Genomic DNA, 87,741 nt, shown 5'->3' with positions numbered 1-87,741 from the left:
TTTTTCTTCCTTTTTTTAAATTATAAGATCACCATTTGTCTATATGTATTACTCTTTTTAATATAATATCGTAGTCGATCTACAACTTTTCACTTCCATTACATTATTGATTTTAGCCAAATAAAAAAACCAAGTGCCTTCTCGACACCTGGTTTATGACATCCATTTGGGCGGAGTGTTTTTATCCCAATAAATATCACCGATTTCATAATGCTTTTCAAAATTATCTTCGTATAAATGATAATGAAAATTAAACCAATACCCTTCTAATGGACGATTTTCACGTCTTACATGAAATTTCGCTACATCCTTTTTGTTCCGTTCATCATATACATTAAAAATTCTTTCCCCAATTCCACTCGATGGGGATTCAGTAATTGCAAAGTATGGTGCCGCATCCTTCCCGGCGTCTTCTATCATTGTGGTGAGTATTTCTTCCATTACTGGAAAAATATTTACCGTAAATTCATCTTCTATTTGTGAAGCAATTTTGGGGCCAAGTTTTGTAATGGTCTGTTCTTGTGCTTTCATCAGTAAAGAATCTAAATAATCATACTCATCCCCACTATCAAACATAAGATCATCGAAAGCAGATTCATGGTCCTCTATTTCCGCTACTTTTGTAAATTCATCTTTGTCTGTTGGATTCGAAGCAGAGGATATGTCTTTGTTTTCAGACGGTTCGGCATTTGGAGATACTGGAGGTACGTACATCCCCAATGTCATAATCGCTATTAAAATTACAATGGTTTTTCTCATCCATAGTTTCATAGAAACAATCCCTTACATATCTTCTTTATTAAATTTTACCATTTTTCGTGAACTTGTCTAGGGATATTTTTTAAAAAGCAACTTATATGTAAAACTGTTCCTATCTTAATTTATAAATTCTTGATATAATTTATTCACGTTAGGAAAGCACTTTAGCAACTCAATATACCTTGAGATTAAAGGGTTTATTAGTTCGAAGCACACAAAATATTTTTTCAACTATATTATACATAAAAAAACGTCTTGCTACGGATTCACCAATATTGTTTGATTTATTGGAGGTGGAAAAATGAAAAAAGACAAATTAATTAGAAAATATGATAAGCAGGCCAAAAAGTATGAAAGATATAGGGATCAAGCAGTACTTAGTAATTGGAGAAGAAAATTATTAAAAAGTGCCTATGGAAATGTTCTCGAGGTTGGGATTGGTGTCGGTGCCAACTTTCCGTTTTATAACAGAGAAAATGTATCCATAACAGGTGTTGATTTTAGTCAGCAGATGATTAAAAGTGCTAAGCAATTAGCTTCTACCCTACAAATAAAAGCAAATTTTATACAGAACGACATTGATCAATTGCCGTTTGAAGAAAATACATTTGATTGTATCGTTTCTACCCTAACACTTTGCAGCTATCCGGAACCAGTTATTACTTTAAATAAGTTTAATAAATGGTGTAAACCTAATGGTACGATATTACTTATGGAACACGGTCTCAGCACTAAAAGATTACTTTCTACTTCGCAAAATATAATTAATCCTCTATTCAAGAATATATCCGGGTGCCACTTCAATCGTGATATGATCGCTATAATTGAACAATCCGATCTAGAGACTGAGCATGTGGAGCGCTATTGGAAAGATATCATGTGCTTAGTTTGGGCAAAACCATCTAAACAAGAATAAAAGAGTCACTTCTTTATTCTTATATATTCCATACAGGGCATCCACATAACGTTTATCGTCCGGATTACAAAAAGAGAATGTCATCACACCTCCTATTTTTAGATGCCCTCGAATGAAACTTAGCGAGTAACAGGTTAAAATCCGTTCTATCTAAATTCATAGTTTTGATTTAATTTGTTGAACGAGAAGCCCTTTTTATAATATGTTTTTTGCCGGACAAGCATACATTTAAGATAAACTCACTTCTCTTTTTTAATAGAATTTCCTACCTGGAGTAGTAATTTACATAATAGTTTCACCTATTATCGCCAAAGGAGGTTTTTACATGAGAAAAATGAATTTGAGATTGTTAATAATTTTAAGTATGTTACTCTTTTTAGCAGCTTGTAGCTCTGGTTTAGATGAATTGAGTGACGAAATGAAGGATGCAAAGAGCGACAGCCAAATGTATTCGAACACTGAAACAGAGGAAGCCGATACGGAAATTTCAAATGATTTTGCAGCAATCGAATTGAAGGATCAATCCTTAGAAAATGAAACGAAAGGTGCTGATGAAACAAAAATTGATCTTGCTCAAACAGATCGAATGATCATTCACCAGGCACAATTACATATTAATGTGAAAGACATTGATAAAGCCCAAACAAACATTGAAGCCAAAGCTAAAAAATATGATGGATATATCGTTGAATCAAACATATATCGAGAAAACGAGGATGATAATACGGCTTATATAAAAGTAAGAATTCCAGAGAAGGATTTTCAAGCCTTTTTATCTGATACAGAAGAAACTGCTGCTGAGGTTCTTGAACGAAATGTGACGGGTCAAGATGTAACCGAACAATTTATGGATTTAGAATCAAGATTGAAGTCCAAACGGGCAGTTGAAGAAAGACTGCTTGAATTCATGAAAGAAGCAAAAAAGACAGAGGATTTATTACAGATTTCGAACGATTTAGCTACGATCCAAGAAGAAATTGAAGTGATTGTTGGTCAAATGAAATACCTTGAAAATCAAACCTCTTTTTCAACCATTGAAATATCAATGTATGAAAATAGCGTCAAAATTCCAGAACTAGAGAACAAAGATTTAGATACATGGGAAAGAACACAAAAACAACTCGCCATCAGCACCAACTATATACTGGCAACCTTATCAGGAATAGTAGTGTTTCTCGTTGGAAATCTTCCTATTATACTAATATTTTCAGTAGTGGGCTTAGCAGTTTATTATATTGTTAAAAGAAAACTAAGAAAATGGAAAGATAAAAGGAATGGGGGTTAATTGATAATCAGGCATTTATAATTTAACAGCATAGGCGAAAGTTAGAAAATAAATCAATATTGATATAATTACGATGATATGAGCTGCTTTCAGAAATAGTGAGCTAATTTTAAGTGATATGAGCCAATTTCAAAAATAGCGAGCTAATTTTAAGTGATATGAGCCAATTTCAAAAATAGTGAGCTAAATTTAGGTGAGATGAGCTACTTTCAGAAATAGTGAGCTAGTTTTAGGTGAGATGAGCCAATTTCAAAAATAGTGAGCTAGTTTTAGGTGAGATGAGCTAATTTCAAATAAATGATAGCCTATCCCAGGCACACGACTACATTCCCAACTTCTCTGTACAAGACTGTGGGAATGTAGTCCATATTATTAAACTTGAATATTTTTATGTTTAAAGACAAGTATTTTAGTTACGCCCACCAAATCTCTGATGGAGGTTCCTCTATATTTACCCGCTTTAAATTACGAATCGCTTGAGAAAATCCTTCTTCCACTGACATAATTGGATCTTCGTGTTCAATACTTATAACATAATCATACCCGTATGTCCTTAGAGCACTTACGATGTTAGACCATTCTTGAATACTGTGTCCATAACCAACCGTACGAAAATTCCATGCTCTACTTTGAATGTTATGATAGGGCTGCATATCTGTTAACCCATACATATTTACATTATCTTGATCAATATACGTATCTTTTGCATGAAAATGATGAATTGCTTTTTCTCTGCCTAGAATTTTTATTGCAGCCACTGGATCGATTCCTTGCCACCATAAATGGCTTGGATCAAGATTAGCACCAATTGCTTCATTTGTTTCCTCACGTAATTTAAGCATTGTATACGGGGTATGAACTAAAAATCCAGCATGTAATTCAATGCCAATCTTAACTCCATGATCTTTCGCGAATTGGCCCATCTCCTTCCAATATGGAATGAGTTTTTCCTCCCATTGCCATTTCAAAATATCTGCATATACAGTTGGCCAAGGGGTTACCGGCCAATTCGGATATGTAGAGTTTTCATGGGAACCAGGTATTCCAGAGAAAGTATTTACGATTGGAACCTGAAGCAACTGAGCTAGCCTTATTGTTTTGACCAAGGTGTCATGTGCTTTTTTTGCGTTTTCTTTATTTGGCGAAATGGGATTATCATGACAACTAAATGCGCTAATCGTTAATCCACGAGAATGTATTTTATCTAAGTATTCTTTTCGATAATCTTCGTCTCCAATTAATTTTTCCAAATTACAATGCGCATTTCCAGGGTGACCACCTGTACCGATTTCAACCGCTTGTACCCCTACTTTTTGAACATGATCAAGCATGTCATCTAATTTCATATCAGAAAATAATACAGTAAATACGCCTACTTTCATCTCTTTCCCTCCTCCTGTCTTTTATCGGTCTCGTACACTAGATAGAATCTAGACGAACTTTTTAATAATCCTTTAACATAGTTCAATAGGACACTCATGAATCCATCCATTTCTGTCATGCCACAAATGCTAGAGTCATTTTCTTTTTACTCTTATTTCAGCTCACATGAACCACTCTGCCGTTTTCTGCCGCTTCCAACATTGAGAGCACTACTTTTAAAGATAATAATGCTTGTTCACCAGTAACAGGTGGAGTCTCATCCAAACGTATACACTGTATAAATGCATCAATAACGCCTGAATTTGACTGATTATCATTCGTTTGTATTGGCTCCACTTCGTAGTGAATTTTTTCTCCATTATTTTTAATTACTTGTATTTGGTACGTTGGATTATCATATATTTTCATCATTCCACGTTCGAAATAAATAATCGTACTATTATCTTCTTCTCCATAATACGTCCAAGAAAAAGATGCTGTACCTAATCGGCCTCGTTTTGTCTTCAAACTAGATACAATATTATCGCACACTTCAATTGGGTTATCGTATTCATCTTTTTTATCAAGCGCACCTTGAAAAGCACATACCTGTTCGATCTCATCGTCTAATAAAAAATGAAGTAAATCTATTTTATGAATTCCTAAATCTCCAAGTACTCCAAACCCAGAACGATTCTTTTTAAAAAACCAAGTAGAGTTAGTCTTATTCGTTCCCCAATGTTCAGGACCTTTATGACCGAAAGATGTTTTAAAAGTAAGTACATTTCCTAATTCATTACTTTCTATTATTTGTTTAGCTCGCATATGTGCTTTCGTGAATCTTTGATTGTGAGCAACCATTAGCTTTTTACCAGACTTCTTTTGCGCTTCAATCATCTGATTGGCATGCTCAACTGAGAGTGCAATTGGCTTTTCACACAATACATGTTTTCCATGTAACAACGCCTCTGTAGAAAAAATATGATGGTACTCATTTGAAGAACAATCACTGATGGCCTCAATTGTAGTATCCAATAACAGATCCTCAACACTGTGTGCAACACTACCCTCAAACTGCTTCGCCATCGCCTCGGCTCGTTCAATATTCCGATCGTAAAACACCAAATCCGAAACAGATGGATTCGCTTTATATTCTGGTGCGTGCCGATGTTTTACAATTGAACCACACCCAATAATCCCCACTCTTATACTCATCTTATTTCCTCCCAGTCTTTCTGAAATAGAACGAATAAACATGGAACTAACGATATGCATTGTTAATCTAACCTGACGTAGATTCGCGAATGACTAATTCGTGATCTAAGACAACACTTTCTACTTCCTCACCCTTTATTTTATCCATCAGCATCTGTGCAGCAATCGTGCCCATTTTGTACATGGGCTGTTCGACAGTAGTTAATGTTGGATGAGTCATATTAGAAAAATCAATATTATCAAAACCTACTACAGCAATATCATTAGGAACTTGAAGTCCTTGGGCATGAATTTCTTTTAATGCTCCGATAGCAAGTAAATCTGAAACAGAAAAAACTGCAGTTAGTCGGTCTGTTTCACTTAATAAACTCCGCATTGCTTGTTGACCAGATTCAAAACTCAATTGTTGTGTATAACGAATATATGTTTTATTAAATGGTATACCATGCTCTTCCAGCGCTTTTTTATAGCCTGTTTCACGTTGCCTAGCATATAAGTATTTCTTATCCGAATTAATAAAAGCGATATCTTTGTGACCAATTGTTATTAAATGTTTGACAGCTCGGTACGCTGCCTTTTCGCTATCAATCGTTACGTAAGAAATACCACTATCGACTGCATATTCACTACATTGAATAATGCTGTGTCGTTCAGCTAATTGTAACAACGTTTTTAAGTTAATTGCAGGATCCATTGAAATAATACCATCTGCCATTTTTTTCCGAACTAAATCAAAATAAATATTTCTTCGCTCAGGATTAGAATCCGTTTCACATAACAAAACGTTATAGCTTTGACTTAATGCTGTCGTTTCAATTCCTTTAATAATTTCAAAATAAAAGGGATTTGAAATTTTAGGAATTAATACTAGAAGCAAACGACTTTCAGAGTTTCGTAAATTTCTACCTAGCATACTTGGTTCATAGTTTAATTTCTTAATTGCTTCTTCTACTTTTAATTTTGTTTTAGTTGCCACTGTACTATGATTGTTTAGCACTCTAGAGACAGTAGCAACTGAAACACCTGCCAATTCTGCAACTTGTTGTATGTTTGCCATTTTTCCTTCCTTCTTTCGCTTACTCAATTATACGTATAATTATACTATTTCATTAGATTGACTCTATCCCACCTGCTGCTTTCTCTGTAACAGCACTGCGCAAATTACAATTAATCCTTTAAATGCCTCTCTCAAAAATGGAGGGACACCGAATAGATTCAATAAATTATTCATAACAGCAATAATTAACATACCGTAAACGGTTCCAAGAATAAACCCTCTTCCTCCACTCATACTCGTTCCACCTACAACTGCTGCCGCAATTGCGTCCATTTCCATTCCTCTACCAGCATTAGAAAAGTCCATAGATCCGATTCTCGAAACTTGAATAATAGCCGCTATAGAAACAAGAAGTCCCATTAGCGCATATACTTGAAGCTTGATTTTATCTACTTTAACTCCTGATAACATCGCTGCTTTCTCATTTGAACCAACAGCTATAATTTGTCTTCCAAAAACTGTTCGCTTCGATACATAATAAAGGATTGCTGCAATAATTGCCCAATAAATAATCGGCATAAGCATATAGTTTCCCACTTTAAAACTAGCAATTGTTAAAAACTCCGCTGGTACTTGCGTATTATGTCCTTGCATAAAATGTTGAGTTACACTTCTGAAGATCATCATAGCTCCCAATGTAGCAATAAACGGAGGTACTTTTCCTTTTGTAATTGTTAGCCCAATTAAAGCTCCTAATAAGTAGCCCATCACTAACACGATAATAATTGCAACAATAAATGCAGGAATACCTGTTAATCCGATCAATCCTAGCAAACCTTTACTCCCAGTATCGATTAAAACCATCAAAAAAGCACCTGTCGCAACTAATGTAGCACCAACCGATAAATCAATTCCTTCTGACATAATTACAAATGTCATCCCTAAAGCAATGATTCCTACACCTGCATTATTTCTAAGAATATTAAGCCAATTACTCGTCCATGATTGTAACCAACTACCAAAAGAATCATAATCAAATCCTAAAACTAATGTCTGGATGATTACCATAATAATAAGGACAACAAACGTACTAAATAATGGTTCATTTATCCACTTGTTTTTAATCCGTCCAAAGGTGTTTCTCATATGATTTTCCCCCTACTAACTCAGTTTCCCTCCTGTTGCTAATGTCATCATATTATGCGTAGTCATCGCATCTCCAGCCACTTCTCCTTGAATCTCCCCATGATACATGACAACTGCTCGATCACATATACGGATGACTTCAGGAGCTTCATCTGAAAGCACAACGATGGCAAGCCCTTCTTCAGCAAGTTTTAAAATGATATCGTAAATCTCTTCTTTCGCTCCGACATCGACACCCTGAGTAGGATTATCTAGTATAAGCAACTTTGGTTCGGTCGCTAACCATTTAGCAAGAACAACCTTCTGCTGATTTCCACCGGAGAGGCTATTAATATTGTCAATAAGCTGACCCATTTTAAGTCGCAATGATTTCCGTTGATGTTCAAAGGTCTTTTCATGTTTTTCCATATTTATAATACCTAGTTGTGAAAATTTGGACCAAGTAGTAATAGTCGCATTTTCAATGATATTCATATCTTTAAGAATAGCATTCTCTTTTCTATTGTTTGGAAGGTATGCAATTCCTTTCTTAATAGCATCAACCGTATTGTTTAATGTTGTTTCCATTTCGTCAAGATACATTTTTCCTGATAGAATATTTTTTGCCCCGAAAACAGATTGAAAAAGTTCACTACGACCATCACCAAGCAATCCAGTCACTCCAACAATTTCTCCACTTTTAATTAAAAAATTTATATCTCGAAAAGTATGAGTGCTTGTAAATCCTTCTAAACGTAACACTGTATTACCTATCTTCTTTTTTCTACTTAAATTTTCTGTTCTTACATCATGCCCAACCATAAAACGAGCAAGATCATTCGTCGTTACTTCACTTACCTTTCCTTCCGCTACGAGACTACCATCACGCAAGACAACGTATTGATCACAGATTTGCATCACTTCATTCAATTTATGGGATATAAAAATAATTCCAACACCACGTTTTTTCAACGTATTCATCATTTTAAAGACACGTTTTATTTCTTGCTCTGTTAAAGAAGTAGTAGGTTCATCCATAATAATGATGGATGCATTTGTCATCATTGCACGGCAGATTTCAACAATTTGCTTGTAAGACGAATCAAGTTGATGAACCATCGTTTTCGGATCCAAATCGACATTTATTTCTTTGAAAATAGCTTCTGTTTTTTGAATCATCGTTTCTAAATCTAAACTTCCGGTTTTTGTTTTTATTTCTCTACCCAGAAATATATTTTCATAAATAGGTAAATCGTTAATCAAATTTAATTCTTGGTGGATAAATGCGATCCCAGCCTTCTGTGAATGTGTTGGTGTTTCCATATGAACTTTCTCGTTATCAATCAAAATTGAACCTGCATCCATTTGATGTACTCCTCCAAGAATATTCATTAATGTTGATTTCCCAGCTCCGTTTTCACCTAACAAAGCACAAATATGACCACCTTGTATTGTAAAAGTAACATCTTTCAGCACAGCAACATTGCTACCAAATGACTTTTTTATATTTTTCATTTCTATGATCATGCCATCACTTCCAGACTTTTATTGAAAAGAGAAGCTATACCCTTCATATAGCCTCTCTTGTACAGCAGATACCTCTTAACTCCATGACTCTATTAATACGGTGAATCTGTGTCAATAAATTCCTCGTAGTTATCTCTATCTACAATCGTTGTCGGAATGATAATTTGCTCGTCCACGTCTTCCCCTTTTAACACTTTGAGCGCTACATCTACCGCATCTTTCACCATCGCCGGGCTGTATAAAGCTGATTGAATCCAAATATCTTCATTTTGTGGCATCATATTAAAGTATTCTTGCATTCCTCCACCGCCAGTTACGACTTTAATATCATCTCTGCCAGCTTCTTGAATCGCTTGTAATACACCCACCGAAGTTTCATCATCTAAGGAATAGACTGCATCAATTTGACTATTCGCAGTCAGGATGTCAGAAAAGTCTTTCAACCCGGCTTCACGAGTAAATTCTGTCGCATATGTTTGAATAGTTAAATCTGGGGCAATTTCTGCGATTGTATCTTCGAATCCTTTCTTTCTCAGTTCAGAGACCGATCCTGCCGTCGGAACTTCTAGAACTACGACATTTCCTTCTGTACCAATTTTATCTACAATATAATGTGCTCCTTGAATCCCCATATCTTCATTATCACCTGCAACACGGTACACCCCGTCAACATCGATTTCAATATCAAAGTTTACTACCTCAATTCCATTATCGAGCGCTGTTTGAATCGACGTCTCCATTCCTTCCCATTGAGGAAATGCTACAATTGCTTCTGCTCCCCATGTCATCAAATCGTCTAATTGTGAAGTCATTTCCGAAGCATCACTACTTGTTTGTATTTGATACTCAATTTCATCACTTAGTTCTTTTACACGATTTTCCGCATGATAGGCAACTGCAGCAACCCATCCATGTGTTACTGCTGGAGCAAGAATCCCAATCTTATATTTTTCCCCATCTTTTTTCGTATCTTCACTCTCATCATTCTCTATAGCATCATCTGTGTCAGCATCACTGTCAACATTCTCCCCACTACACGCACTTAAAACAATGACAATAAGCAACCCTACCATGAAAAACAAAGATAAAAACTTTCTCACCACTTAACCTCCCTTTAATTTTTACTATTTCCCTCTTTATACTTATAGAAGGATATTATATAAAAATAATATAATTAAATTTATACTATTTTATATATTCAGAATTATGGTGTTGCATTAATCTAGCTTCTGCTTTTCTTTAAAACTGGGGGATGGAAACTTTTTCGTTATTTTCTAATGATTGTTCGATCGCCTGGAGTATAAATTGTGTGTATAGTACATCCGTTAGGGGAATAATTGTATTTTCTTTTTTATGTTCAATACAATCTACAAAATAGGATAATTCATTATGAAAGGCATCTTGTGCTTGAACTTCCAATGTCGACTTTTTCTCGTTTGTATAGAACGTAAATTGATTATTAGAGGCTTGCATATTTTCTATATTTTCAGCACCTGCAAAATGAAAGTCAACTATACGTTGGCTTGATTGGGCACGAAATGACATGGTGAAAGGAAATTTCATTGCCATACGATGTGATGCTTCTACATATGCAATACTTTTATTTTTGAAAGATAACGTCGTCATAATATGATCCCAAGCACCTATGTCATTTTTCGTTCCTACCGCATAAACACAGTCAACTTCACCTAATAAATAGGTAACAAAATCAATATCATGAATGTGTAAATCAAATAAGGCACCACCGCTTTTCTCCGGGTGTTGAAACCAATTGCTCCATTTCGGCTTTTGCCCTAATCGCTTTGCATGTACAACGTCTATATTTGTTAATTTGTCACTTTCACTATACGATTTAATTTTTTTATATTCAGGCCAAAATCTTAGTACATGACCTACGAACAATCTCACTTCATTTTTACGAATAATGTCTAAAATCCGTTTCGCAGACTCGACCGTTAACGTAAGTGGTTTTTCACAAATAATATGTTTGCCGGCATTCGCCGCTTTTATTATAAATTCTTCATGTAAATACGTTGGTAAACAAATATCAACGATATCTATTGCATCATCTTTTAATAAATCATCATAAGTAGTTACAAAAGAACCATTATACATTTGAGTTATATCCTCATCTACTACATTACTTCTCGTATAGATTGCAGTTACTTCGCAGTTAGTAATAGAATCATAGGCGCGTAAATGCGTTTTCCCCATAAACCCTAAACCAACTAGCCCTATTTTTTGCATACTTACCCCCTCCCAACTTTTTCTTAATCTAATATTGTTGAAAGATAGTTGAACGACCGTTTGACAAAATGATTTACTTCTTCCAAATCGTTAGGACCTGATGGTGTAAATTCAATTTCCACACTAATTGGACCTTTATATTTTCCTTCCTCTAGGATGGTGAAAATTTTGTGGAAATCGATATCCCCATCTCCAATAGCTGGAAAGTTCCATTCGTTATATACACCAAGTTTATCCTTCAAATGAATAAATTCTATATAATCAATTGATTGAGCTAAATCGTCGTAGGGTAATGTATTTCCATAAAAAATGACATTACCAGTATCATAATTTATTTTGACACGATCATTTAGTGACTTCGCTAATTTTTTTACTGCCTTACCTGTCGCGTAATTATTTCCATGTGTTTCAATTAACAAAGTTTTATTTAATTTCTCACACTTATCTAAAACGGGGGCTAATTTTTCTGCTAGTAAACTCTCATCTTCAACAATGTCTGTATCGCCATGAGAATCACCAGTAGCCGTAACAATATATGGACAATCGAATGCAACAGCCAAATCAATACTCGCCAATAAATATGCAATTCCTGCTTCTTCCATAACATTACTATGGGCACCAATTCCAACACAGTTCATTCCATAATGATGGAGTAGTGATTTAATTTCACTAATTTGTTCCTTCGTCATATTGGGATGCACATGATTTGTATGGTCTTTTGCTCCAGCTAATTCAATCTGCTTAAACCCCGCTTCGCTTGCCCCTTGCACTGCATTTTCTAAGGTAAATCCATGGTATGTATTCGTATTAATTGCCAGGTTATTTATCATAAAACACCTCCATTATGTAATTGATTACATCATATAGATTATATGATTAAACCAGCGTTTCTATTAAATAGATTAACTAAAATGTAATCGATTACATTTTATATTACAATAGTCAGATTTTTTTGTCAATAAGTTTTCTAGACATTTTACTGCTGGAGAAATTGATGTGAAATAAGAATGTGAGAAAGGGAGTAAATAAGGTGCATTCAGGTGCCAATAACAATTAAAAAATGACACATTCATTTATATCGAGAAAAGTGAGTCTTTCCCACACAGTAACGATTCTGCAGATAAAAGCATAATAGTAGGATAACCAATCTAATAGTAAGCTCTTAGTCCAAAATGCTGAGGGTTTTTGTTTTTAGTGGGTGATACTAGCTTTGGCTCCATGAACAAGACTCTTCATTATATCTGCAAGGTCAATAGATTTTCAAGACATTATTGATGTCACTTATAAACTTTAGATTGCCCCTACTTATCGTACTTTTAATATCACCTAAACGTCGGTTCATTTTAATTCTAAACCTCTCCAAATCAGTGCATTAAAAATGTATTGATATTTATCCTTTTTCAACCGATATATTATATAGATAGTAGGGATTTAATTTTACAAATCAGATTAAAGGAGCAATTATGAAAAGAAAAACATTACATAAATCATTAAAACCTCATTGGGTATGGGCTATTGCATTAGGTTCAGCTATTGGTTGGGGAGCATTTGTACAACCTATTAACTGGATGCAAACGGCGGGACCATTAGGTGTTATTTTAGGTTTTGGTATCGGTGCTTTACTAATGATGTTAATCGCTGTTAGTTACGGATTTCTAATTAAAAGTTTTCCTGTTTCGGGCGGAGAATTTGCTTATGCCTTTATAAGTTTAGGAAGAACACATGCATTTATTAGCGGCTGGTTCTTAACATTAGGATATATTTGTATCGTTGCTCTCAATGCATCAGCACTTTCTCTAATGATCAAATATGTGTTCCCAATGATTGTAGAAAATTTCTATCTTTATACAATTGCAGGTTGGAATGTTTACGGTATTGAAATTTTGATAGCAACATTAGGATTGTTAATATTTGGATACTTGAATGTTAAAGGGACAGGATTATCGGGTCGTATACAATTTATTTTTGCCATTATTATGGTAATAAGTGTTGTTGTATTAACTTTAACGGTTGGAATGCATCCAGGTGCAGGACTTTCAAATGTCCAACCATTATTTCCTGCGAACACAACTTCATTCGCTGCCGTAATTTCTATTGTAGCCATTGCTCCTTGGGCTTATGTAGGATTTGATGCTGTACCTCAAGCTGCTGAAGAATTCGACTTTCCAGCTCGTAAAGCTTTTATGTTAATTATTTTGGCATTAATTTTTGCAGCAGGGATTTATAGTTTTATGATACTAGCAACTTCTATGGCAAGTCCATGGGAAGTTGTTGCAGCTAAAAACCATCTATGGGGGACAGGTTATGTTATCCAAGAACTTTTAGGTCCCATTGGTCTAATTATTTTAGTTGTTGCTCTATCGATGGGAATTTTCACCGGACTAAATGGGTTTATCATGACAGCGAGCCGTTTATTATTTGCTATGTCACGGGCTAAAATTCTTCCGAGTATGTTTGGTGAATTACATCCCAAATATAATACACCTCATTACGCAATTATTTTTACAATCGCTATTTCGGCAGTAGCACCTTGGTTTGGACGAGAAGCTCTCGTTTGGGTAGTTGATATGTCATCCATCGGTGTTTCTATTGCTTATTTATATACTTGTATAACCGCATTTTATTTATTTAAGTGGTCAACGAATGAAATTACTGACCCGTCAAAACAAGAAGTAGCGCCTTGGAAAAAGCTTATATCCTTAGTAGGAATAATAGCAAGTATAACCTTTATTGGACTACTCCTAATTCCTGGTTCTCCAGCATTTCTAGGAATTGAATCTAGGATTGCATTAATTGTTTGGGTTACTTTAGGTGGAGCCTTCTATTTATATAAACGGAAAGAGTATAATAGTATTACAGAATTGGAATTAAATTACTTGATTTTGGGAGATTCAAAGGATAGATAAACTAAAATAATTTATTTACAATTATTATTTTCAATTGGAGTGATATAACGGTGATAGACAAAAAACAACTATTTCAAGTTCAAAATATATTAGAAACACTCATAGAAGCAACAGATCACTTCTCGTCATTAATAAAAGAGAAGAAATTAAATCAAAGCATTTATATTTTTAGTTCTATTGTAGAGGGTTCTCAAGCAGTTATAAATATATTAAACACTCAAGACGAAAGATTTCACAGTCAAACTAAAAAATTGATTAAGTATCTTGGCTATATATCAAAAGAAATAGAACAAGCTCAATTATTAAAAGTATCTGAAATTATACAGTTTTCCTTACGTCCATTATTAGTAAAATTAAATGAAAGTTTTATTGAACATTCTGGAAATCAAAAAACTAACAAACCTATTTCAATTGGTATATTCCACGATCGGTTTAATCCTAAAGAACTTTATACTAAGGAGCGATTACAAGCAACACTAAATGAGGGGGAAAAACAAAACACTAAACTGTATTTCTTCACCTCAACTGACATAAACTTCGAAAAAAAACAAATTAATGCCGATATATTTCAAAATGGTGAATGGGAACGTGTTACTTCCTCTTTTCCAGATGTTATTAATAATATTGGAGGTGGAAAACGCGCACAAGCGGCAAGAAAATTGCAAAGAGTTGTTCCCTTTACTAGCTTTCACGTAGGTAACAAATTTAGCTTACCGAAGCGTATGCTACAACAAAGGAAATTTGCTGAACTACTTGTTCCTTTTACAGTCTGCATTTCTGAAGATAAAGTATATGAATTTATTCAAAAGAATAATGACGTCGTTTTTAAGGCATTAGGAAGTAATCGAGGTGAAAATATTTACTTCGTCACTAAAAAAGGCAGTCGTTTCGTTATGTTAGATCAAACCAAAGAACGTATTTTAAGTGAAGAGGAATTTCAGCATTTTGTTGAATATACTATTTTAGCTGAAGTTGGAAGCTACATTATCCAACGGTATATTCATACTCGAACGATAGCAGATGAACCATATCATTTTAGATCACATGTCCAAAAAGATCAAAACGGTGAATGGCAAATCACACATATTTACCCACGTATCGGAAGTAAAAAAAGTAATCTTAGTAATATTGCTACTGAAGGGCGTGTCGAAGATTTCCCAACATTTTTACGAAATGAATTTGGTGTGAAACAAGGGGCTATTTATGAAAATAAGATTCTTAAACTTTCCATAGATGTTACGAAACATCTAGATAAATTATACGGACTAGGCTTGAATGAATTAGGGCTAGACTTTGCAATTGACGATACCGGTAAAATTTGGATGCACGAAGCGAATAATGGCCCACAAACTGCTTATCATGAAGGAAAGCGAGCGATAAACTTTATTTCCTACGCAAAATATATCGCTAGAAACGGCATTATGCATATAGGTCAAGATAGTATAGATGCTGCAGCAAAAGGACAATTTCAAGCAAGAAATACTAACTTACCTCCTTTTGATTATGGAGCACAGACATGTATAGGAATGCTCATCGGTAAACAGACAAGCGATAATTTATCAATCTCTTTAGCAACATCAGCAATAAAAAATAATGTACCTTTCTATTCTTTCACTCCAAGTGATATTGATTATGATTTTAGTCTTATTCGTGGTTCATTTTATGAAAACGGTGAATGGGTACAAAGAGTTACCGAATACCCTTCTGTTATTATCGATAGGCTTAAAATCCGCAGTACAACAGAAACGAGGATTATTTACGAGGAACTAGAAGATGTGCCTTTTACAAATGAATGGGTAAACGATGCTACATCACGTTCCGCAGTGTATGAATTAATTAAAGAGAATGACCAAGTTGCTAGATCATTAGCTGATTATCAAATAGTGTATCGCCCACTTCACGTCTTTCAATTCATCGAACAATACGGACAGGTGCAATTGAAACAACAAGATATGGCGTATGGTAATCCTGTTTATATAATACGTGAGATAGAAGACGGACGGTATGAAGTTTTTCGAGGATCATCCATAAAAAAATACAGCAAAAATGATTTGCGGAATTATATTAATCATTTAATAGAAGAAAAAAGTTATATTGTTCAACAACATACAGGACTGTCAGAAATTCAGTCTATGGTGATTAAAAATAAAAATAATGAATGGGAAACTATCAGTAATTATGTAAATTTACAAACTATCAAAGCCGCGGATAACACAATTAAACTATCCGAACAAACACTTGAATCTTTTGTGAAGGAAAACGAACTTACGGAAGATATCAAGGAACAAATTGAAGAACGGACTATTAATGTTCTTTTAGATTTGGAACAAAAAATAAATCAAAAGATAAGTGAAGTTGCAATGACATATGTAATAGGTGAAGATAAATCGTTACTTTTAACGGATGTTAATCCAAATGGACCTCGAAAGATATATGATAATGAAGCTTATGCAGAAGCGATGGTCAAATATGCGATTAAGCTAGGGACAGATAACGAAAATTAAAGGTTATTACTGGAAAAATTGGCACCTCCCAACCGAGTAGGGAGGTGCCAATTCTGTTTCTATTGATTCATGAAAATGCCCATAAATCATTTGGGTCAGTCAATCAAAATAGCAATCATTAAATAAGTTTTTAGGGGAATTGCTGCTGATTGTTCATTGTTTTGTTGTCTTGTTTTTCAAATCTTCATGTATACTGTTTCAAATTTCGTTGCGGTACAATACACTTTATGATATTCCAGCAATTAACCCAGTTGTGAATGCTTGATAATTAATTGAAGAAATTCTTTGTTGACCAACCAATGATCTACTGAGTAACTATTATATAATTCAAAATATCATCTATTGATAACCCTTTTTTATATTTAAAAGGTTCTAAGTCAAATGTTGGAGTGAGAACTTTATGCTCACTCCAATTATGCCACTCGAACATTTATATTTTTATATTGATGATGTAATAAGACCATTGTGTAAATCAAATACAAAGCCGTTCATAATTTCTTTTTGCCAATTGATAAAGGTTTGAGTAGCTTTTTCAACCTCTTTTTTATGCCAGAGTTGTTTCTCTGACAAATCCTCATTCTCATTATTAGTTAACGGATTTAATCTTATTTGAAATTTAACTTTCAATAATTTATAATCTGCATTGTCCTGATTTAACTCTTCTGTTAAACAACGAATCGTATTACCAAGCACTTCTTTCTTTTGTAATATTCTCCAAATACGTAGCTTTATCATGATTCATCTTTTGAAAAATCGCTCCTAATAATACACCAACAAAGCCGATAATAGCAATAATTATTGATTATCCAATCTTTATTTTCCTTTCCTTTTTAATCCTTAATCAAAAGTCACTTATTTACAATGAAAATATTTCAAGAGAGATTTTAAAGTAAAGAAAAAATTATTTGAGTAATAAGGTTTAATATACTATAATAAGAATATACGTTCCCTTAAAAGGAGAGAGTTATTATGCCTTACACTGCATGGGAGAACACCTCTTCATCTTTTAAATCCAAAATTATAGGGAAATTACTTGGTGATGATTGTATTACAAAACAACAGGGGAGGAAACCAAGATTCCAATTTATTCACACTGCCAAGGATTATTCATGGAGTAACTACTGTTACCAAAAATTAAAGGCAGATATTCCATTAAATCCTCCATTTTTTAGGAAGACTTATGACAAAAGACTAGTCAAAGGATATAGCCTTGCATATCAGGTTCAATCAAAAACTTGTGATACAATCACATACCTCCGTAAGCAATGGTATCCTTCGAAAAGAAAAGTCATTCCCTTCTCGTTACTATACGAGTACTTTAATGAAGAGTCACTTGCTTGGTGGTATATGGATGACGGACATTTAAAAATCAAGAACAGCACTCCAAAAAAGATTATTATTTCTACGGAAAGCTTTACTATCAGTGAAATCGATAAGCTAATTTTATTTTTAAAGAAAAAATATCATTTAAAATTTACTATTGATAAACAATTACGAATCATCTTATATGACCAAATTCAAATCTTTTATTTCCTTCACCTTATAACTCCTTATCTTCATCAAAGTATGTATAGAAAATCTGTACTTAGTTGTAAAAATAAAGAATACATACCCGAAAGAAGAACTACAATTTATTTACCTAACACAATACACATAATGAAACCAACTATAGAAATAAATTTGGCGTTATCATTACTACCAAAAGTTATAAAAAAATTAAAAAATGAAACGTTCTTTAAAAAATATAACAACTTAATACACGATAACTTAAATGAGCCTAAAAGCTATCAGATCGTTATTAACGATGAAAACATGTGCAACCTAACATTTCTTAAGCAAAATACTGGTCTATCATTTAGTCAATTGACTTGCCTATGCTTCCAGTAAATTTGTTAATATTGAAAAAGACTCTAGCACTAAAAATTACTAGAGTCTTTTTCGCTTTATCCTCTATTAACGAAGTAACTGTAGTACTCCTTGAGGCGTTTGATTTGCTTGAGCTAACATTGCTTGTGCCGCTTGAGTTAAGATGTTGTTCTTAGTGAACTCCATCATCTCTTTCGCCATCGTGCGAACATTTACTTTCATAAATGACTAGACTATATCTTCACCCTCTATAATTCTAGTAGGGGTCGGGCACTTCGGATTCCAAGGATGTTGCGGCTCCTTGTTCACCTATGGATTTCATCATCATAGCTTATTACCTTAGATGGTATATCCTAGTCGTTGAACCTTCGCCAGGCTTTCGCCACAGGCGCTTGGCTGCTGATTGCCCAATCTTGTCTTTTTTCAAACCTTCACGTTTGTCGTTTCCGACTGCGTTGTAGTAAGACAAGCTCTAAGGGTTTTCCAGCAATTCACCCGATCATACTCACTAACCGTTACCAGTTAGGACGACTATACCTCATACTGCGATTTTTACGCAGCTTCGGTATGATCAACGTCACGAATACGTGATTCTGCAGCTGTTAGGTTCTCAGAAGATGCACCTAAGTTGTTGATTGTATGTTCTAAACGGTTTTGTACTGCCCCTAAATTAGAACGTTCTTTAGAAACAGCTTTAGTTGCTGCATCAACTTTATCTAAAAGCCCCTCTAATGCTGTATCAAATGCTGCTTTGTCTTCTGCCTCACCTAATGCTGTAACGTCAAACCCTTCCAAATCCAATCCTTCTACTGACATATCACCAATATTTACCTTAAGTGATTGGTTTGCGTTTGCACCGATTTGGAAAATAAGGTCTGATGTACCTTCTTCAAAATCTCCATTAAGCAAGTTCTTGCCGTTAAATGCAGTACGCTCTGATATACCATCAAGTTCGTCAAGAAGGTTTTGAATTTCCTCTTGAATTGCACTTAAATCATCTTCTTCTTGCGTTCCAACGTTACCTGCTTGTACTGTTAATTCACGCATACGTTGTAAAATCGCATGAGTTTCAGTTAAAGCACCTTCAGCAGTTTGGATTAAAGAAATACCATCTTGAGAGTTTTTGATCGCCATGTCAAGACCACGGATTTGTCCACGCATTTTCTCAGAAATTGCAAGACCTGCTGCGTCGTCTCCTGCACGGTTAATCTTTAGTCCAGAAGAAAGTTTCTCCAATGACTGTGATACTGCATTGTTGTTAGCACCTAATTGGCGATGTGTGTTAAGTGCTGAAATATTGTGATTGATAATCATGTTCAATCTACCTCCATGTATGTTATTTGGGGTCACATCCTTGTGTCCCTATATACAATATCGGAAGGTAATTAAAAAAGTTTAACCTTTTTTATATTTTATTTTTCACCGCTATAAATTGTTAGATAAAATGAACGTTTCAAACTGTATATCCTCATTAATAAACAGTACTTTCTATCTATTGTACCAGCCTCTAAGTTGTTATACTATTATAATAAATCAAATAGTTTACATGCCATTTGGGTGGAGAAAATGAGTTTCCCATGAAAAAGATGTGTTGCATTTTTTGTGACACTTCCGTTTTCATGGGATTTTGTTGTTTTACAGCATTTTTTCATCGGACTATGGCCAACATACAAAGGAGTGAATTCATGTTAAAAAGGGTTAACAGATTTTTTATCTATGCATTAGCAATTTCTGCAGCATTTTTAATCGCACTTTTCGCATCACCAGTTACAAAGTCATATGCAGAAAGTGAACCACCTTTGTTGATCACGGAAGTCGTTGCTAAATCAGCCGAGACAGGCCAGCCGTTTGAATATGTGGAGATTTATAACGATACATCAGAGGTAATTAATTTGGATGGCTATCAGTTGCAATACTTTTCAAGTGATTTTACAAACCCGGTGAACAGGTGGACAATCTCTAATCAAATGATTCAGCCGCGGGATACACTTGTTCTTTGGTTAAAAAAGTTTAATTATCCAGACGTTCCATTATGGGATTTTAACAGTAATTATGACGTTATTCTGACACCGGACCAAGTATATGGCGTGCAATTGACAACACCCGGTCAAGGATTGCATGACAGTTCCCCCAGACAGGTCGGGATTGCAAACGCGAAAGCTGAAACGATTGTTACCGCAAAATTTAATGACGGGGAAGCAGATGGAATTACTAATCGAAGTGTTATCTATCAAAAGAGTGACACAAGCGAAATGACTAGACTAAGAAATAACGAGGTTGCGACTCCGGGTAAAGTTATTTCTGGACAATTACCTGGACCCGAATCACCAGCCGATCTCCAAGCAGAGCCTGCAAATCAAGCAATTAACTTAAATTGGAATGCGTCGGAGGCGGCTGTAAGCTATAAAATCTACTATTCTCAGAATGCAGAGCCGATTATCGTTTCTGAAAACAGTTACACAATTGAAGGGTTAAACAACAACGAACACTACTCTTTCCGGGTCACTGCACTTGATGAAGATGGTAACGAATCAGCTGCCAGCCAGCCGACAAGCACAGTACCGCAGGAAGTAGTTGATACGGAAGCACCAGCTGCCCCAACTGGTCTAAATGCAACTCCAGGCATTGACCATGTAGAGCTTAAATGGGACAGTAATAATGAAGCTGATCTTGCCGGATACAAGGTGTACGTAAACGGTACATTTTTTACAACAACGGATGAAGCAAGTGTTATCGCACTACCACTTGATCTTGATAGGGAGTACACGTTTGAGGTAACCGCTATTGATCAAGTAGGAAATGAGTCTGTCAAATCAGAGATTGTTAGTGGGCCTGTAGAGAACACGCCAGTTCCTAACATCCTTATTACAGAAGTTGTCCCTGATACCGATAATTTCGCTAGCTATGATGCTTTTGAATATCTGGAAATTTACAATAATGGTAGCGAGGCAATTAACTTAAAAGGGTATGCCATCCGTTCGGGCAGCTGGAATGAGACTATTCAAGATGATCTTATTATTGAGCCATGGGATACACAGCTGTTTTGGACGCGTAGGCAGGAAATTGCCCCGATTACATTAGAAGCATTTAATTTCAATTATTTTGGGTCCTATTTCAGTAAGCATTTGAACGAAGAAAAGGTATATATTTTAGATAATATTGGTGGCTTTGTGAATAGCGGAAATCAGACGATCATTATCTCAGATCCCAAAGGGGTGGACGTTGTCAGAGCAAACTACACGGGAGATCATGTATCACTTAAAAAGTCTATCATCTTTGGCTATCCATCAGATGGTACACTAACAATGGAAACACTAGAAGGTCACCAACCACCGACACCAGGATGGGTTCTTACAGATCAAATACCACCAAGGCCAGTTCTAGATGAACAAGCTCCACAGACACCGTCGAATGTACAAGCAGTTCCTGGCAACGGTCAAATTGATTTAACATGGGAACAAAATCCAGAAACAGATGTTTTTCGCTATCACATCTATAAAAATGGTGAATTAGAATTTTCTGTCACTCCTGAACAAACCGAATTTACACTATCAACTTTAACTGGTAACATGGAGTACACTATAGAGATGGCAGCTGAAGACTTATCCGGAAACATTTCTGAAAGGTCAGCAGCAGTAAAAGTAACGCCAGCCCATCAGATCATCACACAGGAAGAAAGATTTTTTTCAGAAAAAGATCCAGCTTATCAAGGTCTATGGGATATTAGTATCGATGGTCCAGTTATTCCTGGTTTAGCTCAGGATCTGATTCCTCAGGGGATTACGTATTATAAAAAGAAAGACTGGATATTTACAGTAAACTATTTGGAAAATGGACGACCAGGCACGCTAACAGTAGTAGACGCAACTACTGAAAAACTAGTCAAATCTGTTTTATTATATAACCAAGACGGCACACCATATACGGGTCATGCAGGCGGATTAACGATTAGTAAGGATCATGTTTGGATTGCATCGGAAAATTATCTATATCCATTCCGAATCGATGATCTCGTAAATGCGCCAGACAACGGTGAAATTCAGTTTGTTCATCATATACCTGTTCCATTGGATGCAGCATACACTGTTTATAATGAAGGAATTCTCTGGGTTGGGGAGTTTTACGAAGCAAAAGACTATCCAACTGATCCATCGCATCATATGGAAACACGAACTGGTGACATGCACCATGCTTGGATGATTGGCTTTGATCTCAGGCCAAATACAGATATGCTGACAACAGAACAATGGAATGGAAGTTCTGACCATCTTGCTGTTCCTGATTATGTACTGTCAACGACGGACAAGGTCCAAGGGGCTATTGTTCAAAAGAAAGGTGTAACGTTGAGCACATCTTATGGTAGAGGAAATGATAGCGTATTATACCGCTATGAGCATCCATTAAAAGATGAACCGCATGATTATGTAACTGTTGGGGAAAAATCAGTTCCACTATGGTTCCTTGATGGATTCCAATCCAAGCCAAGGGAAAGTATTGAGGCGATCCCGATGCCAGAAGGGATAGTAGACGTCCATCCGAAACATCTCTATGTCACGTTTGAATCAGGAGCCAATAAATACCGATATACAACTACATATCCAATGGATCGTATGCTCATGATTGACCTAAAACGTCTCATGAAGGATGATAAAGATATAATCAAAGAAGATAGGAAAAATTAGATAGTAATTGTCTCTCATTGACCGAAGTCGTAGAACCCGAGATTCAGCTTCTCTCAAGGAGATTAGTACGATATCGGATGAAGATGATATTAAAATAACCTAAGATACTGTAGTGGCTATCGGCTTTTACAACTAGTTGATAGCCATTTTTATATCTTTAAAACCACGATCAGTGAAGTCTACCTTGATTACTGATACACAACAACAATCCCAACCACTAACACATCAAAAAATCGCTTAAAAATCAGCGACAACGTCCTGTTTTAGAAACATTACCTCTTTTCCTTAAATTCTTTTTTAATAATGCCAAAAAATGGCCAACGGTGTTTGAGGTTGGATCAAATTGATTCTTTCAATCTTTCACCTTTATTTTCTTTCTTCCTTTTTTGCGCTACAACAATCCCACAAATAATTAACCCTGACCCAACCACAATCCCTACCGACATTTCTTCTCCTAAAAACAACGCACTAAATATCAATCCAAATATCGGAACAAGCAATGTTGCAATTGTCGCTGTTGCCATATCAATCATGCTCAGAATTAAATACCAGACCGTAAAACAGAGTGCCGAAGCAAGTATCCCGGCAAATAAAATAGAAGAAATGCTTGTGATATTTAAATGTACAGGCTCTCCCCATTCCATAACTATTGCCGCAATAAAGATTCCAATTGTACCGAACGTCATTTGATATGCCGAGGCTTGTATTTTATGTAATGCTTGGAGATGAAGACGGTAATAAATATTAGATATTGCCCACACAATAGCCGCCATAACGATTAATAACTCTCCAATAATTGTTTGCAGATTTTGCTTCGTCCAAATATCCCATCCCAAAACAGTTAGTAATCCTACCATTCCAATGAATAAGCCGAGTATTTGTTTAATTGTTAGCCTTTCTCTCAAGAATTTGATCGCTAATAGACTGCTCCACATAGGCATGGAATATAAAAGAACAGACGACTTCCCTGCATCAACAAATCCCAGACCATACATGACTAGTATAAATACTGCAGAAGTTTGTAAGAGCCCCACTATAATCAGAGGTTTCCAATATTTCTTAGGAGGTACACCCACCTTTAAAATCCATACGATAACAAGTAAGGTTAGTGATCCGATTCCGAATCTAAACGCATTAAAAGTGAAAGGTCCCATATAAGCAAGGACTTCTTTCATAACCACCCATCCATAGCCCGATAGAACGGTTATGATAATAATGAGTGAACCTAACATCCATTTATTGTTAGGAAGGATAAATTTTTTGTTCATCTTGCGTGACCCCCCTCTTAAAAACTGCAATATCTTCATCATATCAATTTTTGCGAATAAAAAGAAACCCGTTTTTTTGAGGGACGGGTTTTATTTTCCAAAGGAAAGCTAAAATGCTCAGCATATACTTGAACATTCTCTCATTCAATAAGGCATATTATTTACAAATGTTATTGGTCTTCAATAATTAACATGTCAGATTCATCAAATTCCCAATCTTCTCCATAGGCAACTTCCCAATAATAGCCATCAAGATCAGTGAAATATCCTCCATACCCACCCCAATCCGTTTTCTTAGGCTCTTTTTGGATTGTAGCGCCAGCTAACTCCGCTTTTCTTATAATCTCGTCAACTTCTTCCATTGATTTTGCATTATAGGCTAACGTAATCCCTGAAAATCCATTTGATATCTCAGGTGGATTGTCTTCATTCACATCTTTTGCGAGTTCTTCCAATGGATACAAAGCAATCCTTGTCCCCTTATTTTTAAAAAATATAATAATAGGATTTGATTCTGTTCCCCTAATTGATGTATCAAATCCAAGTTCCTTAAAAAAGTTATGTGATTTTACAATATCCCTCGTTCCAAGTGTAATCAGATTTAACCTATTCATCTTCTTCCTCCTTTGGATAAATATTTATATTATTATTCGATAAAATTATCGTAAAAACCTTTTCACTATTGGATACTCCATTAAAAAAATAATAGCTGTTTTTAAGTCAACAGCTATTAATGATTTCATTCCTATATTTATTTAAGTTTACCTAACAGTTCCTCTAATCCATTACACTCTAAATCTTCCCACTAACCCATTTAATATCTCAGCTAGCTCTGCCAACTGGAACGAGCTTCCGGCGATTTCATCCATCGAACCACTTACTTGTTGTGTGGAAGCTGCTGTTTCTTCCACTCCTGCGGCTGACTCTTCAGAAACTGCGGCAATATCTTCAACAGAACCGTTCATTTCCTGGCTTCCTGTAGAAATATTGGATAAACTTTCAGAAACATTATTAATATTTACAGCCATATTTGTAACGGCAGAACTAATTTCCTGAAATGTTTGGCTAGTCATAACGATTTGCTCGGTTCCTTGTTCGACCTCTTTATAGCCTTCATCTAGTGATTTTACAACATCGCTTGATTCCTCTTGGATGTTTGTCGCAATATTAGTTATATCATTTACAGAGGATGCAGTTTGTTCTGCAAGTTTACGTACTTCGTCTGCTACTACGGCAAATCCTTTTCCTTGTTCACCGGCTCTTGCCGCTTCAATTGCAGCGTTTAATGCTAACAGATTTGTCTGTTCTGCAACATCACGGATGACTTGAACAAGTGTGGAAATTTCTTGTGACTGTTTATCGAGTATTTCCATTTTCTCAGTTGTCTCTTTAACAATATGATTAATTATTTCCATCTGTTTTGTCGAAGAATCCATTAAATTACTGCCTTTTGCAGTCATTTCCAATATCTGCTTGGAATTTTCTTCAATCTGTTTGCCATTATCATTCGCTTTTTCCACTTGTTGATTAAATGTGCCCATAACGCTCGCTAAATCTGTTGCGCTATTTGCTTGTGTCTCCGCTCCTGTGGCTAACTCTTCCATCGTTTTCGCGATTTGCTCTGTACCTTCTCTAACTTCACTTGCTGATTGTGTTAATTCTTCACTCTGACCAGAAACAGATTCAGACACTTGACTGATTTCATTAATTAACTCTCGGTTATTTTCAGTCATTTTGTTCGTTGCTACAATGAGTTGAGCAATTTCATCTCTCGATTTGGTAACTAAAGGTTTTTCGCTCATATTTCCTTTCGCAAGTTCATTCATCCGGTTCATAACAAGCTTGATCGGATTTGAAATAGATTGGGCTGTTTTAAGAGCAACCGCTACCCCAATGATTAATACTAAAAGAGATACAACAATAAAAATTATCGCGTTTACCTCTCCAATATTTATAATGGCATGTCCATCACTCACAATTTTTTCTTCTCTAATTTCTACAATAGAATTTATGTCTCCTTGTATCTCTTGTGCATGTTGCTTTAATTGTGTGAGCATCGTTAATGCCTTTTCCGTATCGCCTTTTTCAAATAAAGTTACCGCTTGCTCGACTCCTTCTATCCATTCCGTTCTTTTTTCGCCAATGGCTTTTATTCTCTCTTTATCCTCTTCCAAATAAACGCGACCTATAATCTCATTTTCTATATCACCCATACGTTCCATCGATTGGTCAAATTCTTGCTTAAAGGAAGAATCGTTATACAAAAAATATCCGCGTATTTGAGAAGTTGCTTCAAACATTTTCGCTGTTAATTGTTCATCTAAAATTAAAAGATCTATTTGTCTCTCAATAATATCCTCAGTCTTTTCGTTCATCTGAAAAGATGAAATTAAATTATAAATACTGAGTCCCGCAACTAAAAGGATAATTAAACTAAATCCTACTAATATTTTTGTTCGAATCGATTTAAAATTAAATGCCTTTTTCATAATGACCGTCTCCTTGTGAATTGTACGATTATGTATTTAATATTATTTCTACAGCTTACATTAAGCTCGGAGATATTTTAGTGAAGTTTTTTGTGAAAAGATTCACATTTACCGATAAATTAAGCTATCCTAATGTTGAAAACACTCACCTCTCTCCTCATGAAACTAATACTAAATACCTATTACATATCGGTCGATCATGACTATATTTTAATAGAAACATATAGTATTTTATGAATTATTTATTATCATTGTAAAGACTTTCTTCGTTAAGCCATGCCAAGTGCTTCTGAATCAAAATCTACTACATAAAAAAGAATGTTTCCTTCCGCAACTAAAAAATCTATTAACAGTAGTGTAGCCAATGTGAATGGATCATTAGTACAGATCATAAGAGCGTTTGGTATATGATTGAGCAAACTTGCACACACTCCCGAATTTTCTACTACCCAATAACTGTGTTTCCTACTAAGGGATTTGCCTTTACTAATGGGACAAGTTCTCTTAAACGATTTGCACTGTCCGCTCGTTTACAGCAGCTTTCCAAACGGGATGATCCTGTCAGTAGTTTTAGCACCTAGATTAACGCAAATAACAAAGTTCAACAAATCATCTTAATAAATGGTATCAAACTCCGGTAACTCATAATTCTTCCTTGAAAGTACGAAAAAAAGCCGGCCATCTCTAGCCCGACTTATCTATTTTACCGAGACAACTTGTCCCTCTGTCATTTTTACTAATTCGTCTGGGGTTAGCTCAAATACAGTTTTTGGATGACCGGCAGCTGCCCAGATTGTTTTAAATTCAAAAAGATCTTCATCGATTAATGTCTCGATTTTTTCTGTGTGACCAAGAGGAGGTACACCGCCGATCACATAACCTGTATGCTCGCGGACAAATTCCGCATCCGCTTTTCCAAGTGTGTCATCAATATACGTTTCTATCTTTTTTTCATCGATTCGATTTCTGCCACTCGCAACGATTAGTAATGGACGCTTCGTGTTCTCCAACCGAAAAATAATTGATTTTGCAATATGTGAGACTTCACAGCCAATTGCGTCTGCCGCTTCCTTTGCCGTTCTAGCGTTGTTTGGCAATTCAACTATTTTATTGTTAAGCCCTTTCGCTCTTAAGATCTCTTCAAATCGCTGCACACTTTCTTTTCCTCCAACCGACATAATGTTTCACTCCATTCTCATTTTCCAACCATTATAACATTTACCACTCAAAACCCGAATAAGTTTTCATAAGCGATGGTCAGAGCGTCTTACGGATACCACCTCTTGCAGATCCTCTTCTTTATTAAGTGAACTCTAATTTAATCGAACAAGTTCAAATTGAATCATAGCTACAAATTTGTTCGAAAAGCGCTATCTAGGAGTTCCGGAGAGAAAAACGATTCTTAAGAACCCCTCCGAACGCCTCCCCATCCAGACGCTTATACTAACGCCATCCATGCGCGGTCTTTGCGCCAGTCGACTTGAATTTTTCTACCATATAATTTAGACATGTTTTCGCTCGTTAATACGTTTTCGCGTTCTCCTTTTGCAAACACAGTCCCGTCTTTTAGTAATAATGTATGGGAAAACACCGGTAGTACTTCTTCAATATGATGCGTGACGAAAATAATGGTCGGAGCGTCTTGTTTCACAGTAAGCTGCTCAACAGCGCGGAGTAATTCTTCGCGTGAAATAAAGTCCAGGCCGCTCGTTGGCTCGTCTAAAATCAGTAGCTTTGGATTAGCGATTAAACCGCGTGCAATCAATATTTTTTGTTTTTCACCATGCGAGCATTTTGCGTATGGCTGTCCATATGTATGTTCAACATTTAATTGTTTCATAATTTCACGTGCACGGGCAAAGTCTGCTTCGGTTGGATCTGCAAATGTCAGTCCGACTGCGGCAAATTTCCCGCTGACAACAAGTTCTTCTGTTTTATGATGGCTATTTATTCGTTCACTAAGAGACGAGCTCACCCACCCGATCGAGTAACGTAATTTGGTAATGTCTGTTTGACCAAATTTATTTCCAAGAACCGAGACTTCCCCTGTCGTTGGCCAGATATAGCCATTTACCATATTAAGAAGCGTTGTTTTACCAGCACCATTCAAGCCTAAAACTGTCCAATGCTCTTGTTTTTTTACTTCCCAGTTAATATCGTGTAAAATTTCATTTCCTTGTCTTCTCCATGACACATTGTGCATATCAATAACTTTTTCCAATCGAATCACCTCTTAGTCTAGTTTAAAGTTTTTGGATCTTTCTGTCCATTTGTGTTTAATCGAAGACCTTTGCATTTAATTAGAAATATTTTGAAAGATATTTTTCTATGATTCACTGAATACCATCGAAGGTGATGAATGCAATTGATCAAATCGCATAAATAACCGAATAGAAAGCAAAAGCAACCGAGGATATAAGTACAAAAATAAATACACTAAATGATCAGCTAGATAACACAAAATAGTTAACTATTTCAACTGGGAAATCTGTTTATTCAGCAGGAAAAAAGAGATAAACGGAATACCCTAACTGATGTCAAAACACCCACAACTGAACAATAAGAGCGGATCAAACAAACGGATGAAAGAGCACCACATGGTTAGAGTATAATAAAGGCAAGATAAATTTTGTAGGATAAAAGCTGTCCAAAATAAGGAGAGCTTTCTTATTCCAACTCTGGATTCGTTTCAATAATATATTCTTTAATTTCTTTATTCCACCATCGATAATCATCATCGCTTACCAATTTACGCACATAATCTGCAATATCATTAAACTCAGGATGATCTGGATTCAGGCCCCCAACTGTTTTTGATTCGTCTGTTAAATTGACTGTAATGTACAGAAAGCTTCCGTCAACAGAATCATCGTCGGATACATCCTCTTTAAACTTCCAAAACCCATTTTTCTTAATGAGTCGCTTTACGTTATCCACTTCATTTTCTTCTAACTGCATTTCAACTATAGGGGCATCCTCACCTATTACAATTTTTTCTGTAGTCTCCGTGTGTAACACTAGTTTACCATTATCATAAAGTGAAATATTTGTAGGATAAAAATTCCGAGCGATATCTGGTCCAGCTATGGATGAAGAGACGACAATAAATGGTTCATCCGTAGCAAAATCCAGATTTTTGCTACAACCACCCATAAAAGCAAAAAGTAACATGAATATGATCATTCCTTTTTTCAAAATCTCCATCCCCCTAACGAAATATAAATTATCCGACTTCAGATTCTCCCCACGTCACTCAAGTTTCCATCCAACGCATCCTTTAAACGCTTCACTCCTTCAATAATCGTTTCACTATGTAAGTGACCATATCCAATAATCAAGCGATTGCAATGTTTTCCTTTTATAATTGAATGATCTTCAACTAGATACATTTTCACATGATGCTCTTCCAACCGCTTCAAAATTTGCTCTGAAAAAGTGATATCCTTCCATTCTACAACGAGATGTAGGCCTGTTGTATATCCTAAAAATGTTATCTCTTCAGAAAAGTACTTATTTAGTTCTTCCATGAGAACATCTCTTCTTCTTTTATATAGCTTTTTCATTTTCAATATATGCCGTTCTAAATAGCCACCCTCGATAAAACGGGCAAGTACTAATTGGTCGATAGATGGAGTATGTAAATCTGAAAACCATTTAAGTTCACGACCATGATCAATTAAATCATAAGGTAAAATGACATACCCAATCCGTAGTGCTGGGGATAAAATTTTACTAAACGATCCGATATATATAACCCGTTCTTCCTCTAATCCTTGGAGGGAGCTAATCGGCAAACCTTCGAATCGAAATTCACTATCGTAATCATCTTCCACAATATAGCTGTTTTTTTGCCGCACATATTCTATTAATTCGATACGTCTTTGAATCGGTAACGTACTCCCAAGCGGAAATTGGTGCGAAGGTGTGATAAATACAAATTCTGGCCGCAGATGTTTTGGTAATAATGCCGTGTTGATTCCTTTTTCATCTACATGAATCGGATATAAAGAAGCACCAGTAGTTTGAAAAATTGTTTGAATATCTGTTGTAATTGGATCCTCAATTACTACATGGTCGTCCGGGGATAAAAGCAACTTCGCTATAAGCGTCAAAGCTTGCGTTGCACCAGAAGTAATGATTATTTGCTCTGGACGGCAACTAACTCCCCTCGTTTTAAATAAATAGCTGGATAAAACCTCTCGTAACTCTAAACGCCCTTCTGGTTGGTCATAGCCAAAGGTAAGAGCTTCTGCATCGTTCCACGTTTCTTGAGATAACTTTGCCCAATCTTTACGTGGAAATAATGTCAAATCGGGAATCCCTGATCGGAAATCGATGACATCTGTATCTTGTTTAGATTGTTTTGTAAGATTTATTTCTTGCTTTTGTCGCCTTTCAAGAAATGTCCCTTCTGCTATGAAAGTTCCAGCCCCCTTGCTTGTAATTAAGAATCCCTCAGCAATTAATTGTTCATACGCATCCAAAATTGTATTTCTTGAAACTCCTAAATGATTGGCAAGTCCGCGGGTGGAAGGCAATTTTTCACCTACCTGCAGGGCTCCACATAAAATTTGATCACGAACATATTGATAAATTTGCTTCATTAAGGAAACATTACTATCTCGATCAATCGGAATCCAAAGCAAAGCAACTTCCTCCTCTTAAAAGTGGTACTGTCAAACTTAGCCATAAGTGGCTCTAATCGTAACCATTTTATCATGTTAAAGTAAAAATAAATAATCGAAAAGGGGATAAACAAGTTGAAAACATCAGAATTACATGCTCAAGAAGCGATGAAAAAGATAGCACGGAATAAAGAAATAAAAGCGTATATCCAAGAAAACAAGCAGATATATTCCATGCTGCGAAAAGGAGCGCACAGGTATATTACTGGAGAAAAAAGATTTGAAGGAATTAAAATTGCGCAAAAGTTATTTACGGAAGGGTACCGAGTTTCACTAGAATATATTGGAGAAAATTCGCTAACGATCAAAGATAGTGTAAAAGCAAAAGAAGAATTTCTTCATATTATCAACGATTTTAGCACACATACCATCAAACAAACTGTGTCACTTGATCTATCGCATATTGGGTTAACAATCAATCCTAAAATTGCCGAAGAAAATATTATTGAAATTGCTGAAAAAGCGAGCATGCATAATATAACAATCATGATCAGTATGGAAGAGTCTGATAAAACCGAAGACATTTTATCGATTTATAAAAATGTGTCCAAAATGTTTTCAAATGTAGGTATTACAATACAAGCCCATTTATATCGATCACGTGAAGACATTAAGGAGCTCCTTACATATCCAGGAAAGATCAGAGTCGTAAAAGGTGCTTACAAAGAACCGACTGATATCGCTATCCCTAGATCGAATGCGTTAAATGAGAATTATCTTTATATTGTTGAACAACTCATCAGGGCCAATCATCCTGTATCCATCGCTACCTACGATGAAGCAATTCTTGATGAATTCGAACGTCGGAATTATTTTCAACTTCCGAATGTGGAAATAGAAATGCTTTATGGCATTCAGCCACATTTACTAAAAAAACTACAAAATAAAGGATATCCGTGTAAAGTCTATCTCACCTACGGAAATGATTGGTTCTTATACGTTTGTCATCGCCTCGCCGAACATCCAAAAAATATATATCAATTTATTTCAGATATCGTGGACAATAAATAAGGAAGGGCTGATTATTAGCCCCTCCTTCCTCACTTCTTCAACTTTGCCAACGCTTCAGCGAGCGCGTTGTTCTTAAAATCATCCTGTTTCTTCATATATTTATTAATATCTTTTTTCGACACTCGGGTGTTTTGTGATTTTTTCCGGCGCTCCTGGAATGTAGCCAGTTTTTCACGATGTCCGCACATACAGGTGAAGGTTTGCCCATCACCTTCTCCGTAAAGCTTTAGTCGCTTCTTACAATTCGGACAACGCGCATTCGTATTTTTATAAACATTTTTCTTATAATTACACGAACGATCTTGACAGCGCAGCATTTTTCCATTTCTGTTTTCAATTTCAAGCATGAGACTGTCACAGCGTGGACATTTCGTTCCAGTTAAATTATCATGTTTAAATGTCGCGTCGGCTTGTTTTATTTCCCGGACAATTTTTTCTGTGTACTGTTTAATCTCTGCGATAAATTGCTGTTTATTTAATTTCCCTTTTTCAATTTGCGTCAATTTCTGTTCCCATTCTGCTGTTAAGGCTGGCGATCGCAACTCTTCCGGTGCAAGATCGAGCAACTGTTTTCCCGTCTGCGTTAAATATAAATATTTTCCCCGCAGCTCCATCGATTGTCCATTGATCAGCTTATCAATAATGTCTGCCCTCGTTGCAACAGTTCCAATACCACCCGCCTGATGAAGAGTTTTTGCCAAATGTTTTTCATCTGCACTCATATATTTTGCCGGATTTTCCATTGCTTTTAAAAGCGCTCCTTCAGTGAAACGTTCCGGAGGTTTTGTTTCGCCTTCCGTGATACCTACAGAAACATTTTGGATATGAGCGCCTTCTTTGTACTGGGCTAGAGATTCACCACGGTCTGCGCTCTCGCCTGATTCATATACTTCTTTCCAGCCAAGTTTTTGCACAGTAGTTCCACGTGCTACAAAACGTTCACCCTCAAGCTCTGCGGTAACCCGTACTTCTTCGTATTCATGTGGATCAGATAAAATAGCTAAAAACCGCTTCACCACAAGGTCATAAATTTTTCGTTCATTGCTTCCTAGTTCAGTAAGGTCTACCGTTTCCTCCGTTGGAATAATCGCATGGTGATCACTTACTTGTGCATCATTTACAACTGATTTCGGTAGTTTGAAGTTTTTCCGAGCAAGTTTTCGTGCCACATTAGCATACTGATCCACTCCACACGCTTCAAGACGATCTTTTAATGTCGGAACGATGTCTGTTGTGATCACCCGTGAGTCTGTTCGCGGATATGTGAGCACTTTATGTCTTTCGTATAAATTTTGCATGGCGTTAAGTGTCTGTTTCCCTGAAAAGTTAAAGATTCGGTTCGCATCACGCTGCAATTCTGTTAAATCATATAATTGAGGTGCAAATTGTTTTTTATGATTTTTCTCCACTGAAATAATAGTCGCTTGTTTTTTGTTCACATCCGAGCGAAGTTTTTCCGCTTTTTCTTTGTTAAAAATCCGTGTGTTCCCCTTCGCATCTTGCCAAGTAAAAGGTGTTCCTTTTTGTGTTTTCATTTCTAAGCCGTAAAAAGTCTGAGGACGAAATTCACGGATTTCTTTTTCGCGGGTGGCAAGGATACCAAGTGTCGGTGTCTGCACACGGCCGCTTGAAAGCTGCGCATTGTGTTTGGTCGTAAGCGCCCTTGTCGCGTTGAGACCAACATACCAATCCGCCTCCGAGCGTGCTACAGCTGAAGCGTATAAGTTTTCATACTTTTTCCCGGGCTGTAAGTTTTTAAATCCATCTCGAATGGCTTTGTCTGTTACAGATGAAATCCATAATCGTTTTATAGGCTTGTTGACGCGTGCTTTATCAATGATCCAACGAGCAACAAGCTCTCCTTCTCGTCCAGCATCTGTAGCGATAACAATATCTTTCACATCATTCCGTTTTAGCTGGTGTTTGACCGTATTAAATTGCTTTCCTGTTTTTTGAATAACAATCGTTTTTAAATGTTTTGGCACCATCGGTAAATCCTCAAGTCGCCATGTTTTATATTTATTATCGTACATATCTGGAGTCGCAAGTGTCACTAAATGTCCGAGCGCCCATGTAACAATATATTTTGTTCCTTCTAAATAGCCGTTCCCACCTTTATTAGCTCCAAGTACCCGTGCGATATCTCGTGCTACTGATGGCTTTTCAGCTAATACAACCGTTTTACTCACGTAAAAAACCCTCTCTATGTTTTCTATAATTAGTTTAACACAAATAAGCGAGGAGGATGTTTTCTTAAATCATTCCTATTCTAAAAACGTACAATAATGAAGAAATGGATGAACTAAATAGGAGTGCATGAAAGATCATCTGTTAAACATTATTCATCCATATTTGAGTTTTCGCATTTTTTTATATATAGTGAGTTTAATAGTAGAAAAGGATGATGCCCATGCTAATAACGAAACATCAAAAACCTCTTACACCTCACGAGTTACAACTCCTCACCTATTTAGATTCCAGAATGTTACTATCCTCCAGCGACAGAGCAAATCTCAGAAATTTAGAAAAAGGATATGAGGGAGAGCGCTTGTTTTTTGAATTACTAAAAGAAAAAATCCATGGAGAATACATTAGCCTCTATGATCTCCTATTAGAAAGTAATCAATCTGAATTCCAAATCGACCATCTGCTAGTACTGGACAATAAAATAATCTTGAATGAAATCAAAAATTTTGAAGGTGACTTTTACGTTAAAGAAAATCAGTGGTATGTCGTCCCATCCAAAAAAGAGATTCGAAATCCTCTACAACAACTACAACGAAGTGAACTTTTACTACGTAACCTGCTCCATCAAATCGGCGCACCCTTCCAAATCGAAGCCTACCTTATCTTCGTGAATCCTGAATTTACACTCTATCAAGCACCTTACACCAAATCAATTGTCTTTCCCACGCAGCTAAACCGCTATATGCAGGAGTTAAATTCAAGAACAACAAGACTAAATTCCGCCCACATGAATGTTGCTAAAGAGCTGGTTTCTCGTCACTTACCTGAGTTCACGAGAAACCGACAACTTGAATATCACTATGAGCAGTTACAAAAAGGTGTCATGTGTGGCTTTTGTCGGAAGCTTTTAGTATCATCTAGTAAATTGAAAATTATTTGTTCTAAATGTGGTGAAAAAGAAACTATTGAGTCAGCAATTAAACGCAGTGTGAAAGAATTCAGCTTTCTTTTTCCTGAGCGACTAATAACTATTACAGAATTGCACGATTGGGTTAACGGGATCACATCTAAAAAAGTGATACGCTCCATTTTAACAAATAACCTCACTTTAATTCGTAAAGGGCGCTCGTCCTATTATATCTATGATTCTTAATTTTCTTAGGAAAAATTAATTAAGAGTGTTTAGGTGGTATAACACTATTCGTTACTCTATTTCGCAAATTCGCTGGGTTAGGGAACGAATAACACGTATTCGTTACCTTATTTCGACAATTCGCTGGGTTAGGGAACGAATAGCACGTATTCGTTACCTTATTTCCGTAATTCGCTGGGTTGGGGAACGATTAGAACATATTCGTTACTCTATTTCGCAAATTCGCTGGGTTGGGGAACGATTAGAACATATTCGTTACTCTATTTCGCAAATTCGCTGGGTTGGGGAACGAATAGCACGTATTCGTTACCCTATTTCGCAAATTCGCTGGGTTGGGGAACGAATAGCACGTATTCGTTACCCTATTTCGCAAATTCTCTAGTTTAGGGAACGATTAAAGGTGTTTATCATTCTCATTCATACGCTTAATAAGAATTTGAGTTCTATTTGAAGATATGATCATTTAAAAGCGTATTTCCCTTCACTCAATATTTATGTATAATTAAATTAACAAGTTGAAGGAGTTAATACGATGGTAAAAGTTAAAATGAATATTCAAACGATGTACCGTGGGGAGTTGCTCCGTGCCGGAAAAATTTATACGGTCAGTGAAGAAACTGCTGAGCGTTGGATCATCAGCCAGCTCGCGGAAAAAGTAGAAGAATAGAATGCTGCGTGAGATGAAGTTATTTACGAACCTTTTGATTCGATAAAAAATATACGATCTTCACAAAAAACAGAGGAAGAAAAATGGGTGCGCTCGAAAGTCCACTACATTTTTTGTAAAGCGTTCACTATTAGAATAGGCAGTTGAGCTTAGATGAAGTTATTTACGAACCTTTTGATTCGATAAAACATATACGATCTTCACAAAAAACAGAGGAAGAAAAATGGGGTCCGCTCGCAATACGACTACATGTTTTGTAAAACGTTCACTCTTAGGAAGTGACATTTCTCAATAGGCAGTTGAGCTTACGGGAATATTGGATGGAATAAAAACGTTTCATATTAGGAGGTGAGTTCTTTCGATAGGGACAGGGAATCATGGGATTCAAGGATGCCAGAAAGAAATTCCGTCACAGGATTTACGTTTAAAGGATTAGGAATCGTTTTATTAATCCTAGGTGTTATCAAACTGTATACGTACTTTTTCTAAATTAGTTAGTCCTTTTCCTCAGAGGAGCGTGCATATATCTTGGGCACCACTCTTCCCGCCCTAAGGAAAAGGACTTTTTCATTTATGATCTTGCATTAATTCAGTTGAAATATTTAATTTCCCAAGTCGGTTTGCGACAGGAACGAGTACAATATATGCGATGACAAAAATAGCGATAGCCATAATTGCAATGATCGTGTAATTAAAGGACAAGATACCTGGGTCCACTAAGCTAATTAAATAGGTAAAAATAAATCCTAAAACAATCCCTACCGCAACTCCAAGCGCAATATATGTTGTTACCTGTGTCATAATGACTTGGATAATATTTTTCGGTTTCAAATAGACCACTCGCATAACAGCAAATTCTTTTCGTTTGGCATGAATATTATTAATAAGTGTATTAATCACGCCGAACATAACGCTAAGCAGAATTACAACTAAGACGATGATAAAAATCACCCACCGTTGAGAGGACATTTGTTTCGATTGCTGAAGTGATTTCTCCAAGCTGTTCACCTGAATTTCCGGATAAATGCTTTTTATTCCTTCAAGCTCGGTAATGGCAAGTTCAGGGTCTGTTACATCAACGAAAGCTTGCTCCACTGTTTTAAAGTCAGGGTCAAAGACACCCGTTTCCCAATCTATAAATATATCTCTAATTTCATTCGGATATGGGAAAGCTTTGACAATATTACCAATGACCACTTCACCACGCTGTAAAAATTTATATTGGTTATTATCATAGTCCATGTTCAGATGTAGAGTATCACCGATTTGTAGTCCGTGTTCCTTAGCAAAACTTTCTTTAACAATCACTTCATTCGGATTGTTAACAGTCGTTTCCAAGAGTCCTTGTTCGTTCATTGCCGAAATGTCTGCAAATGAATAGTCAAAATACACGTTCTCTTGCATCCCTTCAATCATACCGTTATCTTGTGAACTTTGGGTACTTACATGTGTAATTGTACTTAGCCGGGAAACTTCTTCTCTCAATTCATCTGCACGAATAGTAGAACTTTTCGTCAACTTATTCGTAAGAACGATCTCTGTTTCATATTGTTCCTTAATATAATTAATATCTGTTTGCTGGATCGTTTGAATAAATGTAGAACCAAACACGACAATGATCATCATTGCACTAATAATTAATACAATAAACGTGTTTTTCCTTACTTGCGGAATGGTATTTTTCAACGAAATAAATGAAATATTTCCAATTACTCGCCTCATAATCAGCAACATCTTTTCCATTACCTTTGGCAGATAGAGTGGGAATAATATGATACAGCTTAATAGAAAGCCAATACTCCCAACGAGAATAAACGCTGGTAATTCACTAAATATAACGCCAAAAACAATGAGGAATCCAGATAAAATAATCCCAATAAACCCGCTCTTTTTCCTTATCAATGTATGAGAAAATCCGAGTTCCTCATTTTCTTGCATAATGGTCACAGGAAGAAGTCGACTGCTTCGGTATGCTGGAATAAGCATAAATGCTTGTATACAGACAATGCTAATCAGTGCCACGACGATTGCAACAGGGAAATTATATGTTAACGTATCTGTTGCCACATCAAATAATTTCCCTAAAAAGGACTGTAAATAACGGTAAGCGATAAAACTGAATAAAAGTGCACTAATACCGCCGATTACGTTTATGATTGCTGATTGATATAATATAATAGAAAACACTTGTCGTTTTGTGGCCCCTAACGATCTTAAAATGGCCAACTCATGCTTATATTTATATAAAAATAGTTCAAAATTAGAAATAATAAAGAGCGCGGTTATTAATATAACTAATACTGAAAGCCCTATCACAAATTGAAGCTGCAAATCCAAATTACTTTTTAAAAATTCATCCTCTACTGCAATATCTACACGAAGCTCGGGATCAATTTTTTTCAAAGTTTGAGCGAGCTCATACACATCAACATGTTCACTAACCTCAACCATCATATAATCAGACTGTTTTTTGTTGCCAGTTTTTTCAAACTCCTGCTCTGCCATCGCTTGCCGGTTTATTAACAGTATGTCAGTGACCTGTCCCGCTTCTTCAAGATCAGGAAGAATTTCTTTTACTGTATAATCGTTTCCTTCGACCGTAATTTGATCACCAGGCGTTGTGTGAAGCAATGTTGCTAATGCGTTATTTAAGCTTACTTCATCAGCATGGATCGTTTCTCTAAAATGATATCTGCTTTTGGCAAGGGAATCATCCTCCACTCCAACGGTATAAAAACGTTCTTGAAGATCATCAATAAAATAATGAGCGAGAAAAGCTTCCGACGTTTCCTCTACCCCTTCTAGACTATTAATCATTCCACTAAGTTTCTCATCAATAAATAGATTCTGTTCCGGATTATAGCCAACAGCAAGATCCATCTTGCCGTACATTTTTTCTACTTCTTCAACAAGTGAACGTTTGGCATCAGTTACAAATACGACCATCGTAATGATTAATGTTATGGAAATCATCACTCCGATAATGGAGGTAAAAGCTATTAACTTATTTCTCCTAAAAAACCTACTGGCAATTGCTTGTATTGAATCAATCATGCCGGACGCTCCAAAATCCGCTGAAACTTTTGTAAGATGGCATTCATATCTTCTGTTTCCTCTGTACACGTATATTCATCAACTATTTTCCCATCATGAAAAAATAATACTCGATCAGCATAGGTTGCAACAGAAGGATCATGTGTCACGATAATAATACTTTGGTTAAACGCTTCCTTCATTTTTAATAATGTTTGTAAAATATCGGTTGATGTATTAAAATCCAGATTTCCAGTGAGTTCATCTGCTAAGATAATTGGCGGAGATGTGATTAATGCTCTTCCAATTGCGACACGTTGTTGTTGTCCACCGGATAATTCAACTGGACGGTGCGTACGCCATTCTTCCAGACCAATAATTTTGAGCATTTTGGAGACCTTTTCTTTCACAACCCCATCCTTCTCTCCTTTTAAAATCAGTGGCAGTGCGATGTTTTCTTCCACCGATAAGTCTTTTAATAAATTGAAAGACTGAAAAATAAAGCCAATATTTTCTCTTCGGTAAATGGTTGCCTTAGGTTCCTTAAACATTGTTTTATCATATATTCCATTTACTTTGATTACACCTGTTGTCGGTTCATCCATTGCTCCAATGAGATTTAAAAGTGTACTTTTTCCAGACCCACTCGTCCCCATGACCGCTAACAGCTCGCCCTCCTGCAGTTGGAAAGAAACATGGTCTAGCGCAGAAACTAAACCACCCGCAGTTTGATATGTTTTAGATAAGTCTTCGATAGATAAAATCGTTTTACTCAACGCTCCCACCTCCATTACTTTCCACGAGTGTAACATATTAGCAATGATAATAACAAAATAGATTTGACGGAATTTTTACATTTTTTCTTTTTATTTTATTTGAAGATATCCTAATAGAATATCCAACTAAAAAATTCGCACAAAACTCTACTTTTGTACGAAATACTATTTGCCATACATTTTCTATTATTATTATATTTACAAACAAAAAAATCCCTTCTAGGAAAACAATGTTTCTGGAAAGGGATTTCTACGTATTTATATTTTAACGATTCGCGTAAAATTTTTCTGCTTTTTCTAAATATACTTCATCTTCTGGGCGCAGGTCATACTCTTCAACAATGGCATCAACTGGACATACTGCAACACACGCACCACAGTCGATACAAATATCAGGATCTATATAAAATTGATCTGGTCCTTCTTCAATACAATCTACAGGACAAACGCTCACACATTCACCAGATTTTTCAGCAGCACACGGCTCTAAAATTACGAAAGCCACCTATAATAACCTCCCTCGTATCACTTTAAACCTTCTACTACTACATCATACACGACAAAGACTATGTTCGTAAACTATTTTGAAAGATGTTTGAAAACTTTTCATCTTTCATAAACAGCTATGAATCAGTTCACTTTGTTACTTTAAATCGATGGACAGTTCTATTTAAAACATTCGCTTGATCTGTTAATGTCTCTGCATCTGCAGCTAGCAGTTGGACTCCTTCAATTTGTCCTTCCATGTTTGTAACCGTTTCGACGATTTGATCGGTAAAACTTTCAGCTATTCGGTTAACCTCTTCGATGATCATTTCTAATTCTTCCCCATCTTTTATGAGCGTATCTGCGAACTCGCGGTTATCCAGCACCGCCGTTTTCGATTGGAGTGATGCATTATTTAACTTTTCAATCGATGCTCCGGCAATTTTGACAATCTCAACGCCCTCCCGTATGGCCTCAGAATTAGATTCTACTTGCTCTACTGCTTCGCGCATTTCTTCTCGGGTTTTTTCTAATTGCGTGAAGATGTCTCCAGCAAATTCATTCGTATCTTCAGCAAGTTTTCGAACTTCATTTGCGACGACGGAAAATCCACTTCCTGCTTCTCCTGCTCGAGCCGCTTCAATCGAGGCATTGAGAGCCAACAAATTTGTCTGTTCGGCAATTTGCGTAATAGCAGAAACTTTTTGGATGACTTGATTCACATCTTCGGCTACTTCGCTGATCTTCTGAGCTGAATGATTAATGGCATTTTCCAATTGCTGCATTTTTTCGCCCGAATGAACGATTGCATTATTACCATCTTCGGCTACTGCAGATGCTTCTTCGGAAATTTCTAATGTCCCTTTAATCCGATCTTCCATCTCATTGACTCCCCGAATCATCGTATGAACCATCGCACTTGCTGATTGTAAAGAAGCTAACTGCTCTTCAGCACCTGCCTGAAATGATTGCATCGTTTCACCTAATTGTGTAAAAGTCGTGGAAAGATTTGCAGATTCTTCTGCCTGATCAATACTTACTTTATGAATAATTTCGGAAGAGTTGCTTAACTCCTCAATCATTTTTTTCATTCCAATTGCCATTTTATTAATTTCAAATCCTATTTGATGAAATTCAGTTCGAGAGCGATTTGTTACTTCGGCAGTAAGATCTCCTGCAGAAATCCTTCTCGTTACTTGATGCCATGAATTAATTCCATTCATAATATACTTATATAAAATGTATGCAAAAATGCCGGTAATGATCAGCGATACCCCTGCTAAAATTGCACCAATTTCTAAAGGTATGGATAATAAAAAAGTTGACAGAAAAATAGCTAATGCCGGGATTAAAGAAATCGCACTTAAAAATGGTACGATAAACTGTTGATGAATGATTCTGCCTATCCGTAAATTAAATGCTTTCCCATCTATTTCAATTAATGGACAAGAACCATCAACAAGCAACTCACCGGTCAGTCTTTCGTATACCTGTAATAAAGGTTCTTTTGTGTTTGCCGCTTTTAAACCAACTTCATCAGTAAAGGCTGTCCCTTCCAGCAAACGGTTAGTATGGATAAAACTTTTTCCTTCTGTATCTACGATAACAAAGTACTCATCTCGCTTTAATTCCTTGCGTAAAATTTCATGCAGTGTATCATAATTAGACTCAAAATCATTCTCTTTTTGAATGAGTGGCTTGATCTGCTTAGCTACCTTTTCTACTTTCGCTAATGCTTTTCGTGCCGCTGATTTATTAATTAATTTGCTCATGTCCATCCCCCTAAGCTGCATCAAATTTTGATTTTATCATTTATCTTTAGAATGAGTTCAATCAATGAACCATTTTTATCCACTATACCATATCTCCCACCTAATCTTTAGTATTATTAGTATTTTCTTACTAATAATGTAGTGAAATGTCGAATTTAGTAGTTATTTAGACTTATTTAATAAGTTAATGGAGAGCAAAAAGTGAACTAAGATGTATATCAGATACATTTATCTCTCATAATAGGAAATAAATTACTTAGCAAGGAGAAATGGTGAATGATTAAACTTGAAAACTCTGCCATTGAAGGAAAAAGAACTTACTTCGGTCATATGGAGAATAATTCTAGGAAGCTTGGATTTACGTTAGGTAGTGCATGGGAATATCATGCCGGTTATTTTGACTCTGTGCTTTGGCGAGAAAACGGAGAAACCATTTATATTCGATTACCATTTTCCGTTGTGAAAGGTATGTTGGATGACCGTGATGCCTTACTTGAATTTGAACAGCCCTACGTAATTAAACATATTGTTCATATTGGACTAGATCGAAATTCTGATTCTTTGCTCGCCGCAACTGGATTTGCACAATTTCAAGAGCCTATTGATCGAGATGCTCAAATAGAAGATAGAAGCAGATGGGAAATAGCTGGTGAACAAATGATTAACAGCGTGATAAGTTCAGTGCCTTTTTATCATTAGAAGCTAGTGCGAAACCTTGATAAACACCTAAAATGCCACCCATCTGTACAGATTGAATACGACACATTTTGGTCCATTTTCACATAACATAACCCTACATCATCAATTATGTCGTTCAAGGGAATGGGTCAAAAATGATTTATTATATGAATCTAATCTCCATCGTCATTGCAGTAAGTATTGATGGGTTTGGAGTAGGAATAACGTATGGCATGCGTAAAATCAAAATATCTCTTGCAGCATTATTAGTTATTATGTTCTGTTCAGGAATCATCGTCATCACTTCCATGCTCATTGGTCATATTTTACGGATGTTTATTTCACCTGAAATCACTAGTATTTTAGGAAGTTCTATTTTAATTGCACTTGGAGTATTCGTTTTGTGCTCCATTATTCGTTCACATAAACGTGAAAAAAAGAGGGTGAATATTGAAGGTAGAGAAGAAAAAAGTTCCCTTTCAAGAATGAATCATTTTAAATCAGTTATGTCAGACCCACACCAGGCAGATAAAGATCGTTCCGGGACTATTTCCGTTGGAGAAGCACTTGTTTTAGGAACCGCACTGGCGATGGATGCATTTGGAGCAGGATTAGGAGCGGCTATGTTAGGCTACTCTCCTATTTTTACAACCATTTTAATTGCTACCATGAGTGGAGTATTTGTTTATTCGGGAATAAAAATAGGATTTTTATTATCTCAAAACAAAGCAATGGCTAAACTTACCTACTTCCCACCAATTCTATTAATCTGCATTGGTGCATTTAATATTTTTTGAAATAAAGTAGGGTAACCTTTTTCAAGGCTTCCCCTCATAAAAACCGTACGTGCCTTATCAAGGCTTACGACTTATTATAGTGCTACAAATGAAATTAATTTCAGAAGCGAGGTCAGGAGTGTAAAACTCTTGACCTTCTTCTTTTTATATTAGAAATATTTAACATATTACTTTTACTTTAATTCATAGCTTATTAAACCAATGCTATAGATTTTGTGAAAGTAATACCTATAGGATGGAATAAGTCCAATTCCAAAGTAATATTCAGTACACGATTTACACCATATTCTCTACTTTCTTCGAAATAGGTATGTTTATAACCATGCTTGTTTTAAAAGATTTACACCATCTTCGAGTTCATCAAAAGAAAGACCGCTGAATCCTATTTTTATTATCGGATGTTCCGAATGATTTTTTATAAAGTAGATTGAAGTTGGCCGCACGCTAACACCATTAGAAAAAGCTCGCTCGATTAGCCATTCTTCTGAAACCCTAAGATATAACTTAATTAGCACGTACAAACCGGATTGTTCGCCAATAATTGATATCTTTTGGCCAAAATGCTTTTTTAATAATGAAACAAGGAATGTCATTTTTCGTTTATAAACGAGACGCATCCGCTTAATATGCCGACTCCATTCCCCATTCTCCATAAATTTGGCCATAGTCAGTTGGCTAAAAATTGAAGTGGAACTTTCGAAATTCCGGAATTGTTTTTTATATCGGGTTAAAAGGGGGTCAGGTAACACCATATAGCTTATACGCAGTCCCGGAAGAAAAGACTTTGAGAAATTTCCTAAATAAATGACTCTTGTTGCATCAATAGAAGCAAGTGCTGGAAAGGGCTGCTCTGTATATCGAAACTCACTATCATAGTCGTCCTCAATAATGTATCCCTGTATCTTGTTTGCCCATTTAATAAGTGTTTGTCGTTGTTGAATAGTCATACTTACCCCATATGGACTGTGATGAGACGGTGTTACATAAATTAAGCCTGAATTCATTTGATTAAGTTGTGAAAGATCTACACCTGTTTCGTTTACCGGCAAATATTCAAGCGCAAAATAATGGAATTGAAATGCTTCTCTGGCACCATCGAAACCTGGATCTTCTACGATAATACTTGAATAATCTTCCTGAAGTATATGTCCTAGATTGATAAGTATTTGTTGTGTACTGCTTCCGATTATAATGGCATTTTCATCTGTTCTTACTCCACGTGATTGAAGTAAGTATGTGGCAATTTGTTCACGTAAACTTATTTCTCCAAAGGGCTCCCCATATCGATAGCTCTCCGGTAAGGTCAAGATCTGATTCGCTATTCGTCTCCATCGTTTTAGGGGAAAATGAGACTGATCTACAACATCTGTCCGAAAATTGACACGAATAGATGACTTCTTTTCTAGCTTCTTTTTGTTAGGTAAGATTGGTGGCTCCTCGTATAATGAAGGCTCTAATGGATTTACGAAGAAGCCTTTTCGTCCTTCCCCGCGAATATATCCCTCTGCCACAAGTTGATTATATGCCGTTAAGGTTGTATTACGACTTACTTGTAAGGATTCAGCAAGTTGCCGAATCGAGGGTAATTGTTCATCCGCTTTCACATTGCCTTGTTCAATCAATGATTTAAACTGCTCGTAGATTTGTTTATATTTGGGAGAGCCTTCCTTTAAGACAAAAAGATAATTTTTCATACTTAATCTCTCCTGACATACTAATTTATTTCAAACTGTATCTTTTTAAATGTCAATTTATATCATACTATATTTTATAAGGACGATAACATATTTTCAGATATGAAATTAGATGAGGGGTGATGTTCATGTATATTCCAAAACAATTTGAAATTAAAGATGAAAAAGTAATTTATGAAATAATAGAAAAAAACAGCTTCGCTACATTATTTTCTCAACACAAAGGTCATCCATATGCGACCCACCTACCATTGATTCTAGATAACGAAAAAAAATATTTGTACAGCCACTTTGCTAAACCGAATAAACAATGGGAAGATTTAGCGGAACAGGAGGTACTTGCTGTTTTTCAGGGACCGCACTGTTACATCTCCTCTTCCTGGTATGAAACAAATAAAGCCGTCCCAACCTGGAATTATGTAGCTGTTCATGTATATGGAAAGGTTGAAATCATCGACGGGAAGGAAATGATGGATTCCCTTCATCAGATTGTATTGAAATATGAGGAGCCAAATAGTTCCTATCAATTGGATGACTTGGATGGACGTTTTTTAGAGGGGCAAGCAAAAGGCATTGTTGGGTTCAAAATCAACATAGAAAAAATAGAAGGAACAGCAAAATTGAGTCAACATCATTCTGCCGAGCGATTAAAGCTTGTTATTTCACAACTGGAAAAATCTACAAGAGAAAATGAGCAGGAAATTGCAGCTCAAATGAAAACAGTTTTAAAAAAGAAAACCTTAAAAAAGTAAAGTATTTTCTTAGATAACCATTTACAGTTATTTAAAATCTCACATCATAACACTAATTTTTGAAAGCGAGGAATTTGTATGCGTTTTGAAACGAAAGCTGTTCACTCGGGTCGCCGAGTTGATGGATCAACTGGTGCTGTAACTACACCAATCTATCTATCCACGACATTCGAACGAGCTGGGGATGGTTCATATCCAAATGAATTTATCTATGGTCGAGAAGCTAACCCTAATCGACTTGCTCTGGAGGAGTGCCTTACATCGCTTGAGGACGGATATGACTGTGTTACATTCTCATCAGGAATGGCGGCAATCACGTCAGTAATCGAGTCACTTCCTACAGATAAACCCCGTCGGATTATCATGCCAAACGATATGTACTTTGGTATTCGTTCCCTTCTTTCGGAGACTGATATTGGATCAAAATTTGATTTTTTCATTGTCGACATGACAGATCTTCATGAAGTTGAGAATGCAATAAATAGTGCACCAACTGGTCTCGTTTGGATAGAGACACCATCTAATCCACTACTAAAAATTACTGATATTGAAGCTATTACTAAATTAGCAAAAGAGGCTGGTGCCTATACTGCTGTTGATAATACATGGGCAACCCCAGTTCTGCAGCTACCCTTAAAACTTGGAGTTGATTTTTCGATCCATTCGGTGACAAAGTATATAGGGGGTCATAGCGATTTAATGATCGGTGCTGTTATCGCAAGATCGGAAAGTGCTATGTTGACCAATCTGCGCGCATGGCAGCAGGCAAAAGGGGCTGTGCCTTCTCCTTTCGACTGTTGGCTGGCACTTAGAGGCGTGCAATCTCTTGCCCCTCGTATGATGGTCCATTGTTCAAATGCAGCAGCAATTGCAAAATTTTTAGATGATCACCCGAATGTTGAAGCCGTTCATTATGCTGGGCTTTCCGACCATCCGGGACATTCTATTGCAGCACGGCAGATGAGATCGTTTGGTGGGATGCTGTCCTTTCAGGTAAAAGGTGGCGAGATTGAAGCAATAGCTGTTGCAGCAAAATTACGATTATTTATCCGGGCTACGAGTTTAGGAGGAACACATAGCCTGATTGAACACCGTTCTTCCGTGGAAGGAAGCACGACGATGGCTCCAGTTAATCTATTACGTGTCTCCATTGGCATTGAAAATGTGGAAGATTTAAAAGAAGATTTATTACAGGCTCTAGAGTAGAGGTAGCAATTTTTTCCCGTCTCTAAATATTAGTTGAAGGGGTATTCTTAAACGTTTTGCATAAAATCATATTAAGTCCTCACATATTAAGCATAATATGTTGTACGAACAAAAGCTGGTTTAAATAAACCAGCTTCTTCCCAATACTCCAAACCGACAATAACATTAATGAACTTTATTCGTCCGATGTTGTAACAGATACACCACGTTCTGCAAAAACTTTTTTAGCAACTGTTAATGCATTCAGAACACTTGGGAAACCTGTATAGGGAATGAGGTGCATAATACAACCGACAATCTCGTCCGGTGTTAAACCAACATTAAGCCCTGTCTTGATATGCATCTCAATCTGCGGTTTTCCTTGAGCAACAAGGGCTGTAATAGTTGTAAGCACTTTTTGTTTATTATCTAATCCTGGACGTGAGTAAATTTCTCCAAAAGCAAATTCAACGACATATTTACTTAAATCCGGAGCAATATCTTTAAAGCCTTCACCAATGTCCATCTCACCAGTTGGGTTCTCATCGCCTGATAATGTTAGTTCCTTTAATTTCTCTAAACCTTGTTGATAACGATCTTTTGCCATTTTAAAATCCCCCTTGATTTAATTACTCATTAATTTTGTCCCATAAGTAATGCTTAAACTCTTTAAAAATGCTGGTGACTAAAAATGTGGATCAAACAGGATAAAATCCTTTTCCTCCTTAGCAAGGCTAGTATATAACTTCCAACAATATAAGTAAAATGAACATATGTTCAAGGATAAAACAGATAAGCACTTCAACAAAATCCATTTTTTAACACGCATAAAATCACCCCATAATTGCCTGTAGCTGATTAACACCTGTATAACAATTAAAAAACTTGGAAACCTATGATTAGAATTTTTAGATGGGGTGTTTCACATGTTTATTAAGGTGTTATTATGGATGGTTCTAATCCTTCCTTGGTTGTCATTATTTTTTATGAAAAAGTCTGATATAAAGCGGTATATGCCAGTCACCATTCTAACTGCTTTACTCACAACAATTCTCTTTGAAATAGCTTATACGTATGGATGGTGGACTCTCCATATTGACATCATGCCTTGGGGATATATTACAAATACTTCTTTCACTTATGGAGGGTATGCAATCGCTACTCTATGGATTTTTTATTTTACATCACATAATTTCTGGCTTTTTATGTTAACGGAATTAATTGTAAATGCTTTTTGGGCTTTTATAGGTCTTCATTGGATCATCGATAAATTTATGGGTGTTGCAACATTCCAAATTAAAAATTGGCAATGGTTTCTTATAGAAATAGTAGTTGTCCTTATTTTATATGCATACCATCACTGGCAAAGGAAAATATTCGTTCCATCAGGGGACACAAACGAATAACTAGTGGAGTTGGTTGAGACAAAACAAAATAGTAGATATGAAACACGAACAATATTTCAAGTTAGCGAAAGAAATATGCGGAGACTCCTGCCAGAAGAAAAGCCTCGATAAGTCACTGAAAGGCGACAAATATCGAAAGATTACAGACTAAAACCGCCCTTTGTGGGCAACGTCTGCATACCCCTTGCCGGGGCAGGAGGCTTATTAGCGCTGGCGGTAAAGAAGACACTATTAAAGCAAGCGATAGTGCGGCTTAAATAGATGTCGCTCTTATGCCAGTGGTGAAAGCGAAGTATATTTCTGTAGCGACTATTATAAACGTAATCATTCGTGTTTCAATAATTCTTTCTAGCTGATGTCCCAACCTCCTTCCGCAAATTAATCTAGTCCACCCAACTAAATAATTTCCCGAGATACCCACTCTAAACAAAAAATTCTGTTCGTTACAGTGCCTTCACAGATGCGCCATCTACGATTAGCGCTTGTCCCGTAATATACGTGTTGGCGGAAGAAGCCAAAAACACAACCGCTTTTGCAAACTCTTCTGGTTCTCCCAACCTTCCAAGTGGTATTTCAGCAATAGATTCTTCGTTGATTTGGTCAATTGACCTTCCTGACTTTTCTGCTGCTTTTTCATTAAGCTCCATCAATCGATCCGTTGCAATTTTCCCAGGTCCAACTGTATTCACTAAAATATTATCCGCAGCAAATTCGGTCGCTAAGCTTTTTGTTAACCCTAATACACCTGGACGCATCGTATTGGATAAAATTAATTGATCAATTGACTGCTTAATGGATGATGACGTTATATTAACGATTCGTCCTCTTTCTTGTTTCTTCATATAAGGGATCACTTTCCTCGTCGCTCTCACAACGCTAAGTAAGTTTTGTTCAAAGGCACCATACCAATCATCATCGCTCATATCCATAAATTGCCCCGCTGGAGGTCCGCCCGCATTGTTAATGAGTATGTCGACCGTATGTTGTTTTTCAACTACTTTTTGGACGAGTGATTGAATTTGATTTTCATTTCGCATATCACATACTGCATAATTCACTTCTTTATTTCCTGTCATTTCACGAATTTCCTGAACTGCTACTTGTAACTTGTCTTCACTTCGACTGCTTATAAATACGTGAGCACCCTCTCTTGCAAACTCAATTGCAATTGCCTTTCCAAGCCCTTGACTTGCACCTGTAACAATAACTGACTTTCCAGTTAATCCGAGATCCATCGGAACGTCCTCCTTTTATCTTGAAAGTTATTTTTAGTGTATCATATCTCTTTGTAAAATAAACTTGAACAAAAAAATATATAATGTTAATATTGTATATAATGTATATGTACAATATTTCGATATTTATTCGAGGTGAGATATTTTGTGAATATTATTTTAGCTGCAAATAGTAAAGTGCCATTGTTTCAACAAATTAAAGAGCAGATAAAACAGCAAATTTTTACCGGTAAACTTCAAGAAGGGGATGCCCTCCCTTCTATGCGTGCTCTGGCAAAAGATTTACAAGTTAGTGTTATTACAACGAAGAGAGCTTATGAGGAATTGGAACGTGAAGGGTATGTCATCTCTACTGTTGGCAGAGGAACATTTATTGCAGGACAGCAACCACATGTTTTACGTGAATGGCAAATGAGGGAACTTGAAAATGAAATCGAAAAAATAGTTTCCTCCAGTAAACAAATAGGTTTATCAAAAGAAGAATTAATGGAACTACTAGACATGTATTACGAGGAGGTTTGATCAAATGAATGTGGTAGAGTTTAGTAATGTATCAAAAAAACGAGATGAATTCCATCTAAAAGAACTCAATTTTTCCATTCCACAAGGGTTTATAACAGGATTTATTGGTCCTAATGGAAGCGGAAAAACGTCTACAATTCAAATGATGATGGACATTTTACAAGTAGATAATGGAGATATTTTTATCTATGGCGATTCTCATAAGAACCATCATACGAAACAAAAAATTGGTTTCGTTTACGATGAATTATTTATGTATGGAGACTTTACGATTAAAAAAATGAAATCAATTATTGCTCCTTTGTATGAAAATTGGAATGAAGAAGTTTTTCATGAACATCTTCAGGAATTTAATCTTCCGTTAAATAAAAAAATTAAAAAATTCTCTAAAGGAATGAAAATGAAATGTTCCCTCTTGTTCGCACTAGCTCATGAACCAGAATTTATTGTGATGGATGAACCGACTGCTGGACTTGACCCGATTTTTCGCAGGGAATTACTCGATCTGTTGCAAAACTTAATGATAAGGGAAGAACAGACGATTTTCTTTTCCACTCATAACACGACTGACTTAGATCGGATTGCCGACTATATTGTTTTTATTCATGAAGGAAGAATTATTTTTCAGCAGTCTATGGAGCAAATCCGTGAACAATTTCATGTCGTAAAGGGAAAGCTCGAATTTCTAGATGAAGATATCCGTAATTTATTTAAAGGTATTCAAGAAACGAGCATTGGATTTACTGCATTATTTGAAGGAGACCCGATTTTATTTGCTGATTTTTCAGATGAACTCGTTATCGAAAAGGCCACCCTTGAAGATATTATGTATTTCATCGTCAAAGGAGGACAGTAATATGTGCCAATTACTGAAACGTGATTTTCTCATTAGCTGGAAAATTATCGGAATGGCCTATTTACTTTTACTTATTGTTTATCTGCTGCAATTACCAAATATTCCTTCAGGCACTTATCTTTTTTTGTTTATGTACTTTATCGCGATCTCTTTTTATTCAGATCAGTTAACACATATTAATCGTTTACTAATTAGTACTCCTGTTAAAAGAAATCACATTGTATTGGCGAGATTCTTATTTATTTTCCTGAATTATACGGTATTTTATATGGTTGATTTTACGCTTTTTCACCAAGAAAGTATGACACTCTTTTTATTAAAGTATACAGCTCTTTGTATTCTGATCTCTATTTCACTCCCAATTTACTATCTATTCCACTCTATTTGGATACGTGTAGTTGTCCATTTTGCAGTGTTGGCTTTATCGACATTCGTGTTTATTTTATTACTAATAAACCCAAAGAACATGTTTAATTTTTTGATTTTCGTTACCTTGGAATTCATCGATTTTCAACAGGTGCTCGCATTATTCACTTTTTCAGGGATCTTTTTATACGTTTCTTATATTTTATCTTGTTTCATATTTTCGAAGAAAGATATCATTTAAAAGGAGGTTAAACAATGCTCACATTTGTTAAAAAAGATTTTTCACTTCATAGATGGTCTACTTATATTGGCATAGCTGTCTTCCTTTTTCTAGCCTATTTCATCACTCTGCCATCAACGTTTATCTTTGTAGTTTGCTTATTTGCATTGTTTCTTCCCGTGTTTTATGATGATGCGGAACATAAGGTTAATCGGTATTTTATTAGTACTCCTGTAAAAAAAGAAGTTATCCTTACTAGTCGGTATCTTTTCAGTGTCCTTATTATACTTATGATCCTTGTCATGCAACTAGGAATTATGGTGTTATTAGAACCTCTGAAAGGCGGAACACTTTATATTTATAATTGGAAGGATATTTTTGTACTATTTTGTATTGGCTGCACTATAATTGCAATAAGCATTCCAATAATTACACTTTTTAACTCAATTAATCTGTCTTTTGGAATTATACTAGCATTATTCGGGGCAGGAAATACTCTTCTTATAATTGAATTATTTAATGTCCTTCATATGGAAGATGAAATCCTTTTAAATGATTTAGATGGAGGTTTTATTTTACTTGTAGAAAAGTATTTACCATTTCAGCCATACATAATGCTTGGGATAATCACAGCGATTATCTTACTAGCTTCTTGGTTCGTGACCCTTAAGCTTTTTAATCGAAAATGATTTTAGAAAGGATGAAGAAAATGTTTAAAAATAATGCTGGTCAAGTACGTTCAGGATGGATTATTCTTATTGCTTTTTTCTTTATGTTTATGGGCCAAGCAATTTTTATGCTCCCAGGCATGACATTGCTTTCCATATTAGAGATCTCTTCAGGTGAGGTATCGGTGGAAATTGATATGAATTCAATTAACAATCCTTGGATGATTCTTATGACACAAGGGGCAGCAACTTTTGGAGGTATTGCTGCAACATTAGTAATTTGGCGAGCAATTAATAAAAAATATCCATTAGATTTAGGACTTAGAGGGCCGACCAAAGATTTACTTTTCGGACTTTTTTTAGGGGCAATTTCAATGACAGTAATCTTCTTTATTTTATTAGTTACTGGGAATATCAACTTATTAAACAGTCTATCTCAACCCGTAATTACTACGTTCACATTTTCGTATCTTATCCTATTTATTCTTGTTGGATTTTTTGAAGAAATGTTCTTTAGAGGGTATGTAATGAAAACAATGATGGAAAGAGGGAATAATAAATGGCTCATTTATATTGTTTCCGCACTCATCTTCAGTATTGCACATGCTACAAACCCAAATGTAAGTATTTTTGGACTAATTAATATAGTACTTGTCGGGCTTCTGTTTGCCTATATGTTTGATGTAACAAGAAGTCTATTATTGCCGATCGGTTTTCATATTACGTGGAATTTTTTCCAAGGGAATGTGTTTGGGTTTGCAGTAAGCGGCACCGCCCCTTACGGAATGTACAAAATCGAAATGACTAGCACTAATGATCTTTTTACTGGTGGAGCGTTTGGACCTGAAGGCGGTGCACTAGCTACCATCTTAATTCTTCTAAGTTTTGTTGCCACTTATTTCTATGCAAAAAGCAGAAAAGAAAAACCTTTATTTAGCAGTCTATGAATAGTTATAACGTTTTCCTTGCACGGAGAAGACTAACTTAATCGTTACCTTACAACTGATAGGAACAAGGATTGGATAACGATTAGGGATTATTCGTTATCCTATTACAGCTAAGAACACGAACTAGGGAATGAATAGCATCTGTTCGTTACCCAATTGACTGCGGAATACTCTGAATAAGTACTAAGGCATGAAAAGAGGTTTATTCGGCGATTTACATTCGGATAACGGCGGTTGTGTAAGTTTAACGGCGGGACAAATCCATTTATCGGCGATGGTGAAATTTTAACGGCGGGATAGTTGACCGATCCATACTTTAATGAAAAATCATCCTGGATGAGAACCCTAGCGAACCAAATTGAAAAAGCGCTTGACAAATAATAAATTCTGTGGGAAGCTATATTAGTTGAAGTAACCATGAAGTAACTGGCATTCTACAATTGTTTTTAGAGATGCTTATTCACACTGGCGCGACTATAGGGTCGCAAGGACGTAAGAGTAGGTAGGGCTTACGTTGCTTAAGTTAGAAAACACCAGTGGAACATAGACCGCGGTATAAGTGAAATTTCAAGTCAACAAGACGTTAAACTAAATAGAGATTTCCCACCTGATTTATTTCAGGGTTAAAATGACACGTTTGCATGTAGCGTGTAAAAATAAACTGCATGTGTTACTTTGCATAATAAAGGGGTACTCTTATTAATAGGGTATCCCTTTTCCATTATAACGAAAGAAGGTTGTACTATGTTAGAGGTTGGAACTATACATACAATGAACGTTTCTAATAAAACGCAAACTAGTTATCAAGTAAAAAAATCAGGAATTACAGCCACATTGCCATTCGACTTTATTATAGGTGAAGTAGAAGTGGGACAATTGATCGATGTCTTTTTATATCATGACAGACAAGGGAATCTGTTAGCAACAATGCAACTTCCTAAAATGATCATTGGGAGTTATGATTGGGTGAAAGTAAAGGATGTTATTCCGAATTTGGGTGTATTTGTAGATATTGGAATGGCTGAAGAAGTACTTGTTTCCAGTGATGATCTTCCTTTATTTCAAACTGCCTGGCCCCTCCCTGATGATCAACTGTATGTCACTTTATCACTTGATAAAAAGGGGCGTTTACTTGCAGTCCCTGCTTCCCAGAAAGTCTTCAACGACTTATATGGGTTCGCTACAGAAATTGAATTAAACGATGAAGTTACCGGTCGAGCAATTCGAGTAGACCGTGAAGGTATAGTGATCATTACCGATGAAAATTTCCGCGGATTTATCCATCATACAGAACTAGAGAAAGAACCTCGTCTTGGAGAAAAAGTTACCGGAAGGGTTATTGAAGTAAAGGAAGATGGAACGTTAAATATTTCTCTAATGCCATTGAAACATGAGCGAATGGATGATGATGCGGAAAAAGTTTTAGCATATTTAAAATTAAAGGATGGGAATATGCCATTTGGTGATCGAAGTGAACCAGAAGCAATTCGAAAAACATTCCAAATGAGTAAATCTGCATTTAAGCGAGCGCTCGGTCGATTAATGAAAGAACGTATAATCGAACAAAGGGATGGGCAAACATTTTTACTGAAAAATAAAGAGTAGAGGAAAGCAGACTACATATTATCGATATGAGAAAAGTTAAATAAATACTATGCCGAGACTTTCCGTCTTTAGAACAAAAAATGGGCAAAATAAAAAAGCTTGTAACCTGATGAATGGTTGAACAAGCTTTTATTTTCATTACGCAGTCTTTTCTTGTCTGAAAGTATCGAATATCGCTGTTACCATTAAGCTGATTACGGCTGCAAATAAACATGCAATTCCCCAACCACCTAAACCTGCACCCATGATCCAGATACGATCTAAGATTGTTGCAAATAATAAAAGAATAAGACCTGCTGCAAAGAAAATAAATCCAGGGAAATATGTAGCATAACTTTTCTTTGGCGTTACTTTTACAAGAATAATACTTACAAGAAGTAATGCTACTGTTAAAACAGCACCGATTGTTAAAGTTGCCTGTATCATCTCGTCACCTCAATAATTTTTCTCACCATATAGTTTACAATTGAATATAACGAAAGTCAATTAAACAAGTGCTAACGAATAATTAATGCTTCAAAACCAATTACTAATCTAAATCTTCACTTAATGTGCGATTGACTCGAACAATTAAATTATTCGTTTCTTGCCTCAATTTAGTATACAATTCGTCAAATTCTTCCTTACGATCTTCGGAATACTCAAATTTACCAACTTCACCCCAAAGAGCATGCATCATCTGCATATTCTCATATAATTGCGTATCATAAAACGTTTGAGGAGCGGGAATTATAACTGTAGGACTCCCTAATTGGTAGAACTCATTTAATATATAATCAAAACTTGAACTTTCATATAAATCGTTCTCAATCATTACTCCTAAATCATTGATAAGAGGTCCAGTCAGATTGACAATTTGAATAATAGCTCGTTCTAAGTTGGTCGCTTCTTCCCATGAACGGTACGCTGATGTATCTGTTTGGTTTACTTCGGATGGAGGATTCGAAATAAATAGAGTATATGCTCCATCAATCATATCATCTGGTAAAACGTAAGCCTTTGCCTCAATTGTATCAATATAAGCATCGCTATAATTCATTATATGAGAAATATTGTTATCCATTTCTTTTACACTGCGGATTGGATGTTCATCAAAATCAAAATAAATTCTTCCTTCCTCGTCCATGAACTTCTCCACTACTTCACGTTCGGTATGTTCATACTTATAATTCCCATCCTCTCCAAATAGAGAATCTATATCGATCGTCGGAATGGTCAATGTTTCAACAATTTCCGGTAATTCGTAAAATTCTTCGATCGTATCTACCCCGTAATTCGTCCAAAACCCTTCCTCTGATATACCTTCTTCTTCATTATCTTGTGGCTCTTCGGCAACGACTTCTGTAGATTCTTCTTTCTCCAAAGTTTCACTAAGTATATTATCTAACATCGATGAACAACCAGTTAGAAAAACAAAACCGCTAATCAACAGAATAAGTCTTTTCACCATTTTCCCCCATTTACTTGCAATGATTGTCATATTATAGCATAGGGGATTTGCTTATACATCAGACCTAATGACTGTGACTTTATACATATTTATATTTTTTAAAAAAATATCAGAGATTTATATGTTATTATGGTAAAGTTAAATAGAAATTTATACAGAAAGGAGAGGTACATATGACTGACGTTCAGACACAAACAACGAATACCAACGCAATTATTGCTTTAGTTCTTGGAATATTATCTCTTGTTATCCCATGGGTTGGATTCATTTTAGGTATTATTGCTATCGTCTACTATGTAAAAGCTAAAAAAGCAATTAAAGTAACGAATGAAAAAGGGAACGGAATGGCACTTGCAGGCTTAATTTGTGGAATTATCGGTATTCTAGCACAAATCTTAATAATTCTATCTTTTATTTTTTTCATTTTCTTAGCTGCAGCAGGGTATTAATTACTAAAAAAGAATCTGCTCTTAATGCAGATTCTTTTTTTCATTTTATTCATTATCTTCAATAAAGGTATTTGTCAAAGCTCCTAATTTTTCCACCTCTACAGTAACCTTATCTCCCGGCTGCAAATAGACCCGCTCTTTCATCGGTCTTCCAATAATAACGCCTTCTGGAGTTCCAGTCATAATTAAATCACCAGGTTTTAACGTCATAAATTTCGATATGTGACTGATTATATGTTCACAACTAAAAATCATATCGGCAGTCGTAGAGTTTTGTCTTACTTCCCCGTTTACCGTTGTTGTCAGTTTTAAATCATTCGGATTATCTATCTCATCCTTCGTAACTAAATATGGGCCAACTGGCGCAAAACCATCATTTGTTTTTCCTACCATCCATTGAGATGTACTTTTTTGAATATCACGGGCTGATAGATCATTTGTTGTGCAATATCCAAACACATAATCAAGTGCATCTTTTTCATCAATATGCTTTCCTGTCTTACCAATGACAATACCTAATTCAACTTCATGATCAAGGCGTTCTGTTGTACGAGGGACTTCTATTTCACTTTGGTGGCCTGTTAAAGCGTTATCAAATTTATTAAATAAGATCGGCACTTTCGGATACGGTAACTTAGTTTCATCTGCGTGCTTCCGATAATTTAATCCAACACAGAGAATTTTACTTGGTTTTGTTATGGCCGGTCCCCACTCGATCTCTGCTTCTTTTTTGACAAATCCTGCTCCTTTATCATCCAATGAATTAATAAATTGCTGCAATCTTCTTACCGCTTCTTCCCCGCCGTTTATCAATTCCATTATGTCGGTGAAAACTCCATTTTCGGGAAAAACTTCTAAAGCAGCTGCAACATCAATAATACCTGCTTTTGTTTTTACTCCTAATGCTGGTACTCCTTTTTTATAAAATGTTAGTAACTTCACGTTTTTTCCTCCTTGCTTATGTATGTCTACCTTTAGTCTAACAGGATTAACTGAATTTTACACGTTCCGATTCTTGCATGAACCGATTAGGTTTTGACCAAACTAATCATTGATTACAACTAGATTTTTTCACTTCAGTAAACATAATTGACTTCCCCTTTCGATGTTTCTATTTTAAACATCATTGCTATAGACCCACACTACTTTTACCTGTTACGATAAGAAGGAGTAAATAGAAAGGGATGACATCATGCGCGAAAATTCTCGAGCAATTATTATAGCTACTTGGGTTGGCATTATCGTAAACATTTTTTTAACAATCATAAAGGTCATTGGCGGTATATTATCCGGCAGCCGAGCGTTACTTGCAGATGCACTCCATTCGGCATCAGACATAGTCGGCTCTGCAGTCATACTATTTGCTGTAAGGATTTCAAATAAGCCACCAGATGAGGAGCATCCCTATGGGCATGGCAAAGCGGAAAATATTGCCTCGATTATCGTTGCCCTACTACTCATTGTTGTAGGAATTGAGATAAGTGTATCTTCTCTAAAAGTATTTTTCGGAGAGCTTCCGAAAGCACCTGGAACACTTGCATTGATCATCTTACTTATTTCCATTGTCATTAAAGAAATCCTATTTTATTATAAATTTTACCTCGGAAAAAAATATCAAAGTACTGCATTAATAAGTGAAGCATGGCATCATCGTTCCGACTCATTATCTTCATTAGCCGCTTTAGCTGGGGTTGGACTAGCATTACTTGGTGAGAAGTTTAATTTACCTTTCCTTGTATACGGAGATGCTGTTGCTGGAATTATCGTTTCAGTCATTGTTATCAAAGTCGGGTATCAATTAATTAAGGGTTCTGCTACTGTTATTTTAGAAAAGGTTTTGGAAGAAGATGAAATTGAAATCTATAAAAAAACTGTACTCGCAATTGACGGTGTTTTACGCATTGATCAATTATTGGCGCGGACCCATGGGAGTTATGTGATCATCGACATTAAATTGAGTGTAGATCCAAACATAACAGTTGAGGAAGGCCATACCATTGCAGCAAATGCAAAACAAGCCCTACTTGATACACATAAAGAAGTAGAAGATGTGTTAGTGCATATAAATCCATACCAGCCGTAACGTAACATATTTTTTACCCTGCATCTATCGTTTGCAGGGTTTTTTTGCGTATTGAAAATGATTATTAATGAGAGATAAATAGTCCCGCTGAAAAACCTTCACATAAACTATGATCCAAAAATTTTTTTAAAAATTTACATATAAGGATTTACTTTTACTAAAAAATATATTACTATGTATTTAGTAAAAGTTGCACATGGTAAAAACTTTAGTGTAAGGTGAATATATATATAAATATAAACATTTGTGAGAAGGTGAAATAATGCAAGATACAATAAATGTTGAAAACTTAAGCGTATCTTATTACGGTAATGAAGTTTTAAAAGATATTTCATTTTCGTTTAAGACTGGGAATTTAATTGGAATTATCGGTCCAAACGGAGCAGGAAAATCAACGCTGATGAAAGCAGCGCTCGGCCTCATATCAAAAGACAGTGGAAAAGTAGAAATATGTGGTAAGCCTATTGACAATGTACGAAAAAAAATAGCTTATGTACCACAACGGAGCAATATTGATTGGGATTTTCCAATCATTGTAAAAGATACAGTACTGCTCGGTACATTTCCTAATCTTGGCTTGTTTAGACGTCCAAGTAAAAAGGATAAGGAATTAGCGGCTCAATGTTTAGAAGAAGTTGGGATGAAAGATTTTAGCAATAGGCAAATCGCTGAACTTTCCGGTGGACAACAACAACGTGTCTTCCTTGCCCGTGCATTGGCACAAAAAGCGGACTTCTTTTTTTTAGATGAACCCTTTGTTGGAATTGATGTCGCCAGTGAAGAAGTGATTATTAATATTCTTAAAAGTTTACGTGATGCGGGCAAAACAATTTTCGTCGTCCATCATGACTTGTCGAAGGTGGAGCATTATTTTGATGATCTCATCCTAATTAACAAGGAATTATTTGGAGCAGGACCAGTAAAAAAAGTATTCCGAACAGAAAATATGAAACGTTGCTACAATATGAATCTTTCTTTCCCTCAAGGATTGGGGGTAGGTGTGTAATGGAATTTATTCACGATTTAATGACATATGAATTTTTACAAAAAGCATTTATTACTTCCATAATGGTAGGAATTATTTGCGGAGTGATCGGAAGTTTTATTGTACTTCGTGGAATGGCACTAATGGGAGACGCAATCTCTCATGCAGTCTTACCTGGCGTTGCCATTTCATATATGCTAGGTATCAATTATTTTTATGGTGCAGCTATTACAGGTGTATTGACTGCTTTAGGAATTGGAGTAATCAGCCAAAACAGCCGGATAAAAAACGATTCTTCGATTGGTCTAGTCTTCTCGGCAATGTTCGCTCTAGGAATTGTATTAATTACCGCTGCCCAAAGTGCAACTGACCTAACCCAAATATTATTCGGTAACGTATTATCTGTACGCACGTCAGATATGCTAATTACGTTAATCGTTGGAGCAATTGTATTACTGTCAGTATTCTTATTTTATAAAGAATTGCTCGTATCAAGTTTTGATGAAACAATGGCAGCAGCGTATGGGTTAAAAGTACGATTGATTCATTATGGAATTATGGTCTTATTGACGTTAGTAACGGTTGCATCTTTACAAACCGTCGGGGTCATTCTAGTTGTATCAATGTTAATTACCCCTGCATCAACCGCTTATTTATTAACAAATCGTTTATCGATCATGATCTTTTTAGCTGCATCATTTGGTGCTCTTTCATCTATACTGGGTCTTTATTTTAGCTTTTTATACAATTTACCATCAGGACCGATCATTGTATTAGCTACAACTACAATATTTATAATTGTATTTCTCTTTTCACCGAGACAAGGAACTTTTTGGCGTATGCTTCAAAAAAACAAACGTAAAGTCGCCATTGGAAAGTAATCTGTTTGTTCGTGGAAAGTTGGAAAATATATTACTAATCAAAGGAGAGTAAGGGAACAATGAGGAAGTTATTAAAGCTAATTTTAGTCGCAAGTTTTGCACTTGTTATACTTGTGGCTTGTGGAGGGGATAATACCTCAACAAATAATAACGATGAAGAAGAAAATAGTGGAGATAAGTTGCAAGTCGTTTCATCGTTTACCATCATTACCGACATGGTACGAGAAGTTGGTGGTGATAAAGTGGAAGTTCATAACTTAGTGCCTACAGGAACGGATCCGCATGAATATGAACCACTTCCAGAAGATATAAAAAAAGCTACCGATGCAGATATTCTTTTTTATAATGGTATGAACCTTGAAGGAGGAAAAGATGGTTGGTTCTTTAAATTATTAGATTCCGTAGGGCAAGATGAATCTAAAGTTTTTAGCTTAACAGAGCGAATCGAGCCAATGTATCTTATAGACGAATCGACAAAAGAAGAAGAGATAAATCCACATTCATTTATTGACCCTGTTGTCGGGATTCATATGGTAGAAGATATGCGCGATGCATTTATTGAAGTGGACCCTGATAATAAAGATTATTACGAAGAAAGAGCAACTGATTATTTAGATCGTTTGAACGAAATTGAGCAAAATTACGCTCAACAATTTAGTGATTTACCTGAAGAAAATAAAACGCTCGTTACAAGTGAGTGTGCGTTCCAATATATGCTTGACCGATATGATATGGGAGAAGCATGTATTTGGAAAGTGGATACAGAAGAAAATGGTTCCCCAGAGCAAATTAAATCTTTAGTTTCATTTATTAAAGAACATAATGTACCAATTCTGTTTCTTGAATCAAATGTAGATGAGCGTCCAATGGAAACTGTATCAAAAGAATCGGGCGTTGATATATATGAAAAACCTATTTACTCTGACGAAATTGGTAATCCAGGGGATGAAGTTGATACGTATATTAAATATTTAAATTACAATCTCGATGTGATAACGAACGGACTTGGACAGTAAAAATGATTAGTCTTTTCCGGAAGACTTTGACATACCTCTCTTATATCTACCGGAAAATTTCTAATATCTGAAGGGGACAGCTACGAATCGCTGTCTCCTTTTTTATTTAGAGAATGATAAAATAATTAACATGAACCTACCATAGTGTTCCTACCAATCTTCTGTAATAAAAACTATGAAAATCACCTTCACACTATTAACTAATTTGGTTCACTCATTTTCAATCCTAATACATAGACAGGTCCTTTAGTTATCACACCGACAACTATCTGTGCAATTTCTTCAGGTCCTTCTCTATCTTCGGAAGTTATCCACCAAGTTATCACTCCTATAATAGCAGACACTATTAGCTGAATTGTAATGTTCTTATGCCTTTCAAATTGTCTTCCGGAAAACATATCTCCTAATTGTGGTAGGAATTTATCATGCACTAATTCAATGAAATAATCTTTAATAAGATTATCACAATTAGATTGAAACATAATTTGAAAAAAGCGCTCGTTAATTTCAACGCTTTTTAAAATATCCGTGACAATTGCATAAAAAACATCCGTATAAACGACGCCTTCTCTAATATGTCTAACCGGCGTCACATGTTTTAACATAATCTCGTCAAGATAATCCTTCACGCATATTTCGAGCAAATCATATTTATCATAGTAGTGTAAATAGAAAGTCGCTCGATTAATCATTGCTTCATTTGCTAGTTCTTGGATGGTAATCGTTGAAAATTTCTTTTTTTCCATCAAGGTTAGGAGTGCTTGATTCAATGATTTTCTAGTTCGCTGTACCCTCAGATCTTGCTTTTTAGTCAATTTTTTCACACCTTTTTAAACAGATTCGGTTGTTTTGTTAAATAACGAACAAATCGTTAATTTTGATTATTGAATTCAAAATAAAACATGTAATACTTTAATTATACAACGTTATGTAATATAAACAACAACTGTTAATTAATTTGGAGGTGTCAGAATGATAGATGTCACGAATGTAAAACAATCGTTTGGTAAAAAGACTATTTTACAACATGTTACCTTTTCGATCGAAAAAGGGGAAATTGTCGGTTTGCTTGGACCAAGTGGATCTGGAAAAACGACATTGATCAAGGCGCTAATTGGAATGCTAAAGCCGACTGAGGGTGACATCTACGTGCTCGGTGTAAAGCAACCTTCTCTGAAGCCTATGAAACATATTGGATATATGGCTCAGGCCGATGCTCTATATCAAGAATTAACTGCTAAAGCAAATTTGGCTTACTTTGGAAGGCTATATGGTCTCAGAGGAAAAAGACTGAGGGAGAGAATTCAAGAATGCTTGTCATTTGTTGATCTTGATAAGGAAACAAAAAAGTCAGTTCAACATTATTCTGGAGGAATGAAACGAAGACTTAGTCTGGCAATCAGTCTCATTCATCAGCCAAAACTTATTTTTTTAGACGAACCGACTGTTGGTATCGATCCAGCTTTAAAACGCGTTTTTTGGGATGAGTTTCATCGTTTGCGAAATCAAGGTATGGGCTTTCTTATCTCTACTCATATTATGGATGAGGCTGAACATTGCGATCGGATATTACTTGTTTCCAACGGTAGACTCATTGATGCCGGATCACCAGAAAAATTGAAACAAATGTACGGGTCAATTGAGGAAGCATTTTTGAAAGCTGGTGAAGAATAATGCAAATTTTAACGGTTGCCATCCGAGTCATCCAGCAGATTTTCAAGGATAAACGTACACTTGTGTTTCTCCTTTTAGCCCCTGTGTTTGTTCTCGGGCTTTTATATTTCATTATGGGCAGTTCCAGTGATGAACCGAGTATTGGTGTCATCAATCTCGATGACTCATTACAAAAAGCATTAGAAGACGAAGCAAATATCATTCACTATGACTCGCAGGAAAAAGCTCTTAACGCTATGAAAGCACAGAAAATCGATGCTTATTTCTTCATGGAAGATAACAAACCCTATATTGAAATTGAGGGTGTTGACATCACAAAAACATCGCTGGTGCTTCAAGCTATACAACACTCACTCCAAACTTTCCAAAAGGAACGCGGAGAAAAAATGAAGGAACAACTTGAAAACATTCAGGATGAACTAAAACCTTTATTGGAAAAAGTCCAGTATCAAACAGGTCAATTAATAGATATGGATTTTCCCCATTCAGATATGGCAATGGAAAAACCAGAAATCAATTATTTATATCATGATGAGAATGCCAATTTGTTCGATCAAGTTGCCCCCGCCTTAATGGGTTTTTTCATCTTTCTATTTGTATTTCTTATTGCCGGTATTAGCTTCCTTCGGGAACGAACATCAGGCACTTTGGAAAGAACTCTCGCAACACCTTTGAAACGATCTTCCATTGTATTTGGTTATTTTTTAGGTTTCTTTTTATTTGTTGCTATACAAACCGTTATTATCCAGATTATGATTGTGGATATTTTAGATGTAGATCGGCTCGGTAACTACTGGTTATTGTTATTCATGAATATTATCGTAGCAACGGTCGCTTTATCATTAGGACTGTTGCTGTCTACATTTGCTCGAACAGAATTTCAATTGCTGCAATTCATTCCAGTAGCAGTGGTGCCACAATTTTTCTTCAGTGGTATCTTTGATTTATCGAATGCTCCTGGCTGGATTAAGGTCATTAGTAATGTTATACCACTTTCTTATGCAACAGATGCTCTACAAAATATTATGATCCGTGGATATGGTTTTCAAGAAATAGCAAATGATTTCTTAGTATTAATCGGCTTTACGATTATATTTATACTATTGAATATGCTTGTCTTAAAACGGCGACGAGCTGCATGAAGGTCGTTTAAGGTTGATAAAGATCATGTTTGGTGTTTCTACATCTGTATGACAAAAATTGACGGGGAAATGCCTGTTCTTATGTCCCAGGGTTTCCCCACTCATACTATACCCCGTTCTCCTTTATCAGCCTTTTCATCAACCTCCTTCGCTTCACCCTTTTTCCCCCATAATCTCTCCAACAAAATACCAGTAACTCCAATCATTATTGTGAACATTCCAATCACCTGAAAAATACTAAACACCCCAAACAATTGTACTAGAAACCCACCGGCAATAGGACCAAGCAGTAAAATCACTCCTGTCAGGGAATTATACATCCCCGACATCTGCCCCACCTTTCCTTCCGGGCTTTCAATCTGCAGAATATAGCTAAAGACTACACTAAATAAACCTGTTCCTACACCTATCACAAGCGAGGCACCGATTAACCACCAAAAGCTTGCTCCATGCCATAGCATACCCATGAAAAAAAGTCCTGCACCGATAAAAAGTATTGAGCTTCCAAGAAACCACCCATATCTTTTTATTCTTTTTAATCGATTCATGAACAACATAATGCCTACCGCTCCCAAGCCGACTGCAGACATCAGCCACCCTAAAACAGAAGGATTATTAGGAAAAAGTTCTCGTGTTAATACAGCGAATTGTGCATCTACTAATTGAATGGACAAAAATGCAACAGAAGAAAAAGAAATGCTTAGCAATAAAACTTTTGACCGCAGCATAATAGTCCAACCTTTCCTCCACGTTTTCCAGAAAGTATCATTCTCTGCCTTTTCTCCTTCAAGAGTAATGGCAGGTTCACCCGTATCCACATGGCGAATGATTAGAAGTATACATACAGAAATCAAAAGTGCTGCTGCGTAAACGACAAAACTCATCTTAGGAGAAAAAACTGCTGCAATTGATGCACCAAGAAAAGGACCAATAATTTTTGATAATTGATTAACGGTTCCATTTAATGTTACGGCTTTTAGGATTAAGTTCGGGTGAACAACCTGCCTAACGAGTGCCTGCTGGGCGGGAAAATGGACAACTGTAAAGCAAGAACGTACAAGAATGACACCTAGCATCACCCATGGATTTGAAATAAAAATAAGTATAACGGTAAAAATAGCTGTCAATAAGTCTGCCAAAAGCATAATTCTTACCTTTTTATTTTTATCGATAAATACTCCCGCAAATTGACTAAATAAAGCATGAGGGAATGCGTATACAACAGGAATAAGAGCAATCATCCAAGGTTCTGATTGTAAGACATAACCAAACATTAACATGACTGCAAGCATATCAAAAAACTTCCCAAACGTAGAGATCGCATAGGAACTAAATATCATAAGATACGTACGGTTTTTCCAAAGAAAAACTTTTTCAGCTACTTGCTTTTCCATTTCATCACCTTCCTAAGAATTAGAATAAGTGATGAATGTCAGAGGAATATCAGAGATAGGAATGAACTTGTTTTTCAATCTCTGATTTTAACTTGTGCAGCTTCGAATTCCTAAAATAGTTGCTCGCTTCCTTTTTATAATGATTAATAAGTTTTTTATTTGCATTTACCTTAGGAAGTAATAAATCCAGTATTTGATATATTACTAGGAAATAATAGCGGTGACCTGATTGGTGAATAATCTGAATTCCTGCAATGATGGTGTCTTCTCCTTCTTGATGCTCTCCCTCCGCTATTAGAAATAAACCCTGTATTACCTTTAGGGCGCCTTTTTCTCTTAAAAACGGAAAACGTATAAGCACTGTTTCTACTGTGTCGAGTCCTTTTTCTACTTCTCCCATTTTCTGAGAGTAAAATAGAATGACAGTTTTCATAATATGTAAAAGTGGAATGAATCCATGGTCACTGGTTTTTATAGCATGAAATTCTTTTTGTACAAGCTGCATGGAAATGTCCGGTTTATTTATTTTCATATACCATATCGGCAAGCTGCAACAACTAATATCCATGCGTTCATTCTCAACTAAAATATTCTTTTGAAGAATATCCTTATGCACGTCTATTACTTTCTTCGTATCACTTTCCACAAACCCATAAAGCAGTAAAGGAACGAAGATATTCTCCGTTAAACTCAACTTTTTCAACAATGATTCAAAATCACTTTGCAGCCATAAAAGTACTGTTTCTTGCTTCTCGTCAATCGGAAAACCCAATGCTCTATTTGTCACTAATTCTTTTATTGCCTTCCCATGTCCATATTTATAATACGTATCAAATAATTGGTTTGCCTGTCGAGATATCTCCTCTGGAACTGGTATCGATAACGTATTCGTTTGATCTTCAATTTTTAAAGAATAACCTAAACCTTTCACAGTTTTAATCGATAATATGTTACGGAAAGGGAATAATTTTTTTCTGAGCCGGTAAATATGATCGTCTACCGTGCGATCCGTCGGCTCCTCAAATGGCCAAACAGCATCCAGCAATTCATCTCTAGAAAATGTTCTTCCATTATTTTTATATAAAAATTTTAACAAGAGAAATTCCTTTCTTAATAACGTAACTTCCGTACCTTCTAAAGTTACAGTATAATCCTCCTGTGAAAATTTCATTGGTTTTCCCTCCCGCATAAAAACGTACTCTCCAGATTCTCTGCTTTAAATTTTAATTAGACAAAACGTGCTTTATCCTTTTCCATCTACGATAGCGGAACTAAGATGTATATCCCTGTCTATGCATTCTTTATTAATAACAAGTATGTCATAAACTTATTTATTACAGCGTTCCGGCCAAGTTGTTAAATAAACCATAATAACAATCTTTAGTAATTTATATACTACCATATTTCTCATTATTGTAATGATGTTTACATAATAAATTCCAGTAAAAATAACCACTAATTCTACAATATTTTAAGACACAAAAATTTTAACAATATTTGTTACAAAAAAGTATCTGAAATCACAATTCAAGGGTGGAATGATCTTTATACCTTTCTAATTTGTATAAATAGTAGCAAAAAAACAACGGCTACTAACCGTTGTTTTAAATATAAATATTGTTGAGTTTTAGATGTCTCAAAAATTTTTATTCCTCTACTAATTTGAACTTCAGAATGAATCTTTGATTCTATCAAACCCTAACTGCACCGTACAGCCTACAATGTGCTTACTTTTTCATCCATTCCGGTTTTCCGAACCCTTGGAACTCCTCATCCATAATTTTTTCAAATTCAGGTGATTCGATGACTTCTTTAATATCTTGCGCCCAAGAAGCATCTATGTCTTTTGTGTTTACAACAACACGATTACGGTAATCATCCGGCATTTCTTCAAGCGCGAGGGCATCAAGTAAATCAAAATCAGCAGCAAGCGCGAAGTTCCCCGGAACAGATGCTAAGTCTTCACTATCAACAGTACGTGGTAACTGCCCTGCTTCAATTTCATGAAATTTTAAATTTTTATAATTTTCCTCAATATCTTTAACAGATGCTGTTAATGGATCCACATCATCCGAAATTTTGATTAATCCTTCATCTTGTAACATCACTAACGTTCTTGCTAAGTTCGTTGGATCATTCGCAATAGTTATTGTACTGTTATCTTCAATCTCATCTATTGAATCATATTTATTTGAATACAAGCCCATTGGTGCGGTAGGAACAACGATTAATTCGGATAAATCCATATTGTTTTCTTCTGCAAAAGCTTCATAATAAATTTTATGCTGGAATAAGTTTGCGTCAATATCTCCATTGTCGAGAGCATTATTTGGCTGGATATAATCACTGAACTCAATGTTTTCCACTTTATAGCCTTTTTCCTCTAACAGTGGCTTAATCGCTTTATTTACCATATCACTGTAAGGTCCTGTTGTTGCTCCAAACGTAATTTTATCTTTTGTATCAGATTGGTCTACTGAATTTTCATCTTCTTTTTTGTCATTTCCCCCACATGCCGCAAGAATGAGTACGATACATGCAGTAAGTAAAAGTATGCTTAATTTTTTCATGGTTGTTATCTCCCTATCTATCTTATAATTAACTATCGTTTATTCACTTTCTTAGCGATTAGGTCACCAGTAAACTGAATTACTTGTACTAAAACAATTAAAATAACTACTGTTGTATACATTACGGTGTTATCGTATCGATAATAGCCATATCGAATTGCTAAATCTCCAATCCCACCTCCTCCAACGGTTCCTGCCATTGCAGAATATCCTACTAAACTTATAATCGTAATCGTAAGTCCACTAATAATTCCTGGTTTTGCTTCTGGCAAAATAATGTCCTTAATAATTGTCCAAGGTGTCGCTCCAACAGAAACAGCTGCTTCTATAACGCCCCGATCGATCTCCCGAGCTGAAGATTCTACAATTCTAGCAAAAAACGGTATTGCTGCTACAGATAAAGGAACCGCTGCAGCCGTCGGACCAATTTGCGTACCAAGTAAAAAGTTCGTAAATGGCAATAAAAAGACGAGTAAGATAATGAAAGGAATCGAACGAACGAGATTTGTTACAAGTCCAGCTACAATTTTAATGAAACGGTTTTCCAATATGAGTCCATTGTCCGTTGCATAGAGAACAATTCCAAGTGGCATACCGATTACAATAGCTACTAAAACAGCAATCCCGACCATGTATAAGGTTTCGAAAAATGCTTTATTCAGTTCAGGTAATAATTCAATGAATGTTTCCATGCTGAATCACCTCGACTTGTTTCATCCGTTTTTCTAAATAATGTATTGCCTGTTTAACATCTTCCGATTTTCCTTTTAGTTCCATAATAAAGATTCCAAGCGGCTCTTCTCTAATATATTCGACTTTGCCATGCAAAATATTTCCGCTTACTGGATATGCTTGTAACATATCAGAAACTACTGCTTCGTTTGCAATCGTTCCCTCGAACTGCAATTTTATAATTGTCCCTGTACAGGCTGCTTGTAACTCTGCCGGAATCGTAAACTGAAGTACTGTTTCAATAAAGTTCTTCGTCAATTCATTTTGCGGACTGGCAAATACATCATATGTTTTTCCTTCTTCAATCACTTTTCCATTTTGCATAACGGCACAACGATGACAAATTTCTTTAACGACTTCCATTTCATGTGTAATCAATACAATTGTAATTCCAAGCTCTTCGTTAATTTTCTTTAATAAATGTAATATAGACTTTGTTGTGCTTGGGTCAAGTGCAGAGGTTGCTTCATCAGACAGTAATACTTTCGGATTGTTTGCAAGTGCCCGTGCAATACTCACTCGTTGTTTCTGTCCTCCACTTAATTGTGCCGGATAATGATCTGCTTTATCAGCAAGACCGACCAATTCAAGTAACTCTTGAACGCGCATATTTCTCTCTTCAGGAGGTATTCCGGCTACTTTTAATGAAAATGCGATATTTTCAGCAGCAGTCTTAGATGAAACGAGGTGAAATCCTTGAAAAATCATTCCAATAGATTGACGTGCTTTTCGCAATTCTTTTATGGATAATAACGTTAAATTCACTCCGTCGATAAAGATTTCTCCATTCGTTGGACGTTCTAATAAATTGATACAACGGAGCAATGTACTTTTCCCGGCACCACTATATCCAACAATCCCATATATTTCCCCTGATTTTATATGCAAGGAAACATTATCCACACCAATGACGTTCCCTTTTTTCGATGGATAAATTTTTTCTATATGTTCAAGCTTGATCATTCTATTTCCCCCTAGCTGAAACACCTTAGACTATTAAAGTACTAGTTATGCTTGCGAAACGATTCATTTTTCGCCCTGGCTTTTTCCACGCTTTTTAACAACATCTTGCTTACTAACCTGTTCACTATAAATAAGAATTATAGTTTTACCTTTTATGAAATCATTAAAAAACCCTCTTTCCATTCGAAAGAGGGGTTCATTTTATTAGCTACCCTTATCTCTCAGAATGCAAGCAATCATTCTGCAGGAATTAGCACCAACTCCTAACCAAATAGGAAGGTTGCTGTGATATCATTGGGCCTGAACCCTCCATCACTCTTGATAAGTTTCATTTAATTTAATAATATTTATGTTACTAACCTTATCGTATTTTGTCAAACGATTAGTCACTTCCTAAAAATCCCAAGCGCTCCAATTCGTTCAACTGCTTCACGTAAACGATCTTCTGTATCAAGTAAGCCAATTCGAACATAACCTTCACCTAATGTTCCAAAACCATTTCCAGAAGCGACCACGACATGGGCTTTTTCTAATAATAATTCGGCAAACTCATCCGATGTGTATCCATCAGGTACTTTAAACCATGAGAAAAATGTCCCTTTAGGAGCCTCAACCTCCCAGCCGATCTTATGTAAGCTTTCAACTAATACATTTCGTCTCCGCTCATAAATATCGACCAATTCACTTACGAAAGAAAGGTCTCCCGAAATGGCTGCAGTGGCGGCTTCTTGGATCGCTCCGAATAAACTCGTAAACAAATGATCTTGCAATAAGTTGATCGTTTTAATCACAGACGAGTTACCGACGGCAAATGCGACACGCCATCCTGCCATATTGTACGTTTTCGATAATGTATACATTTCAATTCCAATATCTTTTGCTCCTTCAGAACTTAAAAAACTTGGCTGTTTGACACTATCAAATCCAATGGCCCCATAAGCAAAATCATGTACGACACATATATTATGTTTTTTCGCAACCTCTACGGTCTCATCAAAAAAAGCTCGAGTTGCAACTCCTGCAGTCGGGTTATTCGGATAGTTTAAAAACATAACTTTCGCCTTTTGCAAAATATCTTCACTTATTTTGTTATAGTCAGGTAAAAACCCATTCTCGGCAAGAAGCGGCATAAATTCATGTTTAGCATTTGCTAATGCAACTCCTGATAAATAATCAGGATAGCCAGGATCCGGTAATAGCGCCGTATCTCCAGGGTTTAGTAAACATTGACTCAATTCAAACAAACCTATTTTTGAGCCAAACATGAGCGCAACTTCTTCATCAGGATCTAGATCAACGTCGTATTCCTTTTTGTAAAAGTCAGCTACTGCTTGTCGAAAATACGGAAACCCTTGAAACGGAGAATATTTATGGTTAATCGGATTTTCCGCTGCCTTTTGTAATACTTTCACGATATGATTAGGCGTTGGAAGATCGGGATTCCCCTGCCCTAAATTGATGACATCATGCCCCTCATCTACCAATTCACGTACCCTTTTTCCAAGCTTTGCAAAAAATTGATCGGGAAGTCGCTGAATTGCATCAGACTGCTCAAACACTTGCATATAAGCCCTCCTTATTATCTAATACATCTTCTTATATTTAAAATTACCTTAATCACGAGCAATGTCAAGCGTATTTTGATATTGATTTTCCTGCAAGTGCCATAATTGTCATATCATCCATTGGCGGATTATGAAGACCGGCACGTACATCTCGATAATAACGTTGTAACGGACATTTGGCCGATAAACTGCGCGCTCCGACAATTCGCATTGCAAGATCAACAATTTCTAAAGCTTTGTTTACGACCAATAATTTGGCTGCAGCAAGCTCTTCTTTCATCCCATTTCGAGTGTCTTCATTGCTCTCATCCCATTTTTTTGCAACAGAATATAGAAATGTGCTTGCTTCAAGTACGCGTAACTCCATTTCACCAATCTTCTGCTTTACAGCTGGGATGTCAGAAATAGTTCCTTGAATACTACTTGGTGAATAAGATAGCGCAAATTCAATTGCATATTTTTGAGCTGCTTTTGCAATCCCTAAATAACACGCCGGAATATGTAGCAGCCACCCTTGTGCTCCTTTATCTCCAGGTGTGATGTAGTGAAGAAAATCTTCTTTTTGTAATTTCACATTTTCTAAAATCAAATCATGACTTCCAGTTGCTTTCATTGCAATCGAATCCCACGTCTCATCGACTGAAACACCAGGCAGACTTTTCCGAACTAAAAAGCTTCCTACTTTATCTGTCCCTTCAATCGAAGCACTGACACCAATATAGTCGAGGATAGGTGCTAATGTTGTAAACGTTTTTCGGCCATTTACTATCCATCCATCTTCTGTTTCTTGCGCCACTGTTTCTGGTCTACCACCTCTTGTGGGGCTTCCAGTTGCTGGTTCTGTAGCAGCATTGTTCATCAATGCTCCTTTTTCAATGACATCTTTCGTAAATTTTTCATATGTTGACTCATCCCAAGCATGTGTTTCACCTGTATGTTTTGTAATTCCCATATGCCAACCGATGGATAAAGCGGTTGAGCCGTCATATTGTGCAATAATTTCTTGCATTTTAACCATTTCATATAAAGATATGCCTAATCCCCCATATTCTTTTGGAATTGTGAGAGCAGGATAATTTATTTTTTTTAGATCAGCAAAATTTTCAAATGGGAAAGTGCCATTTTCATCATGTTCTTTAGCTCTGTCTGAAAAGCTTTTCGCAGTTTTTTCAAGTAACTCTAACCGATCTTCCATTGTATCTAAGTTTGTTAATTTCATCTTTTGAACCTCCCAATAATAAGTGTAACATATTCAATATTCTACGCATCCGGCATTAGTGTATTTCAAAAAAATAGTTAAAAATTAATACACCGATTAAAATGCTCCTTAATGTAATAAGCCGAATCGGTACAATGCTTATAAACGCTCTTATTGTAGATATCTTTCCGATTTGAGTTGTGATTAACAAGCATATTCCATATGAAGGTTAGCAATCCCACAGGCTAATACAGAACAAGTTCCAAGATGAACTGGATCTAGTTCTTCACTCTCACCAACCCTTGTTAATTCCTATCAAAACACGATAATTTAATATAGCATTAATCCTATTTATTTATATTTCTTTATGTACATGTTCAATTATAAATAATAGACATTAATTTTTATAATTTATTAACTTCTGAACATTTTCATTCTTAGATACGTTATAATAAATAGAAGAATCGTTCATATAACAACTAAGGGAGATAGAAATATGAAAGTACAGACTATAAAAGTAACTTATGCAGAAAATCGTAAACCTAAACCCACTGGACAACTTGAATTCGGCACTGTATTTACTGATCATATGTTTGTGATGGAGTATACAGAGAGTGAAGGTTGGCATGATCCAGAAATCGTTCCATATCAAGATTTAGTTCTTGATCCTGCGGCGATTATTTTCCATTATGGGCAAACAGTATTTGAGGGATTAAAAGCATATATTACTGAGGATGGCGACGCCCAATTATTCCGACCGCAGAAAAACTTTGCACGCCTTAACCACTCAAATGAGCGACTGTGTATTCCTAAGATCGATGAAGAGCTAGCGCTTGATGCTTTAAAACAATTACTTGCTATTGAAAAAGACTGGATTCCTACAGACGAAGGAACCTCCTTATATATCAGACCTTTTATTATTGCAACGGAACCTTATCTTGGTGTTGCCCCTTCAAAAAAATATAAATTTATGATCATTTTATCCCCTGTTGGCGCTTATTATAAAGAGGGAATTAATCCTGTAAAAATAGCCGTTGAAAACAACTATGTTCGAGCAGTTTTAGGAGGTACAGGAGAAGCAAAAACAGCAGGAAACTATGCCGCAAGTTTGATGGCCCAAGAAATAGTAAGTAAAGAAGGTTTTGCACAAGTCTTATGGTTAGATGGTGTTGAGAAAAAATACATTGAAGAAGTAGGCAGTATGAATGTTTTCTTCAAAATTAATGGAGAACTTATTACTCCACAATTAAATGGAAGTATATTAGAAGGTGTAACAAGAGACTCTGTCATTCAATTATTAAAACATTGGAACCTTCCAGTTGTGGAAAGAAGAATCTCAATGAAAGAAATTGAAGAAGCAGCCGAAAACGGAACGCTAGAAGAAGCATTCGGTACTGGAACTGCTGCAGTTATTTCCCCAATCGGACAACTGACTTGGGAAGGGAAAGACTTTATCATTAACGATGGTAAAACTGGCGACATTGCGAAAAAATTATATGATACACTTACAGGAATCCAGTATGGTAGAATGGAAGATCCTTTCAATTGGACTGTAACAGTAGATGCCAAATAATTAACATTCTAGACGCTTCATATCGGTTTCTTAGATGCAGTTTCACTAAGTTAATTTGCGTGATGCTGAGTGAGGCGGATTCTACGCTAAGTCGATTCGCGACATGCCGAGTGAGGCAGATTCTGCGCTGAATCGATTCCCGAGGTGATGAGTCGCAGAGCACCTTGTCGAATTACATGAAAAAAGACGTTAACCTCCGCCAAAAGGTTAACGTCTTTTCTATTAAACAAGTGATGCTAAGATTGCTTTTTGGACATGAAGGCGGTTTTCGGCTTGATCGAAAACGACTGAATTATTCCCATCAATTACAGCGGCAGAAACTTCTTCTCCCCGAATTGCTGGAAGACAATGCATGAATAAATAATCAGGTTTTGCACCTTCTACTAATAATTCATTCACTTGGTATGCAGCAAATTTCTGCTTTCTTTCTTCCAGATCACCTTCCCAGCCCATGCTAGCCCATACGTCTGTGTAAATAATATCTGCATCTTTTACTGCTTCTTGCGGGTCATTTGTCTGCTTGATTATTGCGCCTGAAATGTTCGCAAGTTCTTTTGCTACTTGAATAAAATCTTCTTTCATTTCATTTCCTTTAGGAACTGCGACGACACAATCGATACCCATCACCGCACATCCGATCATCAACGACTGCGACATATTGTTTCCATCGCCGACAAAGGCAAATTTTAATCCGTCAAACGTACCTTTTTTCTCGTAGATGGTCATTAGGTCTGCAAGCACTTGACATGGGTGAGCATCGTCTGTTAACCCGTTAATGACAGGTATAGTTGCATTTTCCGCAAGTTCTTCAACGATATCATGACCGAATGTCCGAATCATGATACCATCGACGAATCGTGAAAGAACTTTTGCTGTATCAGCGATTGTTTCTCCATTTCCTAACTGGATATCCTCTTTACTTAAAAATTGCGCCATCCCACCGAGCTGAAACATTCCGGTTTCAAAAGAAACCCTCGTTCGCGTAGATGATTTTTCAAAAATCATTGCTAACGTTTTACCTTCCAAGTACCGATGAGGTTGACCTGCTTTTTGCATGTTTTTTAACTTAATTGCAAAATCGATAATCTCTATCAGTTCTTGTTTTGTAAAATCACTTATTTGTAAAAAGTCTTTCCCTTTAAATTTACTCATCATCTGTTCCTCTGCTACTGACAGATTCATTGTAAGACCACTTCCTTCTGACTTGCTCTTTCGACATCATGCAGACCGATCACCGGTAATTGTTTCGTTGTAATCATAGAAAAAGCACGAACTGTCTCTTCTGCTGTTAACACTAATAAGTTAAATTCCAATGCCCGTTCCCGTTCTGCACTATCTGCTCCTGGACTGTATATCGAAATTGCTCCATCTGATTTCATCCAATTTTCCACTTCAGAAAAGGATACGTTTTTTCCGAAGTCTTCCACGTATTTCACCGATATTCCATTCGCGGCAAATCTCGCTTCAATTCGGATAAAATTCGCGTTATTTTTAGAAATATAGATCTCTTTACTTTCCTGTTCAAACATAGTAACTAACTGCTCATTCCATAAGAAAGCTTTCGTTAAACTTTCAGAGAGTGTTTCTCCCATAGCAATCACTTCTCCAGTCGATTTCATCTCTGGAACTAACTCCGGATCCACACCGGGTAATTTATCTGTTGAAAACACCGGTGCTTTTACCGTATAAAAATTATTTTCAGGAAGTAGTTTTGTTTTTCCGCAAAGTTCTTTCAGTTTTGCACCAAGTAATGTCTTTGTCGCCAGGTCAATCATGTTCACACCCGCAACTTTACATATTACAGGTACCGTTCGTGAAGCTCTCGGATTTACTTCCAGCACATATAATATATCTTCATATATAACAAACTGGATATTAAAAATACCTTTAAAGTCGATATTCACAGCGACACGTTCCGCATATTCGGCGATTTGCTCCTTCATCGCTTTCGACAGAGAAATTGGTGGAGTCACGGCCATACTGTCTCCAGAGTGGACACCAGCTTTTTCAATATGTTCAAAAATTGCCGGAATCACAACTGTATTTCCATCAGTCACGACATCCACTTCTACTTCTTTTCCTGGATAATACGCATCAATTAAAATTGGATACGAAGTAGTCGTTAAATTAGCTGCAATGAATTGCTGTAAGGCGATTTCAGATTTGATAATTTGCATTCCTTTTCCACCAATAACGTAAGACGGACGAATCAGTACAGGAAAACCAATTGATTTTGCTTTTTGCACGAGATCATCTTTTGATACCGCTGTCTGTCCCGGAATATGTGGGACATCAATTTTCTGTAAATATTGATAGAAACGATCACGATCTTCTAAAATATCGATCGTATCCATCGTGGAACCGAGAAGCTCTATTCCTGCAGCTTCCAATTCTTTTACAAGATTTATTGACGTTTGTCCACCGAATTGTACAATGGCTTTCTTTATGTTTTCATGTTTCATCACATGAAGAACATCTTCTGCTGTAATCGGCTCAAAATACAATTTATCGGCTAACTCATAGTCTGTACTTACCGTTGCAGGGTTATTATTAATTAAAACTGTTTCATAGCCTGCGTTTTGAAGTGCTTTAATTCCTTGAACAGAACAGTAATCAAATTCAATTCCTTGCCCGATCCGAATCGGACCTGAACCGATAATTAGTACCTTTTTCTTTTTACCTGGAACTGTTTCAGGCTCAATGCTGTTCCAAGTAGAATAATAGTAGAGCGCATCTTCCATTTCTGATTCGGTAAATGCATTAATATGATGATAGCTTGGATAAATACTAAATTCTTTTTGCTTTTTCTGGATTTCAGAAACAGTACAGTTAAAATTCTTAGCTAACCACTTATCTGTAAATCCATATTGCTTATACGTCACCATCTGCTCAGCAGTTACTGTGTCGATGGACGTTTTTGCAATTTCTTTTTCTAACCGGATAAGCATATTCATTTCACGGAGGAAAAACAGATCTATTTTAGTTGCTTCCTGAATTTCATCTACTTTCTCACCACGTCTCATCAACTCTAGAATAGCAAAAAATCTTCTGTCATCCGCTTCAGTGAGAAGGTGATGAAGTTGTTCTGTTTCCATTTCACTTACCATATCTAAGATTAGTCCATTTCCTTCTAGTTCAAGGGAACGGACTGCTTTTTGAAGTCCTGCAGCGACCGTTTTTTCGATTGCCATTACTTCTCCAGTTGCTTTCATTTGAGTGCCAAGTTTCCGATCGGCAGAAGTTAATTTATCGAAAGGCCAGCAAGGAAACTTTACAACGGTATAATCAAATACTGGTTCATACGTCTTTAAAGTTTCTCCTGTTTTACCATACTTTATTTCTGATAATGTATAACCTAAACTTAATTTTGTTGCAACTTTAGCGATTGGGTATCCAGTTGCTTTTGATGCTAGTGCACTTGAACGACTTACTCTTGGGTTAACTTCAATAACAATGTATTCTTTCGTCTCAGGTTCAAAAGCTAGCTGTACATTACACGCACCAACAATACCAAGTTTTTTTACAATTTTTAAGGAAGCTTCTCGAAGCATACTGATTTCATCATCTAATAACGTCTGAATTGGAGCAACGACAATCGAATCCCCTGTATGAACACCAACCGGATCAATGTTTTCCATATGGCAGACAACAACGGCATTTTCCGCTTCATCACAAATGACCTCGAATTCAATCTCTTTCCAACCAGCAATGCTTTTTTCAATTAAACATTGATTGATTGGACTTGCTCTTAGTCCCCGGGTTACATAAGTATTGAAGTCTTGCTCATTTTCCGCAATACCTCCTCCAGAACCACCGAGCGTATAAGCAGGGCGAACAATAATTGGATAGCCTACCTCTTTACCAAATGCGAATGCATCATCCAAATTATCAACGATCGCACTTTCAGAGATTGGTTCATTAATCTCTTGCATAAGCGTTCTAAATTTCTCTCGGTCTTCTCCTTGCATAATGGAATCAATTGAAGTGCCTAATACCGTTAAATTATATTTTTCAATAATTCCTTGTTCGTCTAATTTAAATGCTAAGTTTAATCCCGTTTGCCCGCTTACTGACGCTAAAACACCATCCGGTTTCTCTTTTTTAATAATGGCTTCTACATTTTTTACTGTTAAAGGTTCAAAATAGACGCGATCAGCTACATTTTCATCCGTCATGATTGTAGCAGGATTATTATTAATGAGTACGACTTCACAGCCTTCCTCTTTTAATGTTAGACAAGCTTGTGTTCCTGCATAATCAAATTCAGCTGCTTGCCCAATGACAATTGGACCTGATCCAATAACTAATACTTTTTTAATATTCTTCTCCTTGGGCATTCCAAGTTGCCTCCTCATGTTTTTAAAGAATTCTCTTATTTATAACAATACGAATCATTATTCGGGATATCATTTCTCGTAAAAAGGTTTTAAAGTGTAACTGCTTGTGATTGTAAAACTTCTTTTATATAACCAATTGCTTGATCTATCTCATCTTTCGAAACCGTTAAAGGTGGTAACAGACGAATAACTGATTCCCCAGCGTTTAGGACGAGCACACCTTTTCCGAGTAATTCTGGAACAAGTCGCGTTACTTTGTCCGTGCATTCAATTCCTACCATTAATCCTTTTTGTCTAATTTCTTTTACAAATGTAATAGGTTTAATTTTTTCTTCTAATTGCTCAGCTAGATAGGTTGAACGTTCTACAGCTGTTTGTAAAAAGTTCTCTTCAAAAACTGTCGTTAGTACCGCTTTTGCAGCAGCCATAGCTAACGGATTTCCGCCAAAAGTAGATCCATGTGCTCCCGGTCCGAATGCTGCAACATATTCTTTTTTAGCAATCATCGCTCCAACTGGTAATCCATTGCCGAGACCTTTAGCAATTGTGAAAATATCTGGTTCAATCCCATAATGATCAAAACCAAACTTTTTTCCAGTACGTCCAATACCAGTCTGTATTTCATCAATAACGAGTAATACATTATTTGCTTTACATAGTTCCGCTAATTGTGTCATAAAGCTTTCCTCGGCTGGAAAAACTCCACCCTCTCCTTGAACAACCTCCAACATAACTGCAGCTGTACGCTCATCCATTAAATCCTTTACGGAATTAATCTGATTAAACGTGGCATATGCAAAAGATTCCAGCATAGGCCCAAATCCTTCTTGGACTTTTTCTTGTCCTGTCGCTGCCATTGTTGCAAATGTACGTCCATGGAATGACTGACGAAAAGTAATGATTTTTTCTTTTCCAGTTACTTTCCGTGCGAGTTTAATCGCTGCTTCATTTGCTTCTGCCCCACTATTACAGAAAAATACATAGTCACCAGGACTATTTTCAACTATTAAATTCGCTACTTCTTCTTGGATTGGTTGTTTATATAAATTCGAAACATGCCAATAATTATTTAATTGTTCTTCAACTGACTGTTGAACTGCAGGATGGCGATGACCTAAATTACAAACACCAATCCCTGTTGCGAAATCAAGATATTTTTTTCCATCTATATCTTCCACAATCGTTCCATCTGCTTTGCTTACAGATAAGTCATAACGATTGTAAGTTGGGAATAATGTCATTACCTTAACATCTCCTATTTGTTTTTATCATTTAACAAAAATGAATTGCCGTTCTAATCACTAACTTGATGCTTGTATTCGTAATTGATTATTCCAATCACAAGCAACAAAACATGTTCGCTCAATCTTTATGCATTAACTTTTCATAAGAAACTTATTATCACCAGCTAAAATAGCGAGAGCTGGTTGCACTTATGCAGTAAAAAGGTTTATACTTTCATATCTGCCAATTGGCTTATTTTAATTGTTGTTCCGGATAATGTCGTTGAATTTTTTAATTCAGACTGTTTTCCATTGACTATCATCACTTCTTTTACTATATTTAAACCTTTCATCGCTGCTTTTACTTTAGGTATCATCCCGCCATAAATCGTTTCATCTGTAATCATTTCCTCTATTTCATTTGTTGTCACAGTCTCCAATAACTTGTTATCTTTTAATATCCCTGGAACATCCGTAACAAAGATTAATTGATTAGCATGAAGCGCTGCAGCTACTGCACCAGCAGCTGTGTCTGCATTGACGTTGTATCGTTTTTGATCCTCGCCGAGAGCTATGGGTGAAATGACGGGGATGATATTCAAATTGATTAATTGGTTAATATGTTCTGTATCTACATGGACAATTTCTCCAACGTAGCCGTATCGTTCAAAATCAATCGGCGCAGCTGTTAATATGTTTGAGATACCAACTGCTTTAATCCCAGCTTCCTTTATTCTTCTTGTCAGTGCAGGATTGACATGACCTGTTAATACCATCTCAACAACATCCATCATTGGCTCTGATGTCTTACGGAGGCCATCAACAAATTCAAATTCTAGTTCCAATTTCTCTAGCATTCGTTTAATCGCGGGGCCGCCTCCATGAACAATCACCGGGTTTAATCCTGATGCCTTCAATGTTTTAATATTTTCAAAGAATTCATCTGATAATTCATCAATGGAGCTCCCACCGCATTTTAAAACAATCGTCGTACTCAAAGAACTTACTCTCCTCTCACGAACGGTAACTTGCATTAATTCTGACATAATCATAGGTAAGATCGCATCCCCATGCTTTTCCTTTTCCATCGCCTATTTTCAAATCAACCGTAATTTTAATCGTATCGTTTTGTAAATAAGCAGTAGCAGCTTCTTCAGAAAAGCCAGTTGGTTCACTATCCTTCAGTAACTGCATCGTACCGATCGACGTATCAATCGTATTTGGATTCACTTCAGCTCCGCTATAACCGACCGCGGCAATAATTCGACCCCAATTAGCATCTGTTCCAAAGACCGCTGTTTTAACGAGCGAAGATCCAACAATTGATTTAGCAATTTTCTTTGCATCTTCATCTGTTGCTGCCCCTTGCACATCAACTTCGATAAGTTTTGTTGCACCTTCCCCATCTCGAGCAATTTGTTTCGCTAATTTTTCACACGTATTCGTTAATAATTCAATAAATGTATCCCAATCATTGTGTTCAGGAGTTAAGGTCGTATTACCCGCTAACCCATTAGCTAAAACTAAAACCATATCATTTGTTGATGTATCACCATCTACAGTAATGCAATTAAACGTCTGATCGACGACTTGTTTTAATGCCTTGTCAAGGGATGCGGCGTCCACATCAATATCCGTTGTAATAAACCCAAGCATCGTTCCCATATTTGGTTCAATCATTCCCGAACCTTTTGCCGCTCCTGCCATAGAAACTTTTTTTCCATCAATCTCCGCTTCAAAACAAGTTGATTTGGCAAAAGTATCTGTCGTTAAAATCGATTCACCAAAATCAGCTGCATGTTGAGCGGTGGAGCCGATTGAAAGTTGATCAATATGAGGGATAATTTTATCCATCGGCATGTCAAGACCAATAATTCCTGTTGATGCTACTGCAACATACTGTTCAGGTACTTGAAATTTTTCAGCAGTTGTTTTTCGCATTTCATACGCATCGGTCATTCCTTGTTTCCCTGTACAAGCATTTGCATTACCACTATTAATAATGACTGCTTGAATTTTTTGTTCAGAAGCAATACTTTCCTTTGTCACTCCTAGAGGTGCAGCTTGGATTTTATTTAATGTATAAACTGCTGCTGCATTTGCAGGTTTTTCAGAATATACAACTCCTAAATCATTCCGTTTTCTTTTAACTCCCGAATGTAATCCGGCAACTTGAAAGCCGATTGGAGTAACGATGGAACCCGTCTCTACCTGTTTTATTTTTGTTTTCACTTTACTCATGGTCATTCTCCTATCCTCCAATTGTTTATGGGAAAATTGGCATAAAGTCAATTCCTGTTTTTTCATCAATACCTAACAGTTTATTCATATTTTGAACCGCTTGACCTGAAGCACCTTTGACTAGATTATCAATCACTGAAACGACGGTAACCCGGTTTGTTCGTTCATCATATGCTAATGAAATGTCACAAAAATTAGATCCGTAAACCTCTTTTGTACTCGGAAACTCGCCTTCTTGTCGAATGCGGACAAAGTAGTTATCTTTGTAACTGTCCTTAAAAACATCTAGCAGTTCTTTCGTAGTTGTTTCTTCTTTCACCGTTGCATACATCGTCGCCATAATTCCTCTTGTCATTGGTGCTAGATGTGTTGTAAATGTCACAGCACCAACTTGATTATTCCAGCGATGTAGCATTTGTTCAATTTCAGGTGTATGTTGATGTTGGTTAACTTTGTATATTTTAAAATTATCGTTTGTTTCTGCAAAATGAGTTGCGGCTGATAAACCTTTTCCTGCGCCACTAACCCCTGTCTTTGCATCAATAATAATTGTTTTCTCATCAATTAAATGATTTTTAATAAGTGGAGCTAAACCTAATAATACAGACGTAGGATAGCAACCTGGGTTTGAAATAAGTTTAGTTTCGGAAATATCCTCATCAATCCATTCTGTCAGACCATATACTGCGGATTGTAATAATTCCTTGTCAGCTGAATTCATTCCGTACCATTTTTCAAAAACATCTTGATTAGTAATCCGATAATCTCCTGATAAATCAATAACCTTTACCCCTTGAGCAATAAATTGCGGAGCTAATTTCATCGCCACTCCCGAAGGTGTTGCCATAAAAACAAGCTCAATTTCTTGCGCCATTTTTTCCACATCGACAGGTTGAAGTTTATCGTCAACTATTGTTTGCATATGTGGAAAGCTTCCCGATAAAGGCTCTCCATGCAAACTTGATGCATGAACAGAGTGAATGGATACGCGCGGATGCTGGCGCAAAATTCGCACTAATTCTGCCCCTCCGTAGCCGGTTGCTCCTATAATCGCTATTTTCATTATTCATCCACTCCTAAATATTTAATAATTCTTATTATATACTGTATAAAAATAAAATCAATGGTATAAATATAAGTTTTTAAAATATTTTTTAACAAAGAACTGTAGTGTTTACATAGGTACCCGAAAATCCACTAGCCTAAACTTATACATAAACCATGCATAAAACTGTATAATCTGCTTTGACATGTTTAGTTATGATTCTGAACCGGTTATGATACATTAATATAAGAGATAAAATTCATATAGAGGGTGGAGAATATGAAACGTACGCAATTTTATTTTTATGCGGCAGATAGTACGCGAATTAATGCATATCGATGGGAAAATGAAGAAAAAGAAGCTATTCAAGGCATTGTACAAATTTCTCATGGGATGGCAGAACATATTTTGCGTTACGAAGATTTTTGTACATTTTTAAACAAACACGGGTTTATTGTTTACGGAAACGATCATCGTGGACATGGAGGCACTATTCAAGCTCCTGACGATAAAGGATTTTTTGCGGATAGAGATGGATTTGAAAAAGTAGTTTCAGATATGAAACAGCTAACCTCTATAATTGAAGAGGAACACCCAGATATCCCAATATTTTTATTCGGTCATAGTATGGGTTCTTTTTTAGCTAGAAGGTATATTCAATTATTTGGTTCAGAAATTGAAGGAGTTATCTTATCAGGAACAGGAGGCAGCAAAGGAATCCTCGGTAAAGCTGGAATTCTTCTTGCCAAATGGGAACGAAAAAGAAAAGGCCCTCGTACACCGAGTCCATTATTAAATAAACTTACTTTCGGGAATTTTAATAAAACTTTCACCCCTACTCGGACAGAATTTGATTTTTTATCTGGAAATCCTGAAGTCGTCGATACATATATAAACGATCCTAAATGCGGGTTTATCTGTACTACGGGTTTTTATATTGATCTGCTGGAAGGTATCGAAAAAATTCATAAAGCAGATGAGTTAGAAAAGACTCCAAAATCATTACCAATCTTTCTTGTTTCAGGAGATAAAGATCCTGTCGGGGCAAACGGAATTGATGTAGAAGCCGTCTATGATATGTACGTGCAGCACGGGTATGAGTCCGTCTCATTTAAATTATATGAAAACGGAAGACATGAACTTTTAAACGAAATAAATAAAGAAGAAGTATACGAAGACATTCTACGATGGATTCAAGCAATATTGAAAGGAGTTCTCTATGAGTAAACCAACGATATATAAAACAATTAGTTCTGCTCGGGATCGGATGAGCAAATCACAACATAAAATTGCTGATTATATTTTAGAACACCCCCATTCCATACCATTTACAACTGGAGCCAAGCTAGCTGAGTTAACCGGTGTAAGCGAAGCAACAATCGTTCGTTTTGCAACGTTTTTAGGATTTAATGGATTTAACGATTTACAAAAACAATTAGCAGTAGCTATTGAAAAACAATTAAATACGGTCGAACGATTAGCCATGTCCCGTTCCGCTTATAGTGAATCGGAAAGGGCGATTTATGATAATTTTAATGAGGATATTAAAAACATCCAATCTACGATGCAACATTTAAACATCGATGATTTTGAACGAGCTGCTACATATATTCTTGATGCAGAGCGAATTTATATTATAGCGAATAGAAGTGCTTTATCATTAGGTACATTTTTGCAATATTACTTTAATATCATTTTCGGGAAAAGCGAACTGGTTCATACGACAGAAGCTGCATTTGACCAAATTTATAATGTGAACGAAAAGGATGTCGTTATCGGAATCAGTTACGCTCGCTACACAAAAAGCACTCTTAACGCCGTTTCATATGCCGCGGAAAAAAATGCAACAATTATTGCGTTAACCGATCATTTCTCCTCACCTATTACCGCGTATGCAACTATATCCTTATTTGCATCCAGCAGTATGCAGTCTTTTTTAGATTCCTTTGTAGCTCCCCTCAGTGTAATAAATACGTTAATTGCATATATCGCACATAAAAAAGAAATTAACATGGGAGAAAGGCTGCAAAGTTTCGAGCAATTATGGGATCGTTACGATGTATTTGTTAAAAAGTAAAACTCAACTTTCTCACCAACAAAGTGAGTGTGAACAAATATGTCGACGTACTCAGAATTGCTTCCATTTGATATCTTGACAACCTTATCATGATAAAAGCTGTTTTATACAAAAAAGTGAACAGCGACGTAAGTTCCCTCTTCCAAACCTAGAAACTACATCGTTGATTTTCGCTACGGACAATCGCTTTCACCACAGGCATAAGAACGACATCAGTTCAAGCAACGCTACCACTTGCTTTCACTGTGTCTCCTTTACCGCGGGCAACGCTTCAGCTTCCTCAGAAGCCGAGGCCGTGCCTGCGGAAAGCGAAGTATTTTTTCGAAGCGACTTCTAAGTTGATGCAGTTACTGCACAGTATCTATCAAAGGCAATGATTAAATATCTTAGAATAAAGTTGTATTTTCAAGCAACCAGTTAATTAAAAAACAACTAAGGAAGTGAATCTCTAAACATTCTAATACAAATCAGGGGTTATTTTATCCTTTTCACCCGGCGAAAGTTGAGTAATAAAAATATTACCTTTCATGAAATATATTATTCACAATTTTACTTTAATGAAATTTATATTGCATAAATACTTTATCTCGCATATACTAAGACTAATATAACTAGTATTTCTTTTTCTAAATTAGGAAAATGAATACATAGTTATTCTCTCGCACATTCTTCGTGCGAAAAATAATATGTGAGGCGATATGAATGGTAAAAGTAAAAGGAGATGTTACTACGTACGAAAAAATAGCATCTTCTAAATTATTTCAACATGCAGAAACAGTTATCCCTGGAGGCGTTACCGCAAATATTAAGCATTTTTATCCGTACCCTATTTTTATGAAAGAGGGTAAAGGGAGCAAATTGATTGATGTAGATGGTATGGAATATATTGATTATTCATTATGTTACGGAGCGCTCATTACCGGGCATGGCCATCCACGGATCGTTAATGCAACGATAAACCATTTAAAAGAGACCGGAACAATTATTTTTGGTACACCTCATGAATTAGAAATAACGATGGCCGAAAAAATAACTAAGCTTTATCCTAGCATGGAACAGATTAGATTCACTAATTCAGGGACTGAAGCAGTTTTACTAGCAATACGCTTAGCTGTAGCCTATACAAAAAAGTCAAGGATCGCGAAATTTGAAGGGCATTATCACGGCGGCTTGAATCAAGTCCTCGTTAGTGTAAATCCAAGTAAAAAGAATGCCGGTGAGGAAACAGCGCCAAATCCAGTCCTAGAATCAAGTGGCATAGCGGAAAATGAACTTGATAACACGCTCGTTCTAC

General features: G+C 36.2%; 75 protein-coding genes, 2 pseudogenes and 1 riboswitch (1 of these 78 cut by a window edge). Of the genes and pseudogenes, 32 read left to right on the top strand and 45 right to left on the bottom strand.

The features are described 5' to 3' along the window. Positions 1-153: 153 nt before the first annotated feature. Positions 154-771, bottom strand: a complete 618-nt coding sequence (locus SPD48_RS17055; RefSeq protein WP_336259328.1) for a YpjP family protein — start codon at positions 769-771, stop codon at positions 154-156. Between the two features lie 289 nt (positions 772-1,060). Between SPD48_RS17055 and SPD48_RS17050 the strand changes: the two genes are divergently transcribed. Both SPD48_RS17050 and SPD48_RS17045 read left to right on the top strand, forming a co-directional pair. Then, positions 1,061-1,675 (top strand): class I SAM-dependent methyltransferase, encoded by a 615-nt coding sequence (locus SPD48_RS17050; RefSeq protein WP_336259327.1) that lies wholly within the window; start codon positions 1,061-1,063, stop codon positions 1,673-1,675. 325 nt (positions 1,676-2,000) lie between these two features. After that, positions 2,001-2,960, top strand: coding sequence for a DUF4349 domain-containing protein (locus SPD48_RS17045; RefSeq protein ID WP_336259326.1), 960 nt, complete (start codon positions 2,001-2,003; stop codon positions 2,958-2,960). A 413-nt stretch (positions 2,961-3,373) separates the two neighbouring features. On the opposite strand, the gene SPD48_RS17040 is transcribed toward SPD48_RS17045, so the two are convergent. From SPD48_RS17040 to SPD48_RS17005, 8 genes are all read right to left on the bottom strand, one after another. Beyond that, complete coding sequence (locus SPD48_RS17040; RefSeq protein WP_336259325.1) at positions 3,374-4,342, bottom strand: sugar phosphate isomerase/epimerase family protein; 969 nt, start codon at positions 4,340-4,342, stop codon at positions 3,374-3,376. Between the two features lie 157 nt (positions 4,343-4,499). After that, positions 4,500-5,537: a Gfo/Idh/MocA family protein gene (locus SPD48_RS17035; protein ID WP_336259324.1), complete on the bottom strand. Its 1,038-nt coding sequence runs from the start codon at positions 5,535-5,537 to the stop codon at positions 4,500-4,502. Positions 5,538-5,604: 67 nt separating this feature from the next. Next, positions 5,605-6,594 (bottom strand): LacI family DNA-binding transcriptional regulator, encoded by a 990-nt coding sequence (locus tag SPD48_RS17030; protein WP_336259322.1) that lies wholly within the window; start codon positions 6,592-6,594, stop codon positions 5,605-5,607. 63 nt (positions 6,595-6,657) lie between these two features. Continuing rightward, entirely contained in the window at positions 6,658-7,680 is a 1,023-nt protein-coding gene (locus SPD48_RS17025) for an ABC transporter permease (RefSeq protein WP_336259321.1), read from the bottom strand. Between the two features lie 15 nt (positions 7,681-7,695). Next, positions 7,696-9,186, bottom strand: a complete 1,491-nt coding sequence (locus SPD48_RS17020; RefSeq protein WP_336259320.1) for a sugar ABC transporter ATP-binding protein — start codon at positions 9,184-9,186, stop codon at positions 7,696-7,698. A 92-nt stretch (positions 9,187-9,278) separates the two neighbouring features. Further along, positions 9,279-10,286, bottom strand: coding sequence for an ABC transporter substrate-binding protein (locus SPD48_RS17015; protein ID WP_336259319.1), 1,008 nt, complete (start codon positions 10,284-10,286; stop codon positions 9,279-9,281). A 139-nt stretch (positions 10,287-10,425) separates the two neighbouring features. Further along, positions 10,426-11,433: a Gfo/Idh/MocA family protein gene (locus SPD48_RS17010; protein WP_336259318.1), complete on the bottom strand. Its 1,008-nt coding sequence runs from the start codon at positions 11,431-11,433 to the stop codon at positions 10,426-10,428. Between the two features lie 23 nt (positions 11,434-11,456). Continuing rightward, positions 11,457-12,263, bottom strand: a complete 807-nt coding sequence (locus SPD48_RS17005; RefSeq protein ID WP_336259317.1) for a sugar phosphate isomerase/epimerase family protein — start codon at positions 12,261-12,263, stop codon at positions 11,457-11,459. Positions 12,264-12,893: 630 nt separating this feature from the next. Between SPD48_RS17005 and SPD48_RS17000 the strand changes: the two genes are divergently transcribed. Continuing rightward, positions 12,894-14,339, top strand: a complete 1,446-nt coding sequence (locus SPD48_RS17000; RefSeq protein ID WP_336259333.1) for an APC family permease — start codon at positions 12,894-12,896, stop codon at positions 14,337-14,339. A 50-nt stretch (positions 14,340-14,389) separates the two neighbouring features. Continuing rightward, the gene (locus SPD48_RS16995) at positions 14,390-16,843 is read left to right on the top strand and encodes a YheC/YheD family protein (RefSeq protein WP_336259316.1); all 2,454 of its coding nucleotides are present in this window, start codon (positions 14,390-14,392) and stop codon (positions 16,841-16,843) included. A gap of 438 nt (positions 16,844-17,281) precedes the next feature. On the opposite strand, the gene SPD48_RS16990 is transcribed toward SPD48_RS16995, so the two are convergent. Next, positions 17,282-17,578 carry a hypothetical protein gene (locus SPD48_RS16990; protein ID WP_336259315.1) on the bottom strand — a complete coding sequence of 99 codons (297 nt, stop codon included), beginning with the start codon at positions 17,576-17,578 and terminating at the stop codon, positions 17,282-17,284. Between the two features lie 234 nt (positions 17,579-17,812). Between SPD48_RS16990 and SPD48_RS16985 the strand changes: the two genes are divergently transcribed. Beyond that, positions 17,813-18,730, top strand: a complete 918-nt coding sequence (locus SPD48_RS16985) for an endonuclease (RefSeq protein WP_336259314.1) — start codon at positions 17,813-17,815, stop codon at positions 18,728-18,730. Between the two features lie 66 nt (positions 18,731-18,796). Here SPD48_RS16985 and SPD48_RS16980 read toward each other — a convergent pair. Further along, positions 18,797-18,910, bottom strand: a pseudogene (locus tag SPD48_RS16980) (flagellin); the annotation flags it as partial. 369 nt (positions 18,911-19,279) lie between these two features. Further along, a pseudogene (hag, locus tag SPD48_RS16975) lies at positions 19,280-20,023 on the bottom strand (flagellin Hag); the annotation flags it as partial. 371 nt (positions 20,024-20,394) lie between these two features. Between hag and SPD48_RS16970 the strand changes: the two are divergent. Next, entirely contained in the window at positions 20,395-23,391 is a 2,997-nt protein-coding gene (locus SPD48_RS16970; protein WP_336259313.1) for a lamin tail domain-containing protein, read from the top strand. Between the two features lie 338 nt (positions 23,392-23,729). Here the strand turns inward: SPD48_RS16970 and SPD48_RS16965 are convergent, their stop codons facing one another. The 8 genes from SPD48_RS16965 to pdxR (SPD48_RS16930) form a co-directional block, all read right to left on the bottom strand. Then, on the bottom strand, positions 23,730-24,659 hold the full coding sequence (locus SPD48_RS16965) for a DMT family transporter (protein WP_336259312.1): 930 nt from the start codon (positions 24,657-24,659) through the stop codon (positions 23,730-23,732). Positions 24,660-24,829: 170 nt separating this feature from the next. After that, a complete protein-coding gene (locus tag SPD48_RS16960; protein ID WP_336259311.1) occupies positions 24,830-25,273 on the bottom strand; it encodes a VOC family protein in 444 nt (147 codons plus the stop codon). Positions 25,274-25,444: 171 nt separating this feature from the next. Further along, a complete protein-coding gene (locus tag SPD48_RS16955) occupies positions 25,445-27,148 on the bottom strand; it encodes a methyl-accepting chemotaxis protein (protein ID WP_336259310.1) in 1,704 nt (567 codons plus the stop codon). 269 nt (positions 27,149-27,417) lie between these two features. Further along, the gene (locus SPD48_RS16950; RefSeq protein WP_336259332.1) at positions 27,418-27,639 is read right to left on the bottom strand and encodes a DUF2399 domain-containing protein; all 222 of its coding nucleotides are present in this window, start codon (positions 27,637-27,639) and stop codon (positions 27,418-27,420) included. Between the two features lie 207 nt (positions 27,640-27,846). Then, on the bottom strand, positions 27,847-28,326 hold the full coding sequence (locus SPD48_RS16945; RefSeq protein ID WP_336259309.1) for a YbaK/EbsC family protein: 480 nt from the start codon (positions 28,324-28,326) through the stop codon (positions 27,847-27,849). 260 nt (positions 28,327-28,586) lie between these two features. Next, positions 28,587-29,369, bottom strand: coding sequence for an ABC transporter ATP-binding protein (locus tag SPD48_RS16940; protein WP_336259308.1), 783 nt, complete (start codon positions 29,367-29,369; stop codon positions 28,587-28,589). A 446-nt stretch (positions 29,370-29,815) separates the two neighbouring features. Further along, positions 29,816-30,343 (bottom strand): hypothetical protein, encoded by a 528-nt coding sequence (locus tag SPD48_RS16935; RefSeq protein WP_336259307.1) that lies wholly within the window; start codon positions 30,341-30,343, stop codon positions 29,816-29,818. A gap of 38 nt (positions 30,344-30,381) precedes the next feature. Then, a complete protein-coding gene (gene pdxR / locus SPD48_RS16930) occupies positions 30,382-31,794 on the bottom strand; it encodes a MocR-like pyridoxine biosynthesis transcription factor PdxR (protein WP_336259306.1) in 1,413 nt (470 codons plus the stop codon). Between the two features lie 114 nt (positions 31,795-31,908). Between pdxR (SPD48_RS16930) and SPD48_RS16925 the strand changes: the two genes are divergently transcribed. Next, positions 31,909-32,844: a proline dehydrogenase family protein gene (locus SPD48_RS16925; RefSeq protein WP_442962171.1), complete on the top strand. Its 936-nt coding sequence runs from the start codon at positions 31,909-31,911 to the stop codon at positions 32,842-32,844. A gap of 29 nt (positions 32,845-32,873) precedes the next feature. Here the strand turns inward: SPD48_RS16925 and SPD48_RS16920 are convergent, their stop codons facing one another. After that, entirely contained in the window at positions 32,874-35,033 is a 2,160-nt protein-coding gene (locus SPD48_RS16920; RefSeq protein ID WP_336259305.1) for a DNA topoisomerase III, read from the bottom strand. A 221-nt stretch (positions 35,034-35,254) separates the two neighbouring features. Between SPD48_RS16920 and SPD48_RS16915 the strand changes: the two genes are divergently transcribed. The 3 genes from SPD48_RS16915 (at position 35,255) to SPD48_RS16905 (ending at position 36,851) form a co-directional block, all read left to right on the top strand. Then, a complete protein-coding gene (locus SPD48_RS16915) occupies positions 35,255-36,184 on the top strand; it encodes a nuclease-related domain-containing protein (RefSeq protein ID WP_336259304.1) in 930 nt (309 codons plus the stop codon). 25 nt (positions 36,185-36,209) lie between these two features. Beyond that, positions 36,210-36,566 carry a hypothetical protein gene (locus tag SPD48_RS16910; protein ID WP_336259303.1) on the top strand — a complete coding sequence of 119 codons (357 nt, stop codon included), beginning with the start codon at positions 36,210-36,212 and terminating at the stop codon, positions 36,564-36,566. Between the two features lie 150 nt (positions 36,567-36,716). Beyond that, the gene (locus SPD48_RS16905) at positions 36,717-36,851 is read left to right on the top strand and encodes a hypothetical protein (RefSeq protein WP_336259302.1); all 135 of its coding nucleotides are present in this window, start codon (positions 36,717-36,719) and stop codon (positions 36,849-36,851) included. Positions 36,852-37,418: 567 nt separating this feature from the next. Here SPD48_RS16905 and SPD48_RS16900 read toward each other — a convergent pair. The 4 genes from SPD48_RS16900 to SPD48_RS16885 all read right to left on the bottom strand — a co-directional run bounded on the left by SPD48_RS16900 (position 37,419) and on the right by SPD48_RS16885 (position 42,918). Next, positions 37,419-39,905, bottom strand: a complete 2,487-nt coding sequence (locus SPD48_RS16900) for an FtsX-like permease family protein (RefSeq protein WP_336259301.1) — start codon at positions 39,903-39,905, stop codon at positions 37,419-37,421. Beyond that, on the bottom strand, positions 39,902-40,660 hold the full coding sequence (locus SPD48_RS16895) for an ABC transporter ATP-binding protein (RefSeq protein ID WP_336259300.1): 759 nt from the start codon (positions 40,658-40,660) through the stop codon (positions 39,902-39,904). The genes SPD48_RS16900 and SPD48_RS16895 overlap by 4 nt, the downstream gene beginning before the upstream one ends. A 265-nt stretch (positions 40,661-40,925) precedes the next feature. After that, positions 40,926-41,165 carry an indolepyruvate ferredoxin oxidoreductase subunit alpha gene (locus SPD48_RS16890; RefSeq protein WP_336259299.1) on the bottom strand — a complete coding sequence of 80 codons (240 nt, stop codon included), beginning with the start codon at positions 41,163-41,165 and terminating at the stop codon, positions 40,926-40,928. A 130-nt stretch (positions 41,166-41,295) separates the two neighbouring features. Next, positions 41,296-42,918 carry a methyl-accepting chemotaxis protein gene (locus tag SPD48_RS16885; protein WP_336259298.1) on the bottom strand — a complete coding sequence of 541 codons (1,623 nt, stop codon included), beginning with the start codon at positions 42,916-42,918 and terminating at the stop codon, positions 41,296-41,298. 276 nt (positions 42,919-43,194) lie between these two features. On the opposite strand from SPD48_RS16885, the gene SPD48_RS16880 reads away from it, so the two are divergent. Then, positions 43,195-43,617 carry a YugN family protein gene (locus tag SPD48_RS16880; RefSeq protein ID WP_336259297.1) on the top strand — a complete coding sequence of 141 codons (423 nt, stop codon included), beginning with the start codon at positions 43,195-43,197 and terminating at the stop codon, positions 43,615-43,617. Positions 43,618-43,751: 134 nt separating this feature from the next. Beyond that, positions 43,752-44,393 (top strand): sporulation membrane protein YtaF, encoded by a 642-nt coding sequence (ytaF, locus tag SPD48_RS16875; protein ID WP_336259296.1) that lies wholly within the window; start codon positions 43,752-43,754, stop codon positions 44,391-44,393. Between the two features lie 314 nt (positions 44,394-44,707). Here the strand turns inward: ytaF and pdxR (SPD48_RS16870) are convergent, their stop codons facing one another. Continuing rightward, complete coding sequence (pdxR, locus tag SPD48_RS16870; protein WP_336259295.1) at positions 44,708-46,087, bottom strand: MocR-like pyridoxine biosynthesis transcription factor PdxR; 1,380 nt, start codon at positions 46,085-46,087, stop codon at positions 44,708-44,710. Between the two features lie 128 nt (positions 46,088-46,215). On the opposite strand from pdxR (SPD48_RS16870), the gene SPD48_RS16865 reads away from it, so the two are divergent. Together SPD48_RS16865 and SPD48_RS16860 are read left to right on the top strand one after the other, a co-directional pair. Then, positions 46,216-46,839: an FMN-binding negative transcriptional regulator gene (locus SPD48_RS16865; RefSeq protein WP_336259294.1), complete on the top strand. Its 624-nt coding sequence runs from the start codon at positions 46,216-46,218 to the stop codon at positions 46,837-46,839. A gap of 78 nt (positions 46,840-46,917) precedes the next feature. Further along, positions 46,918-48,045 carry a trans-sulfuration enzyme family protein gene (locus tag SPD48_RS16860; RefSeq protein WP_336259293.1) on the top strand — a complete coding sequence of 376 codons (1,128 nt, stop codon included), beginning with the start codon at positions 46,918-46,920 and terminating at the stop codon, positions 48,043-48,045. 175 nt (positions 48,046-48,220) lie between these two features. On the opposite strand, the gene SPD48_RS16855 is transcribed toward SPD48_RS16860, so the two are convergent. Further along, the gene (locus tag SPD48_RS16855) at positions 48,221-48,631 is read right to left on the bottom strand and encodes a carboxymuconolactone decarboxylase family protein (RefSeq protein ID WP_336259292.1); all 411 of its coding nucleotides are present in this window, start codon (positions 48,629-48,631) and stop codon (positions 48,221-48,223) included. Between the two features lie 319 nt (positions 48,632-48,950). On the opposite strand from SPD48_RS16855, the gene SPD48_RS16850 reads away from it, so the two are divergent. Next, a complete protein-coding gene (locus SPD48_RS16850; protein ID WP_336259291.1) occupies positions 48,951-49,430 on the top strand; it encodes a hypothetical protein in 480 nt (159 codons plus the stop codon). A 443-nt stretch (positions 49,431-49,873) separates the two neighbouring features. Here the strand turns inward: SPD48_RS16850 and SPD48_RS16845 are convergent, their stop codons facing one another. Continuing rightward, positions 49,874-50,665, bottom strand: a complete 792-nt coding sequence (locus tag SPD48_RS16845; RefSeq protein WP_336259290.1) for an SDR family oxidoreductase — start codon at positions 50,663-50,665, stop codon at positions 49,874-49,876. 147 nt (positions 50,666-50,812) lie between these two features. Between SPD48_RS16845 and SPD48_RS16840 the strand changes: the two genes are divergently transcribed. The 6 genes from SPD48_RS16840 (at position 50,813) to SPD48_RS16815 (ending at position 55,849) form a co-directional block, all read left to right on the top strand. Further along, entirely contained in the window at positions 50,813-51,187 is a 375-nt protein-coding gene (locus SPD48_RS16840; protein WP_336259289.1) for a GntR family transcriptional regulator, read from the top strand. Between the two features lie 4 nt (positions 51,188-51,191). Next, positions 51,192-52,043, top strand: a complete 852-nt coding sequence (locus SPD48_RS16835) for an ABC transporter ATP-binding protein (protein ID WP_336259288.1) — start codon at positions 51,192-51,194, stop codon at positions 52,041-52,043. 1 nt (position 52,044) lies between these two features. Then, positions 52,045-52,650 carry an ABC-2 transporter permease gene (locus SPD48_RS16830; protein ID WP_336259287.1) on the top strand — a complete coding sequence of 202 codons (606 nt, stop codon included), beginning with the start codon at positions 52,045-52,047 and terminating at the stop codon, positions 52,648-52,650. A 14-nt stretch (positions 52,651-52,664) separates the two neighbouring features. After that, the gene (locus SPD48_RS16825) at positions 52,665-53,318 is read left to right on the top strand and encodes an ABC-2 transporter permease (protein ID WP_336259286.1); all 654 of its coding nucleotides are present in this window, start codon (positions 52,665-52,667) and stop codon (positions 53,316-53,318) included. A 20-nt stretch (positions 53,319-53,338) separates the two neighbouring features. Continuing rightward, on the top strand, positions 53,339-54,244 hold the full coding sequence (locus SPD48_RS16820; protein ID WP_336259285.1) for a CPBP family intramembrane glutamic endopeptidase: 906 nt from the start codon (positions 53,339-53,341) through the stop codon (positions 54,242-54,244). Between the two features lie 744 nt (positions 54,245-54,988). Beyond that, positions 54,989-55,849, top strand: a complete 861-nt coding sequence (locus tag SPD48_RS16815; RefSeq protein WP_336259284.1) for a CvfB family protein — start codon at positions 54,989-54,991, stop codon at positions 55,847-55,849. Positions 55,850-55,987: 138 nt separating this feature from the next. Here SPD48_RS16815 and SPD48_RS16810 read toward each other — a convergent pair whose 3' ends face one another. After that, positions 55,988-56,275 carry a hypothetical protein gene (locus SPD48_RS16810; protein ID WP_336259283.1) on the bottom strand — a complete coding sequence of 96 codons (288 nt, stop codon included), beginning with the start codon at positions 56,273-56,275 and terminating at the stop codon, positions 55,988-55,990. A 103-nt stretch (positions 56,276-56,378) separates the two neighbouring features. After that, the gene (locus tag SPD48_RS16805; RefSeq protein WP_336259282.1) at positions 56,379-57,296 is read right to left on the bottom strand and encodes a hypothetical protein; all 918 of its coding nucleotides are present in this window, start codon (positions 57,294-57,296) and stop codon (positions 56,379-56,381) included. A 176-nt stretch (positions 57,297-57,472) separates the two neighbouring features. Here SPD48_RS16805 and SPD48_RS16800 point away from each other — a divergent pair, with 176 nt between their 5' ends. Beyond that, the gene (locus SPD48_RS16800; RefSeq protein ID WP_336259281.1) at positions 57,473-57,748 is read left to right on the top strand and encodes a DUF4190 domain-containing protein; all 276 of its coding nucleotides are present in this window, start codon (positions 57,473-57,475) and stop codon (positions 57,746-57,748) included. Between the two features lie 45 nt (positions 57,749-57,793). Here the strand turns inward: SPD48_RS16800 and SPD48_RS16795 are convergent, their stop codons facing one another. Beyond that, the gene (locus tag SPD48_RS16795) at positions 57,794-58,690 is read right to left on the bottom strand and encodes a fumarylacetoacetate hydrolase family protein (RefSeq protein ID WP_336259280.1); all 897 of its coding nucleotides are present in this window, start codon (positions 58,688-58,690) and stop codon (positions 57,794-57,796) included. A 250-nt stretch (positions 58,691-58,940) separates the two neighbouring features. Between SPD48_RS16795 and SPD48_RS16790 the strand changes: the two genes are divergently transcribed. The 4 genes from SPD48_RS16790 to SPD48_RS16775 all read left to right on the top strand — a co-directional run bounded on the left by SPD48_RS16790 (position 58,941) and on the right by SPD48_RS16775 (position 62,713). After that, positions 58,941-59,831, top strand: a complete 891-nt coding sequence (locus SPD48_RS16790) for a cation diffusion facilitator family transporter (RefSeq protein ID WP_336259279.1) — start codon at positions 58,941-58,943, stop codon at positions 59,829-59,831. Between the two features lie 262 nt (positions 59,832-60,093). After that, positions 60,094-60,837: a metal ABC transporter ATP-binding protein gene (locus tag SPD48_RS16785; RefSeq protein WP_336259278.1), complete on the top strand. Its 744-nt coding sequence runs from the start codon at positions 60,094-60,096 to the stop codon at positions 60,835-60,837. Beyond that, positions 60,837-61,697: a metal ABC transporter permease gene (locus tag SPD48_RS16780; RefSeq protein WP_336259277.1), complete on the top strand. Its 861-nt coding sequence runs from the start codon at positions 60,837-60,839 to the stop codon at positions 61,695-61,697. Before SPD48_RS16785 ends, SPD48_RS16780 begins: the two co-directional genes overlap by 1 nt. 59 nt (positions 61,698-61,756) lie before the next feature. Next, positions 61,757-62,713, top strand: a complete 957-nt coding sequence (locus SPD48_RS16775) for a metal ABC transporter solute-binding protein, Zn/Mn family (RefSeq protein WP_336259276.1) — start codon at positions 61,757-61,759, stop codon at positions 62,711-62,713. 200 nt (positions 62,714-62,913) lie between these two features. Here SPD48_RS16775 and SPD48_RS16770 read toward each other — a convergent pair whose 3' ends face one another. Next, positions 62,914-63,528, bottom strand: a complete 615-nt coding sequence (locus SPD48_RS16770) for a TetR/AcrR family transcriptional regulator (protein ID WP_336259275.1) — start codon at positions 63,526-63,528, stop codon at positions 62,914-62,916. Positions 63,529-63,685: 157 nt separating this feature from the next. Between SPD48_RS16770 and SPD48_RS16765 the strand changes: the two genes are divergently transcribed. Further along, complete coding sequence (locus tag SPD48_RS16765) at positions 63,686-64,387, top strand: ABC transporter ATP-binding protein (RefSeq protein WP_336259274.1); 702 nt, start codon at positions 63,686-63,688, stop codon at positions 64,385-64,387. Beyond that, the gene (locus tag SPD48_RS16760) at positions 64,387-65,529 is read left to right on the top strand and encodes an ABC transporter permease (protein WP_336259273.1); all 1,143 of its coding nucleotides are present in this window, start codon (positions 64,387-64,389) and stop codon (positions 65,527-65,529) included. Before SPD48_RS16765 ends, SPD48_RS16760 begins: the two co-directional genes overlap by 1 nt. A gap of 101 nt (positions 65,530-65,630) precedes the next feature. Here SPD48_RS16760 and SPD48_RS16755 read toward each other — a convergent pair whose 3' ends face one another. From SPD48_RS16755 to SPD48_RS16725, 7 genes are all read right to left on the bottom strand, one after another. Next, positions 65,631-66,923, bottom strand: coding sequence for an MFS transporter (locus SPD48_RS16755; protein ID WP_336259272.1), 1,293 nt, complete (start codon positions 66,921-66,923; stop codon positions 65,631-65,633). A 49-nt stretch (positions 66,924-66,972) separates the two neighbouring features. After that, complete coding sequence (locus SPD48_RS16750; RefSeq protein ID WP_336259271.1) at positions 66,973-68,094, bottom strand: winged helix-turn-helix domain-containing protein; 1,122 nt, start codon at positions 68,092-68,094, stop codon at positions 66,973-66,975. A gap of 556 nt (positions 68,095-68,650) precedes the next feature. Next, positions 68,651-69,493: a MetQ/NlpA family ABC transporter substrate-binding protein gene (locus tag SPD48_RS16745; protein WP_336259270.1), complete on the bottom strand. Its 843-nt coding sequence runs from the start codon at positions 69,491-69,493 to the stop codon at positions 68,651-68,653. A gap of 32 nt (positions 69,494-69,525) precedes the next feature. Further along, the gene (locus SPD48_RS16740) at positions 69,526-70,185 is read right to left on the bottom strand and encodes a methionine ABC transporter permease (RefSeq protein ID WP_336259269.1); all 660 of its coding nucleotides are present in this window, start codon (positions 70,183-70,185) and stop codon (positions 69,526-69,528) included. Then, positions 70,169-71,188, bottom strand: coding sequence for a methionine ABC transporter ATP-binding protein (locus SPD48_RS16735; protein WP_336259268.1), 1,020 nt, complete (start codon positions 71,186-71,188; stop codon positions 70,169-70,171). Before SPD48_RS16735 ends, SPD48_RS16740 begins: the two co-directional genes overlap by 17 nt. A 211-nt stretch (positions 71,189-71,399) precedes the next feature. Further along, a riboswitch (SAM riboswitch) is annotated at positions 71,400-71,516 on the bottom strand. 58 nt (positions 71,517-71,574) lie between these two features. Further along, a complete protein-coding gene (locus tag SPD48_RS16730; protein ID WP_336259267.1) occupies positions 71,575-72,753 on the bottom strand; it encodes a pyridoxal phosphate-dependent aminotransferase in 1,179 nt (392 codons plus the stop codon). A 64-nt stretch (positions 72,754-72,817) separates the two neighbouring features. Continuing rightward, positions 72,818-73,972, bottom strand: coding sequence for an acyl-CoA dehydrogenase family protein (locus SPD48_RS16725; RefSeq protein ID WP_336259266.1), 1,155 nt, complete (start codon positions 73,970-73,972; stop codon positions 72,818-72,820). Positions 73,973-74,447: 475 nt separating this feature from the next. On the opposite strand from SPD48_RS16725, the gene SPD48_RS16720 reads away from it, so the two are divergent. Beyond that, positions 74,448-75,524, top strand: a complete 1,077-nt coding sequence (locus tag SPD48_RS16720; protein WP_336259265.1) for a branched-chain amino acid aminotransferase — start codon at positions 74,448-74,450, stop codon at positions 75,522-75,524. A gap of 222 nt (positions 75,525-75,746) precedes the next feature. Here SPD48_RS16720 and argF read toward each other — a convergent pair whose 3' ends face one another. The 6 genes from argF to argC all read right to left on the bottom strand — a co-directional run bounded on the left by argF (position 75,747) and on the right by argC (position 84,388). Then, a complete protein-coding gene (gene argF, locus SPD48_RS16715) occupies positions 75,747-76,706 on the bottom strand; it encodes an ornithine carbamoyltransferase (protein ID WP_336259264.1) in 960 nt (319 codons plus the stop codon). Further along, positions 76,703-79,861: a carbamoyl phosphate synthase large subunit gene (locus SPD48_RS16710; RefSeq protein WP_336259263.1), complete on the bottom strand. Its 3,159-nt coding sequence runs from the start codon at positions 79,859-79,861 to the stop codon at positions 76,703-76,705. Before SPD48_RS16710 ends, argF begins: the two co-directional genes overlap by 4 nt. A gap of 89 nt (positions 79,862-79,950) precedes the next feature. Beyond that, positions 79,951-81,102, bottom strand: coding sequence for an acetylornithine transaminase (locus tag SPD48_RS16705; RefSeq protein WP_336259262.1), 1,152 nt, complete (start codon positions 81,100-81,102; stop codon positions 79,951-79,953). Positions 81,103-81,311: 209 nt separating this feature from the next. Next, complete coding sequence (argB, locus tag SPD48_RS16700) at positions 81,312-82,082, bottom strand: acetylglutamate kinase (protein WP_336259261.1); 771 nt, start codon at positions 82,080-82,082, stop codon at positions 81,312-81,314. A 16-nt stretch (positions 82,083-82,098) separates the two neighbouring features. Then, entirely contained in the window at positions 82,099-83,331 is a 1,233-nt protein-coding gene (gene argJ / locus SPD48_RS16695; protein WP_336259260.1) for a bifunctional ornithine acetyltransferase/N-acetylglutamate synthase, read from the bottom strand. 19 nt (positions 83,332-83,350) lie between these two features. Continuing rightward, positions 83,351-84,388, bottom strand: a complete 1,038-nt coding sequence (gene argC, locus SPD48_RS16690; RefSeq protein ID WP_336259259.1) for an N-acetyl-gamma-glutamyl-phosphate reductase — start codon at positions 84,386-84,388, stop codon at positions 83,351-83,353. Positions 84,389-84,649: 261 nt separating this feature from the next. On the opposite strand from argC, the gene SPD48_RS16685 reads away from it, so the two are divergent. The 3 genes from SPD48_RS16685 to SPD48_RS16675 form a co-directional block, all read left to right on the top strand. Then, positions 84,650-85,597: an alpha/beta hydrolase gene (locus SPD48_RS16685; RefSeq protein ID WP_336259258.1), complete on the top strand. Its 948-nt coding sequence runs from the start codon at positions 84,650-84,652 to the stop codon at positions 85,595-85,597. After that, positions 85,590-86,447 carry a MurR/RpiR family transcriptional regulator gene (locus SPD48_RS16680; protein ID WP_336259257.1) on the top strand — a complete coding sequence of 286 codons (858 nt, stop codon included), beginning with the start codon at positions 85,590-85,592 and terminating at the stop codon, positions 86,445-86,447. Before SPD48_RS16685 ends, SPD48_RS16680 begins: the two co-directional genes overlap by 8 nt. 702 nt (positions 86,448-87,149) lie before the next feature. Then, positions 87,150-87,741 carry the 5' end (the start) of an aspartate aminotransferase family protein gene (locus SPD48_RS16675; protein ID WP_336259256.1) on the top strand. 785 nt of this gene lie beyond the right edge of the window, so 592 of the gene's 1,377 nt are visible here — the first part of the coding sequence; it begins with the start codon at positions 87,150-87,152; the stop codon falls past the right edge of the window.

It is taken from the genome of Pseudogracilibacillus sp. SE30717A, assembly GCF_037071985.1.
In the GTDB taxonomy this organism is placed as follows: Bacteria; Bacillota; Bacilli; order Bacillales; family Amphibacillaceae; genus Pseudogracilibacillus.
Note: the sequence above shows the minus strand (reverse complement) of the source record. Positions and strands in the feature narration are given on the sequence as shown.

Coding starts and splice junctions, on each gene's coding strand:
- SPD48_RS17030 (WP_336259322.1), bottom strand. CDS start 6,594: ATGGCAAACATACAACAAGTTGCAGAATTGGCAGGTGTTTCAGTTGCT.
- SPD48_RS16685 (WP_336259258.1), top strand. CDS start 84,650: ATGAAACGTACGCAATTTTATTTTTATGCGGCAGATAGTACGCGAATT.
- SPD48_RS16905 (WP_336259302.1), top strand. CDS start 36,717: ATGGTAAAAGTTAAAATGAATATTCAAACGATGTACCGTGGGGAGTTG.
- SPD48_RS16955 (WP_336259310.1), bottom strand. CDS start 27,148: ATGAAAAAGGCATTTAATTTTAAATCGATTCGAACAAAAATATTAGTA.
- SPD48_RS16790 (WP_336259279.1), top strand. CDS start 58,941: ATGCGCGAAAATTCTCGAGCAATTATTATAGCTACTTGGGTTGGCATT.
- SPD48_RS17020 (WP_336259320.1), bottom strand. CDS start 9,186: ATGATCATAGAAATGAAAAATATAAAAAAGTCATTTGGTAGCAATGTT.
- SPD48_RS17040 (WP_336259325.1), bottom strand. CDS start 4,342: ATGAAAGTAGGCGTATTTACTGTATTATTTTCTGATATGAAATTAGAT.
- SPD48_RS16965 (WP_336259312.1), bottom strand. CDS start 24,659: ATGAACAAAAAATTTATCCTTCCTAACAATAAATGGATGTTAGGTTCA.
- SPD48_RS17050 (WP_336259327.1), top strand. CDS start 1,061: ATGAAAAAAGACAAATTAATTAGAAAATATGATAAGCAGGCCAAAAAG.
- SPD48_RS16835 (WP_336259288.1), top strand. CDS start 51,192: ATGAATGTGGTAGAGTTTAGTAATGTATCAAAAAAACGAGATGAATTC.
- argJ (WP_336259260.1), bottom strand. CDS start 83,331: ATGACCATGAGTAAAGTGAAAACAAAAATAAAACAGGTAGAGACGGGT.
- SPD48_RS16915 (WP_336259304.1), top strand. CDS start 35,255: ATGCTAATAACGAAACATCAAAAACCTCTTACACCTCACGAGTTACAA.
- SPD48_RS16855 (WP_336259292.1), bottom strand. CDS start 48,631: ATGGCAAAAGATCGTTATCAACAAGGTTTAGAGAAATTAAAGGAACTA.
- SPD48_RS16885 (WP_336259298.1), bottom strand. CDS start 42,918: ATGAGCAAATTAATTAATAAATCAGCGGCACGAAAAGCATTAGCGAAA.
- SPD48_RS16865 (WP_336259294.1), top strand. CDS start 46,216: ATGTATATTCCAAAACAATTTGAAATTAAAGATGAAAAAGTAATTTAT.
- ytaF (WP_336259296.1), top strand. CDS start 43,752: ATGATTTATTATATGAATCTAATCTCCATCGTCATTGCAGTAAGTATT.
- SPD48_RS16815 (WP_336259284.1), top strand. CDS start 54,989: ATGTTAGAGGTTGGAACTATACATACAATGAACGTTTCTAATAAAACG.
- SPD48_RS16970 (WP_336259313.1), top strand. CDS start 20,395: ATGTTAAAAAGGGTTAACAGATTTTTTATCTATGCATTAGCAATTTCT.
- SPD48_RS16755 (WP_336259272.1), bottom strand. CDS start 66,923: ATGGAAAAGCAAGTAGCTGAAAAAGTTTTTCTTTGGAAAAACCGTACG.
- SPD48_RS16730 (WP_336259267.1), bottom strand. CDS start 72,753: ATGCAAGTGTTTGAGCAGTCTGATGCAATTCAGCGACTTCCCGATCAA.
- SPD48_RS16985 (WP_336259314.1), top strand. CDS start 17,813: ATGCCTTACACTGCATGGGAGAACACCTCTTCATCTTTTAAATCCAAA.
- SPD48_RS16680 (WP_336259257.1), top strand. CDS start 85,590: ATGAGTAAACCAACGATATATAAAACAATTAGTTCTGCTCGGGATCGG.
- SPD48_RS17035 (WP_336259324.1), bottom strand. CDS start 5,537: ATGAGTATAAGAGTGGGGATTATTGGGTGTGGTTCAATTGTAAAACAT.
- SPD48_RS16745 (WP_336259270.1), bottom strand. CDS start 69,493: ATGAAAAAATTAAGCATACTTTTACTTACTGCATGTATCGTACTCATT.
- SPD48_RS16750 (WP_336259271.1), bottom strand. CDS start 68,094: ATGAAATTTTCACAGGAGGATTATACTGTAACTTTAGAAGGTACGGAA.
- SPD48_RS16960 (WP_336259311.1), bottom strand. CDS start 25,273: ATGAATAGGTTAAATCTGATTACACTTGGAACGAGGGATATTGTAAAA.
- SPD48_RS16725 (WP_336259266.1), bottom strand. CDS start 73,972: ATGAAATTAACAAACTTAGATACAATGGAAGATCGGTTAGAGTTACTT.
- SPD48_RS16775 (WP_336259276.1), top strand. CDS start 61,757: ATGAGGAAGTTATTAAAGCTAATTTTAGTCGCAAGTTTTGCACTTGTT.
- SPD48_RS17010 (WP_336259318.1), bottom strand. CDS start 11,433: ATGCAAAAAATAGGGCTAGTTGGTTTAGGGTTTATGGGGAAAACGCAT.
- SPD48_RS16845 (WP_336259290.1), bottom strand. CDS start 50,665: ATGGATCTCGGATTAACTGGAAAGTCAGTTATTGTTACAGGTGCAAGT.
- SPD48_RS16825 (WP_336259286.1), top strand. CDS start 52,665: ATGCTCACATTTGTTAAAAAAGATTTTTCACTTCATAGATGGTCTACT.
- SPD48_RS16720 (WP_336259265.1), top strand. CDS start 74,448: ATGAAAGTACAGACTATAAAAGTAACTTATGCAGAAAATCGTAAACCT.
- SPD48_RS16735 (WP_336259268.1), bottom strand. CDS start 71,188: ATGATCAAGCTTGAACATATAGAAAAAATTTATCCATCGAAAAAAGGG.
- SPD48_RS16880 (WP_336259297.1), top strand. CDS start 43,195: ATGATTAAACTTGAAAACTCTGCCATTGAAGGAAAAAGAACTTACTTC.
- SPD48_RS16860 (WP_336259293.1), top strand. CDS start 46,918: ATGCGTTTTGAAACGAAAGCTGTTCACTCGGGTCGCCGAGTTGATGGA.
- SPD48_RS16760 (WP_336259273.1), top strand. CDS start 64,387: ATGCAAATTTTAACGGTTGCCATCCGAGTCATCCAGCAGATTTTCAAG.
- SPD48_RS16900 (WP_336259301.1), bottom strand. CDS start 39,905: ATGATTGATTCAATACAAGCAATTGCCAGTAGGTTTTTTAGGAGAAAT.
- SPD48_RS16765 (WP_336259274.1), top strand. CDS start 63,686: ATGATAGATGTCACGAATGTAAAACAATCGTTTGGTAAAAAGACTATT.
- argC (WP_336259259.1), bottom strand. CDS start 84,388: ATGAAAATAGCGATTATAGGAGCAACCGGCTACGGAGGGGCAGAATTA.
- SPD48_RS16780 (WP_336259277.1), top strand. CDS start 60,837: ATGGAATTTATTCACGATTTAATGACATATGAATTTTTACAAAAAGCA.
- SPD48_RS16800 (WP_336259281.1), top strand. CDS start 57,473: ATGACTGACGTTCAGACACAAACAACGAATACCAACGCAATTATTGCT.
- SPD48_RS17055 (WP_336259328.1), bottom strand. CDS start 771: ATGAAACTATGGATGAGAAAAACCATTGTAATTTTAATAGCGATTATG.
- SPD48_RS16705 (WP_336259262.1), bottom strand. CDS start 81,102: ATGACATTATTCCCAACTTACAATCGTTATGACTTATCTGTAAGCAAA.
- SPD48_RS16945 (WP_336259309.1), bottom strand. CDS start 28,326: ATGTCGGTTGGAGGAAAAGAAAGTGTGCAGCGATTTGAAGAGATCTTA.
- SPD48_RS17025 (WP_336259321.1), bottom strand. CDS start 7,680: ATGAGAAACACCTTTGGACGGATTAAAAACAAGTGGATAAATGAACCA.
- SPD48_RS16990 (WP_336259315.1), bottom strand. CDS start 17,578: ATGATAAAGCTACGTATTTGGAGAATATTACAAAAGAAAGAAGTGCTT.
- pdxR (WP_336259295.1), bottom strand. CDS start 46,087: ATGAAAAATTATCTTTTTGTCTTAAAGGAAGGCTCTCCCAAATATAAA.
- SPD48_RS16810 (WP_336259283.1), bottom strand. CDS start 56,275: ATGATACAGGCAACTTTAACAATCGGTGCTGTTTTAACAGTAGCATTA.
- SPD48_RS16785 (WP_336259278.1), top strand. CDS start 60,094: ATGCAAGATACAATAAATGTTGAAAACTTAAGCGTATCTTATTACGGT.
- SPD48_RS16830 (WP_336259287.1), top strand. CDS start 52,045: ATGTGCCAATTACTGAAACGTGATTTTCTCATTAGCTGGAAAATTATC.
- SPD48_RS17005 (WP_336259317.1), bottom strand. CDS start 12,263: ATGATAAATAACCTGGCAATTAATACGAATACATACCATGGATTTACC.
- SPD48_RS16850 (WP_336259291.1), top strand. CDS start 48,951: ATGTTTATTAAGGTGTTATTATGGATGGTTCTAATCCTTCCTTGGTTG.
- SPD48_RS16820 (WP_336259285.1), top strand. CDS start 53,339: ATGTTTAAAAATAATGCTGGTCAAGTACGTTCAGGATGGATTATTCTT.
- SPD48_RS16740 (WP_336259269.1), bottom strand. CDS start 70,185: ATGGAAACATTCATTGAATTATTACCTGAACTGAATAAAGCATTTTTC.
- argF (WP_336259264.1), bottom strand. CDS start 76,706: ATGAATCTGTCAGTAGCAGAGGAACAGATGATGAGTAAATTTAAAGGG.
- SPD48_RS17045 (WP_336259326.1), top strand. CDS start 2,001: ATGAGAAAAATGAATTTGAGATTGTTAATAATTTTAAGTATGTTACTC.
- SPD48_RS16710 (WP_336259263.1), bottom strand. CDS start 79,861: ATGCCCAAGGAGAAGAATATTAAAAAAGTATTAGTTATTGGATCAGGT.